Below are 115,343 nucleotides of genomic sequence, written 5' to 3'. Positions count from 1 at the left end.
TCGCCACGAGGGTGAGCGCGACCCCGAGTCCCAGGAGGGAGGCGGAGGTCGACGTCTCATCGGCCGTGGCGCAGCCCACGAGTGCGGCGGCCCCGAGTGCCCCGACGATCGCCCCGACCACCGCCCGTACCCGCAACGGCCGCCCCACGCCCGCGATCTCGGCGTCCTGGAGCGCGGCCATGGGAGAGACGACCGAGGCGCGGCGGGCCGGCAGATAGGCCGCCACGAAGGTGACCCCGAGGCCGACGGCGTACGACGACACGGGAGTCGGCCAACCCACCACCATGTCAGCGGACTTGAGGTTCATGCCGATCGCGCTCAACAGCTGGATCAGCCCGGCCGCCAGCCCGATCCCGGCGGCGAGGCCGAGCGTCGAGCCGACCAGACCGAGCAGTACCGCCTCCGTGAGCACGGATCGGCGCACCTGCCGTCGGTCGGCGCCGAGGGCCCTCAACAGGCCGAGTTCACGTGTGCGTTGGGCGATCAGCATCGAGAAGGTGTTGACGATCAGGAAGACCCCGACGAGCACCGCGACGCCGGCGAAGCCCAGCATGACGTACTTGATCACGTCGAGGAATCCGCCGAGTTGGGCCGCGGCCGACTCGGCCTGTTCGGCGGCCGTCTTCAACTCGTAGTCGGTGGTGCCGATCTGCCGCGCGATACGGCTCTTCAGCTCGGCGTCGCTCACCCCGCTCGCGGCGGTCACCGAGATGCTCGTGGCCCGGTCCGGCGCGCCCAGGAGCCGGGTCTGCGCGGTCCCGGTGTCCAGGAACAGCAGCGCCGCGCCCGGGTTGGTGGTGGTGAAGGTGGCGATGCCGACGATCCTCACCTTGAACGACCCCGGCTGCGCGTGGACGGTGAGCGTGTCGCCGATGCCCACGTCCTTGCTGTCGGCGGTGTCCGCGTCCAGCAGGGCCTCGCCGTCACCCCTGGGGAGTCGGCCGGAGGTGAGTTCGACGGGGCTGCGGTCGGTGCGGTACCAGTCGGTGGCGATCGTGGGGGCGCCCGTGGTGGGTGACACCGACTTGTTGTGGTCGTCGACGACCGTGATGTTCTCGACGGACACGTCCGCGTGGGCGTCCGCCACGCCGGCGACACCGGCGACCCGCCGGGCCAGTGAGGCGGGCAGGGTCAGGGTCTCGCCGGACGGTACCGACGACTCGAAGTCCTTGCGGGGGTTCACCGTGACATCGGCGGAGGTGGAGGCGAAGAGCCGGTCGAAGGTACGGGTGACCGTGTCGGAGAAGATCAGGCTGCCCGCGACGAACGCCACGGACAGGACGACGGCCAGCGCGGAGAGCAGGAGTCTGCCCTTGTGCGCGAGGAAACTCCTGAGCGTTGCCTTCAGCACGGGGTGTCAGTCCTCGTCGGTGGGCTTGTCGGTGGGCTTGGTGAAGGAAGGGGCCCCGGCGTCGTCCGGTTCGCCGGGGGAGGAGGTCTGGCTCTGACCTCCGGAGAACAGGCGCATACGCTCCAGGACCGCCTCCGCCGTGGGCCGTGCCATCTCGTCCACGATCCGTCCGTCGGCGAGGAAGAGGACCAGGTCGGAGTGGGCGGCGGCGCCGGGGTCGTGGGTCACCATGACGACGGTCTGGCCGAGGTCGTCGACGGCCTGGCGCAGGAAGGCGAGGACTTCCAGCCCGGCGCGCGAGTCGAGGTTCCCGGTCGGTTCGTCCGCGAAGATCAGCTCGGGGCGCGAGGCGAGCGCCCGGGCACAGGCCACGCGTTGCTGCTGCCCTCCGGACAGCTGGGTCGGCCGGTGCTTGAGCCGGTCCCGCAGCCCCAGTGTGTCGATGACCTGGTCCAGCCACTTCTGGTCGGGCTTCTGGCCCGCGATGTCCATCGGCAGGGTGATGTTCTCGACGGCGTTCAGGGTCGGGATCAGGTTGAACGACTGGAACATGAACCCGATCCGGTCGCGGCGCAGCCGGGTCAGGTCGCGTTCCTTCAACCCCGTGATCTCCGTGTCGCCGAGCCACACCTGGCCCGCCGACACGGTGTCGAGCCCCGCCAGACAGTGCATCAGGGTGGACTTGCCCGACCCGGAGGGACCCATGACCGCGGTGAAGCGCCCACGCGCGATGTCCACGTCGACCGAGTCGAGGGCGAGCACGGTCGTCTCACCGGTGCCGTACGCCTTCGTCAGCGCGCGGGCGCGGGCCGCGGTCCCGTCTGCCTCCGGGTGCCCGGGGGCGTGCTCCGCAGCAGGTGTGGACAAGGCTGCCTCCTTCGGTGGCTTGCTGGTCGTGGACGGCCCGATGTCGTACCGACGTCCCTCGTTCCTTGTCCCGGCCGAGCGTAGTGTGACGGGGCGCACACCCGGTATCCCTTTTCGCTCCTCGGCGCCCCCTTGCCGGTGCTAGCACATGCGCGCTAGCGTCTAGGTATGGCGAAGACTCAGCTGAACGTCCGGGTGGACGAGGGCACCGCCCAGGCGGCGCGCGAAAAGGCCCTGGCCCGCGGGATGAGCGTCAACCGGTATATCGAAGAGCTGGTCAAACACGACACCGGCGAGGCGGGCCACACCTTCGTGGAGGCCGCCGCCGACTTCATGAAGCAGTACGAGTCGGTCTTCGCCGAGGAGTTCGGCGCGGACCGTGAGGGCAAGCGCGAAGGTCGTCGCTGACCCCTTGGACAACTTCGGCAACCTCAGGATCGATCTCGCCTGGCTGCTCATGATCGCCGAACGGAAGACGCCCGGAGACCCCCAGGTCTCCGACTGGGGCGCCCTGGTCGCCGCCGTCGCCCGCCACGAGGCCGAGATATTCGACATCCCCGTCTACGACAACCCGCACGCACGGGCCGCAGCCCTGTTGCAGCTCCTGTTGCACGTACCGGCGTTGGAGCGCTCCAACGCGTTGTTCGCCTCCGCGGTCGCCTATGCCTACCTCATCGCCAGCGGGGTCAAGGTCGTCACCTCGCCCGAGCAGGTGCGCGACCTGGCCCGGCTGGTGAAGACCGGCGACGCCTCGGTGCACGACATCGCGCACGAACTGCGCCAGTGGAGCCTATGAGGCGTCCGGCGTCGGCTTCGACTCCGCTCCTGGCCGCGCGGGACGCCACGCGGTGCCCATCACGCAGTACGAGATGGGCAGCCGCGGTCCCTTCTCGGAGAGCGGCAGCCGCCGGTACGGACCGAGTTCGAAGCCGGCGTCCCGCAGTGCGGCGACCGGGTCCCGGGACAGATGGCAGCCGCCGGCGAGCGTGGGCCAGACCGTCCGGTCGAGGGCGCGCTGAGTGAACCGCATCGCGGGACCGCCCCCGACGCCGTGTTCGAAGAACCGCACCTCACCGCCGGGCCGCAGCACCCGCCGTACCTCGCTGAGCGCCCGGGAGACGTCCCGGACACCGCACAGCACCAGCGAGAGCACCACCGCGTCGAACGCCTCGCCCTTCACCGGCAGCGCCTCCGCGACACCCGGGACGACATCGACCGGCAGCTCGCAGCGCATCGCCGCCTCCATGGCCAACTGCCTCAGCACACGCTCGGGTTCGATCGCGACGACCTCGGAGACGGTGCTTGGACAGTGCGCGAAGTTCAGCCCGTTGCCGGCGCCGATCTCGATCACCCGCCCGGAGAGCCCGGCGAGCAGCCGGCCCCGCAGTGCGCCCAGACCCATCCGGGTCTCGGCGGCCACGCTGAGCCGGGCGTAGTAACGGGCGAACAGCGGATGGTGCACGGGATCCCGCGGCACCTTGCCGGAGCCGGCGGTGGACGGTAGCGGCATGGGGACCTCCCTGGGAGGACTGGCCTTGCCGCGATTGTCCTCCTGACGGGACCCGCGCACCCTCGCTGTCGACGGAAAGCGGCCGGGATCGGACGGAATCGGCCGGGATCAGGCGACGAAGTCGCGGACCTGCGTGTAGACGCCGTGGTCGTTGTTCATCTCGTCGTGCGAGATGCAGCCGACCCCGACGTTCGTGGCGCCGCTCAGGAGCGCCGTGCTGTCCGGGTTGAGCGCCTCGTCGCAGTTGGACCAGTAACTGGCGTACGAGACGCTGCCCGGGGTCTCGTCGCCCGAGTTGAGCGAGGTCAGGAACGAACTTCCCGTGTTCATCTCGGAGCACGAGGTGTACAGCCACGCACACCACGAGGCGAGCGTCGTGCCGTGGTTGGTGCCGGCCGTGGAGACGAAGTCGTCGACGTAGGCGGTGCCGCCGAGGTTCTTGAGGTAGTAGCGGGCGCTGAGCGTGCCCATCGAGTGGACGACGAGGTCGACCTTCGAGGCACCTGTCGCGGCCAGCACCCTCTTGACCTCGGTGGCCAGTTGCTGGGCCGTCGTGGCGTTCGACTGGGACCACGAGTACGTCCAGGCGTCCAGCTCGGAGGCCGTGTAGCCGTCGGCCTTGAAGTCGGCGACCCAGTCGTCCCAACTGCTCGACGAACTGCTGATGCCGTGCACGAAGACGATCGGATTGTGGGTCGCGGCCTGGGCGGGGGTCGCGGTGAGCGAGAGGGACAGGAGCATCGAGGACACGACGGCCGAGACGGCTGCTGTGATGCGTCGCATGCGGCGCTGCATGGTGCCTCCTGGTATGCGTGGGGTTGGCTGGAGTGTCAGGCCGGGTCTACGCGCGCCGCATCGGTGAAATCGCCGGTCTTTACGCGCCTTGTAACTCGCCAGTAACGTGATTTCTGTGGTGACCTCGGTGAATCCCCCGCCCCAGCCGCGCATTTCGCCACCGCAGCCCACGGACGCGTGGCACCAGCTCGGCCCCCCGCTTCCCGAAGGCGTCCGTGTGCGCGTCCTCCGCGCCGCCTACGGAGATCCGCGCGCCGCCGCCGAACTCGTACCGCTGCTCACCGAACGGCAGGCGGCGGGCCTCGACCCGCTCCCGGCGGAACCCACCGCGCTCGCCCCCGAACTGCTGCGGGCGCACCGCCTGCACATCCGTGCCCTGCCCGACGACACCCGGCTGCTCCTCCTCCTGGCCGCCGCCGACCAGTACCCGGTGGCGACCCAGGCCTTCCTGCGCGCGGTCGCCGCGGCCCACCTCGACACCGGGGCCCTCGAAGCAGCCGAGGCCGCCGGGATCGCGCACGCGACGGCGAGCGGAGTCGTCTTCCGCGACGCCTGGACACGTATCGCGGCGTACGAGTCCGGGTCCTCGGCGGACCGGCGGGACGCGCACCGCCTGCTGGCCCGCGTTCTGCACGGCGACGGTGAGACGCCCCGGCGGTCCTGGCACCGGGGCGCCGGCGCCCTCGGCCCCAGCGCACGGCTCGCCGCCGAGTTGGGGGCCGCCGCGCACGAGGCCCGTGAACTGGGCGACCACCTCCTGGCCGGCGCCCTCGGCGAGCGCGCCGCCGCTCTCTCGCCCGACCCGCGCGAACGGTCCCGGCTGCTCTCCCGGGCCGCCGCCGACGCGTGGCACCGCGGCGACGGGGACCGGGCCCGCGGTCTGGTCTCGGCCTCGGACGAGAGCGCGCTGAACGGCATGCTCGCCCTGCGGTCGGGCAACGCGACCGAGGCCTTCGACGGGCTGCTGACGGCAGCGGTGCGGCATGCGAGGGCCGCGCTGGAGCAGGGGAGTGTGCTGAATCGTTCCGCCAGGGGCCAGGGGTCCCGGTACGGCCCGCCGGAACGATTCGGCGCACCGGACGACCCGTACCCGTATCCGTCCCACCCCTACGGCTCCCGGGACTCGCACCCGGCCGCGCAGTCCTCGTACAGCGTCCCGAACCCCGCCCTGGACACCGCTGTGCACCTATTGGCACGTGCCACCGAGGCCGCCGTCTACACCGGCGACCTCCGCCGCTGCCGGGAGGCGGCCACCGTGGCCGCGCGGCTCGGCGTCATCCCGCCCGGCACCCTCGCGGGCCTCGCCGCCGCCGTCGAGGGACGGTACGAGGACGCCCGCAACCTCCTCAAGGCCGCCGCCGGGCGCTGCGGACCCGGTGGCGACCCCACCCTGCTCATCCACTCCGGCATCGCCGCACTGCTCCTCGGCGACCACTCCGGCGCCGAACGCGCCACCGTACGGGCCGCCGCCTCCGCCCGCGCCCGGGGCGAGGCCGTGACCGTTCCGCAGGCCATGGAGTTCCGGGCCTACGCCGACTTCTGGACCGGACGCCCACGCGTCGCCGAGGCCGCCGCGGCCGACGCCCTCTGGCAGGCGTACGCCACCGGCCAGGACAACGGCGCCTGCCATCTGCAGGCCGCCCTCGCCATGTTCGCGGCGGTGACCGGCGACGGCGAGGTCTGCCGGGAACGCGCCGAGGCCGCCCGCACCCACGCCCGGGCCCACGGTCTGGGCCTGCCCGCCGCGCTCGCCCTCTGGGCGCTCGCCTTCCTCGACCTGTCCACCGGCCGCTTCGAGAGCGCCGCCGCCCGGCTGCGCGCACTCGCCGGATTCGGCCCCGGCCACGGCCACCGCGCCATCCGGCACCTGGCCACCCCGCACTATGTCGAGGCCGCCGTCCGCACCGGCGACACGCGCGTCGCACGGGCCGCCCACGCCGACTACGACCGTTGGGCCGCCGCCGTCCGCAGCCCCGACGACCTGGCTCTCAGCGCCCGCTGCCGCGCCCTGCTCGCCCCCGGCGCCGAAGCGGTCGACCACTACCGCACGGCTCTCGACCTGCACGCCCATGGCACCCGTGACTTCGAACGCGCTCGCACGGAGCTGTTGTTCGGCAGCACGCTGCGTCGGCTGCGCCATCGGACCGAGGCGCGGGACCGGCTGCACAGTGCGCTGGAGGCGTTCGAGACGTTCGGGGCGCCGCACTGTGCGACGCAGGCGAGGGCGGAGTTGCGGGCACTTGGCGCGCCGGCCACCCTCACCACGCGGCCGACGGACCTCACCACACGCCTGACCGCACAGCAGTTGATGGTCGCGCGGATGGCTGCTGACGGTGCGACCAACCGGGAGATCGCTGTCCGGCTGGCGTTGAGTCCGCGCACGATCGATCATCATCTGCGCGGGGTGTTCTCGCGGTTGGGGATTCGGTCGAGGATCGAGCTGGTGCGGTTGTTGGGGGAGGAGGGGTTGTGAGTCGGCTTTCCGCCGGTGGGGGCTGATCGCGCAGTTCCCCGCGCCCCTAAAGGCGCGGCGCTTCTCGTGCCCCGAATTCCGGCGCGTCCCATGTTCCGCCCAGGCTCGGCGCCAGCCAAGTGCCGGCCATCGTGCGGAAGTTGGCCGGGGGAAGTGCCCCGACTCCTGCGGGCAGGGCCCCGAGCAGTGGGGCTCCGGCGACCGTCGGCAGGTCGGCCAGGTTGCAACGGGCCGCCAGGTCGGGGGAGTCGGGCCAGCTGCCGATGACGATGCCCGTCAACCGGAGGTCTCTGCGGGACAGTTCACGGGCCGTCAGTTCTGTCGCGTTGAGGGTGCCCAGGCCCGCCGACGCGACGACGAGCAACGGCGCGGCCAGCAACTCGGCCGCGTCCGCCAGGGTGCCGCCCTCGTCGTCGAAGCGTACGAGCAGCCCGCCGGCACCCTCCACCAGCACCAGGTCGTACTCGGCGGCGAGCTTGGCGGCGGCCTCCGCCACCTCGGCCGGCCGCACCGGTGGCAGCGCGGCTCGTCGGGCGGCCGTCGCCGGGGCCAACGGGTCCGGATAGCGGGCGAGTTCGAGGGTCCGTACGTCGCCCGCGAGCCGCGCGACCTCGTCGGCGTCACCGCGCTCGTCCGGTCGTACCCCTGTCTGCGCGGGCTTGAGCACGGCCACCGTGCGGCCCGCCGCGAGTGCCGTGGCGGCGACGGCGGCAGTGGTGACGGTCTTGCCGATCTCCGTGCCCGTCCCCGTGATCACCAGGATCGGCATGTTCATCCCCTCTCCGCCGCCGCGCACACCGCGCGTGTGATCCGGGCCAGGTCCGCGTCGCCGGTGACGTACGGCGGCATGGTGTAGACGAGATCGCGGAACGGCCGCAGCCACACGCCCTCGCGCACGGCCGCCGCCGTGGCCGCCGCCATGTCCACCTCGTGGTCGAGCTGGACCACCCCGATCGCGCCCAGCACGCGCACGTCCCGGACCCCGGGAAGTTCCGCCGCCCCCGCGAGCCCGTCCCGGAGTCCGGCCTCGATCCGCTTGACCTCCGCCTGCCAGTCCTGGTCGAGCAGCAGACCGATCGAGGCACAGGCCACGGCCGCCGCCAGGGGGTTGCCCATGAAGGTCGGGCCGTGGGCGAGCACCGGGACCTCGCCGCGCGAGATGCCGTCGGCCACCCGGGCCGTGCACAGCGTCGCCGCCATCGTCAGATAACCGCCGGTCAGCGCCTTGCCCACGCACATCACATCAGGGGTCACCGCCGCGTGCTCCGCCGCGAACAGTGTGCCTGTGCGCCCGAACCCGGTCGCGATCTCGTCGAACACCAGCAGTACGCCGTACGCGTCGCACGCCTCGCGCAGCACCCGCAGATAGGCGGGGGAGTGGAACCGCATCCCGCCCGCGCCCTGCACCACAGGTTCGACGATCACGGCGGCCAGTTCGTCGGCGTGCCGCTCGATCATCGAGCGCAGTTGGTCGGCGTACGACTCCTCGTACTCCGTGGGCGGCGCGTCCACGAAGACCTGGCGGGGCAGCACGCCCTGCCACAGCTCGTGCATGCCGCCCTCGGGGTCGCACACGGACATCGGCTGCCAGGTGTCGCCGTGGTAGCCGCCGCGCCAGGTCAGCAGGCGCTGCTTCGCCGGTCGGCCCACCGAACGCCAGTACTGCAGACACATCTTGACCGCGACCTCGACCGACACCGACCCCGAGTCGGCGAGGAAGACGTGCTCAAGTCCGTCCGGCGACAAGTCGACAAGGAGCTTCGCCAGCCGTACGGCGGGCTCGTGGGTGAGCCCGCCGAACATCACGTGGCTCATCCGCGACAGCTGCTCGCGCGCCGCCTCGTTGAGCACCGGGTGGTTGTAGCCGTGGATCGCCGACCACCAGGACGACATCCCGTCGACCAGCTCACCCGAACCGTCCGCGAGCCGCAGCCGAACCCCGCTCGCCGACTCCACGACGAGCGGTTCGACGCGGCCCGGCATCGGCCCGTACGGATGCCAGACGTGCCGCCGGTCCAGGTCGAGCAGCTGGGACAGAGGCAGATCAGCCAGGTCAGGCATTGGGCGCGAGGTCCGTTCCGGCACCTCGGCGGCGGACGGTGACCAGGTCCGTACGGGGTTCGGCGGCAGTCGGGGTGGCGGGCGCGGACGTACCGCAGACACCGCCGCCCTCGTGCGACCCGCACCCGCCGCCCGCGGATTCGTGGGATCCGCACCCGGCGCGCGCCGCCGCGCGGTGCTCGGGCAGCGTCACCTGGTCGGAGCCCTCGACCTCGAAACCGGCGTCGGCGATCATGTCGAGGTCGGCCTGGCCGGCCTGGCCCTCGGTGGTGAGGTAGTCGCCGAGGAAGATCGAGTTGGCGAGGTTCAGGGCGAGCGGCTGCATCGAGCGCAGATGGACCTCACGGCCGCCCGCGATCCGCACCTCCGCGTCCGGGCACACGAACCGGACCATCGCCAGGATGCGCAGACAGCGCTGCGGGGTGAGGTTCCACTCCTTGGCCAGGGGGGTGCCCTCGACCGGGATGAGGAAGTTGACCGGAACCGAGTCGGGGTCGAGGGCGCGGAGGGAGAAGACGACGTCGACGAGGTCCGTGTCGCTCTCGCCCATGCCCGCGATCAGGCCCGAGCAGGCGGACAGTCCGGCCGCGTGGGCCTTCTGGACGGTGTCGACCCGGTCCTCGTAGGTGTGGGTGGTGGTGATGTCGCCGTAGGTGGCCTCGGACGTGTTCAGGTTGTGGTTGTAGGCGTCGGCGCCCGCCTCACGCAGCCGCTCCGCCTGGCCGTCGGAGAGCAGTCCGAGGCAGGCGCACACCTCGACACCCTCGTTCTCGTCCTTGATCGCCTTGATCGTGCCGGCGACCCGGTCCACGTCCCGGTCCGTCGGGCCGCGCCCGGAAGCCACCAGGCAGACCCGCTTGGCGCCCCCGGCCAGTCCGGCCGCCGCCGCCTTCGAGGCCTCGTCCGGCTTGAGCCAGGTGTACTTCAGGATGCCGGTGGTGGAGCCGAGGCGCTGGGAGCAGTAGGAGCAGTCCTCGGGGCACAGACCGGACTTCAGGTTGACCAGATAGTTGAGCTTCACCCGCCGCCCGAACCAGTGCCGGCGCACCTTCCCGGCCGCGGCCACCACATCGAGGAGATCGTCGTCGGAGGTCGCCAGTACGGCCAGCGCCTCTTCGCGGGTCGGCAGCTCGCGCCGCAGCCCCTTGTCCACCAGCGTCGTCAGCAGGTCCATGGGAGCCGATCCTGACGTATGGGGCGGGCTGAGGGAAAGGAGGGTTCGTACAAGAGAGGTGCTTCGACGTGTGGGGTATGTAACATGCCCACCCCGGTACGCAGGGTCAACAGAGAGCACGGATGACCGGGTCAGAGGCCCAAAGTCCGCATCTCGCCGCCGATTTGGTGAGAGACATGAGTGAGACGAAAGGGCCAGTGGATCAGTATGGAGGGTTCCTACAACACCCCGAAAGGGCTGTTCCCTCAAGAGCCGTGCGTGACTTGATGCGGGCTGTTCTGGAAGCTCTCGACATCCCCACCCAGCGGTCGGGGACCGCGAGGCGCACGACCGGATCTTGAGCGAACGCAGGTCAACGTGGATGGCCCGCGCGGGTTACGGGTGGGGCGGGAGCCAGTGCTGTTGGACGGCTCGTACGCCGGCCTCGAAGCGGCTGCGGGCGCCGAGGCGGTCCATGAGTTCGGAGGCTATGCGGCGGGCAGTGCGATGGGAGACTCCGAGGCGCTTGGCGATGGCCTCGTCGGTGTGGCCCTCGGCGAGCAGACGCAGGGCGGTGGACTGCTGGCCGGTGAGGCCGTGCGCGTCGGTGGGTACGAGCCAGCCGAGCGGCTGGGCGGATTCCCAGATGGTCTCGAAGAGCGCGCACAGTGCGGTGAGCGTGCCCTGTCCGGTCAGGAGCACCGCGCCGGCGGCGGTGTCGTCGCTGCTGACGGAGATCATGGCGATCCGCCGGTCCATGAGGATCATCCGGGTGGGAAGCGACGGCACCGTGCGGACCTGACCGCCCAGCCCGGCCAGCCAGTTGGCGTGCTCGACAGTGGGCCGGTTGGCGCGCACGCTGTCCAGGTAGATCGTGCGCATCCGCACCCCACGGCCGAGCAGATCCTCGTTGAGCGGCCGGGACGCGGCCATGTTCTCCGCGGTCTGCGGCCCGCCCGGCGCGAACGTCAGGAACTCCTCGCGCACCTCACGGGTGAGCACGGCCAGCCGGTCACGGATCTGATCGAGCCCCACCAACTGCTCCACGCCGGGGTGACTGGCGGCCGGCCTCAGCTCGGCGTACTCCGAGATGAGCTGGGCCGCGGCCGCCCGCGAGGCCTCCAGGCGCTGCTGCTGCGCCGCCAGCTGGGCCTGCTGCCGGGCCATCAGGATCTCCATGCCGATGTCCGGCGAGACCGCCCGCAGCCGCCCCGCGTCCCCGGCGGCGGGACGCGCCAGCGCCAGCTCGCTCAGGGTGTCGAGGGCGTCGCGCACCTGTTCCTCAGACAGCTCCACGGCGTCGCCGAGGTCCGCGACACCGGCGGCCGGATGTCTGAGCATGGCGCGGTACACCGTCTCCGCGACAGCGTCGAGCCCGAGTGCGGTCAGCACGTGTGTCCCCCCGTTTCTGCACACAACGACCCCTCCTCAGCGCCGATCTTCGCAGAACGGAGACGTTTCGTCACAGGGGCGGGCCGGAACGGGCCAGGGACACAACCGGCCACCCGTCAGGCGGACTTGGCGGCCGCAACCGTTGAGACGCTGGAGCGCATGTATCTCGTCCACGCGCACCTGGAACTCCCTCCCGGCAACCGTCTGCCGCCGGACGTCCGTGAGTTGGTGCGCGCGTCCCTCGTTCCCGGAGACCGCGTCGAGCACGTCTCCGTGCATCCCCGCTCCTCCTCCCGACTCACCCTGGGCCTCTACCTGCTGGCCGACGGGCTGGGAGAGGCCGAGGAACGGGCCGTCCGCCTCTGTGGCCGACTGCTGTGCGACGTGCCGCAGTTGGCGGGAGCGCGACTGACGGGGGCCGGGGTGCCGTTGTTACCTCTGGCGTTCGAGGCGCAGCCGGTGGACTGAAGCGGCCCGTGTGGACGTATCGGTCCAAGGCCCTTTCCGTCCACCGAGGAACCCTTCTCAAGGTCCCGGGCGGCGACGAACCTGGTGATCACCGGCCGGTAAGCGCGTCACCGCGGGACGCGACGGCGGGCCGGACCTCACCCCTCGTCCCGGAAGGAACGGACAGCCATGTCTCGCACCCGTGTCGCCAAGGCCGTCGCGGTCGTCTCCCTAGTGGTCACCGCGGCCCTCGCCACCCCGACCGTCACCTCGGCATACGGGACGGACGCCGCCGAGTCCTCCTCCGTCGTCACCGCGGACGCCGGCTGGCAGGCCGTCCCGGCCGACGCCGGCCGGCAGGCCGCCCTCACCGACGCCGGCTGGCAGTAGGCCGTCCGCGCCGCCACTGACTGCCCGACACCAACCGCCCCCGGGGGAACCAGAAGTGAAGACCATCCGCACCCACGGCCGCAGAGCAGCCGGTCTGCTGACCACCGCCGCACTGAGCACCGCCCTCCTCACGGTGACCGCTCCCACCGCCGACGCGGCCACCACCTGCTCGGGCGGCGTCAACATCTACGGTGTACTCGGCGACGGCAGGCTCACCTTCAGCCAGATCAACCCGGCCACCGGCGATCTCGCCAAGGTGCTCGTCGGACCGGACCTCGGCTTCGAGCCGCAGGCCATGGCGACCCTCAACTTCAACACCGTCCTGATGACCTCGACCAGCGGCGCTCTCTACCGCGTCGACATCAGGACCAACAACACCAGCCTCACTCTGCTGAACCCGCCGGTGAGAATCGCCGACAGCGGCTGGACCCACGACAAGCTGACCTACGACGGTCACGGCCACCTCTACGGCACCACCACCTCCGGCCTGCTGCTGCGCTACAACGTCACCGAGGACAAGCCGGCCGGCTCCCAGCACATCGGCGTACGCACCGAGATCGGCACCGGGTTCGTGCTGAAGACCCTCACCGCCACCGGCGACGACCGGCTCGGCGCCACCACCGAGGACGGGCGGCTGCTCGACTACACCGTCGCGGGCGCCGGTTCCTGGAAGAGCAACCCCCTGAAGTCCTCCGGCTGGTCGGGCTTCAACCAGCTCGTCTCCCCGGGCAGCGGGCTGTACTACGGACGGCTCTCCACCGGGGCCATGTACTGGTACAAGGACGCCAACCCGACCGACGGCTCCGGCACGGAGATCTCGTACCACCTTGACGACCCGGTCAACACCAGCGGCTGGACGCAGAAGCTGCTGTCCGCACAGCCCGGCACCTACACCTGCACGACCTCCGTGGACACCGTCGACCGCGGCAACATCACCGAGGTCAAGGCGGCCGGGCGGCAGCTGATGAACCAGAAGGACGCGGCCTGGGCCAACGCCTCCCAGTGGGCCTGCCTGGAGAACCTCTGGGACCACGAGAGCGGCTGGCGCTGGAACGCCACGAACCAGTCCTCCGGCGCGTACGGCGTCCCGCAGTCACTGCCTGCCTCCAAGATGGACTCCGCGGGCGACGACTGGCACGAGAATCCGCTGACCCAGATCAGGTGGGGTCTGAGCTACATCGACGGCCGCTACGGCTCTCCGTGCAACGCGTGGAACTTCTGGCAAGCGAACAACTGGTACTAGAACCGTAGTTGCGGGCTTACGGACACGGCACAAGGGCGGCGCCCCTCGGAGGAGGGAGTGCCGCCCTTCGTCGTGCGGGCGGACGTTCCGAGGGGGTGGACATCGTCTGCCCGTACGGCCGCTCCCGGCCCTTGGGCCGGGCATGCGCGCATGCCGAAAGTGCCCCGCCGGTGTCGGCGGGGCCTTCGGGGCGGGGCGGGGCCGGGGCGTCAGGCGATCTTGTTGTAGCGCAGGGCCACGTACGCCGAGGCCGGGTGGCTGTCGATGGTGCCGCTGTAGGCGTTCGCGGACCGGTAGTTCATGTCCGAGTCCGGGCTGCCCTCGGAGTAGTAGTAGAAGGTGCCGGCGTCCTGGTCCTTCCAGCCCGCGAAGAGGACCGCGTGCCCCTCGCTGCTGGAGTTCAGCGCGTCGCCGGGCCGGAGGTCGGCCTTGGAGATCTGCGCGGCGGCGTTGTCGAGGGTCTGCGTCGTCAGCGAGGAGGTGAAGTGCCAGGCCATGGAGACGAAGCCGGAGCAGTCGGTGCGGTAGGTGTCGTCGCCCTCGATGTCGGTGGCGTAAGCGCTCTGGCTGTACTGGATGTTGCGGTTGTACCAGTCCTTGGCCCGGGTCATGACCTCGCTGCGGTAGATCGTGCCGCCCTGCACGGAGTGCGGCGGGGCCGGGGGCACGTAGGCGCAGTTGTCCGCGTACGCCGACAGCAGGCTCTGCGTCCAGCCGGAGGCGTCCACCGGGTCGCTCGGGTGGTACGCGATGTCGGAGCCGTCCGCGTCGGTGGGGTCGGAGTCGTGGTACCAGTACATGCCGCCGTTGGTGCGGCCGTAGTAGAGGCCCCCGCCGGGGGAGGACAGCGAGTCGACCGCCGACCAGCCGCTCGACTTCAGCACCGCGCGGTCCCAGTCGTTCACGCCGTTGATCTTGTAGCTGAGCAGGCGTCCGTCCGAGGTGGAGGCGATGATGCGGTCGTCGCCCGCGGCGGCGAGCGTCTTGAGGACGAAGCCCGTGTCGATCACGACATGCTGGCCTATGTGGGCCGACCCGGAAGGTTTGTCCTGCGACACCAGGTACTGGTGAAGCTGCCCGTCGACCGTGCCGTAGAGGTGGCCGGCGCCGTCGTAGACCATCTTGTCGAAGGTCCAGCCGCCGTCCCAGATCTTGGTGACTCCGGCGAGCGCGAGGGCGGTGTTGTTGGTCTGGATGTCGACGCGGTAGAGGTCACCGGCCGTCGAAGTGACCAGCACCGTGTTGAAGTTGAGCGTCGCCATCGCCTTCGGTGTGAAACCGAGGTTCGGGCCGATGAGCGTCTTCACGCGGTCTCCGGTGTTCGGCTCGATCTGCGAGTACGTCAGCCGGCCGTCCGCCAGTGTGCCGTAGATCGACACGTTCCCGGTGCACGAGGCAACGGCCTGCGCGGCCTCGCCGGCGAAGGTGACCAGCCCCAGGGACATCGCCCCGACGGCCAGTGTGGCGGACGTACGGCGAATGACGTTGCTCAGCTTCATGGTCTCTCCTGCGGCACGGAAGTCGAGTGGGCGAACGCACGTCCCTGGCCCGGACAGCTGCCCTGCAGGTACAGCTGTGAGGGTTGTTCGCGGGTGTGGCGCCCGGTGTCAGGAACTACTTTCGCCGCAGGTCAGGGGTGCCGGAAGAGAGATCCGATGGCCGCAAACGTCCCTGGCCGGTTGCGTCCTGACGGGGCGTTCGCCCATGACAGCGTCCAGGCTGGGCGGCCTATGGGTCACTCAGTCCCGCGGACGAAGTCGGCGAGCCGGTCGGCGTCGTCCTCGCACAGCGGCCCGCCGTCCTGGCCGTCGAAGCAGCCGTCGGCGCGCAGCCGGTCTCGGCCGTGGGCGACCTTCACCTCGGTCACCTTCGACAGGTCCGCGCGGGGCCGGAACGGATCGTGCGGCTGTTCGGCGCCCTGGCGTTCTCGTGGACAGAGCCCACGTTTCGAAGGGATCGAAAGCATGGCGCTGCCCTTGCCGAATGCCTCGTCCGCTCAGGTGGGATCGGGTTTGGGTGTTGGTCGAGGCCGATCGAGTCGCCGGTATCGCGCGGTGCGGGTTGGCGCGGCCGGTGATCGGTCGTGCTGCTGAGACTGGCGTACCTGGGTGTGACGAACGCGTTCGTGATGCTGGGACTGCTGCCGATGAGCGAGCGGGAGAGAGATGTCGAGATCCTTGCTCTGTGCCACCGGATCGGCGTTGTGGAACGGCGGCTGAACGGGCAGCAGGTCCGGTTTCACGCGAGCGGCCGGGCGTTTAGGGGGCCTCCTCTGTCAGTGCCGTCCTGTAATCGGAGGTCATCGGGTCAGGCGGTGACGGTCAAGGGAGTAGTGGTTTCCCAGAGGAACCCGTCCGGGTCGCTGAACGGGGCGGCGTCGGTGGAGAGCACGAGGCGGTGCGATCCGGTGCCGACGGCGGGGACACCCGCGTCCTTGGCGAGGGCACGGCGCTTGTACAGAGCCAACTTGACGGGGCCCGGCCCGGTGGCGAACTCGACGTACTTGCCGCCGAAGCTCTTCCCCACGGTGAGGCCCTGTTCGATGTAGAACTGCTTGGTGGCCTTCACATCCTCGACGCCCAGCAGGAGCACGAGCTCGTCGAAGTCCCGGGTGACCGGGCCCGTGTCCTTCCTCGCCGATGTCGCGATCTTCCAGATCGTGCCGTCCGGGGACTGGATGACTCCGCCGTAGCCCCACAGCGACTTCGAGGTGGGCTTGAGGGCGGTGGCGCCGGCGTCGAGGGCGGCGCCGACAAGTGCGTTGACGTTGCCCGGCTGGGACACCACGAGCGACAGGGTGAAACCTCGGAAGCCGGTCGTGGGGGCTTCGGAGGCACGCAGGCGCACGTGCGACGAGCCCAGTCCGAATGCGGTGGAGTAGAAGTGGGCGGCGGCCGTGGTGTCGGCCACCTCAAGGGTGACGGAGTCGATGGAGTTCATGTCCTCGACGGTAGGGCGGCCGAGTCGCCGGTACTTCTCGAAAACTGCTCGGTCTGGCCCGCTGGGGTCCCGGGCCCGAGCGGCCTTCGGACCGCCGCCCCGCCTACCCGAGCCGTGGTCGGCGTTGAGCAGCCGGGCTGGTGCGGCGCGCTCGCGCCCCTGCCAGTTGGCGCCTTCCCCGTACCGAACAAGCACGGAGAGTTACCGATCGGGACGCTCAGGCCGGCGTCACGCGCTTTCGGCATCGTCCGCAGTGCTGTCAGGTCTTGAGCATTGCTCGACAGACTGTGAGAAACGATCTTCGGTCTAGGGCGTGATACAGCCTCTGACCTGGTCTTTTTCATTGCTTGATAAAACCCGCTGTGGGTATTGCCACATCCTGCGAGTCAGAGGGTCCGGCTAGGGTCTGTCCACTGCCTACAAACACGTAGCTGCCCGGAGGACTCATGGCGTTCGGCTGGATCGACGAGCAGGCCGAGGCGCGCTGCCGCGCCGGGCTCGTACGGACCCTGCGGCCCCGTCCCGCCGACTCCCCGCTCCTCGACCTCGCGAGCAACGACTATCTGGGCCTGGCCCGCCACCCCGAGGTCACCGAGGGCGCGGCCCGGGCCGCCCGGCGCTGGGGCGGCGGGGCCACCGGCTCTCGGCTCGTCACCGGCAGCACCGAACTGCACGCGGAACTCGAACGCGAACTGGCCGAATTCTGCGGCTTCGAGGCCGCCCTGGTCTTCTCCTCCGGCTATGCGGCCAACCTCGCCGCCGTCACCGCGCTCGCACCGCACGGCTCCCTCGTCGTCTCCGACGCGGGCAACCACGCCTCGCTGATCGACGGCTGCCGCCTCGCCCGAGGGACGACCCAGGTCGTCGGGCACGCCGACCCGGACGCCTTCCGCAAAGCGCTCGGCACCCACACCGGACCGGCCGTCGCCGTGTCCGACACGGTCTTCTCGGTCGACGGGGACGCCGCACCCCTGGCCGAACTCGCCGCCGTCTGCCGGGAGTTCGGCGCGGGAATCGTCGTCGACGACGCCCACGGGCTGGGAGTCCTGGGCGAGGGCGGGCAGGGGTCGGCGTTCGCGGCCGGGCTCGCGGGCGCGCCGGACGTCGTCGTGACGGTCACGCTGTCCAAGTCGCTCGGCAGCCAGGGGGGTGCGGTGCTGGGGTCCGCCCCGGTGATCGAACACCTGGTCAACGCGGCCCGGACGTTCATCTTCGACACCGGTCTCGCCCCCGCCGCGGCGGGCGCGGCCCTCGCGGCCCTCACCCTGCTGCGCCGCGAGCCCGAACGGGCCGCACGGGCGCGTGCGGTGGCGCGTGATCTGCACACCCGGCTGACGGCGGAGGGGCTGTCGGCGGTACGGCCGGACGCGGCCGTGGTCTCCGTGCGCGCACCGTCCCCGGAGGGGGCCGTGCGGTGGGCGGCCGACTGCCGGGCCGCGGGAGTGGGCGTGGGCTGCTTCCGCCCGCCGTCCGTGCCGGACGGGGTGTCCCGGCTGCGGCTGACCGCCCGCGCGGACCTGGCCGAGGAACAGATCGCGCGGGCGGTACAGGTGATCGGCGGGAACCGACCGTAGACACGTAGATCCACAGTGCCGTTGATCAGTGACACACGACCACGAGTCGGCGGACCGCGGCCGTGTGTCGTAGGGCGATCACCGGAACGCGGTGAGGAATCCCTGCCAGCTCTCGGGGGAGAAGAGCAGGACGGGCCCGGTGGCGTTCTTGGAGTCGCGTACGGCGAGCGGTCCGGCCGGGACATCGGTGTCCGGACGGGCCGTCTCCACACAGTTGTTCGCGCCCGTGCTGTAGCTGCTGCGCAGCCATCGCACACCGGGCGGTTCGACGACGGACGGGACGTTCCGAGGCGGTGCGGTCATGGTGCCTCCTCACACGCCGTGCTGCAGACCGGCGATGAAATCCAACGAGTCCTCGGGCGAAAGGGCGTGGATCTGAAGGGTGTTGAAGGCCTCGCTGTAGGCCCGGAGGTCTTCTTTCCGTTCGAGGTAGAGGCTACTCATCATCTGGTCGAGAACAACCACATCCAAGTCAGAAGTGCTCGGAAAGGAGAAGATAACGAAAGGGCCGGTGATACCGATGTACGCACCCGCGGTGAACGGCAGGATCTGCAGCCGCACTTGAGGCAGCTGGGCCGCTTCCAGAAGCCGCGCCAGCTGACGCGTCATCACCTCGGGACCTCCCACCTCGCGGCGCAGCACCGCCTCGTCGAGGACCGCGCTCAACGCCAGGGGCCGGTCCGAACGCAGCACGTCCTGCCGGGCCAGCCGCACCTCGACCAGGGCGTCGAGCCGCTTCTCCTCCAGGCCGTCCACGGCGGCCCGGGTCATCGCACGGGCGTACTCCCGGGTCTGCAGCAACCCCGGCACCACCGAGGTCTCCAGCGTGCGCATGGTGCCGGCCTGCGACTCCAGGCTGATGAAATCCCGGTAGGCGGGCGGCAGCACGCCGCGGTAGGCGTGCCACCAGTTGTGCCGGTCGCCGTCCTCGGTCCCCGCCAGCACGAGCAGCAACTCACGCGACTCGCCCTCGGGCACGGCGTACGCGTCCAGAAGTAACCGGACGTCCGCCGGTCTCACCCCGCTCGCGCCTGTCTCGATCCGGCTCACCTTCGACTGGTGCCAGCCCACCAGCCGGGCCGCCTGACCGCTCGTGAGCCCGGCCCTGGCACGCAGCGCGCGCAGTTCGGCACCCAGCTTTCGGCGGCGCACCGCGGGACCGTACTGCATGGGCCACCCCTTACTCCTGATGAGCCGCCCGAATACGTTCTGGGGTCGCAGAGTTCACCGCTTCGAGCGACAGATATATGCATATCTTGGTGGATCGCACCCCGTGACCGGTGCCGGAATGGCACTCTGGCGCGAAGCACCAGTCCGGGACCGTACTCGAACCAGCCGCTCCGTGTCGGGCCCCGGTCCTGTGGGAAAGGGACGACGTCGCCATGGCAGACCACCTGGAAGCATCCGTCACTCTGCCGAGCGATCCCGCCTCGGTCTCCGCCGCCCGCGCGTATGTCGCCAACGTGCTGGCGGAATGGGGCCTGGCGGGTGACTCCGAGGCCGCCGACACGATCCGCCTGATCATCTCGGAACTCGCCACGAACGCCGTACAGCACACCTTCGGGTTGTCACCCACCTTCACGGTGGACATCGCCCTCGATCGTGACGAACACCTGCGCATCGGGGTGACCGACAGCCACCCGCGCTTCCCCAAACGGCTGCCCGCCGCCGTGCAGCAGGACAACGGGCGCGGGATGGTCATCATTCGCTGGCTGACCGCCGAGTCGGGCGGCAGGCTGCGTGTCCGCCCCACTCGGGAGGGCGGCAAGACGGTGTCGATCGAACTTCCGTGGACGGTCCCGGCCAGGCCCCCGGTGACGGCGGTCGGGCAGCAGGAGCCTTGAATCCGCGCCGTCGGCGTGCGGGGTCTCGCCGGTGCGGCGGACCACCGAGAACGTCCGGCGCGGGCCGGCGGCTCAAGGCCGCCGGCCCGCCCCGGGGAGGTCAGCTGACCCGGCCGTACCAGACGCTCTTCGTCCAGATCTTCTGGAGCTTGACGACGTCCCCGGTCTTCGGGGAGTGCCAGATCTTTCCCTTCCCGGCGTAGATGCCCACGTGGTAGACGTTCGAGCCCGAGTGGAAGAAGACCAGGTCCCCGCCCCTGCGGCTCTTGGCGGAGATGTGCTTGGTCTTGTTGTACTGGGCCGCCGCCGTACGCGGCAGGGACTTGCCCGCCTTCTTGAACGAATACTGCGTCAGACCGGAGCAGTCGAACCTCTTCGGTCCCGCGGCGCCGTACTTGTACGCGGAGCCCTTCTTGGAAGCCGCGATCTGAAGTGCCTTCGTCGACGGAGCGACCGCCGCGGCGGCGTCGGTCGCGACACCGGGGATCACCAGGCTGCCGCCCACGGCGACAAGAGTGAGAGCCGAGGCCGTACCGGCCCGGGTCATCAGCGACGGGACACGATTGAGCGCAGACATGCGCAACCCTTCGTCAGCCGCCTGTGAAGGATGACCTGTCGGATTCGGGCTGGCGAAGTTGCCCGGCCGCTGACGCGGCTTCACCCCAAGGGCTGCTCGGTCCGGTCATGGCTTGACCGTTCCGGCGACCCGTCGTGCTTGGGTCCTCCACTCCTGCCGATGCACATCTGTCGACCGGTCATCCAGGCGGCGGCAGGACTCGGCGTCCGCCCGGATCGCCCCGCCGCTTGTGGCGGGGGCTTGTCGTCAGGAAGGGATCTTGGCTCATGGAAGTAGGAAAATCCCAATGGAACCGGGGCTTTGTGGTGTTACTCACCGCTGGCCCGTTCGGGTGGACACCCGTACTCCAGAAGGACTTTCGAGGGGGTCGCGCACCCTCGGACCAGGGGTTCAGCGGTCTCGATTCGGTTACGAACCATGCGTTTCGCGCAAGTCGTGCGGGCCGGACGGAGGATCCGTGACTACGCCGAACGGGGGATGCCATCCGGTCACTTCCCCAGCCGTTCCGGACACTCCGTCACCTCACGGGTGAGCCCGCCCGATGCGGTCCCGTGGGTACGGCACGTCAACCGGCGGGCTCGCGCGGAACGGTGACGCGCGCCGTGCGGCGCTCCCCGTCCAGGACGCGCAGCGCACGCGCCAGCGTGTGGGCGTGCACCTCGGCCTCGCCCCGCTGATGCATCAGCTCCAGCGCGTCGCGCAACGCCACCGCCTTGGCGACGAGCGCCTGCGCGGCCCGCAGCCCGCGGTAGGTGTCTCCGTGATACGCGGGATTGATACGGCCGAGCAGATCGGCCACTTCGAGGTAACGGTCGATCAACTCGCCCTCCGCGCGCGTCAGCGCGGGCAGCGGAGGAAGTTCGGGTGGAAGCATCGGCGGCTCACCTCGTACCGGGGGTGGGGTGCGACGACTTGCGGCTGGGCACGATCCGGTCCACCAGCCCGTATTCCAGAGCGGCCTGGGCGTCCATGATCTTGTCCCGCTCGATGTCCGCGGCGACCCGCTCCGGGCTCTGGCCGGTGTGCCGTACGAGCAGCTCTTCCAGCAGGTTACGGACCCTGCCCAATTCTTGGGCCTGAATGGAGAGATCGCTCACCTGGCCATGGACCGGCCCGGACAGCGAGGGCTGGTGGATCAGCACCCGGGCTCCCGGCAGAGCGCTGCGCTTGCCCGGCGTACCCGCGGCCAGCAGCACGGCCGCCGCGGAGGCCGCCTGCCCCAGACAGATCGTCTCCACGTCGCAGGTGACGAACCGCATCGTGTCGTAGATCGCCGTCATCGCGCTGAACGAGCCGCCGGGGGAGTTGATGTACAGGGAGATGTCCCGGTCGGGTGCCAGGTATTCGAGATGCATGAACTGGGCCATCACGTCGTTCGCCGAGGTGTCGTCGACCGGCGTCCCGAGAAAGACGATCCGCTCCTCCAGGAGCTTCGAGTACGGATCCAGCGTCCGGCTCCCGGAGCTGGTGCGTTCGGTGAACTCGGGCAGGACGTAACGGGCTGACGGTTCGTCGACGTCGTTCATGGCGTGCGCCTCCTCGATGGCTTCCGTAAAAAATGTACAGGACGTACAGAGCCTGGCGCGAGGTGGTGCGTGAGCTTTTCGGCCTGGGGTTCGCAAGCGCCCCCGAAGGGCGCGGGGAACTGCGCGACCGGGCCCAACGGCGCCGCAGTGAACCGGCAACCTTTCGCCGCCCCTCCAGCGGAGCGCTTACGCTGGAACACATGGCCTACGAGATTCCGGTGACGCAAGCCAGGGCTGAACTCGCCGACCTGATCAACAAGGTGGTGTACGGCGGTGAGCGCGTCGTCGTGACGCGGCACGGCAAGCCCCTCGTCGCCCTGGTCTCGGCGGCCGACCTGGAACGCCTCGACGAACTGGACGCGGCGGAGGAACAGGTCGTCGGCGCGGTCTCCAGCGCCGTCTCCAGCGTCAGGGAGGTCGCTGCCGCGCCCGTCGAACGGCAGCGGTTCGGCATCGCGGCGGAGCATCGGCGGCCGGGGGCGCGCTGAAGCGGGCTGTGCCGGGCGCGGCGCGAGAAGGACCGGGTGCCCCGCCGGAACGGCGGGGCACCCGGTCCTTCGCCTGGCATTGGCGCCCTGAGAGCTCGAAGATTCTGTGGTGGGGCGGGTGCGGGCGCGTTGTGGCTTGTCGCGCAGTTCCCCGCGCCCCTGGGTGGGTGGTCGGTCAGTTCGTGAGGGCCGGTTGCCGCTCGGCGGCGGTCGTGCCGGGCTCGCTCTTCCTGTCCTCCGTGCGGCGCTTGAGCGTGCTGCCCAGCAGCACGGCACCCAGGCCCAGGGCCGCCCACCAGGTCAGGGTCAGCGCGGGGCCCAGAGACGCCGCGCCGTCGAAGAACGACACCGAGCGGAGCAGCGAGGCGCTCGCACCCGGCGGCAGCCACTGGCCGATCGTGCCGACCGGGTCGGGCAGCAGCTGCGGGGCGCTGGACGCGGCGGAGAACGGGTTGCCGAGCAGGATGACGGTCAGGCCCCCGACGCCGATACCCGCGGTGCCCAGAAGTGCGGCCAGCCCGGCGACCGCGCCGCTCACGGCGAGCGTCGTCAGTCCCAGCACGCCGGCCTCGGCCCACCAGTCGCCGGTGAGGACGCCGAGCCAGCTGTGCGCGATCGCGGCGGCGACGACCCCGACCAGCGTGGCCGCGCCGACCAGCGCGCCGACCGCCCGTACCCCGCGCAGACCGAGCACCGTGACCACGGCCCCTGCGGCCACACCGGCGAGTGCCAGCGGCAGCACGCTCGCGCCGAAGGCGGCGCCCCGGAGGTCGTTCGCCGGGGCGGGAACGACATCGACGGTCCTGACCTGTGCGCCGGGTCCACCGGACCGAACCGCTTGTTCGGCCACCGCCTGCTGAAGCAGTTGGGCGACGACGGGGCTCGCGGCCGACGCGGTGAGCAGCTTCGGACCCTGGGCGGTGACGATCACGGCACCGTATACGGTCCGGTTCTCGACGGCGTCCCGGGCGGCGGCCTCGTCGGCGTAGCGATGGATCTCGAACGCGCCCTCGTGTGTGGACAGTTGCTGTTCCACCTGGGTGACGGCGGCGGCCGGGCCCGCCACGCCGAGCGGTAGGTCGCGGGGCGCGAGGCGGGCGGCGGGCCAGGCGAAGGCCCAGAGTGCCAGCGTGACAAGGAGGGGGACCAGGACGACTACGGCGATCATGTGGCGGCGGTGCCCCATGGCTGTTTTCCTCGCATCTCGACTCGGTGTTGCTCTGCCGGAACCAAAAAGAAGGAGCGTTCGTTTTAGGTGCGTCACCACCGTCCTGCCACTGGCCTGTCTTGTCAAGAAGGAATGTTCGTTTTAGTTTGTGGAGCATGGCCCGCGTATCCCAGGAACACCTCGACGCCCGACGTCGCCAGATCCTCGACGGGGCGGCGCTCTGCTTCGCCCGCAACGGCTTCCACGCCACGTCGATGCAGGACGTGCTCAAGGAGGTCGATCTCTCCGCCGGGGCCGTCTACCGCTACTTCAGTGGCAAGGAGGAGCTGATCGCCGCCATCGTCACCGAGGTGCTCCAGGAAGTCGAAGACGCCTTCGAGACAGCTGGGGAGCAGGACCCGCTGCCGCCGCTGGAGGTGATCGTGGGGGAGGTGATGGGCAAGATGCTCGGCCTGCGGCCGGGGCTGACGCGCGAAGGGGTGGTCATCTTCCCCCGGCTGATCGTCCAGGTGTGGGCCGAGACCCTGCGTGACGGAGAGCTGGCGAAGGTGCTCGATGAGGGCTACGCCAAGGTCCGGGTGCCGTGGGTGCGGCTGGTCGAGCGTTATCAGGAAGCCGGACTGATGCGTGCCGACGTACCGGCCGAGAGTGTCGCCCGGACCATGGTCGCTGCGGCCCAGGGCTTCGTCGCACAGATGGCCCTCTTCGGCGGCGCGTCGGTGGAAGTGTTCCAGGACGGTCTGCGCGGTCTGATGAGCTTGGGCGGGCCCGCTCGACGTGACCCGGGTGGATCACAGGCCGGTTAACGTCCTTGAAACTCCGGCCAACTAGCGTGCCCATCTCGCCACCAGCGGTTTTGGTGGCACCGGGCAACCGGACCCCGCACGGTCCGGAGCGAGGATGTGAGGTGGCAAGCCGTGCAACTGACCCCGCACGAGCAGGAGAGGCTGCTGATCCATGTGGCGGCGGACGTGGCCGAGAAGCGCCGGGCCCGTGGGCTCAGGCTGAACCATCCCGAGTCGGTCGCCCTGATCACCTCGCACATTCTCGAGGGGGCGCGTGACGGCCGTACGGTCGCCGAACTGATGTCCTCCGGGCGCACGCTGCTGACCAGGGACGACGTCATGGAGGGCATCCCCGAGATGATCCACGACGTCCAGGTCGAGGCGACCTTCCCGGACGGCACCAAGCTCGTCACCGTCCACGACCCGATCGTCTGAGGGGATTGGCTGCCGTGATTCCCGGAGAGATCCTGTTCGCCGACGGACCCGTTGTGTACAACGAGGGCCGCGAGGTCACGACGATGACCGTGCTGAACGCCGCCGACCGGCCTGTCCAGGTCGGCTCCCACTACCACTTCGCCGAGGCCAACCCCGGCCTGGAGTTCGACCGTGCGGCAGCGCACGGCAAGCGGCTCAACGTCGCCGCCGGCACCGCCGTGCGCTTCGAACCCGGCATCCCCGTCGACGTAGAACTTGTTCCGCTCGCCGGTGCGCGCATCGTGCCCGGACTGCGCGGGGAGACCGGAGGTGCCCTCGATGCCTGAGATCTCGCGTGCCGCGTACGCGGACCTGTTCGGCCCCACCACCGGCGACCGTATCCGGCTCGCCGACACCGACCTGCTGATCGAGATCGAGGAGGACCGCAGCGGCGGCCCCGGACTCGCCGGTGACGAGGCGGTCTTCGGCGGTGGCAAGGTCATCCGCGAATCCATGGGCCAGGCCCGCGCTACGCGCGCAGACGGCACCCCGGACACGGTCATCACGGGTGCGGTGATCGTCGACCACTGGGGCATCGTCAAGGCCGACATCGGCATCAGGGACGGCCGCGTCACCGGCATCGGCAAGGCGGGCAACCCCGACACGATGGACGGGATCCATCCCGACCTGGTCATCGGTCCCGAGACCGAGATCATCGCCGGGAACGGCCGGATCGTGACGGCCGGCGCCATCGACGCGCACGTCCATCTGATCTGCCCGCAGATCGCCGACGAGGCACTCGCGTCCGGCGTCACGACCCTCATCGGCGGTGGCACGGGCCCGGCCGAGGGTTCGAAGGCGACGACGGTGACCCCGGGCCCCTGGCACCTCGCCCGGATGCTGGAGGCGATGGAGCAGTACCCGCTCAACTTCGGCCTGCTCGGCAAGGGCAACACCGTCTCGCACGACGCGATGCTCTCCCAGATCCGCGGCGGCGCTCTCGGCCTGAAGATCCACGAGGACTGGGGCTCGACCCCGGCCGCCATCGACGCGGCCCTGACCGTCGCCGACCGGACGGGTATCCAGGTCGCCATCCACACGGACACCCTCAACGAGGCCGGCTTCGTGGCCGACACCCTCGCGGCCATCGCGGGCCGGGGCATCCACGCCTACCACACCGAGGGTGCGGGCGGCGGGCACGCGCCCGACATCATGTCCGTCGTCTCCGAGCCGCACGTCCTGCCGAGCTCGACCAATCCGACCCGGCCGTACACCGTCAACACCGCCGACGAACACCTCGACATGCTGATGGTCTGCCACCACCTGAACCCGACGGTGCCGGAGGACCTTGCGTTCGCCGAGTCACGTATCCGGCCGTCGACGATCGGGGCGGAGGACATCCTCCACGACCTGGGCGCCATTTCGATCATCTCGTCCGACGCGCAGGCGATGGGCCGGGTCGGCGAGGTCATCATGCGGACCTGGCAGACCGCCCATGTGATGAAGCGCCGCCGGGGCGCCCTGCCGGGCGACGGCGCCGCCGACAACCATCGAGTACGTCGCTATGTCGCCAAGTACACGATCAACCCGGCCCTCGCGCAGGGCCTCGCGCGGGAGATCGGCTCCGTGGAGACGGGCAAGCTCGCCGACCTGGTCCTCTGGGAGCCCGCCTTCTTCGGGGTCAAGCCGCATCTCGTCATCAAGGGCGGCCAGATCGCCTACGCGCAGATGGGCGACGCCAACGCCTCCATCCCGACTCCGCAGCCGATCCTGCCCCGGCCGATGTTCGGGGCGATCGGACGGGCGCCGGCGTCCAACTCGTTCAACTTCGTCGCCCAGCTGGCGATCGAGGACGGGCTGCCCGAGCGGCTTCAGCTCGGTAAGCGGTTCGTCGCGATCGAGTCGACCCGTGCGGTGACCAAGGCCGACATGCGGGAGAACGACGCGCGGCCGGACGTGAAGATCAACCCCGACAGCTTCGCCGTGCACATCGACGGGGAACTGGTCGAGGCCACTCCGGCCGCCGAACTGCCCATGGCCCAGCGGTACTTCCTCTTCTGATGAGCGGGTTCTGATGAGGGTTTTCCGATGAGCAGGGCAGCGCTGCTCGTTCTGGCCGACGGTCGCTTCCCCGCCGGAGGGCACGCGCACTCCGGCGGGGCCGAGGCCGCCGTCAAGTCCGGGCGGGTCACCGGCGCCGCGAGCCTGGAGGAGTTCTGCCGGGGCCGGCTGCACACGACGGGCCTCGTGTCGGCGGCCCTGGCCGCGGCCGCGGTGCTGGGCGTCGATCCCGTGGCACTCGACGGTGCGGCGGACGCGCGGACGCCGTCCCCGGCGTTGCGCGTGGCCGCGCGCAGACTGGGGCGGCAGCTGATGCGGGCGGCGCGGGCGACCTGGCCCTCGGTCGAACTCGACGCGCTGGCAAGGGAGTTCCCCAAGGGGGCGCATCAGCCGGTGGTGCTCGGGCTCACGGCTCGGGCGGCGGGGCTGGGGCCGGAGGACGCGGCGTACTGCTCCGTGTACGAGAGCGTCAGCGGGCCCGCGACGGCGGTGGTGCGACTGCTGAGCCTTGATCCGTTCGACGCGAGCGGGGTGCTGGCTCGGTTGGCGCCCGAGCTGGACCGCGTGGTGGATCGGGCGGTGGCGGCGGCGCAGGCGGTGGCCGGGGGAGAGCTGGACGCGTTGCCCGCGGCTTCCGCGCCGATGCTGGAGGTGAGCGCGGAGGCGCATGCGGGGTGGGCGATGCGGTTGTTCGCGTCGTAGGGGTTTCCTCGCCCCCGCCGCCCCTACCCGTCCCATCCTCGGGGGCGCTGCCCCCGAACCCCCGCTCCTCAAACGCCGGAGGGGCTGAAATACCCAGCCCGTCCGGCGTTTGAGGACGAGGCCCCTTCAGGGCCGAAGCGGGGGTCTGGGGGCGGCAGCCCACAGGGATGGGACGGGTAAGGGCGGCGGGGGCGAGGAACGCAAGGGTGATCAGTCGCCGTAGAAGCACAACAGCAGCAGCCGAGACCAGAACCGGAGTCGTATCTCATGCACCTCGACCACTCCCACCCCCAGGCCGGCGCAGCCGTGAGCGCGGACGCGCACCGGCCCGACGGCACCCGGCGCGCCCTGCGTATCGGACTCGGCGGGCCCGTCGGGTCCGGCAAGACCGCCACTGTCGCCGCCCTCTGCCGTGCGCTGCGCGCCGAACTGTCCCTCGCGGTCGTCACGAACGACATCTACACCCGCGAGGACGCCGAGTTCCTGCTGCGCGAGGCCGTGCTGCCGCCCGAGCGGATCACCGCGGTCGAGACCGGCGCCTGCCCGCACACCGCGATCCGTGACGACATCTCCGCCAACCTCGAAGCCGTCGAGGATCTGGAGGACGAGGTCGGGCCGCTCGACATCGTCCTCGTCGAGTCCGGCGGCGACAATCTCACCGCCACCTTCTCCAAGGGGCTCGTCGACGCGCAGATCTTCGTCATCGACGTCGCGGGCGGAGACGACATCCCGCGCAAGGGCGGTCCCGGCGTCACCACCGCCGACCTGCTCGTCGTCAACAAGACGGACCTCGCGCCGTACGTCGGTTCCGACCTCGGCCGGATGGCCACCGACGCGAAAGCGGCCCGCGGGGAGAGGCCCGTCGTCTTCCAGTCGCTGCGCGGCGAGGCCGGCGTCGACGACGTCGCCACCTGGGTACGGGCCCAGTTCGCGGCGTGGACGGCATGACCACCGGCGTACGCGCCACCGCTCGGATCGTCGCCCGGCCGGACGGGCGGGGCGGCACCGCCCTGCCGGTGCTCGACGGCGACGGCCCGCTGGCGCTGCGTCGAATCCGCGCGCACGGCGACGAGGCCCGCGTCATGCTGGTCGGCGCCATGAGCGGCCCGCTCGGCGGCGACCGCTTCACCGTCGAGGCGCGAGTGGAGGAGGGTGCCCGACTGCAGCTGGGGTCGGCCGCGGCCACCATCGCACTGCCGGGCCAGGCGAAGGGCGAGGCCCGTTACGACGTACGGATCGAAGTCGCCGACGGCAGTGAACTCCGCTGGCTGCCCGAGCAGTTGATCTGCGCCCAGGGCAGCGAGCTCAATGTGCGTACGAGAGTCGATCTCGCACCGGGCGCCCGGTGCGTGTTCCGCGAGGAGCAGGTGCTCGGACGCTTCGGTGAGGAGTCCGGGCGCCTCTCCAGCCGCCTCACGGTGCGGGTCGGGGGGCGGGCCGTCCTCGACCAGGAGCTGGCGTGCGGTCCCGGAGCGCCGGGCGGCTGGGACGGGCCCGCCGTACTGGCAGGACATCGCGCACTCGGCCAACTGGTCGTCGTACGGCCGGAGTTCGCGGAAACGCCGGTTGAGGCCCGGCTGCTGGGGGAGAGTGCCGCGCTCGTTCCGCTCGCCGGACCCGCCGCACTGGTGACCGCGGTCGCGTCGGACGCGCTGCGGTTGCGCCGGGTGCTGGACGAGGCGTTGGCGGCCCTGGAACCGCCGATCAGGGCAAATCCGCACACCGTACCGAATGTCCGCTGAGCGAAACCCTCTTCACCGTTTATCGGATTGGTAAAGAACGCCGCGCACCCCCTGTTCACAGGTCTCGCACAGCGGCGAGGATCGACCCCCGTCACCGACCGACAGCAACTACGTACGGGGAGGTCCCACTTGAGAGGCACCAGACTGACGAGACGAGCCGCCGCGCTCGGCTCCGCCGGAGCGCTCGTCACGACGACCCTGATAGCCGGCGCCGTCGCGGCGCCCTCGGCGAGCGCGGACGCCCGCCACGGCCAGGACCGTGAGACGCGCGGCGCGACGATCGCCGCCGCGCGAGCCGCGAAGGCTGGTATCGACTGGCAGGACTGCGCGGCCGACTGGGGCCTGGAGAAGCCGATCCAGTGCGGCTGGGTCACGGTGCCGCTCGACTACGCGAAGCCGTACGGCAAGCAGATCAAGCTCGCCGTCGACCGCATCGGCAACACGGGGACGAAGGAGGAGCGCCAGGGCGCGCTCATCTACAACCCGGGCGGACCGGGCGGCTCCGGACTGCGCTTCCCGCGCCGGGTCACGACGAAGAACCCGCTGTGGACCAACGTGTCGAAGGCGTACGACTTCGTGGGCTTCGACCCGCGCGGAGTCGGCCACTCGGCGCCCATCTCCTGCGTCGACCCGCAGGAGTTCGTGAAGGCGCCCAAGGCCGACCCGGTGCCGGACTCGGAGGCGGACAAGCGCGCCCAGCGCAAGCTGGCCCGCGAGTACGCCGAGGGCTGCTACGAGCGCAACGCCGAGATGCTCCCGTACATGACCACGCCGAACACCGTGCGCGACCTGGACGTCATCCGTGCCGCGCTGGGGGAGAAGAAGCTCAACTTCCTCGGTGTGTCGTACGGGACGTACATCGCGGCCGTCTACGGCACGCTCTACCCGGGGCACGTCCGCCGCATGATCGCCGACAGCGTGGTCAACCCGTCGCACGAGTCGATCTGGTACGGGGCCAATCTCGCCCAGGACATCGCCTTCGAGACGCGCTGGAACGACTGGCAGGACTGGGTCGCGAAGAACGACGCCGTCTTCCACCTCGGTACCACGCGGGCCCAGGTGCAGGCGAAGTGGCTGGAGCTGCGGGCCACCGCGAAGAAGAACCCCATCGGCGGGCTCGTCGGACCGGCCGAGCTGATCTCCTTCTTCCAGGGCGCCCCGTACTACGACTCGTCGTGGAGTCCGGTCGCCACCGTGTTCAGCAAGTACTTCGCGGGCGACACCAAGGCACTCGTCGACGCGGCGGCCCCCGACCTTGCGGACACCGCGGGCAATATGGCCTCCGAGAACCTCAACGCCGTCTACACGGCCGTCGTGTGCACCGACGCCAAGTGGCCCACCAGCTGGAAGAAGTGGGACCGCGACAACACCCGGCTGCACAAGGACTACCCGTTCCTGACCTGGGCCAACGCCTGGATGAACCTGCCGTGCGCGACCTGGCCGGTCAAGCAGCAGACCCCGGTGAACGTGAAGTCCGGCAAGGGCCTGCCGCCCGTGCTGATCGTGCAGTCCGAGCGTGACGCGGCCACCCCGTACGACGGCGGCGTCGAACTGCACAAGCGCTTCAAGGGCTCCCGGCTGATCACCGAGAAGGACGCGGGCTCCCACGGTGTCACCGGGCTCGCAAACCCGTGCATCAACGAGCGGGTCGACACCTACCTGCTCACCGGCAAGGTCGACGCGGCGGACGTGACCTGCGCCCCGCACGCCACACCGAAGCCGTAGCCGCAGCTGTAGTCCCGGCGCGACGGTCGTCCGTCGTACGAGGTGAGGGGTGAGGGGCGGCCGGAGACTTCCTTCTCTCCGGCCGCCCCTCGCCGTCACGTGGGCCGTCACACGAGCCAGGCGTCCTCCGCCGCGTAGTCGAAGAGGTCGCCGTACGTCTCGTACATCTTGGGATACGCCTCCCGCCAGTCCCGCCCGGCCAGCCGGCCCTCGATCCAGGCGACGGTCTCCGGCAGGCTGTCCGCGTACGTGACCACGGGCCGGTACCCCAACTCCCGTTCCGCGGCGGACATGTCGCACACCACCGGGACCGGGACCGACCACGGGGTGTCGCCCACGGTGGGCGCCGGGGGAGGACCGTCCACCAGCACGTTCTCCACCCCGGCCGCTCCCTCGACCCCCATGACGGCGTCGATCGCCCCGGCGATCTCCGCCACTGTCGGCGCCTCGGGATCGACGGCGTTCAGGGCCCGCGCACCCGGACGTGCGGCGGCCAGCCGGATCAGCTCGGCGATGTTGCGGACACTCGCCGGATGGAAACGGCTCGCGCCCCCGTAAGGAAGGACGCGCCGGCGCCGCCCGTCCAGGTTGCGCTTGACGAAGTACAGCTCGCGCGGGCTACGGCAGTACGGTCCGTGGATCGCGCCCGCCCGCAGCAGGGTGGTCGGCAACTGATCGCCGACATCCAGGAGTTCACGTTCGAGACCGGCCTTGCGGGTGCTGTACGAGCTCTCGCCCGGCCGTACCGTGCGCTGCTCCTCGGGGATGGGCACGGGGTACTCGGGGAAGCCGTCGGGCTCCGCCTGGGTGTCGAAGTTCCGGCCCTTGTCGTCCTCGTACACGGACACACTGGAGATCACCACGGCCGACCCGACCCGCCCGGCGAGACCGGCCAACTGCCGTGCGTGCTCGGGCCCGTAGGCCACCACGTCCACGAGGACGTCACACCCGTCGCCCACAACCACCCCGAGCGCCGCGTCGTCGGCCCGGTCGGCGGCCGTGACCCGCACCTCGTCCGGCCACTCCGTGTCCCGCCCACCGCCCCGCGAGACGGCGGTCACCTCCCACCCGTCCCGGGCGAGCGCCCCCACGGCCACCCGCCCGATCTGCCCGGTCGCCCCGATCACCACAGCTCGTCTCATGGAGCGACGGTAACCGCCAGGACCGACGGTTCGGGGAGGACTTAGCCAGGAGCAGAGCGGAGCCGAACCGAGCGCGGATCAGAGTCGGGCAGGGCTGCGGCCGGCGCCTCGGGCGTTTAACGCCCAGCCGCTTCAACCGAGCGGCATACGCGGGAACTTGCGGCCCCGCTGCTCCTTCTCCGCCCTCTTCTCGGCGGCCTTCTGCTCGGCCTCCTCCTTCTTGGCGACGGCCGCGTACTGGTCGACGTACTCCTGCTCGGAGAGGGAGAGGATGGCGTACATGATCTCGTCGGTGATGGCCCGCAGCACCGCCTTCTCGCCTTCCATCCCCGCGTAGCGGGAGAAGTCGAGGGGCTTGCCGAAGCGGATCCCCACCGGATGGATGTTCGGGATGACCTTGCCCGGCGGCTGCGCCTCGAAGGTGCCGATCATCGCGCACGGAATGACGGGCACCTGGGCCCTGAGCGCCATGACGGCGACCCCGACCTTGCCCTTGTACAGCCGCCCGTCGTGCGACCGGGTGCCCTCCGGATAGATGCCGAGCAGTTCGTCCTTGCCCAGCACCCCGAGCCCCTCACGGATCGCCGCCTGCCCGGCCTCCTTGCCGGACCTGTCCACCGGGATCTGGCCGGCGCTGCGGAAGAAGAACGCGGTCAGCCGCCCCTTGATCCCGGGACCCGTGAAGTACTCGGCCTTCGCGAGGAAGGTGATGCGCCGCTTGAGGATCGCGGGCATCAGGAAGTGGTCCGAGAACGACAGATGATTGCCGGCGACGATGGCGGCGCCCGACGACGGCACGTGTTCGAGCCCCTCGATCCGGGGCCGGAAGACGAGTTTCAGCAGCGGCCCGAGCAGCACGTATTTGAGTACGTAGTAGAACAAGAGGGTCGCTCCTCAGATCAATGCAGGTCAACGCAGGTGGGCGGGGTGCGCGTCGGGACGTCAGTGTATGTGTCGAGGTGGCCACCTGTAACGGGGGCGATCAGCCTCGGATGCCGTCGGGTAGTACCCCGACGGGACGCTTGGAACCCACTCCTGTGCCGAAGGCGAGACCGCCGGTCGCGCGCTGCGCCCGGCGGTCGATCGTCCGATCCCTCTGTGCTCGATCCCGCTGTGGATGACGGCACGACGGGAGACCGGCCCGCCCGGGTGAGGGGTGGGCGTGGGCGCCGCCGTGCCGTCCGCCGTCAGGCTCCCCGCGTCAGCACCCTCTCCAAGGTGCCCAGGGCCGTCTCCAGCTCCTCCCCGGTGACCGTCAGCGGCGGCGCCAGCCGGATCGTCGAGCCGTGGGTGTCCTTGACGAGGATCCCCTCACGCATGAGCCGCTCACTGATCTCCCGCCCGGTCCCGATGGCCGGGTCGATGTCGACGCCCGCCCACAGTCCCCGGGCCCGGAATCCGACGACGCCCTTGCCGACCAGCCCGGTCAGGCCGTCGCGCAGGACGACGCCCGACTCGGCCGCCCGGCGCTGGAACTCGCCGGTCTCCAGCAGTTCGACCACCGCCTGGCCGACCGCCGCGGCGAGGGGGTTGCCGCCGAACGTCGAGCCGTGTTCGCCAGGCCGCAGCACCCCGAGGACGTCCCGGCGCGCGACCACCGCCGACACCGGCACGATGCCGCCGCCCAGGGCCTTGCCGAGGAGCAGCATGTCCGGGACGACACCCTCGTGGTCGACCGCCAGGGTGCGCCCGGTGCGACCCAGGCCGGACTGGATCTCGTCCGCGACGAACAGACAGCCCTTGCGGCGCGTCAGTTCGCGTACGCCGGTCAGATAGCCGTCGTCCGGGATCAGGACGCCCGCCTCGCCCTGGATGGGCTCCAGGAGGACCGCCGCCGTCGTCTCGTCGATCGCCTCCTCCAGCGCCGTCAGGTCGTTGTAGGGGACGATCCGGAAGCCCGGCGTGAACGGTCCGAAGCCCGCCCTCGCCGTCTCGTCCGTCGAGAAGCTGACGATCGTCGTCGTGCGGCCGTGGAAGTTGTCCGCCGCCACCACGATCGTCGCCCGGTCGGCGGGCACGCCCTTCACGTCGTACGCCCATTTGCGGGCCACCTTGACTGCGCTCTCGACCGCCTCCGCGCCGGTGTTCATGGGCAGGACCATCTCCAGGCCCGTCAACTCGGCCAGGGAGGTGGCGAACTGGGCCAGACGGTCGTTGTGGAAGGCGCGGGACGTGAGGGTGAGGCGGTCCAGTTGGCGGTGTGCCGCCTCGATCAGGGCCGGGTGGCGGTGGCCGAAGTTGAGGGCCGAGTAGCCGGCCAGCATGTCCAGGTAGCGGCGGCCCTCGACATCCTCGACCCAGGCGCCCTCGGCGCGGGCCACCACCACGGGCAGCGGGTGGTAGTTGTGCGCGAGGACCGGTTCCTCGGCGCGGATCAGGTCCGCCGAGCTGCGCGTGCCCGTGCCTGCGCCCGTGTTCGTGTCCGTGAGTGCGGTCATGAGCGGATCTCCTGAGTGCAGCACTTGATTCCGCCGCCGGCCTTGCGGAACTCCGACAGGTCGACGGGGACGGGAAGGTAGCCGTGGCGCGTCAGTTCGGCGGCGAGGGCCGTGGCGCCCGGGTCGATGAAGACATGGCGGCCGTCGGAGACGGAGTTCAGCCCGAACGTCATCGCGTCCTCGCGGGTCGCCACGACCGCGTCCGGATACAGCCGGGCCAGCACCTCGCGGCTGCCCGGCGAGAACGCGCCCGGGTAGTACGCGATGTTGTTCTCGTCGAGGACGAACAGCGCCGTGTCCAGATGGTAGAAGTACGGGTCCGTCAGCTTGAGGCCGATCACCGGGACACCGAAGTACTCCTGCACCTCGTGGTGGGCCTCACGGGTCGTACGGAAGCCCGTGCCCGCCAGGATCCAGCGGCCGGCCGGGACCAGGTCGCCCTCGCCCTCGCACACCGACTCGGGGCGGTACACGTCGAAGCCCGCCGACTTGAACCACGTCTCGTACGCGGTCGACTCGGGGCGGCGCTCGGGCGCGTGGAAGGAGGAGCCGAAGACACGGCCGTCGACGACGACCGCCGAGTTCGCCGCGAACACCATGTCGGGCAGGCCGACGACCGGCTCCACGGTGTCCACGGTGTGGCCGTGGGAGCGGTAGGCGCTGATCAGTGAGCGCCACTGCTCCTGGGCCAGATCCACATCCACCCTGGTGTCGGGGTTCATCCAGGGGTTGATCGCGTACTGCACGGCGAAATGTCTGGGTTCACAGACGAGAAAGCGCCGGGGGCGCGGCACACGGCTTTCGGGCACAGAGGGGTTCCTCCGCTTCCTGCAATGTTCCAGTGGGATGACACCACGGTAGGAACTGAGCCCGACGCTCGACAAGCGACAACGATTGCGTGTCCGCGCAGGAATCCTGCGTCTTTGGCGGCGTCAACGCAGGTCTGATGCGTTTCCCGAAGCGTTGTTCGGGGCGGGGTGGGTGGCGCCCGCCTCCGGGCTTTCCGGGAGGAGGTGGGACAGCACCATGTAGCTGATCGTCTTCCGGATGAACGGCTCGGTGCGGATGCGCTCCAGCACGTTCTCGAAGTGCTCCACGTCCGTCGCCCGCACATGCAGCAGCGCGTCCGCGCCGCCCGTCACCGTCATCGCCGCCGTGATCTCCGGATGGTTGCGCACCACCTCCGCCAGCCGCCGGGGAGGCGCCGCTCCCTCGCAGTACACCTCGACGTACGCCTCCGTGCTCCAGCCCAGCGCCGACGGCTCCACCGTCGCAGTGAACCCGGTGATCACGCCCGTCTCGCGCAGCCGGTCCACCCGCCGCTTCACCGCCGTGGCCGACAGCCCCACCGTCGCGCCGATCTCCGCGAAGCTCGTACGGGCGTTCGCCATCAGGGTGGTGATGATCTTCCGGTCCAGCTCGTCGAAAGGCGCCGGCCTGCTGTTCATCCGGGCACTGTATCCAGCGACCGGCGGGCACCGCGCGCGTTCGCCGCTTGGACGCCCGGCACATGTGCACACGTACGAATTCCACCTACACTCCACCTTCATGCTGCGCGCCCTCGCCGTCGACGACGAACGCCCCTCACTGGAGGAACTGCTCTATCTGCTGCGCGCGGATCCCCGGATCGGCAGCGCCGAGGGGGCCGGGGACGCGACCGAGGCGCTGCGTCGCGTCAACCGGGCCCTGGAGTCGGGGCCCGGCGGGCCCGAGGCCATCGACGTGGTGTTCCTCGACATCCACATGCCCGGCCTCGACGGCCTCGACATGGCCCGCCTCCTCACCGGGTTCGCCAAGCCGCCGCTCGTCGTCTTCGTCACCGCCCACGAGGACTTCGCCGTCCAGGCGTTCGACCTCAAGGCCGTCGACTACGTACTGAAGCCGGTCCGCAAGGAACGCCTCGCCGAGGCGATCCGCAGAGCCGCCGAACTGCGCACCAGCGTCCCGCCCGTCCCCGCGCCCATACCCGTGCACGAACCCGACCCCGACCACATACCCGTCGAACTCGGCGGCGTCACCCGCTTCGTCGCCGTCGACGACATCACCCACGTCGAGGCCCAGGGCGACTACGCCCGTCTGCACACCGACCGGGGCAGCCACCTCGTACGCATCCCGCTCTCCACCCTGGAGGAACGCTGGCGCGCCCGCGGCTTCGTCCGCATCCACCGCCGCCATCTCGTCGCCCTGCGCCACATCGGCGAACTCCGCCTCGACGCGGGCGCCGTGAGCGTGCTGGTCGGCACCGAGGAACTCCAGGTCAGCAGGCGGCACGCCCGCGAACTGCGGGACCTGCTGATGCGCCGGCCCGCGGGCTGAGAGGCGGAGCCACACCCATGCCCCAGGATCCCTCCGAACGCCGGGTCGTCGTCACCGGGCCGCCCCGACGCGCCCGCCGGACCTCCGGCTACTACCGGCCGCGCACCGAGATCGACGAACAGACCACCCTCGGCCACACCTATGTCCGCTCCCTGATGCGCTCCCAACTCCGGGCCGCCTTCACCGTGTTCGCCGTCCTCGCACTGCTCGTCGCCCCGCTGCCGCTGCTCTTCGCCGCGCTGCCCGACGCCCACCACCTGGAGTGGCTGATCCTCGGCTTCGGCCTCTACGCACCGCTGGTCCTGCTCGCCCGCTGGTATGTGCGGCGAGCCGAACGCAACGAGCGCGACTTCGTCCGGCTGGTCGAGGACCAGGACCGCTGACCTGCCGACATGACGAACGAGAAGCGGTCACCGTGAACGAGAACTACGCCGTCCCGGCCGTCGCCCTGGTCGTCGTGGCGACGGTCTTCGTCGGCGCGTTCGGCCTGCGGATCTCCCGCACCACCTCCGACTTCTACGTCGCCTCCCGCACCGTCGGCCCCCGCCTCAACGCCACCGCGATCAGCGGCGAGTACCTCTCCGCCGCCTCCTTCCTCGGCATCGCGGGCCTCGTCCTCGTGCAGGGCCCGGACATGCTCTGGTACCCCGTCGGCTACACCGCCGGCTACCTCCTGCTGCTGCTCTTCGTCGCGGCCCCGCTGCGCCGCTCCGGCGCCTACACGCTCCCCGACTTCGCCGAGGCCCGCCTCGCCTCCCAGGCCGTACGACGGCTCGCCGGGGCCTTCGTCGTCGGCGTCGGCTGGCTCTACCTGCTGCCTCAACTCCAGGGCGCCGGGCTGACGTTGGCCGTACTGACCGAGGCGCCCGACTGGGCCGGCGGGGTCATCGTCGCCGTCGTCGTGGTCGCCACCGTCGCGGCCGGCGGTATGCGCAGCATCACCTTCGTCCAGGCCTTCCAGTACTGGCTGAAACTCACCGCGCTGCTCGTCCCCGCCCTCTTCCTCGTCCTCGCCTGGCAGGGCGACGGCGCCCCCCGCCGCGCCTTCGACGAACCCGCCACCTTCCGCGAACAGCGCGTCGTCCGCGTCGACGAGGGCCTCGACCTGAAGCTGAAGGCCCCGCTCACGGTCACCGTGACCGGCACGGTCGACAGCCGCCCGCACACGGACGAGGTCCTCCATCTCCCCGCCGGCACCCACCACATCGACCGCGGCACCCGCCTCACCTTCGCCAAGGGCGCCGCCGTCCCCCAGGCCGACCGCGGCACGGGCGGCGGTATGTCGACCTCCCTCGCCGCGGGCCGCGAGGAACGCCCGCTGTACGCCACGTACGGCCTGATCCTCGCCACGTTCCTCGGCACCATGGGCCTGCCGCACGTCGTGGTCCGCTTCTACACCAGCCCGCACGGCGTCGCCGCCCGCCGCACCACCGTCGCCGTCCTCGGCCTCATCGGCGCCTTCTACCTCCTCCCGCCCGTCTACGGGGCCCTGGGCCGCCTCTACGCCCCCGAACTGGCCCTCACCTCCGACGCGGACGCCGCCGTCCTCCTGCTGCCCGACCGGGTGATCGGCGGCCTCGGCGGCGACCTGCTCGGCGCACTGGTCGCCGGCGGCGCGTTCGCCGCGTTCCTGTCCACCGCGTCGGGACTCACCATGGCCGTCGCCGGCGTCCTCACCCAGGACGTCCTGCCCTCACGCGGCGTACGCCACTTCCGGCTCGGTACGGTCATCGCCATGGCCGTACCGCTCGCCGCCAGCGCCATCGTCGGCGGACTCCCCGTCGCCGACGCCGTCGGGCTCGCGTTCGCCGTGTCCGCGTCGTCCTTCTGCCCGCTGCTCGTCCTCGGCATCTGGTGGCGTCGGCTGACCCCGCCCGGAGCCGCCGCCGGAATGCTGGTCGGCGGCGGCTCCGCGCTCGTCGCCGTGGCCGCGACCATGGCGGGCTTCCCGGGCACGGGCGCCCTGCACGCCCTGCTGGCCTGGCCCGCCCTCTGGTCAGTGCCCCTGGGCTTCCTCACCATGGTCCTGGTGTCCCTGGCCACCCCGGGCCGCGTCCCGGCCGGTACGGCCGCCATCCTGGCCCGCTTCCACCTGCCGGAGGCGCTGTCCGGAGCACACGGCGGTCATGGCGGTCACGGCCTCGGCGGACCGGCGCGCACGGAGGCGACCCGGACATGAGCGGATTCCTCGCCGGGCTCTGCGTGGCCATCCTCCCGCTGCTGGCCGCAGGCTTCTGGCTCGGCCGGCGCACCGCCCGCCCAGAACGACTCGGCGGCCTCGGCACCCCCGTCGAGCACGCCACCTTCGAGACCCTGCACACCGCCTCCCTCGCCGCGCCCCCGCTGCGCGCCGGCCTCACCGAGGAGACCGCCGGCCGCTCGGCCCGCCGACTGCGCACCCTGCTCGGCACGGACGCCCTCTGCCTCACCGACCAGGAGTCGGTCCTCGTCTGGGACGGAGTCGGCGAACACCATCGCGCCGAGATCATGCAACGCCTCACCGGCCCCCTGGAGACCGGCCGGGGCGAAGCCCTCCGCCTCACCTGCGACGCCCCGGACTGCCCCCTGCGCTGGGCCGTCGTGGCCCCCCTCACCGTCGACGACCGCGTCCACGGCGTGCTGGTCGCGTTCGCGCCCCGCGAGTCCGCGGTCCTTGTCCGCGCCGCCGGAGAGGTCGCGAGGTGGGTCTCGGTCCAGCTGGAGTTGGCGGACCTCGACCGGTCCCGCACCCGCCTCATCGAGGCCGAGATCAAGGCACTTCGCGCCCAGATATCCCCGCACTTCATCTTCAACTCGCTCGCGGTGATCGCCTCGTTCGTGCGCACAGACCCCGAGCGCGCCCGTGAACTGCTCCTGGAATTCGCCGACTTCACCCGTTACTCGTTCCGCAGGCACGGCGACTTCACCACCCTCGCCGACGAACTCCACGCCATCGACCACTACTTGGCCCTCGTCCGGGCCCGCTTCGGGGACCGCCTCACCGTCACCCTCCAGATCGCCCCCGAGGTCCTCCCGGTCGCCCTGCCCTTCCTCTGTCTCCAGCCTCTCGTGGAGAACGCCGTCAAACACGGCCTGGAGGGCAAGGGGGCAGCCGCGGGCAAGAGCCACATCAGCATCACCGCGCAGGACGCGGGCGCCGAGGCCCTGGTCGTCATCGAGGACGACGGCGCCGGAATGGACCCGGTCCTGCTCCGCCGTATCCTCGCGGGCGAGGCCAGCCCGTCGGGCGGCATCGGGCTCTCCAACGTGGACGACCGGCTCCGCCAGGTCTACGGCGACGACCACGGCCTCGTCATCGAGACGGCGCCGGGCGCGGGCATGAAGATCACCGCCCGGCTGCCGAAGTACCAGCCGGGCGTCCACTCGGCGGGCCGGCTCTTCGAGGGCTGAACCGGCCCCGCCATTGACCCATACGGGTGTACGGACCTCAGGTGGGCCGGGCGACCACCATCCCGAGGGTGATCAGACCCAGCACCACCCAGCCGAACCACAGCCAGCCGTTGCTGCCGAGCGTCACCGTGTAGGCCGTCACCGCGACGAGCCCACCTACGGTGAGCACCCCCATGGTCTTCGTGGAACTGTTCGTGGAACCGGGCATCGCAACACCCTCCTCATGGCTCTTCTCCCTCCATGGTGCCCCCGTTCTGCCTGCGAACGGTGCACACGACGAAATGCGTTCCGGAGTCCCAGGCTCCGCGCCCCGTCCAGGATCCGGCCTCGTAGACCGACGGATCGAAGCCGTAGTCGGTCGGCGGTACGTCCTTCGAGCAGGCGGTGTCCGACACGTCGCGAGCCTCCTCGAAGGGCACGGCGGCGTCGAGCCGGGTGAATCCGAGGACCTGCTCGTCGTGCGGCTCGGTACAGGCGACGAGCCGCGCCTCCCGCCCGGACGGTGACCGCAGACAGTCCCGCTTCTGCATGGCGGCCGTGTCGCGAAACGCCTGCCCGGCCTCGCGGAACGGCCCGAGCGGCCCGTACACCGGCCCGTTCGCGCCGAGCAGCAGACAGGCCGTACGTCCCTCGGCGGCCCGGAAACCGCCGTCGGTGGGTACGACGGCGTATCCGCGTACGTCCGCCAGCTTCTCCCGGAGATCCCGCGTCCGCTCCTCGCACCGGGCGGGACCCTGCGCCCGCGCCTCGGCGGCGGACCCGGCGTCCACGACCGCCATCACCTGCCCGTCCGGCGCCGCGCCCCCGCAGGCCGGGTCCACGGTCAGCCGTGGAGGCCCGTTGAAGCGCGCGCCGCCGGGCCAGTCGGCGAACACACAGTCGCCCTCCGCCAGGGGCGCGGCGAGACCGACGGGGCCGCCGTACGGCTTCCCGGCGGTCTGCTCGCCGCCGCCCGGCAGCCCGCCGAGGGCCGACCAGAGGCCGACACCGGCGAGGGCGATCCCGAGCAGGGCGCCCAGGGCTGCCAGAAGGGCGCGGGTGCGTCGCGGAGGTCCCGGCGGGGGCGCGTACCGGGCGGGGGAGACGCCCATGGGTGGGGGCGGCGGGGGCGGCGGGGCGCTGTGAGGCCCGTACAACTGCTCCGGCGCACCCCATGGCGGCAGCGACCCCGGGTCGGTCCTGGTGTGCTCGTACGGGTCGGCCTGGGGCGTGACGATGCGGTCCAGGGCCGCTTCCACCCTGGACGCCGTGATCCGCCGGTCCGGGTCCTTGTCGAGCATCGCCTCCAGGACGGGCCCCAGCGCGCCCGCCCGCTCCGGTTTCCGGTGCTCCTCCATGACCACGGCGGTGACTTCCGCGAAATGCGTGTCCCGTTCGAACGGCCCGACGCCCTCGACCGCGTGATACAGCGTGCAGCCCAGCGAGAACAGGTCGGCGGCGGCGGTCGGCGGTCCGCCGGTGGCCCGCTCGGGCGCCAGATAGCCGGCCGTGCCCACCAGGGCGGACGTCAGCGTGTACCGCGTCTCGCCTGCGTCCGGCTGTACCGAGATGCCGTAGTCGGTGAGCAGGATCCGGGAGTACGGCGTCCCGGTGCGGTCCGGCGCCAGCAGGATGTTCGCGGGCTTCACGTCCCGGTGCAGGATGCCCTGCTCGTGTCCGGCGGTCAGTGCGTCCAGGACGGCGAGGCCGATGCGGGCGCACTCGTCGGGCGCCAGCGGTCCGCGCATACCGATCAGGTCACGCAGGTCGAGGGCGCCGGCCACGTACTCCATGACGATCCACGGCAGGCCTTCGTGCTCCAGTACGTCGTGCACGGTCACGACGTTCGGGTTGCCGCGCAGTCCGGCCGCGTGCCGGGCCTCGGCGCGGGCCCTGGCGACTCGGGAGGCGCGCTCGTCGGAGGCCTCGACCGGGTCGCGGAACACGATCTCCTTGAGGGCGACCTCGCAGGCGAGTTGCTGGTCGTGGGCGAGCCAGACATGGCCCATTCCGCCGCTGCCGAGTCGGCTGAGCAGGAGGTAACGGCCGGCGATGACCCGGCCCACTCCCGAGGTGGGTGGTCCTGATGACATCCGGAGACTCCGCTGTATGGGTGGTTCGTCGGCTGCGGGGCGGTGGGGGTTGATCGCGCAGTTCCCCGCGCCCCTGTCGGGGCGCGATGCGCCCCCGACTTCCCGCACGGCTGCCTACGCGGTGGCAGTCGCCGGCGGGCTGCTCGCCTCGGAGGGAGGTGGATCGGGGGGTAAGCCGGCCGGTGGGTCGGAACTGGGGGTGTTGTTCGAGGGCGGGGACGGAGGTGGTTCGGACGAAGGCGCTTCGCTCGTGGGGCCGGTGTCCGGGGTGCTGCTGTCGGGCGGTGTGGGATCGGGTGAAGGCGGCTCGGACGCACTCGGCGTCGGCTTGTCACTGGACGAGGGCGGAGTCGTCGAGGGAGCGGTCGACGGAGTCGAAGAGTCCGTCCCGTCGGGTGACGGGGTGTCGGACCCCGGAGCCGAGCTCCCTCCGACACCTGGCGCCGACCCCGACACCGATCCCGACCCGGGCTCCGATCCTGAGCCCGTCCCGGAGGGCGTGGTTCCGCGGCTTCCGCCGCTGCCGTCGTCGGGTGACCCGGAGTCGATGCGGACGTTCAGCGTGACGTACGAGCCGAAGGGGAGCGCGGCTCCCGGCCCCGGGTCAGACCCGGTGACGATGGCACCGGACGGCGGCAGCCCGGCGCTGTCGTACGCCGTCGCCAGACCCAGGTTCGTGAGGTGGCTGCTCGCCGCGCCGAACGTCGTCCCGGCCAGGCGCGGCACCTGATGCCGCTCGCGCGTGTCGAAGACCTTGTCGGCCTCACCCCTGGTGCCGGTCCGGCGGTAGATGCCCCGCTCCGGTTCGTCCACGTCGACGAGTGCGAACCGGTCGACCTTGCCGGGTGCGGGTCGGACGAGCACGACCTCGTCGGCGTCGTAGTCGCGCCACTTCTTGTTGCCGTCCTCGAACTCGACGGAAATACGGTTCGTGGCGCCCTTGAACGGCCTCAGCGGATTTCCGCATGAACACTTCACCGCGGGAACTCCCGCCTCATCGACGAGAACCGCGATGCCCGCCTGGAGCAGCGCGTCGAAGGGGACGGCTTTTTCCTTCTTGTAGTCGTGGTTCTTCACAAGGGTGTCGTGACGCAGGAGAACGGGTGTGAGCCGGTCGAGATAGGCGGAAATCCCGCTCTGTGGAATATCGACCACACGTGCCCATTCATGGGCCTTCCTGTTGTTCCCGGGGTCGGTGAGGAATTGTTTCAGCCGGTCGACGTCACAGACCGTCGGCCTCTTCGTGCCCCCGTACAGCCCGGGCGTGCTGCCCTGTTGCAGGCTGCTGCCGTGCGCGGGCTGCGAACGGACCTGGGCGTCGTGACCCAGGCCGCTGTTCTCGTCGAAGAACGGCGCGAGTGAAGGCACCCCGGAGGCCACCGCCTTCACCATCGTCAGTGGTGCCTCCCTGTCGCAACCACTGGCGAACAGAACGCACAACAGTGCGATGGACAACCGCTGAAGCCCGGATTTCCTGAAAGCACGCAGTGTCATACCGCTCCCCCCGGCGGATACGTCACGGCCATGCTACTGAATATGAAAGTGTTTCAGGCGGGGGAACGAAATTTGATTCAGCGCCCACGTGCGTTCAGTGAGGCCAAATAGGCGTTGTACGCCTCGAGTTCCTTGTCGCCGTCGCGGTCGGCGGCCCGGTCCTGACGCTTGGCCTGCCGCTGTTCGGAGCTGTGCCACTGGAAGAGCAGGGCCAACAGCACCAGTACGGTCGGGATCTCGCTGAACGCCCAGGCGATCCCGCCGGCCGCGTTCTGGTCGGACAGGGCGTCGATACCGAGCGAGGCGGGCGGATTCCGGTACGAGTCCACCATCGGCGTCGACGCCATCATCAGCGCGATCCCGAAGAACGCGTGGAACGGCATGCCCGCGAACAGTTCCAGCATTCGCATCAGATAGCCGGGCCGGTTCGGGCCGGGGTCGACGCCCATGATCGGCCAGAAGAAGATCAGTCCGACGGCGAGGAAGTGACACATCATCGTGATGTGCCCGGCCTTCGAACTCATCAGGAAGTCGAAGAGCGGTGTGAAGTACAGGACGTAGAGACTGGCGATGAACAGCGGGATGGTGAACGCCGCGTGCGTGACGATCCGCATGAACCGGCTGTGCAGCAGCGCCAGCAGCAGCTCACGCGGCCCCTTCCGCCCCCGTGCGGCGACCGGCAGCGCCCGCAGTGCGAGCGTGATCGGCGCACCGAGCAGAATAAGGATCGGCGAGACCATGCTGATCACCATGTGCTGCACCATGTGCACGCTGAACATGACCATGCCGTAGTCGTTGAGCCTGGTGCACATGACGAGCATGACGGTCAGTACACCGAGCACGAAGGAGACGGTCCGCCCGACGGACCACTTGTCCCCACGCCAGCTGAGCCGCACGACCCCCCAGGCGTACAGCCCGAGCCCGACAAGACAGGCGACCAGAAAGAACGGATCGGCGGACCACCCGAGCCCCCGCCCCAGGGTGAAGGGCAAAAGCCCCATGCCGTCCATACCGTGCCCGCTGTGCTCCATACCCCCAGACTAGAACTGCCCCCGGCAACGACTTGAACCGGGGGCAGGGCAGGTGCCTCTAAGGGGCGCGGGGAACTGCGAGACAAGCCACAGCGGACCCGCACCCGAAGAAACAACCTCAGAGCACGCACTCAGCCTCGGCGTACCGAGCGTCAGGAACGGTCTTGAGCGTTTCGACGGCCTCCGCCAGCGGCACCATCACGATGTCCGTCCCCCGAAGCGCCGTCATCCGCCCGAACTCGCCCCGGTGGACCGCCTCCACCGCATGCCACCCGAACCGCGTGGCCAGCACCCGGTCGTAGGCCGTGGGGGTCCCACCCCGCTGCACATGCCCGAGGATCACCGGCCGCGCCTCCTTGCCGAGCCGCTCCTCCAGCTCCAGGGAGAGCTGCCGGGCGATCCCGGCGAAGCGCTCGTGGCCGTACACGTCCTTGCCGCCCTCGTCGAACTCCATCGAGCCCGCGCGGGGCTTCGCCCCCTCTGCCGCGACGACGATCGCGAACCGCTTGCCGGCCGCGAACCGCTCACCGACGCGCGCGGCCAACTCCTCGATGTCGAAGGGGCGTTCCGGTACGACGATGGCGTGGGCGCCCGCGGCCATGCCGGAGTGCAGGGCGATCCAGCCGGTGTGGCGGCCCATGACCTCGACGATCAGGACGCGCTGGTGGGACTCGGCGGTGGTCTTCAGCCGGTCCAGGGCCTCCGTGGCGACCCCGACGGCCGTGTCGAAGCCGAAGGTGACGTCCGTGACCGCGATGTCGTTGTCGATGGTCTTCGGGACACCGACTATCGGCAGGCCGTTGTCGGACAGCAGCCGGGCCGCCTTGAGCGTGCCCTCACCGCCGATCGGAATGATCGCGTCGAGCCCGAGCTCCTCGACATGGCCCCTGGCCCGCTCCACGCCGTCCCGCAGATGCTCGGGGCGGACCCGGGAGGAGCCGAGGATGGTGCCGCCGCGAGCGAGGATGCCGCTCACCGCGTCGAGGTCGAGCTTGAGGTAGTCGCACTCCAGGAGGCCCTTCCAGCCGTCCCGGAAGCCGATCACCTCGTCACCGTGGTCCACGACGGCGCGGTGTACTACGGACCGGATGACGGCGTTCAGGCCGGGGCAGTCGCCGCCGGACGTCAGGACACCAATGCGCATCGCCCGAAATCCTTCTCCACGTGGGCCGGGACCGGACCACGCTGTCCGGCTCGAACCCCGCCACCATACCGGCGGCGGGGACCAGGGCCGTAGCACCCGTCCGCGTGCTGGACACCGGCGCTCACCTGTGCGGATGCCCCGTCAGACGGGCCGGTGACGCACACGCGGACGGCAGGTGTACAGGTCGGCGCGGGCGTGGGAGTGCGCGCAGGTCAGGCGGGCTGCTGCGCCGCCGAGATCCGCTCGTTGCGCAGCGCCTCGTACCAGCGGTCGTCGGTCGGCGGCAGCGCGTTGACGTCGAGGGCCAGCTTCAGCAGCAGGTCCGCGATCAGCGGGTTACGGGCGAGCACGGGCCCGTGCATGTACGTACCGAAGACCGTGTCGTTGTACGCGCCCTCCGTGCCGTCCCCCGTGCCGTTGCCCTTGCCGAGCCGCACCTTCGCGAACGGGCGCGCCGTGGGACCGAGGTGGGTGACGCCCTGGTGGTTCTCGAAGCCGGTGAGCGGCGGCAGGCCGAGGCGGGCGTCGATGTCCCCGAGTACGTCGCCCACGCACCGCTCGCCCTCGCCGCGCACCGAGACCACGTCGAGGAGCCCGAGGCCGGGCTCGCGCTGACCGAGGTCGTTGATGAACTCGTGGCCGAGGATCTGGTACCCGGCGCACACGGAGAACACGATCGCGCCGTTTCCGACGGCCCGGTGCAGACCGCCGTCACGGCGCAAACGTTCCGCCGCGAGCCGCTGCGGCCGGTCCTCGCCGCCGCCGATCAGATAGATGTCGCCGGAGGTGGGGATCGGCTGGTCGCTGCGCACGTCGAGGCGGGCCACGTCGAGGCCGCGCTGCCGCGCCCGGCGCTCCAGGACGAGTGCGTTGCCCTGGTCGCCGTACGTGCTGAGCAGGTCCGGGTAGATCCACACCAGACGCAGCTGGTTGTCGCTCATGAAGTGATCGTCCTCAGTGGTCGGTTGCCGGCAGTGGTCAGTTGCCGACGCGGCGGCGCAGGTCCTGGAAGGCGGTGTAGTTCGCGATGACCTCGATCCGGCCGGGCGGCGCCATCTGCACGGCCTGGTCGGCGCTCTCGCAGACCTGGAAGTGCTGGTTGGCCACCTCGAGGCGCACCGCGAGGTCGAGCTTGCGGTCGCCGATGACGAAGATCGGGTGACCGGTGAGCTGCGTGTAGTCGACGTCCCACAGCCAGGAGGTGTCGGTGCCGTCGGCGCCCCGCGCGTTCACGGAGAGGATGACCGGGGTCGGCGGCGGGTCGATCAGGGAGAAGGTCTCCAGCCAGCCGGCCGGGTTCTTGGCGAGCAGCAGCCGCAGATCGCGCTGCATGAACTGCACGACGTCGTACCGTCCGGCCACGGCCTGCACCTGGTACATGCGCTCCAGGCCGACCTGCGGCGGTACGCCGAACACGGCGGCGACAGCGGCGGAGGCGGCCGCGTTGGACTTGTTGGCCCGCCCCGGCAGTTGGAGACGGATCGGCCAGGCGGACCCGTGCGGGTCGAGCACGTGGTCGCCGGACAGTGCCCAACTCGGCGTCGGACGGCGGAAACCGCACTGACCGCAGAACCAGTCGTCGCCGGGGCGCTGCATCACACCACCGCAGGACGGGCAGGACCAGGCGTCGTCCTTCCACATCTGACCGGCGGCGACCCAGATCACGTTGGGTGAGGAGGAGGCGGCCCACACGATCAGCGGGTCGTCGGCGTTGGCGACGATCACGGCCTTCGAACCGGCGAGCCCCTCACGCCAGTTCTCGGCGAGCATGCGGGTCTCGGCGGCGCGGTCGAGCTGGTCGCGGGAGAGGTTGAGAAGCGCGATGCACTTGGGGTCCGTGTCCCGGGCGACGCCGGCGAGGTACTTCTCGTCGACCTCGATGACCCCGAACTTGGCGTCCGAGCCGCCCGCGAGCGCCGAGGTGATGCCTGCGGGCATGTTGGCGCCGAGCGCGTTCGACACGACCGGTCCGGCGGCGCGCAGGGCCTCCGCGATGAGCCGCGTGGTCGTGGTCTTGCCGTTGGTGGCCGAGACCAGGATGACGTCCAGGTGCTGGGCGAGCCGGGCGAGGAGGTCGGGGTCGAGTTTGAGGGCTACCTTGCCACCGATCACCGACCCGCTGCCGCGCCCTGCCGCACGCGATGCCGCCGCAACGGCCTTGCCGGCCGTCACTGCCAGCTTGGCCCGCGGAGTGAGCGGGTCCGAGTTGCCTGCCATCAGATCTCGATCCTCCTTGCGTACGCGCCGCGCCTGTGCCTCCGGCCACGTGGTGTGGACCTCAGCCTATCGAGATCCGTTCACGAGATCCGCATCGCGGCACCACCACGGCGCCCGCGCGACAAGGGTGACCGTACCCTTGCGGCCATGCGACCAGCCTCCATCCCGGGTACCCGGGGGCGCGTCCGCCCCCTGGCACTGCTCGGAGACCCCGTTCTGCACAGCCCCTGCGCGGAAGTCACACACTTCGACGCCGAACTCGCCGCGCTCGTCGAGGACATGTTCGCGACAATGTACGCCGCCCAGGGCGTGGGCCTCGCCGCGAACCAGATCGGCAGGTCCCTGAAGGTCTTCGTATACGACTGCCCCGACGACGATGACGTCCGTCACGTGGGCCATGTGGTCAACCCCCGCCTCGTGGAAACCGACGATCTGGTGCTGCGGGGCCCCGAGGGCTGCCTGTCCCTCCCGGGCCTGGAAGCGGGCACGGAGCGATACGACGAGGCGGTGGTCGAGGGTTTCACGGTGACGGGGGATCCGGTGAGGATCGCGGGAACGGGGTTCTTCGCGAGATGCCTCCAGCACGAGATCGACCACTTGGCAGGCAAGACCTACGCGGACCGATTGACGGGCTGGCGCCACAAGAGGCTAATGCGACAAGCAGCCCGAGCGTCTTGGAATGGGGCGAGGGGAGATACCTAGGGGCGCGGGGAACTGCGCGACCAGCCCTCACGGGCCGGCAGTCAACACTCAACCCTCAGAACCCCGGACCCCCCACGCGATCCCCGGCGGCAGCCAACCGCCCCCACAGCAAATCAGCCAGACTCCGCACCAACTCGGCCCGGGAACAGGGCCGTTCACCCAGCCACCAGTCTCCCGCCGCGTGCATCATCCCGACTATCCCGTGCCCCCACACCCGAGCCAACTGCTGGCTGCCGGGCCCGAGGTCCAGTCGGTCCTCGATCACCTGGGCCAACTCCTCGCCCATCAGCCGCAGCAACGGCAGCGAGTGCTTCCGCACATCGAACCCGGGATCGCCGGGTGACACGCTGTCCCCGGGGTGCATCAGGAACCGGTACACCTGGGGTCGCGCCTCGATCGCCGCGAGATAGGCGTCCAGCGTGGCCTCCACCCGCTCCCGCCGCTCCGCCGGAGCGTCCAGCGCGGCACGCAGCGAGTTGAGCAGGGCGTCGGTGTGCCGTTTGGCCAGAGCGGCGTACAGTCCGCCCTTGTCGCCGAAGTGCCGGTAGAGGATCGGTTTGGTGATGCCCGCCTCGGCGGCGATGGCGTTCATCGAGGCGCCGGGGCCGTCGCGGAGCACCACTCGGTCGGCGGCTTCCAGCAGCTCGCGCCTGCGGCGGTCGGCGGACCGCTGCTGATCGGTCTGCTGCGTGGTGTCCATGGTCTCTCCCCACCCGTGCTGAATTCGGTGACGCTTGCGCAAACTAGCACTGATCGGGCCATGCCCATCGAACGGGTTGCCGACCCGGGTCCGGGAGTTGACTTTTCCTACCGGCGGGTAACAGACTCCAGTTACCTTAGGTAACATGCTAGTGCAGCGATGGAGGGGTCATGGCCGAATTCACCATGGAGCTCAATGACGAACAGAAAGAGGTCCGTGACTGGCTCCACGGGTTCTCCGCCGATGTGATCCGTCCCGCCGCCGCCGAGTGGGACGAGCGCGAGGAGACCCCCTGGCCGGTCATCCAGGAGGCCGCGAAGGTCGGCATCTACTCCCTGGACTTCTACGCCCAGCAGTACTTCGACCCCACCGGCCTCGGCATCCCGATGGCCATGGAGGAGCTCTTCTGGGGTGACGCGGGCATCGCCCTCTCCATCGTCGGCACCGGCCTCGCGGCCGTGGGCGTCCTCGCCAACGGCACCGAGGAGCAGATCGGCACCTGGATACCCCAGATGTACGGCGACGCCAACGATGTCAAGGTCGCCGCCTTCTGCTCCTCCGAGCCCGACGCCGGCTCCGACGTCGCCTCCATGCGCACCCGCGCCGTGTACGACGAGGCCAAGAACGAGTGGGTCCTCAACGGCACGAAGACCTGGGCGACCAACGGCGGCATCGCCAACGTCCACGTCGTCGTCGCCGTGGTCGACGCCGAGCTGGGCTCCAAGGGCCACGCCTCCTTCATCGTCCCGCCGAACACGCCCGGCCTGTCCCAGGGCCAGAAGTTCAAGAAGCACGGCATCCGCGCCTCGCACACCGCCGAGGTCGTCCTGGAGAACGTCCGCGTCCCCGGCTCCTGCCTCCTCGGCGGCAAGCAGAAGCTCGACGAGCGCCTCGCCCGGGCCCGTGAGCGGGCCAAGTCCGGCGGCGAGCGGGTGAAGAACGCCGCGATGGCCACGTTCGAGGCGAGCCGCCCCGCGGTGGCCGCGATGGCCGTGGGTACCGCCCGGGCCGCGTACGAGGTCGCCCTCGACTACGCGAAGACCCGTGAGCAGTTCGGCCGCCCGATCATCGACAACCAGGGGGTCGCCTTCCAGCTCGCCGACATGCGTACGTCCATCGACGCGGCGCGGCTGCTGACGTGGCGGGCGTCGTGGATGGCGATCAGCGGGAAGCCGTTCACCGCGGCGGAGGGGTCGATGTCCAAGCTGTTCGCGAGCGAGACGGCGAAGAAGGTCACCGGGCAGGCGATTCAGATACTCGGGGGTAACGGGTACACGCGGGAGTATCCGGTGGAGCGGATGCACCGGGACGCGGCGATCTACACGATCTTCGAGGGTACGAGCGAGATCCAGCGGTTGGTGATCGCGCGGACCCTGTCGGGGATGCCGATTCGGTAGTACGTCGGCTGCGGGCCGTGGGGGCTGGTCGCGCCCACGCGGCGGAGCCGCAAATGTCACAGCCCCGCGCCCCTGGAATCGCCCCGTACCTGGAACGCCGGCGAGCTACCCCACCTGGGGGCGCGGGGAACTGCGCGACCAGCCACAGCTGACCGGCGGACGGAACGAAACCCACGCCCCCACGGCGAATCCCTCACCTCAGCCGGAGGCGCTCCCGCTGCTGTGGGCGATGCAGGCCACGTCGATTCGGTCGGCCAGCTTGGCGAGTTCGATGGTGAGGGCGGCCACCGTGTCCTCGTCGAGGCCGTCCTGTCCGGCCTCCACCAGATGCAGCCAGCGACCGCCGACCGTGCGCAGCAGTTTGCTGACGTCGGAGGCGGCAACCTGCAACGTGCCGCGGTCGTCGACGATCAGAGGCAGAGTCACTTCGCGGTTCACAGGGGCGATCGTAGCCGCGGAACGCTCACGCTCCGTGCCATACCGTGGTGATGTTGCAGAACTCGCGGATTCCGTGCCCGGACAACTCGCGCCCGTATCCGGACCGCTTCACCCCGCCGAACGGGAACGCCGGATGGGACGCGGTCATCCCGTTGACGAACACGCCGCCCGCCTCCAGATCCCGTACGAGACGGTCCACCTCGGCCTCGTCACGGGTCCACACGTTCGAGCTGAGCCCGAAAGGCGTGTCGTTGGCGATCGCCAACGCCTCCTCCAGGTCGGCCACGCGGTACAGGGTCGCGACCGGGCCGAACGTCTCCTCCTGGTGAACGCGCATCTCGCTGGTGACGTCGGCGAGGACGGTCGGCGCGTAGTACCAGCCGTTGTCCGGCAGATCCTTCGGACGTTCGCCACCGCACAGCACCGTCGCGCCGCTCTCCACGGCCTCGTCGACCAGCGCCTCTAGCTCCTCGCGCCCCCGCTCACTCGCGAGCGGCCCGACCTCCGTGTCCTCGGCCATCGGATCGCCGACCTTCAGCGCCGCCATGGCCGTCGAGAAGCGTTCCGCGAACGCGTCGAAGACGTCCGCGTGCACGATGAACCGCTTGGCGGCGATGCACGACTGCCCGTTGTTCTGCACACGCGCAGTCACCGCGACCTGCGCGGCCCGTTCGACATCGGCGGACGGCAGGACGATGAACGGGTCACTGCCGCCCAGCTCCAGCACTGTCTTCTTGACCTCGTCCCCGGCGACGGCCGCCACCGCGCGTCCCGCCGGCTCGCTGCCGGTGAGCGTGGCCGCCCGCACCCGTGGGTCGCGCAGGATGTCCTCGACCGCGCCGGAGCCGATCAGCAGCGTCTGGAAGCAGCCCTCGGGGTAACCCGCCCGACGGAACAGATCCTCCAGATAGAGGGCGGTCTGCGGCACGTTCGACGCGTGCTTGAGCAGGCCCACATTGCCCGCCATCAGCGCCGGCGCGGCGAAGCGGATCACCTGCCAGAGCGGGAAGTTCCACGGCATCACCGCGAGCACCGGGCCGAGCGGACGGTAACGGACCAGGGCGCGGGAACCGCCGGAGTCCTTGATGTCGGCGTCCGAGGGCTTCTCGTCGGCGAGGAGTTCCTCGGCGTGGTCGGCGTACCAGCGCATCGCCTTCGCGCACTTCGCGGCCTCCGCGCGGGCCTGGGTGACCGGCTTGCCCATCTCGGTCGTCATGGTGCGGGCGACGCTGTCCCGGTCCTCGTCCAGCAGACCGGCGGCCCGGCCCAGCAGCCCGGCGCGCTCGGCGAAGCCGGTCGTGCGGTACGTGCGGAAGGCGGCCTCCGCGGCCCTGAGCCTGCGTTCGATCTCCTCGCCGTCCATGGCGTCGTACGTCCGAAGCGTCTCGCCGTTCGCCGGGTTCACCGTCGCGATGGGCATTGCCGTCCTCCAGTTTGAGGGCTGTCCTTCGACCTTCCCGCGCGCCGAAGGGCCCCGCAACGCGTACGGCACCCACCGGCACTCTCTCAACGCCCCGAGTGCTCCGTCAGCCGGTCCAGAAACCCCGCCTGTGCCGTCACGATCACCGCCCGCGCCGCATCGAGGCCGAACCACCGCACCCGGTCCAGCTCGGGAAACTCCCGCTCCCGCCCCGACCCCCTCGGCCACTCCATCCGGAACGTGCCCGGCACCACGGCCGCCGGATCGAGATCCGCCTCGATCGCCCACGCCGTGACGACCTTCCCGCTGGCCTGCCGGACCTCGCCCAGCGCCACCGCCTCGCCCTCGGGCGGCGCCAGCCCCAACTCCTCCCGGAACTCCCGGCGCGCCGCGTCCCAGGCCGTCTCGCCGGCCTCGTACTCACCCTTGGGGATCGTCCAGGCCCCGGCATCGCGCCGGGCGAAGAAGGGGCCACCCATGTGCCCAAGGAGCACCTCCAGCCCCTCGGCCTCCTGATCTGTCGCGGCCCGCCGGAACAGCAGCAGACCGGCGCTGCGCCGCACCCTCGCCGGCGCCCTGCCCGTCACCGGGTCGCCTCCGGGTGCGCGGCCAGCAGGGTCTGTACGGTGTCCGCCTCCTGCGGCGTCTTGTCCTCGCGGTAGCGGACGACGCGGGCGAAGCGGAGGGTGACACCGGCCGGGTAGCGGGTGGACCGCTGGAGACCGTCGTAGGCGATCTCGACGACCAGTTCCGGGCGTACGGTCACCACCCAGCCGTCGTCCGACACGGCCAGCGCCTGGAGCCGCTCGGTCTGCCAGGTCAGCATCGCGTCGGTCATGCCCTTGAAGGTCTTGCCGAGCATGGCGAAGGAGCCGTCGGCGTTGCGGGCCGCGAGGTGCAGGTTGGACAGCTTGCCGGTACGGCGTCCGTGACCCCACTCGGCCGCCAGCACCACCAGGTCGAGCGTGTGTACGGGCTTGACCTTCAGCCAGGACGCACCGCGCCGGCCCGCGCTGTAGGGGGCGTCGAGGGCCTTGACCACGACGCCCTCGTGGCCACGCGCCAGGGTGTCGGCGAGGAACGTCTCGGCGGCGGGGAGGTCGGCGGGACCGCCGGCCAGCAGGCGCCGCACCCGCATCGGCTCGGGGACCAGCCGGGCCAGCTCCGTGTGCCGCTCGGCGAACGGGAGGTCGAGGAGATCGTGGCCGTCGACCGAGAGCACGTCGAAGAAGACGGGGGAGACGGGTGTCTCCCGGGCCGCTGACCGCACGTCCACGCGCGAGCCGACGCGGCCGGCGGTCTCCTGGAAGGAACGCGGGCGGCCGGCCGTGTCGAAGGCGATCACCTCGCCGTCCAGAATGAATCGATCACCTCTCAACGCCCTTGCCGCAGTGGTCAGTTCCGGCAGTCGATCGGTGATGTCGTCGAGGGTGCGGGTGTAGAGCCGTACGTCGTCGCCGTCGCGGTGGACCTGGACCCGGATGCCGTCCAGTTTCTCCTCGACGGCACAGGCACCGAGCTTCTCGACGGCCTCCGTCACCGAGGAGGCGCTGTGCGCGAGCATCGGCAGGACGGGGCGGCCGACGGTGAGCCGGAAGCGGGCGAGGGCCGCCGGCCCGTCGGCCAGCAGGGCCTGTGCGACGGGCTGGATCGCCCCCGCGAGCATCACCGCCCGCCTGACGTCCGCGGGCGGTGCGTCGGTGGCCGTCGCCAGGCCCTCGACGGCCACCGCGTCCAGGGCGCCCTGCCGTACCTCGCCCGTGATCAGCGCGAACAGGAACCGCTGCTCGTCCGTGGTGGCCGCCGCGAGCAACTCGCCCACCAGCCGCCTGCGTTCGGCCTGCGAACCGGCTCCGCCGACCGCGCCGATCGCCGTGAGCCGGGCGTCGACGTCCCGCACGGTGAGCGAGGGCTCGACGGCGCCGGGAACCTGCTGGTCCAGCACCTTCCAGCCGATCCCGAGCCGCCCCTGTGGCAGGCGTCCGGCGAGATACGGGATGACGATGGGGACGTCGTCGGCGTCGGCGTCCCGGAAGAGTTCGGCGAGCAGGGCGATCTTTCGGGACCGGGCGGAGGTGGCGGCGACCTCCTGGGACACATGGGCGAGCCGGGTCAGCAGCATGCAGCCATGGTGCAACGGGGGTGGCGGACGCACATCCGGGCGCGGGCCTGGTTTTCTCGCCCCCGCCGCCCCTACCCGTCCCATCCTGAACCTGGGGGCTGCGCCCCCAGACCCCCCTTTCGGCCCTGAAGGGGCCTCGTCCTCAAGCGCCGGACGGGCTGGGGGTGGGGGCCTTGTCCTCAAGCGCCGGACGGGCTGGGGGTGGGGGCCTTGTCCTCAAGCGCCGGACGGGCTGGGGGTGCGGGTCTTGTCCTCAAGCGCCGGACGGGCTGGGGGCGTGGGTCTCGTCCTCAAGCGCCGGACGGGCTGAAGTGCACCAGGTCCGCCACTATCGCGGTGGCCGCGCGGTAGCCGCCGCTCGCCGCGTGGATCACCTGCTCGCCGAAGCCGACAGCATTCCCCGCCGCCCAGACACCCGGCACGGTCGTCAGGCCCGTCGCGTCCACCGTCGGGTACGAACCGAACGGGGTTTCCGTCAGTTCGGCGCCCAGGGTCTCGAACAGGGCGTTGCGCGGGACGGCCCGGGGAGCCACGAACACCGTGTCGCGGGCATACGTCGTGCCGTTCTCGAGCTGTACGCCGGTGACACGGCCGGAGTCCGTCGTCAGACACGCGACCTCGCCGGGGACGACCGCCACCCCTGCCCTCGCCAGCCCGCGCAGATCAGCGTCGGTGAGCTCGTCCTCGGCGACCGTGTGCAGGAACAGCGTCACGTCCTTCGACCACCGGGCGACCAGCACCGCCTGGTGCACGCTCGCCGGGGTCGACGCCAGCACGCCGAACGCCCGGTCCCGTACCTCCCAGCCGTGGCAGAACGGACAGTGCAGTACGTCCCGCCCGAAGTGCTCGGCGACGCCCGGCACGGCGGGGAGTTCGTCCCGCAGCCCCGTCGCCATGACGAGCCGGCGCGCCCGTACCGTACGGTCGCCGCTCGCGAGGGTCAGCGTGAAGTCCTCTCCCTTGGCGACGTCCACCACCCTGTCTTCGACCAGCTCCACCCCGTACCGCGCGATCTCCTCGCGACCCGCCGCCAGGAACTCGGCCGGTGACATACCGTCGCGGGACAGATAGCCCTGCATGTGCGCCGCCGGCGCGTTGCGCGGCTCGCCGGCGTCGACGACCAGCGTGCGGCAACGGGCCCGGCCGAGGACCAGTGCGGCCGAGAGCCCGGCCGCGCCGCCTCCGACGACGACAACCTCGTACGAATCCGTGTCGTACCCCTGGGTCATGGTGACCACCTCCACCGTGACCGTCGCTCCGCCACTGCCGTATTGACAAACCTGTTTGCCGAAACTGCAATATCGGCATGGATGTCACGAACGACGACGCTGCCACCGAGCAGGTCCTCGCCGAGGTGGGGCCCCGACTGCGGAGGATCCGTAAGGAGCGGGGGGCGACCCTGGCCGGACTCTCGGCGGCCACGGGGATCTCCGTCAGTACGTTGTCCCGGCTGGAGTCGGGACTGCGGCGCCCCAGCCTGGAGCAGCTCCTGCCGATCGCGCGTGCGCATCGCGTGGCGCTCGACGAGCTGGTCGGCGCTCCGGCCGTCGACGATCCCCGGGTGCGGGCCAAGCCGATCGTCCGGCACGGGCGGACGTACATCCCGCTCACCCGGCAGCCGGGCGGCCTCCAGGCGTTCAAGGTGATCCTGCCGGTGAGCGACCAGGAGCCCGACCCGCGTACGCACGAGGGGTACGAGTGGGTGTACGTCCTGTCGGGGCGGCTGCGGCTCGTGCTCGGCGAGCACGACGTGGTGCTCGGGCCGGGGGAGGCCGCCGAGTTCGACACCCGTGTGCCGCACTGGTTCGGGGCGACGGGGGAGGGGCGCGCGGAGTTCCTCAGCCTGTTCGGGCCGCAGGGGGAGCGGATGCACGTACGGGCGCGCCCCGCCCGTGCGAAGGGGGAGCGGTCGTGACGTACGCGACTGCCTCGGACCGGTCCTCGACAGTTCCCTGATCTGCAAGCGACCGCTTAGTATGCGGTCGAGCCCGGTCAGCCGAACAAGACGAACGCAGTCCCGTGGAGGCCCCCCATGCAGGCATGGCAAGTGCACCAGAACGGCGAGCCGAGCGAGGCGATGGTCCTCGGCGAGGTGGAGCGGCCGGTGCCCGCCGAGGGGCAGGTGCTGCTGAAGGTGCGGGCCGCGACCATCAACTTCCCGGACGTCCTGATGTGCCGCGGGGAGTACCAGATCAAGCCGCCGCTGCCGTTCACTCCCGGGGTGGAGATCTGCGGCGAGACCGAGGACGGCCGCCGGGTGATCGGGAACCCCGTGCTGCCGTACGGCGGTTTCGCCGAGTACGTCGTGGCGGACTCCCGAGGGCTGTTCACGGCCCCCGAGTCGCTGGACGACGCTCAGGCCGCGGCCCTTCTCATCGGCTACCAGACGGGCTGGTTCGGACTGCACCGGCGGGCCGCCCTGGAGGCCGGCGAGACACTGCTCGTGCACGCCGCCGCGGGCGGGGTCGGCAGCGCCGCCGTACAGCTCGGGAAGGCCGCCGGAGCCACCGTCATCGGCGTCGTCGGCGGGGCCGACAAGGTCGCCGTGGCGCGTGAGCTGGGCTGTGACGTCGTCATCGACCGGCGCACGGAGAACGTCGTCGGGGCGGTGAAGGAAGCCACCGGCGGGCGCGGGGTCGACGTGGTCTACGACCCGGTCGGCGGGGAGGCCTACACCCAGTCCACGAAGGTCGTCGCCTTCGAGGGCCGGATCGTCGTTGTCGGTTTCGCCAGTGGGGCCATTCCCAGTCCCGGGCTCAACCACGCCCTCGTGAAGAACTACTCGATCCTGGGCCTGCACTGGGGTCTGTACAACACCAAGAACCCGAAACTGGTCCAGCACTGCCACGACCAGCTCACCGAGCTGGCCGGCCGGGGCGCGATTCTGCCGTTGGTGAGCGAGCGCGTACCGCTGGGCGGGGCCGCGGCCGCCGTGCAGCGTGTCGCCGACGGTGTCACCACCGGCCGGGTCGCGGTGCTGCCCTCGCTGGAGAACGGAGCCGCCGTATGACCGACGCAGCTGAACTCACCCGACTGACAAGTGAGTTGCTGGCCGCCCATCCGCCGGCCGACACCGACCGGCTCGACTTCCTCAAGGCCCGCTTCGACGCCGGGCTCGCCTGGGTGCACTACCCGGAAGGGCTGGGCGGTCTCGGCGCGCCGCGCGCCCTCCAGGCCGTCGTGGACGCCGAGTTGCAGGCCGCGGGGGCTCCCGACAACGACCCCCGGCGGATCGGCATCGGACTGGGCATGGCCGCGCCGACCATCCTCGGCTTCGGTACGGACGAGCAGAAGCGGAAGTTCCTCCGGCCGCTGTGGACCGGCGAGGAGGTCTGGTGCCAGCTCTTCAGCGAGCCGGGCGCGGGGTCGGATCTCGCCGCGCTCGGCACGCGGGCCGTCCGGTCGGACGGGGGAGAGTGGATCGTCAACGGGCAGAAGGTGTGGACGTCCAGCGCCCATCTCGCCCGCTGGGCCATCCTCATCGCGCGCACCGACCCGGACCTGCCCAAGCACAAAGGCATCACCTACTTCCTCTGCGACATGACCGACCCGGGCGTCGACGTACGGCCGCTGCGGCAGGTCACCGGCGAGGCCGAGTTCAACGAGGTGTTCCTGACCGACGTCCGCATCCCGGACGCCCATCGCCTCGGCGAGGTCGGCGACGGCTGGCGGGTCGCGCAGACCACGCTGAACAACGAGCGCGTGGCCATCGGCGGTATGCGCATCCCGCGCGAGGGCGGCATGATCGGGCCCGTCGCCAGGACATGGCGTGAACGCCCCGGACTGCGCACCCACGATCTGCACCAGCGGCTGCTGAAGCTGTGGGTGGAGGCCGAGGTGGCCCGGCTCACGGGCGAGCGGACCCGCCAGCAGCTCGTCGCCGGCCAGCCCGGCCCGGAGGGCTCCGGCCTGAAGCTCTCCTTCGCCCGTCTCAACCAGGAGATCAGCGGCCTGGAGGTCGAACTCCTCGGCGAGGAAGGCCTGTTGTACGAGGACTGGACCATGCGCCGACCCGAGCTGGTGGACTTCGTCGGCCGTGACGCCGGCTACCGCTACCTCCGCTCCAAGGGCAACAGCATCGAGGGCGGGACCAGCGAGGTCCTGCTGAACATCGTCGCCGAACGGGTCCTGGGCCTGCCCAGCGAACCGCGCACCGACAAGGACGTCGCCTGGAAGGACCTCGCCCGATGAGCACACAGCCCGACCTGTTGTACTCGGAGGAGGAGGACGCCCTCCGCGCGGCCGTCCGCGACCTGCTGGCCGACCACTGCGACCCGGCGGGCGTGATCGCGCGCGTCGAGTCGGACGCCCCGCACGACATCCCGCTCTGGAAGGCCCTCACCGAAGGAATGGGCCTCGCGGGCCTGCTCGTCCCCGAGGAACTGGACGGTCAGGGCGCCACGCACCGGGAAGTCGCCGTCGTCCTGGAGGAGTTGGGGCGTGCGGTCGCACCCGTCCCGTATCTGACCAGCGCCGTCGTCGCCACCGAGGCGCTGCTGGAGTGCGGGACCGACGACCTGCTGTCCCAGCTGGCGTCCGGGACGACGATCGGCGCCCTCGCGGTCTCCCTGAGCGTTCCCGCCGGGAGCGCCTACGACGTCGTACGGTTCGAGGACGGCGGCCTGCACGGGCAGTTGACCGGCATCGCGGACGCGTCCGTCGCCGACGTACTGCTGGTGCCCGCCGACGACGGCGGCCTGTACGCGGTGGACGCCGCCGCGGCCACCGTCACACCACAGGTGTCCCTCGACCTGACCCGGCCGGTGGCGAAGATCGCCCTGGACGGGGCGCCGGGCCGCCTTCTCGGCGACGCCGAACCCGCCGTACGCCGCGCCCTGCGGGCCGGCGCCGGACTGCTCGCCTCCGAGCAACTCGGCCTCGCGGAATGGACGTTGACCGAGACAGTGCGCTATCTCAAGGAGCGCAAGCAGTTCAACCGGCCCGTCGGCGGCTTCCAGGCGCTCAAGCACCGGCTCGCCCAGCTGTGGCTGGAGGTCGTCAACCTGCGCGCAGCCGCCCGCAACGCGGCCGACGCCCTGGCGAACGGCGACGACGCCGACGTGGCGGTCGCCGTCGCCCAGGCCTACGCGGCCCCCGTCGCCGTCCACGCGGCCGAGGAGGCGCTGCAGCTGCACGGCGGGATCGGTATGACCTGGGAACACCCGGTCCACCTGTACCTGAAGCGGGCGAAGGCCGACTCCATCGCGTACGGCACGGCGGGCGCCCACCGGGCGGCGCTGGCCGAACTGGTCGACCTGCGCGCCCCCTGACGTACCCCTGAGGGAAGCACAGGGAAAGCCCGCCCCGACCGGGCGGGCTTTCCCGAGAGACCACACGTTCGGCCGTCATGTCAGCCGCACGGACGAACCCTCCACTACGCCACACTTGCGGCCGAAAGCCGCGAAGTGGGCGTGGCGGAGGAGGTTCGACGATGGCCATTTCCATCTCTGTGGTGGTGCTGCTCCTGATCCTGGCGGTGGTCTTCCTGCGCAACGGTGCGCTGAAGCCCTCCCACGCCGTGGTCTGTGTCCTGCTCGGCTTCTATCTGGCGAGCACGAACGTGGCACCGACCATCCACAGCGGGCTCACGGCGACGGCGGACATCGTGAGCAGCCTCAAGCCCTGACGGCACGCGGTCGGGGCCTCAGGACGTCATGAAGACTCCGATGGCGTTCGGTACGGGCCGCTCGGCACCGCCGGTCGGATGGTTGCGCACGGTGACCCGGCCGGCTCCCGGCGCTCTGGTGACGAAGGTCGTGGAGCCGCCGCCGTCCAGGTTGAAGGCATCGACCGAACCCAACTTCCGCATGGTGGCCGCGACTTCGGCGACCGTCAGCCCGCTGCGGTACTGTGGCGCACCGTCCACCGCGAGCAGCAGGAGCTTGCGCCCGCCGTTCGCGATGCCCGCGGCGGTGCGTACGGCGGCGGTGTTGTTGTCGAGGCCGGTCAGCGCACGGCCGTCCTTCAGCACCGGGTAGCCGCCGAGGGCGAAGCGGTACGGGATGCGGCTCGTGGCCGCCACGAGGCGGCTTCTGACCGTGACCGAAGCGCCGACCGACAGCTTCCGCAGTTGCCGCGCGCCCGCCTCCCGGCCCACCAGGACCGTGGTGTTGGCGGCGATGGCACCACCTCCGGGTGAGTTCGCCGTCCGTACGACCCTGCCACGCCGCACCGTCACCTCGTAGGTGTCCGTACTGCACGGCGCGGCCCGGTCCGTGTCCGTGCCGCACACCGCCCGGGCCCGGGAGACACCGCCCCAGGCCTGGGTGAACGCGCCGATGGAACCCAGCGGCAGCGCGTACTGGTTGAGCCCGCCGAGCGTGAACCGTCCCACGGGCGTGCCGACGCTGCCCGACAGGGCGAGGTTGTCCAGCCGGGCCCTTCTGTCGGTGCCCACGCCGAGGACGGCCCTGGTGGTGACACCGGGCGGCATCGAGGGACCGAAGCGCTGACCGTTCGGCACCGACGCCTTCAGCACCACGCCGCTCACGATCGCCGGGCCCACGGAGGCGCCCGTGGCCGGAACCCCTGGATGCTGGACCTCGCTGATGTTGAAGAAGTCGCCGTTGACGCCCGCCACGGCGCCCTTGGCGTCGGCCATCCTGGAGACGGCGGCCCGTGCCGCCACCGCCCCCGCGTAGAGCAGGTTGACCCGCACCCGTGCGTTGCCGAGGTCGACGCTCAGCAGATGGGCGTGGGTCACCCCCCTGGCCGCCACGATGTCGAACTGGGCGTAGCGCACGCCCGGCGCGACCTGGTGGGCTTTCGGCGCGCCGCTGGCCGGTGCCGCCCCTGTCAGGGCCGTGCCGGCCAGCATTCCGAATACCGAGACCGCCGAGACCGCCGCTCTGCCCGTTCTGAACCGTCCGCTGCCACGCATTCAGCCCCCCCCTGAAGTCCCGTCAACTGTGGCAGGGCGCAAGGGGATCGCGACAGGTGACGATGAGCCGCGCGGGGCGTGCGAGAGGCTACGTGTTGACCAGCCGGGAGCGGATCAGGAAGCGAACACCTTCGGGTGCCTCCAGCGAGAACCCGCTGCCCCGGCCGGGTACGACGTCCACGATCAACCGGGTGTGGGCCCACACCTCGTACTGGCTGCGCGACATCCAGAACGTCACCGGTTCGGGGACACCTTCGACCAACAGTTCGGCGAGCAGTACGTCGGAGCCGCCGGTCCGGAACTCGCCCGCCGGGTAGCACATGGGGGCGCTGCCGTCGCAGCAGCCGCCGGACTGGTGGAACATCAGCGGGCCGTGCGCCCCGTGCAGCCGCCGCAGCAGTTCGACGGCGGCCGGGGTCAGTTCGACGCGCGGGCTCTCCTCGGGCATCTTCACCGCCCCAGTGGAGCGCGTGGGACGTTGCGAGAGGGTTGCGGGCTGTCCTCCGCGCGTGCTGCGGACGGTGTGGGCGGCCCGGCCGAACCGGCCGGGCACGGCGAAGGCCGCCTTCGCGTGAACCAGGATCGGTTCACGCGAAGGCGGCCTTCGAGGATGGACTACCGGGTCAGCTCCGGTCGGTCACGTCCGTGACCCGCCAGCGCTGGTTCGAGCCGGAGTTGGCCATCCAGGTGGTGACGGCGGCACCCTCGTTGGTCGCCTGGCCGCCGACCTCCAGCAGGCGTCCGGTGGCCACGTTGATCAGGGTCCACGTCTGGTCACCTGTGGTCGACATGATCCACTCGGTGGCCGGATCCCGCTTGCCCGTGTCGGGCTCCACCACGGGGACGTTGTCGCGGACGGCGAGGCGCTTGCCCTCGGCCGGGTTGGCGAACACGTACCGCTGGCGGGCGCCCTTGTCGCCGTGCCGGGCGTCGAGCTGCCAGTTCTGCGCGACCGTGCCGTTGGCCGAGCCGATCACCAGGCTCTTGCCGTTGGCGGCGACGGTCACGGCCTTGCCGCTCTGCACGCCGGTCAGCGTGTAGGAGTGGCCCTTGGTGAACAGACCGGCGTTCTTCGCGACGCCGGAGACACCCTTGATGGCGAAGGAGGTCACCGACTGGGCGGGGACGGTGTACGTGGCCCTGCCGTCGACGACCTTGACCGGGGCCTGCTGCTTGAGCTTGCCGTCGGCGCTGGTCACGGTCGGCGTGACGGTCGCGTTGCCCTTGATGGTGCGGAACTTGGAGAGGTCGATGGTGACGTCACGGGCCGCGGTGGTGGAGTTGACGTGGACGAGCGAGGCGCCCTTGCCGTCCTTGGTCACGGCGGCGGCGCTGGAGGTGTCGTCCACCTTGATCAGCTTGTCGCCCGGCTTGATGAAGTGCGTGAAGTTGCGGGCGGTGTCGAACTTGGTGTTCGTGTAGATCGGGCAGGACGCCAGCGTGTCCGTCTTCTTGCAGCTGAACGAGAGCTGGACGCTGCCCCAGTTGCCGCCCTTGGCGGACTCGCCGCCGGGCTTCATGTTGTCGTAGTCCTCGACCGGCTGCCAGAACACCCAGGCCTGGGGCTCCAGTTCACGCAGGTCGTTGACGATCTGCTGGGCGAGGCCGAGACCCGGACGCATGTCCGTGAAGCTCTGCCCGTCACCCCAGTCGCCCTCGACCTCGCTCATCCACAGCGGCTTGTCGGCCGCCTTGGCGAGGTCGCGCACGGTGGTGCGCTGTCCGGTGCCGTAGGTGTGGACGTTCATCTGGTCGACGAGGTCCTTGGAACCTTGCGAGTAGGAGTTCCAGTTGTTCGCGAAGATGGACGGGTTGGTCTCGTCCATCGCCGAGATCTCGGACCTGACCTTGGCCTTCTTCAGCGCGGGGGCAAGGGCGGCGAGCACCTTCTCCTGGAGCGCGGGGCCGATGTGGGCGCCCTCCTGACGGCCGCCGACGGGCTGACCGTCCGCACCCAGCTTGGTGCCCCAGTAGCCGGTGTTGGGCTCGTTGAACGGGTCGACGGTGTCGACCTTGATGCCCTCGGCCTTCTCCAGCCGCTTCGTCGCCCCCGCCAGGTAGGCCGCGAAGTCGTCGACCGAATCGGCCTTCAGCTGGTCGGCGTTGGCGTTGAAGTTGCCGGAGACGTAGCCGCTCTCGGTCATGAACCAGGGCGGCGAGTTGCTGAACGTCTCCCAGTGGGTGATGTCCTTCTTGATGCGGTCCACCCACCAGCGCTGGGTCTTGTCCGCCTTCGGGTTCCAGTCGGCCGCGTCGTCGGCGCTCCACCAGTCGGTGTCCGTGCGGGTGGTGCCCGCGGGCGCCTTCCACCAGCCCTCGACGGCCCCGCCGGCCCGCAGGTAGTCCTTCACGTCGGGGGCGTTACCGCCGCCGATGTTGTAGCGGGCGATGTTCAGTGCCAGCCCGTCGTCACCGAACAGCAGCTTCGCGAGCTTCTCGCGGACCGCCGGAGGGTAGTCGCCGGTCGCGTTGGCGAACCAGACCAGACTCGTGCCCCAGCCCTCGAACTTCTCCTGCTTGTAGGAGGGATCGGGGGTGACGGTGACGGCCGAGACGGCTGCCTCGGCCGCCGCCTGCGCGTCCGGCGAAGGCGCGCTGACCAGAGCGGCCGAAGTGGCCAGGGCGGTGATGCCGACGACTCCCAGAAGGTGTCGTGTGCGGGTACGGCGTGCCAACGTGTGCTCCCAACTCAGATGTGGTCGCTGCGGTGGACCGCCGTGCCCGCACCGTACGCGGGTGCGTACGGACGGGGCACGACGGTGTGCCCCTTGGATCAGGGGAGTTCAGGGTGGTGCGGGGTGGCGCTCAGTGGGCGGGCTGTCGCAGTACGGCGACTTCCCTCGGCGCGAGGACGAGCACACCGTCGGCGTCGGTACCGCCGGACAGCCGCTCTCCGTCGAGGCCCGGCAGGGGGATCTCCTCCTCGCTCCGGTTCACCAGGAACAGGAACCGGCTCCCGCCGCCCCGTCGTACGGTCAACTCGACGCGCCCACGGGCCTGTTCGGGCAGCTCGCTGTCGACACCGGCCGGCGCGAGCAGCCCCGGCAGCAGCGCCGCGAGGCCGTCGACGCCCAGGCGCGTGGAGACGTACGACGCCGAACCCTCGCCCGTCGTACGGCGGGTGACGGCCGGTCGGCCCGCGTAGGTGCCCGTGCGGTAGTGGGCCAGGACCTCGACCTCGGACTCGGTCACGTCGATCCGGTCGGTCCACACCGTGCCCGTGCCGCCGCCGTCCACCTCGACCGACTCACCTTCGAGCAGCGGGCCGAACTCCTCGACGCGGATGCCGAGTACGTCGCGCAGGGCGCCCGGGTAGCCGCCGAGCCAGATGTGGTCGTTCTCGTCGACGACACCGGAGAAGTACGTGGTGATCAGATGGCCGCCCGTCTCGGCGTACCGCGTCAGCTCCTTGGCGAGCGTCGCCGGGACCATGTGCAGGACCGGGGTGATCAGCACGTCGTAGCGGCTGAAGTCGGTTCGCGTGGTGACGACGTCGGCGCGGATGCCGAGGGTCAGGAGCGCCGAGTACCAGTTCAGCCCCTCCTGGCGGTAGTCGAGGAGGGCGGTGGGGTGCGAGTCCTGCTCGCTCGCCCACCAGGAGTCCCAGTCGAACACGATCCCGACGCGGGCCGGTTCGCGCTCGGAGCCCGCGATCGGCGCCAGATCCTTCAGGGTCTGGCCGAGGGCGGCGACCGCTCGGAAGACCTCGCTGTCGGCGCCGGCGTGCGGCACCATCGCGGAGTGGTACTTCTCGGCGCCGGCCGCCGACTGGCGCCACTGGAAGAAGCACACGGCGTCGGCGCCGTGCGCGACGTGCAGCAGCGAGTCACGGGCCAGCTCACCGGGGCGCTTGGCCACGTTGACGTGCTGCCAGTTGACCGCGCTGGTGGAGTGTTCCATCAGGAACCAGGGACGGCCGCTCGCGATACCGCTGGTCAGGTTGGCGGAGAAGGACAGCTCGTCGCGGTCCTGCGGGCCCGGGTGGACGTAGTGGTCGTTGGAGACGAAGTCGATCTCGCCCGCCCAGTCGGGGTAGTTCATGCCCTTCGTGCCGCCCATCACCATGAAGTTGGTGGTGATGGGGACCTCGGGCGTGTACTCGCGCAGGATGTCCCGCTCCGCGACCAGGTAGTCCTTCAGCGCGTCCGAGGAGAACCGCTTGAAGTCCAGTTGCTGGGTCGGGTTCGGGTGCGAGCCGGCCAGCCTGGGCGGCAGGATCTGCGCCCAGTCGCTGTAGCGCTGCGACCAGAACGCCGTGCCCCAGGCGTGGTTGAGGGCGTCGAGGGTGGTGTAGCGGGCGCGCAGCCACTCGCGGAAGGCGTGGGCCGCGTCGTCCGAGAAGTCGTAGATGTTGTGGCAGCCCAGCTCGTTCGAGATGTGCCAGGCCACGAGGGCCGGGTGGTTGGCGTAACGTTCCGCCATCTTCCGGACCAGACCGAGCGCGTGGCTGCGGAACACGGGAGAGGTGGGCCGCCAGTGCTGGCGCGCGCCGGGCCAGACCGTCTCGCCGGTGGAGGTGACCGGGAGGATCTCCGGGTGCGCCGTGGTGAGCCAGGGCGGCGGGGACGCGGTCGCGGTGGCCAGATCGACGCCGATCCCGCCCTCGTGGAGCAGGTCCATGACCTCGTCGAGCCAGCCGAAGTCCCAGGAGTCCGCGTCCGGCTGGATACGGGCCCAGGAGAAGATCCCCACCGAGACGATGTTGACGCCGGCCTCGCGCATCAGCCGTACGTCCTCCTCCCACACCTCCCGAGGCCACTGCTCGGGGTTGTAGTCGGCGCCGTACGCGAGACGGGGCACGGAGTCACCGTCCGGCCCGTACGGCAGACGGGACGGGGAGGCGGAGGTCATGGTGGTCCTTCCAGGTACGGGGGGTACGAGGAGCGGCCGGCGTTGACGCTTTCCGGCCGCTCCTCGGCTGCTACTGCCCAGCTGCTACTTCTCGACGGTGAAGCCCTGCTCCGTGCCGTACTTGATGGAGGCGTCCTGCCAGGTCTTCAGGCCCGCGGACAGCTTCTCGCTGGAGATGTAGGCCTTGCCGACGGTGTCGTTGAAGATCGAGTTGGCGTACTGCTGGAAGGGCAGGTACGACCAGTCGCTGGCGACGTTGGCGGCGGAGTCGGCGAAGATCTTGTTCGCCTCCTGGCCGTCGAAGTACTCGAACTTCTTGCTCAGGAACGCCGGGTCCTGGAGCTGCGCGGTGGTCGCCGGGAAGGCGCCCTCGTCGACACGGGTCTGCACACCGTCACCGGCGTTGGCGTACTCGACGAACGCGTAGGCCAGTTCCTTGTTCTTGCCGAGCTCGGGCAGGGCCAGCGAGCTGCCGCCGTTCTCCGCGCTCGCCTTGTCGCCCTTGGTCCAGGCCGGCATGGGGGCCGCGCGCCAGTCGCCGGAGGCCTGCGGGACACCGGAGACGAAGTTGGCGGGCATCCAGGCGCCGGTGGTCAGGGTGGCGATGGTGCCGTCGCCCAGACCCTTGTACCAGTCGTCGGTCCAGCCGTTGATGGGCGAGACCAGCTTCTGGTCGAGGAGCTTCTGCCAGGTGTCCGTGTACTTCTTGGCGCCCGCGTCGTCGAAGTTGACCGACACCTTGGTGCCGTCGACCTTGTAGGGGCGCGAACCGGCCTGCCACAGCATGCTGGTGGTGAAGCCCGCGTCACCGGCATCGTTGGCGATGTAGACCTTGGGGTCGGCCTTGTGCAGCTTGGCGGCGGCGTCGACGTACTCGTCCCACGTCGTCGGGACCGCGACCTTGTACTTGTCGAAGACCTTCTTGTTGTAGAACATCGCCATCGGGCCCGAGTCCATCGGCAGGCCGTATACCTTGTCGCCGTCGCTCACGGCGTTCCACGGGCCGGGCGTGTACTTGGCCTTGAGCTTGTCGGCACCGTAGGGGGCCAGGTCGGTCAGGCCCTTGGTGAGGGAGTACTGGCTCAGCGCGAAGTACTCGACCTGCGCGACGTCCGGGACACCCTTCTTGGCTGCGATGGCGTTCGAGAGGGCGGTGTAGTGCTTGTCGCCGGACCGCTCGGCCACCAGGTTGATCTTGACCTTGGGGTACTTCTTCTCGAAGTTGGCGGCGACCGACTTCAGCGTGGGCTCCCAGGCCCAGACATTGACCGTGCCGCCCTTCTTGAGGGCCGCCTGGATGTCCGCGGCGGAGACGCCCTTCTGGTCCGAGCTGTCGTCGTCGGAGCCGCCGCACGCGGTCGCGCCGAGGGCGAGGACGGAGAGCAGGGTTATGCCGCGCATCAGGCGGCCGGTGGTTCTACGCATCGAGGTGCTTCCACTTCTTCGTGGGTGGGACGGGGTGAGGGTGAATGCTGTGTGAGGGTGAAAAGCGGTGGAGCCGAGGGGGGTGTGGGGTCTGAGAGTGGATCACTCCTTGACACTTCCGGCGGAGAGGCCGGACTGCCAGTACTTCTGGAGCAGCAGGAACGCGGCGATCAACGGGATGATGGTGAGCAGTGAACCGGTGATCACCAGGTTGGTGACGACGTCGCCGCCGATCGTCTGGGCCTGGTTGTTCCAGGCGTCCAGACCCAGGGTCAGCGGGTACCAGTTGGGGTCCTTCAGCATGATCAGCGGCAGGAAGTAGTTGTTCCAGGTCGCGACCGTGGTGAACAGCAGGACGGTGACGGTGCCGGGGGCGAGCAGGGGCATGGCGACCTGGAAGAAGGTGCGTATCTCGCCCGCTCCGTCGATGCGGGCCGCCTCCATCAGTTCGGTGGGGATGGCCTCGGTCGCGAAGACCCACATCAGATACAGGCCGAAGGGCGACACGAGCGAGGGGATGATCACCGCCCACGGGGTGTCGGTCAGCCCCATCTTGCTGAACATCAGGAACGTGGGCACTGCCAGGGCCGTACCCGGGACGGCGACGGCACCGATGACCACGGCGAACACGGCGCGCTTCCCCGGGAAGGTGAACTTCGCCAGCGCGTAGCCGCCGAGGATCGCCAGCAGGGTGGCGCCACCGGCGCCGAGCACGACGTACAGCAGGGTGTTCAGCAGCCAGCGGACGAAGATGCCGTCGTGGTACGTGAACGTGTCGTGGACGTTCTGCCAGAGGGCGAAGTCGCTGCTGAACCACATTCCGGACGAGCCGGCCAGCCCGTCCTGGGTCTTGGTGGCGCTGATGACCAGCCAGATCAGCGGCACGACCGTGTAGACGAGGATCAGGCCGGTGAGCACGGTGAGCAGGATGCTGCGCTTGGGCCGGCCGGGGCTGTGCTGCTTGCGGGTGCGGAGTCGGGCCGCGCCCTTCGAACTGCCGGTGGCCTGCGCGGATGCGTCCGGGGAGGTGGTGGTGACGGAGCTGCTCATGGTTCAGGCTCCCTTGCGCATGCCGCGGAGCTGCACGACGTAGGCGATGACCATGGTGATCAGGCCCATGATGATGGCGACCGCCGCGGAGTAGTTGTGCTGCTGGCCGTTGAAGGACAGCGAGTACGTGTAGAAGTTCGGGGTGAAGTCGGTCGTGATGGCGTTGCGTGCCAGTGGCCGCAGGATGGCCGGCTCGTTGAAGAGCTGGAAGCTGCCGATGATCGAGAAGATCGTCGCGATGACGAGGGCACCGCGGATCGCGGGGAGCTTGATGGCCGTGATGATGCGGAACTGACCGGCGCCGTCGATCTCCGCGGCCTCGTAGAGCGAGAGCGGGATGACCCGTAGCGCGGAGTAGAAGATCAGCATGTTGTAGCCGATGAACTCCCACGTCACGATGTTGCCGATCGACGCCAGGACCAGGTCGCTGGAGAGCGGATCGGGCAGCGTGACGCCGAACGCGCTGTTGATGTCACCCACCAGGCCGTACTTGGTGCCGTACATGAAGCCCCACATCAGGGTGGCGACCACGGCGGGCACCGCGTACGGCAGGAAGATCGCGATGCGGAAGAAGTCCTTGCCGTAGAGGCGTCCGCTGTCCAGCGCGAGGGCGATCAGCAGGGCGATGCCGAGCATGATCGGCACCTGTATCGCCAGGAACAGCGACACTCGGGTCAGGGAGTTCCAGAACTGGTCGTCCTTGAGGGCCTGCGTGTAGTTGTCCAGGCCGACGAAACTCGTACCGCCGATCAGCTGGTCCCTGAAGAGGCTGAGGTAGATCGAGTATCCGATGGGTGCCAGGAAGACGAGGGCGAACACCGCCACGAACGGGCCTATGAACCCCCATCCCGTCCAAGAGCGGCGGTCCCTCTTCGCCGCGGGCCGGGCCGGGGCACGCTCAGCGGCCACCGGTGGTTCTAGGGTCGTCATTGTCGTGCCTCGCTCGTCCGTCTCGGAACCGGCGCTGGTCCGCCGCCGCCCCGATGTTTACGTAAACATCTCTCCCCGCAAGACCTCCACGAGAGGTCCACCGGCTGTTATGTTTACGTAAACATCTGATGGCGGCATGTCTACACCGCTCCCCCGACGCCGGTCAAGGGTCGGCGGGCGCAACTGTGGACCGAGGAGCGAGGATTGACAGGTGGACACAGCTGACGGCACCTCGTCCGAGCCGGCGCGGGGGCGCGCACGCACCAGGAAGCGGGCCGCCCGCCGCACACAGAGCGCCTCCATGGCGGACGTCGCCAGGGTCGCCGGAGTGTCCTCGCAGACCGTCTCCCGGGTGTCGAACGGTTTCCCCGGCGTCAACGAGGAGACGCGGCAGCAGGTCCTCGCGGCCATGAAGGAGCTGGGCTACCGGCCGAACAGTGCCGCCCGGGCCCTCAAACGCGGCGAGTTCCGCACCATCGGTGTCATCACCTTCGGCCTGTCCACCACCGGCAACGTGCGCACGCTGGAGGCGATCGCCACCTCGGCGGCGCACGAGGGGTACTCGGTCACCCTGCTGCCGGTCGCCGTGCCGACGCAGGACGAGGTGCGCGGAGCCTTCTCGCGGCTCGGTGAGCTCGCCGTCGACGCCGTCATCGTCATCCTCGAAGTGCACCTCCTCGACGCGTCGACCCTCTCCATGCCGCCGCACGTCCAGGTGGTCGTGGCCGACTCCGACGCGGGCGACCGCTACACGGTGGTCGACACCGACCAGGCCGGCGGCACCCGCACCGCCGTACGGCATCTCCTGGACCTCGGGCACCGCACGGTCTGGCATCTGGCGGGCCCCGAGGACTCCTACGCGGCGCAGCGCCGCACCGACGCCTGGCGCGCCGAGCTCCTCGCGGCCGACCGGATCGCACCGCCCCTGGTGCGCGGCGACTGGTCGGCGGAGTCCGGCTACCACGCCGGTCTGCGGATCGCCGGTCTGCCGGACTGCACGGCGGTGTTCGTGGCCAACGACCAGATGGCGCTGGGGCTGCTGCGGGCCCTGCACGAGAGCGGGCGCAGGGTGCCCGAGGACGTCAGTGTGATCGGCTTCGACGACATCCCCGAGGCGGGTTCCTTCCTGCCGCCGCTGACCACCGTGCACCAGGACTTCGCCGAGGTGGGCAGGCTGTGCGTGGAGGGCGTCCTGCGGCAGATGCGGCAGGACGCGACGGAGCACGGGACGACACTGGTGCCGACCCGCCTGGTCGTACGGAAGAGCACGGCTCCGCCGCGTTCGCTCTGACAAAGAGCGCGGGGCCGCCTTCGGCTTCGAGTGGGCGGTTGCCGGGCTGGAGGTGCCGGGGCGAGGCCGGTCCGCAGGGGTGCGGCCGCGGCGTCGCGCGGGTGCTTCGCCGCCGGGGTCGCGAGGCGTGGGCGTGTTCGTGTGACCGCCGTCAGCGGGGGCGTCTGTGTGCCGGCTGGTCTGCGGGGCTGCGAGTAGCGCGGCCGGCTTGCGGGCCCTGCCGCGGAGGCCCAGCGCCTGCCCGTGACGGCTGCCGTCCTGGTTCGGCGCCAGATCGGGTAGAAGGACAGGGGGGCAGGGCCGCCGGAATGTGCGGTGTCCTGGGCCGCGTGCGGCGTGCCGCGGTTCAGGTCCCGCCCCGGGTGCTCGGCGCCCTCTCGACAACCGGGCACTTTTCGGATGCCCGGAGGGCCCCGTACGCCTTGCCCGGGCTGCGTGGCGGGCGCACGCTGGTCCCATGGCTGCGCACGACGGCCCCACGCTCATCGCCTCCGTCCAGCGGGCCTTCCGTCTGCTGGAGGCGGTGGGCGCGCACGAGAACGGGGCGCCGGCCAAGCAGCTGGCACGCGAGACGGGGCTGCCCCTGGCCACCGCCTACCACCTGCTGCGCACCCTGGTCCACGACGGCTACCTGCGGAAACTGGCCGACGGCGGGTTCATCCTGGGGGACAAGGTGCAGTCGTTGCAGATCGCGGGAGGCGGGCAGGCGCTGCTCAGCCGTGTCCGGCCCACCCTCGCCGCGCTGCGGGACGAGCTGGCGACCGCCGCCTACCTCACCTTCTACGAGGAGGGCGAGATCCGGGTCGCCGAGATCGTCGACGGCCCCCGGGCGCCCCGCGTCGACCTCTGGGTGGGTTTCGAGGACGCGGGACACGCCACAGCGCTGGGCAAGTCCGTGCTGCGCGAACTGGACGAGGACGCCCGCAAGGACTACCTCTCCCGCCACCACCTCAACGACCTCACCCCGAGGACGATCACCAGCCGGCCGGAACTGCTCCGGCGTATCGATTCCTCACCCGTGGCCCCGGCCGTCACGGACCTGGAGGAGTACGCCCTCGGCACGGTCTGTGTCGCCGTCCCCGTCTACCGGGGCGACACGCTCGGTTCGCTCGGTGTATCCATGCCGGCGGGCCGGCTCGCCCGGCTGCCGGAGATCCGGGCGCGGCTGATCCCGGTCGCCGACCGCGTGACCAGGAGTCTCTCGCTCACTATCTGAAAATCCTCTTCTTGTTGCCGCCCTGGTCGATCGCGTTTCCTGGAGTCAGGACGAAACCGGCATTTCGGGGGCTCATCCCCGTACACAGGTGAGGACTGCGGACGGAACATGAGTCAGGCCCGACACCAAGTCCGACACCAAGGTGCAGCCCATCGGCGGATACGAGCGTTCAGGAGCCGGGTGTCCCTGCTGCCCGCCCTGCCCGTGCTGGTCGTCGCCGCGGTGGTCCTCGGCGACCTCGTCGGCGGAGCCGGCACCAGCTGGCTGCCGCTGCTCGCCGCCGGTCCCGCACTGGCCGCCACCACCAACGGACCCCGCGGTGTCCTGTGCGTCGGCATCCTCGCCGGTGCGCTCGCCGCGACGCTCGGTAACCGGAGCGGAGTATCGGCCCGGGAACTCGCCGCCGTACTGGCCGCCCTGGGCGCCGTCACTCTGGCGAGCGGCCTGGCCAGCGCCCTGCGCGAACGCCGGGAACGGGTGCTCGACGCCGTCCGCTCGGTCGCGGAGACCGCCCAGCACGCGCTGCTCAGCCCCGTACCGGCGACGGTCGGCCCCTTCCAGGCGGCCGTCCGCTACAGCGCGGCGGCGGCCGAGGCCCGGATCGGCGGTGATCTGTACGCGCTGATACCCACGCCGTACGGGGTGAGACTGATCGTCGGCGATGTGCGCGGCAAGGGGCTGCCCGCCGTGGGCACCGCCGCGCTGGTGCTCGGCGTCTTCCGGGAGGCCGCCTACGACGAGCCCGATCTCCTCGCCGTCGTCGACCGGATCGAACGGAGCCTCGCCCGCAACCTCGGCACGGACGACTTCGTGACCGCCGTGGTCGCCGGATACCCGACGACCGGACACCTGGAGGTGGTCAACTGCGGACACGCGCCCCCGCTGCTGGTCACCGCCTCGGGCGCCCTCGTGACCGTGGAGCCCACGCATCCGGCCCCGCCCCTCGGACTGCGCGCCCTCACCGGGCACGCCCCCGACCTCCAGGTCCTGCCCTTCACCGACGGCGACCAGCTCCTGCTGTACACCGACGGGGTCACCGAGGCCCGCGACCGGGGCCGCGCCTTCTACCCGCTCCACGAAGGACTGGCCCGGCACGCCTGCGACGAGCCGGCCCGCACGCTCGACGCACTCCACGAGGAACTGCTGACCCATGTGGGCGGCAGGCTCCACGACGACGCGGCGCTGCTCCTCATCCGCAAACCGACGGTCCGGGAAGTGGTGGTTCCCGAACCGTCAGCGGGCGGAACAACAGGCTCAAGCTCTGGAACTACGGTTTCCGAACCGGCCGTTACTCGCCCGAAGGCGCGGTCAGCGTGACGCCGAGCGCGACCGGCGTACCGAAGTTCGGTGTGCCGTCGGCATTCCAGGTGAACTTCTGCGCTCTGGTGGTGCGGTTCATGTCGCAGCCGCCGGAGGCGGAGTCGTTGGCGTGGTAGACGATCCAGTCCTCGGTCCCGTCGGGTGACTTGAAGAACCCGTTGTGGCCCGGACCGTACACGCCGTTGGCGTTGGACCGCTGGAACACCGGGTTCGGTGACTTGACCCAGGAGGCGGAGTTCAGCGGGTCGCCGGTGCCGTTGTACGTCAGCATCCCCAGCTTGTAGTCGGGCGTGGAGCAGTGGCTCGCCGAGTAGACGATGAACGTCTTCCCGCCGCGCTGGAGCACCTCGGCGCCCTCGTTGACCGCGCCGCCGACCGTCTCCCAGCTCAGCGTCGGGGTGGACAGGACCCGGCGGGTTCCGCTCGCCGTCCACGGGTTGGACAGCGGCCGGATGAACATCGGCTGCGAGCCGTTGTAGAACGTGCCCAGCAGGTACAGCTGGCCGTTCAACTGAAGGATGCCCGGGTCGAGTTCCCAGGTGTTGTCCTGGGTCGGGTCGAGCAGGTCGGCCTTGAAGGTGTAGGGCCCCATCGGGTCCAGTCCGGCGCTCTCCAGCACATGGATGCGCTGGGTGCCCAGGTCGTACGGCTCCCGTCCGGCCGTGTAGTAGAAGTACCACCGCTTCCCGTTCGGGCCGTCGAGCAGATGGAACTCCGGGGCCCACATCGTGCCGGCCCCGTTGGGCCGGGTCAGGTTGAAGATCACCTGGTCGGTGGCCGTGGCGAGCCCGGCGAGGGTGCTCGCCCTGCGCATGGTGACCGTCGAGTTCCAGGTGGTCGTGGCGAGGTAGTAGTAGCCGTCGTAGTACGTCAGCCAGGGGTCGGGCCCGTGCTGGGACAGCGGGTTGGTGAAGGTGTGCGTGCCCGTGCCGCCGCCGCTCGTGAAGCCGGGCAGTCGCCACACCCTGCCGTTGGCGGTGGCGCACGGCAGTTGCACCAGGTTGGTGTTCGACGCCGACGAACCGCCGCTGGGTGTCACGCACTTGCCCGAGCTGACGGAGACCAGGTTGAACGTCCTGTCGGTGCCGGAGACCGTCACCGGAACGAGCCGCCACTGCTGGTTCGTTCCGCTGTGGCACGGCCACTGGATGATCGTGGCGTTGTCCGCGGTCGACGCCCCGTAGACGTCGACGCACTGACCGGACTGCGTGGTGATCGTGTACGTGTCGGACGTGCCGGCGACCGGGGTGAAGGCGAAGTTCTGGTTCGCGCCCGAGCCGCACGTGAAGGCGCGCAGCTGGGTGGCGTTGGTCGTCGAACCACCGGGCAGGTCAAGGCAGTTGCCGCCGTTCTGGTTCACGCCCGTCGACGAGAAGGCGACGGCGGCGGACGCGGGCGGCGATGCCACCAGAAGGGCGACCACCATGGCGAGCACGGCGACGAGTACGGCCGTACATCTGGAGCGGGTGGATCTGGTCACGCGAGCACATCCCTTCAGGGTCCGTACGCCTTGACTTCGAGGAGTCCGACGGAGCTGGTGCCGGTGGCGGTGAGCAGTACCCGTAGCCGGGTGGTGCTGACGGCGGTGAAGGAGACGGAGTTGTACTGGTTCTTCGCCAGTGCGTAGGCACCGGCGCCCGGCACGTCCGCGTAAGCGCTGCCGTTCCAGTACTGGAGCTTCCACGCCGAGGGCATGTCGATGCCCTGGTCGTCGTCGAAGAAGTACACGTCGGCCTTGTTGAGGGTCTTCGCGGCCGGCCAGGTCAGCTCGGCCCACTGCTGGCCCGTCTCCGGCCAGGTGCCCCAGCGTGGGTTGACCGTGTCGTTGGACGAGGGCGGATCGACCCCGTCGTTGACCGCGGCGACGCTCTCCCAGGAGGAGGTGTACGACGCGGAAGCGGTCGCGGAGGATGCCTGGTTGGCCGGTGGCTGCGGGGGCTGGACACCGCCCCGGTTGAACACCTTGACCTCGGTCAGGCCGGTCTTGGCGCCGGAGGCGTTGGTGGCCAGGACGCGGATGCGCTGGGCGGTGATCGCCGGGAACTGCACGAGGTTGTAGTTGGCGCGCGGCGCGGTCGGGGTCTTGGTCTGGCCCGGCGCGTTCACCCATGAACTGCCGTCGTAGTACTGGATGTTGTACGCGGAAGGCGCCCGGTAGGTCGTACTCGCCGGACGGCTGTCCTTGAAGTGCGGGCGCACCTCGTTGAGTGTGCGAGCGGTGCCGAAGTTCAGCTCGTACCAGTCCTGGCTGTTCGGGGAGCCGCCGGCGCCCCAGAACGGCTCGTTGGTGGGATAGCCGTCCACGGCGCCCGGGACCGAGCTGCCGGAGCCGGTGTACGAGGCCGAAGTGGTCGCCCCGGAGGCGATGTTGGTCAGGTCGGCGGTGAGGTCGACGCCCGCTTTGGCGAGCATGTCGACCATGCGGGGGCTGCTCTGGACGACCTGGTTGGGCGCCTGGAGTCCCGCGACAGCCGTGTTGTAGGTGACCGTGCCGCTGGTGGTGACGGCGCCGGTGGCCGGGTCCCAGGTGAAGGGCACCAGTGAGTTGACGGTGGCGGCCCGGCTGCCGTTGACGTAGATCGAGTAGCCCTCCGGGATACCCGGGTAGCGCACCACTCCGTCGGCCGGGTCGTCCCAGACGATGGACAGGTCGGCGCCCCGGTAACGGAGGTTGTTGACGGTGAAGTGGCTCCAGCCGATGTCGATCGGCGACAGCTCCACCTTGGCGTCGTTGCGCGGACGCAGGCCCGCGACGTCCTCGATGACCGTCCAGTTGCTGCTGCCCAGGATGTTGTGGTGGATCCAGGAGCGGTAGTTGATGGAGCTGCCGTTCCAGTCGGCCCAGAACTCGTTGGCGTCGGGCCACTGGGTGTTGCCGCCGACGTACTGCGCCCAGGTGTTCCAGTACAGGAGCTTCTTGTAGTCGGTGGCGTTCATCCACGAGTTGGGATAGTTGCGCAGCACCGACGAGTAGAGGCGGAACTGCACTGTGGAGTTGATGGTGGAGAAGTTGTTGGACCCCGGCTCCCCGGCGTCGGCCGCCGCCTGTTTGTCGACCTGGTTGGCCGTGTAGAAGGGGAAGATCGGGTACTGCGCCGGGTCGTCGAACAGCCGCAGGGCCTGCTTGTACGTCGCCGTGTTGGGGACGGCGCCGACCGAGAACGGGTAGTAGTTGTTGATCTCCTTCCAGGGCACCCACTCGTTCGTCGACTTGAGCCGGTGCTCGAACAGTTGCCGGTTGGGGTTCCACAGCACGTTGACGATGGCGTCCTTGATCTGCGTCGCGAGCGTCCGCATCTCGGTCGCCTTGGCCGTGTTGCCGATCGCGTCGTAGGCCTGCGCGGCGGCCAGCGCGCCGCTGTACTGGTAGGCGGACTCGGCGCGGTCCATGTTGCCGGGCTTCCAGTGGAACGAGACCGCGTCGGCGTCGTTGCCGGTCAGCGCGCCCCAGTCGTACTCGATCAGCTTGTTGTTGTCGTGGTCGTAGTTGGCGAGCTGTCCCTTGACATCGCCCTCCGCGTAGCGCGCCAGGTTGGCGGCGATGGCCGGCTGGCCGCCGTGGATCTGGTAGCTCTTCCAGGCCGCCTCGGCGATGTACTGGGTGTAGCTGTTGGACCAGTTCTCCGGGTCACCCGGGTTGTCGAGGAAGCGTCCGCCCTTGGAGGTCTGCCCGACGCTCAGCCAGTCCCCGTAGGCGTAGGCCGGGTCGCGCAGGTACTTCAGGTCGTCGATGTGCATCGGCTGGGTCAGCGCGATGGCGTTGTTGTAGCCGAGGACGCCCTCCGTCGACGTCGGGAACTGGAAGGTCTGCCCGGGGATGTCGGCGTCCAGGTTGTTGAAGCGCATCAGCCACCAGCGGTAGTAGACGCTCTTCTTGATCGCCGGCTCGGGTACGTCGATGTAGGGCACGTTCTGCGCCCACCACAGGTTGTAGGCCCTGACGTGGGTCGCGAAGGCGGTCGCGTTCGAGTAGCCCGCGTAGGCGTTGTACTCGGTGAGCGACTGGGGGATCTCGTCGGTGACGAAGCCCATCACCACCTTCGCGGTCACCGTGGCCCCGGCCGCGATCGTCACCGACCGGTTGAGGCCGCCGCTGGTGACCGTGAAACCGTCGCCCGTGATGCGGGGGCGCAGCGTGGTCAGGTTGTTGTAGGCGCTCGCCTGCCCGGTCAGCTCACTGCCGGAGCCCGTGGTGGCGTACGGCGAGGTCGCCCGTAGCTGCAGGGTGGTCGAGCCGCTGCCGTTGTTCTTGATCGACAGGTTGGTCACGGCCACGTTGTTCTCGGTGATGAACTTGGTCTGGTTCACCGTGACGGACCCGCTGGTGTGCACGCTGTTCCAGTGGCTGGGCATCTGCCGGCGCTGGGAGACCTGCTCGGTGAAGGTGCCGGGGCTGATCGCGATGCTGTAGGCGTTCTGGTCGTTGACGCTCTCCCAGTAGGCGACGTGGCCGCCGAAACCGAGAATCGCCGGGTCGTGGGTCTTCATGAACAGCGCCCGGCCCCGGCTCATCAGCCAGGGGCCGGCCGGGTCGTCGCCGGAGCGGGCCAGCAGCCGGTCCATCCAGAAGTCGGTGCCGGAACTCTCCGCGTCGTAGATGGCCTTCATCATGTCGCCGGTGGTCTGGGCGACGGGCGGGGCCGGGACCGCGGGGCCGGTGAACGTGGGGAACCCGATGGTCTGCGCCGCGGCGGCCGGGGGCGCGGTGAGGACGGAGGCGAGGGTGAGCAGCAGGGCGACGAGGAGGTATCTCGTGCGCCGACGTCGTGACAGTAAGGCGTGCGGTCTTCTCATCGGAGGCTCCCTGTCCCGTTGCCTGACAGACGTGTGGTCGCGATGGCGCCGACGTTCATGAACCCGGAGAGCACGGAAAACGGACCTGAAAGGTTTTCGCAACGTAGGAGCGACCTGATGATGTGTCAAGAGGGCTCGGTGAGACCCGAGTTCGCCGGGTCGGCTGTCCACCCGGATCAGGACACGGGTGTGGCAGGGGGTGCCGACACGGACTCGGTTCAGGACAGGGGCGCCGTCGAGCCCCTGATGACGACCCGGCAGGGCAGGGCCTCCGTGCCCGAGCGCCGTACCCCGCCGATCGCGCTGAACAGGGCGTGCGCGGCGGCCCGCCCGACCTCTTCGAGGTTCAGGTCGACGCTGGTCAGCGGCGGCCTGGCGCCGGAGGTCAGGACGTGCCAGTCGTCGAAGCCCATGACCGACACGTCCTCCGGCACCCGCCGGCCACGCTCGCGCAGGACCTCCATGACCCCGCGCGCTATCTGGTCGTTGCCGCACAGCACCGCGTCGACCTCCGGATGCCGGTCGAGGAGCAGCGCGGTGGCGGCCCGCCCCCAGCCCTCCGACCAGGCCCCGAACCGCGGTTCCTCGACGGGGGCCAGACCGGCGTCGGCGAGCGCGGCCAGGGCCCCTTCGGCCCGCTCGCGCGCGGCGAGATAACCGGGATCGCCGGTGATGTGCGCGATCCGGGTCCGGCCGCACGCCAGCAGGTGGGCCACGGCGATCCGGCCGGCGTCGACGCTGTCGGGGACGATGGACAGGTCGGCCGGATCGTCCGACGGGGCGTACGCGTAGACGACGGGAACCGGCAGTTCGAGGCCCAGGGACGGACGCGGATCGGTCCGGCTGCCCACCACGATCAGACCGTCCACCCGGCGCCCCAGCAACGCCCTGACATGGTGCTGTTCGCGGATCGCGTCCCCGCGGGCGTCGCAGAGGAACACGGCGACCTCGCCCGCGCCGAAGGCGTCCTCGGCACCCATCAGGATCGGGATGCTGAACCGGCCCTCCAGGTCGCTGGTGAGCAGACCGACCGTGCCGGTTCGCCCGGCGAGCAGGCCGCGGGCCAGCTGGTTGGGGCGGAACGACAGCCGCTCGGCCGCGTCGACCACCCGCTGCCGGGTCTCGGCGCGCACCTGGCTCCGGCCGTTGAGGGCCTTGGACGCGGTGGCGATGGACACGCCCGCCAGCCGGGCCACGTCGCTCAGTGTGGTGGGCTGCGAACGAGAGGGGCCGGTGGCCTGTGCCATGGGGTGAACTCCTTCTCTCGCCCTGCGTGCGTAAACCGTACGCGAGTTGTTTCGGTCCAGGAGCATTCCGCGTACTTCCACAGCTTTCGGTGGACGTCCGCGTCGAGCCTTCGACTTCCCTTCTGTGCAAGGGGATTGACGGGCAGTGAGCAGAGTCCCTACTTTCAGAAAGCCTTTTCGGTTTCGTTTCGGCGCAGAACCCAGCAGAACCCACACGAGGGGGATCGTTATGGGGAGCACGACCGGGCCACATGGACACGGACGTGGACGCCTTCGCAGACTCGCCACCGGTGCCGTCGCGGTTCTCGCCGCAGCGAGCCTGGTCACGGCCTGCGGCTCCGGGGACAACGGCTCGGACGGCGGGGGAGGGGGCGGCGGCGGAGCGGCCGGTGCCAAGGGCACCGACGACGGCGCCACGCTCACGATGTGGACCCGGGCGGCGACCCGGCCGCAGAGCGAGGCCCTGGTCAAGGCGTACAACGCGGGCCACAAGAACCGGATCGAGCTGACCGTGATCCCCACCGACGACTACCAGGCCAAGGTGGGTGCGGCGGCCGGGGCCAAGGACCTGCCCGACCTCTTCGCATCCGACGTGGTGTTCGTCCCGAACTACACCTCCAGAGGCCTCTTCGCCGACCTCACCGACCGTATCGACGCCCTGCCCTTCGCCGACAGCCTCGCCCAGTCGCACATCAAGGCCGGCACGTACGAGGACCGGAAGTACGTCGTCCCGCACACCCTCGATCTGTCGGTGCTCTTCTACAACAAGGACCTCTACCGGCACGCGAAGCTCGACCCGGAGAAGCCGCCCACGACCCTCGCCGAGTGGGACCGGCAGGCGCGTGCGGTGGACGCGCTCGGCGGCGGTGTCAACGGCACCTTCTTCGGCGGCAACTGCGGCGGCTGCGGTGTCTTCACCTGGTGGCCTTCCATCTGGGCGGCGGGCCAGGACGTGCTGAACAAGGACGGCACCGAGGCGACCCTGGACTCCGCCACGGCCAAGAAGGTCTACGACACCTACCGAGGCTGGGTCAAGGACGACATCGTCGCCCCCGGCGCCCGCGACGAGACCGGCGCAACCTGGACCGGCGTCTTCCCGAAGGGACAGGTCGGCGTCATGCCGATGCCGTCGACGACCCTCGGGCTGATGCCCAAGAACCTGGACCTCGGTGTCGCGCCCATCCCCGGCCCCGACGGGGGCAGGTCCACCTTCGTCGGCGGCGACGCCATCGGAATCTCCGCCACCAGCAAGTCGGCCGACCAGGCCTGGAACTTCCTCGCCTGGTCCCTGGGCGACCAGGCGCAGGTCGACGTGGTCGCCGCCCACAAGGACGTGGTGGCACGCACCGACCTCGCGTCCAACAAGTACTCCAAGGCGGACCCGCGGCTGGTGACCATCAACCAGCTGGTGGCGGACGGCCGGACCCCGTACGCCCTGAAGTTCGGCCAGACCTTCAACGACCCCAACGGCCCCTGGCTGAGCCTGATGCGCGACGCCGTCTTCGGCGACGGAGAGGACGTCGACAAGGACAACGACGCGGTGAGCGCGTCACTGGCCGACTGAAGGGACAGGGGCGCAGCCCCGTTCCTTCAGGGGCGCGGGGAACTGCGCGACCAGCCCCCACAGACCCGCAGACGCACGGCAAAGGAGGGCCATGCAGCTGAAGGCGGCCGACCCGACGGCGGCCGAACCCCGGACTCGGCCGAAACCCCGGGTCCCCCCGCCTCGTACCACCGCACCTCGATCTCGATGGCGGTCACGCAAGCTACAGGGCCTGGCCTACGCCACCCCCACGGCAGTGTTCGTCACCGTCTTCTTCCTGCTCCCCCTGCTCCTCGTCGGCCAGATGTCCCTCAGCGACTGGCCGCTCCTGGCCGGCGACCGGGGCGTCAACGCCCCCGAGAACTACACCGAAGCCATCGACACCACCCTGTTCTGGCCGGCGGTCCGCTTCACACTCCTCTACACGGGAATCGTCACGGTCGTCCTCCTCGGACTCGCGCTTCTCCTCGCCCTGCTGGTGCAGGAGTCCCGCCCGGGAGCCGGCTTCTTCCGCACGGTCTACTTCCTGCCCGGCGCCCTCGGCCTCGCCTCCGCGTCCCTGCTCTTCTGGGGCCTGTACAGCCCCACCACCGGACCCCTCAGCCGCATCCTGGAAAACCTGGGTCTCGTCGACGACCCGGTGTCCTTCCTCGGCACCCCGACCTCCGCCCTTCTCTCCACGGTGTTCCTCATCGTCTGGAAGTTCGCCGGGTTCTACATGCTGATCCTCCTCGTGGGTCTCCAGCGCATCCCCCACGAGGTGTTCGAGGCGGCCCGGACGGACGGCGCGAGCCGGGGTCAGATCTTCCGCTCCATCACACTGCCGCTGCTGCGCCCGTCCCTCGCCCTGACGCTGCTCCTGTGCGTGACCGGATCACTGCTCGCCTTCGACCAGTTCTTCGTCCTCACCAAGGGCGGACCGGACAACAGCACGGTCACAGTGGTCCAGTTGATCTACCGCGAGGCCTTCCAGCGAATGAACCTCGGTACGGCGGCGGCCCTTTCGGTGATCGTGCTCGGCGTACTGCTCCTGCTCAACGCCCTCCAGTTCCGCGGCCTGGGCCGCGCCGACGAGTCATGAGCCGCCCGCCATCGGAAGGGAGCCAACGGTGCTGACCCGCGCCCTCGGCCGTACGCCCTACTACGTCGTCGCCGGAGGACTGGCCGTCATCTTCCTCTTCCCCCTGGTGTGGAACGCCTGGGCCTCGGTCAGCGGCCAGCCCGGTACCGCGCAGGAGTCCGGCTACGGACTCGGCAACTACCGGACACTGCTCCACTACGACGCGGGGCTGTGGCAGTACTTCCTCAACAGCACCGTCGTCTCCGCGCTCACCGTCGCCCTGACCCTCGGGGTGTCCCTGCTGGGCGGCTACGCCTTCGCCCGCTTCGACTTCCCCGGCAAGAACCTGCTGTTCCTGCTGACGCTGGCCATCCTCATGGTCCCGTACGCCACCCTCCTCATCCCCCTCTACGTCCTGCTCGGCCGCCTCCACCTCCAGAACTCACTGGTCGGGCTGAGCCTCGTCCTCGCCATGTTCCAACTGCCGTTCGCCACCTTCATGATGCGCATCTCGTTCGAGGCGGTGCCCCGCGAACTGGAGGAGTCGGCGCTCGTCGACGGCTGCGGCTCGGCGGGCGCACTGCGCCGGATCCTGCTCCCGGCGGTACGTCCTGGGCTGATCACCGTGGGGCTCTTCGCGTTCCTCGCCGCCTGGAACGACTTCGTCGCCCCGCTGATCCTCATCTCCGACAGCGAGAAGGCACCCCTGCCGCTGGCCGTGGCGAACCTGCGCCAGCAGAGCATGGGCGCGGTCGACTACGGCGCCACCGAAGCCGGAGTGGTGGTCCTCGCCGTGCCCTGTCTCCTTCTCTTCCTGCTGCTGCAACGGCACTACGTACGAGGCTTCATGTCGGGCGCGCTGAAGGGCTGACCTACCGGAAGAAAGGCATCAATTGGTGAGCGATAACCGAGAGTTGTCGACCGTGCTGCCCGTGGCACCGACCCGGGGACGACTGCGTCCGCTGGGCCTGGACGAGGTCAGGATCACCGGCGGCTTCTGGGACCGGCGCCGGGAGACCAACGCCACCGCCACCCTCGCCCACTGCCGCGACTGGACGGAACGCGTCGGCTGGACCGGCAACTTCCGGGCCGTCGCCGACGGCCGCATTCAACAGGACCGGCGGGGAAGGGAGTTCGCGGACTCCGAGATCTACAAACTCCTCGAAGCGATGGCCTGGCAGACGGGCACGGGCAACACCGGCGCCGCGTTCGACACGGACATCGAGGCGCTCACAGAGGCCGTCGCCTCCGCCCAGGAACCGGACGGCTATCTGAACACCGCCTTCGGCCATCCCGGACAGCAGCCCCGCTACAGCGACCTCGAATGGGGTCACGAACTGTACTGCTACGGGCACCTGATCCAGGCGGGCGTCGCCCAGGCCCGCACACAGGGCGAGGGTGAGCTGACGAAGGTCGCCCGACGCGCCGCCGACCACATCTGCGCCACCTTCGGCCGAGGCGGCATCGAGCGCGTCTGCGGCCACCCGGAGATCGAGACGGCCCTCGTGGAACTGGCCCGGCTGACAGGCGAGGAGCGCTACCTCGACCAGGCCGCCCTTTTCATCGACCGCCGAGGCCAAGGCACCCTCGCCGACGGCGAGTTCGGCCGCGCCTACCACCAGGACGACTTGCCGGTGCGGGACGCCACCGTGCTGCGCGGCCACGCCGTCCGCGCCCTCTACCTCGCGTCCGGCGCGGTCGACGTGGCCGTGGAGACCGGCGACGAGGAACTGCTCGCGGCGGTCGGACACCAGTGGGAGGCGGCGGTGGCCCGGCGCACCTATCTGACCGGCGGTATGGGCTCGCACCACCGGGACGAGGCATTCGGCGACGACTTCGTCCTCCCGCCCGACCGCGCCTACTCGGAGACCTGCGCCGGCGTCGCCTCCGTACAGCTCAGCTGGCGGCTGCTCCTGGCCACCGGCGACCCCCGCTACGCCGACCTCGCCGAGCGGACCCTGTTCAACGTGGTCGCCACCTCGCCGTCCGCGGACGGCCGCTCCTTCTTCTACGCCAACACCCTGCACCGGCGCCATCGGGGCCCGGCACCCGCCGCCGACGCGCTCAGCCCGCGTGCCGAATCGAGCCTGCGCGCCCCCTGGTTCGCGGTGTCCTGCTGCCCGACCAACGTGGCCCGCACCCTGGCCCAGCTCCCCGCCCACCTGGCGACGGCCGACGACCAGGGCATCCAGCTCCACCAGTACGCCGACGCGGAGATAGCCACGTCCCTCACCGGCGGCCACGCCGTCGCCCTGCGCGTCAGCACCGACTACCCGTCCGGCGGAAACGTGACGGTACGGATCGACCGCTCGCCCCAGGACCACCCCTGGACCCTTTCGCTGCGCGTCCCCGCCTGGACGGAGGGCGCCACGGCCTACCTGGTCGACCCGGACGGGGCCTGCCGTACGGTCGGCCCGGGCACGGCCGAGGTCACCCGGGCCTTCCGCCCCGGCGACGAGATCCGGCTCGAACTGCCCGTGGCACCCCGGTGGATCGAGCCGGACCCGCGCATCGACGCCGTACGCGGCACGGTCGCCGTCCAGCGTGGCCCGCTGGTGTACTGCGCCGAGTCGGTGGACCTGCCCGGCGGTCGCGAGGTGGACGCCGTACGGGTGGATCCGTCCGCCGAGCCGGAGGACGGACCGGCCGGCACCGTCGTCGCCCCGGGCGAACTCCTCGCACAGGACGGCCCGGTCGACGCCGCGTGGCCCTACCGGCCGCTGGACCGGGCCACCGTCTCCGCCGCCGAGCACACGGGAATTGTCCTGGTCCCCTACAACTCCTGGGCGAACCGCGGCCCTTCGACGATGCGGGTGTGGCTGCCGACAGCAGAGACATAGGAGCGGGGAACTCGTAGCACCCGTAGCACCCGTAGCACCAGCGAACCGTGGTCCAGGCCCGCCGAACCCCACGATCGGAGCCCGAGATGAATCAACCACCCAGTCGCAGAGGCCTGTTGAGGCTCGCAGCCGCGAGTGCGGCCGCCACGCCGCTCACGTACGCGATACCGGCCGCGCACGCGGCCCCGGCTCTGTCCGCGTCAGCCACCGCGCTTCCCTTGGCCGCGCCGGCCACCTGGGCCGTCCAGCCCTTCCCCCTGGACCAAGTCACCCTGGGCGACGGCGTGTTCCGCCGTAAGCGCGATCTGATGCTGGAGTACGCCCGGTCCTACCCGGCCGACCGCATCCTGGCCGTCTTCCGCGCCAACGCGGGGATCGACACCCGGGGCGCGCAGCCGCCCGGCGGCTGGGAGACCTCGGACGGCAACCTGCGCGGCCACTTCGGCGGCCACTTCCTCACCCTCGTCGCGCAGGCGTACGCCGACACGCGAGAGGCCGCACTGAAGACGAAGCTCGACTACCTCGTCACCGCGCTCGGCGAGTGCCAACAGGCCCTGGCGGACCACGGATCGCCCAGGCCCAGCCACCCCGGGTTTCTGGCTGCGTACCCGGAGACCCAGTTCGTCCTGCTGGAGAGCTACACGACCTACCCCACCATCTGGGCGCCCTACTACACCTGCCACAAGATCATGCGCGGCCTCCTCGACGCCCACACCCTGACCGGGAACCAGCAGGCACTGACGATCGCCTCGAAGATGGGCGACTGGGTGCACAGCAGGCTCAGCCGGTTGCCCCAGGCGCAGTTGGACCGCATGTGGTCGATCTACATCGCCGGCGAGTACGGCGGTATGAACGAGGTGCTGGCCGACCTGTACGCCCTCACCGGCCGGGCGGAACACCTCGCCGCCGCCCGCTGCTTCGACAACACCGCGCTGCTGGACGCCTGCGGCGCGAGTCGCGACATCCTCGACGGCAGGCACGCCAACCAGCACATCCCCCAGTTCACCGGCTACATCAGGCTGTTCGACCACACCGGGGAGGCGGAGTACGCCACCGCCGCCCGCAACTTCTGGGGCATGGTCGCGGGTCCGCGGACATACAGCCTGGGCGGCACGGGCCAGGGGGAGATGTTCCGGGCGCGCAACGCGATAGCGGCGACGCTGGGCGACAACAACGCCGAGACCTGTGCGACGTACAACATGCTGAAACTGAGCCGACAGTTGTTCTTCCACACCCCCGACCCCGCCTACATGGACTACTACGAACGGGGCCTGACCAACCACATCCTCGCCTCCCGCCGGGACGCCCGCAGCACGACCAGCCCGGAGGTCACCTACTTCGTCGGCATGGGGCCCGGCGTCGTGCGGGAGTACGACAACACCGGTACCTGCTGCGGCGGTACGGGTATGGAGAACCACACCAAGTACCAGGACTCGGTGTACTTCCGCTCCGCCGACGGCAACGCGCTGTACGTCAACCTCTACCTCGCCTCCACCCTGCGCTGGCCGGAGCGCGGCCTCGTCGTCGACCAGACCAGCGACTTCCCGAACGAGGGCGTGCGCACCCTGACGTTCCGTGAGGGCGGCGGGAGCCTCGACCTGAAGCTCCGGGTGCCGTCCTGGGCCACGGGAGGCTTCACCGTCACGGTCAACGGGGTCCCGCAGCAGGCCTCGGCCGTGCCCGGGAGCTATCTCACCCTCAGCAGGAACTGGCAGCGCGGTGACCGGATCACCGTCTCCGCCCCGTACCGGCTGCGCGTCGAACGGGCCCTGGACGACCCCACCGTCCAGTCGCTGTTCCACGGCCCGGTCCTGCTGGTCGCCCGGAGCCAGGCCACGAGCTTCCGCACGTTCTCCTTCTACAAGGACTTCACGCTGCAGGGCGACCTCGCCGCCTCGGTCAGACCCGAGGGCCGCCCGCTGTACTTCACCACGCACGGCCTGACCCTGGCCCCGTTCCATGTCGCGGACACCGCCCGCTACCACGCCTATTTCAGGCGTTCCGAGCCCGTCGTCGTGTTCGGCACGGCCACCTCCGGCGTACCGAACCGCGCCCGCACGGACGGCCTGACCTTCCTCGACGTGCTCTGGGCGCGCGCTCCCTTCGCCGCACAGGGGGCCTTCCTGGACGCGGTCCGGGTTCTCGCGGACAGCTGGCAGTCCCAGGGCCTGTTCAGCCGGGCGGAGCGGGACGCTGTCGTCGCCGCGTCCGTCCGGGCCGGCTTGAGGCGCTGACGGCCGCACAACAAGGAGGAGGGAGAGGGGGAGGGGGAGGGGGAGGGGAACCGGTCGAGCGGCTCCCCTCCCCCTCTCGGCGTGCCCTCAGCGTCGTACGAGTGTGATCCCGTACGTCGTCGTCCGCGTGCCGTCCTCGGCGGTCACCGTGACGACGGTCCTTGTGCGGCCGTGCTCGCGGACCTTCTCGACCGTTACGTCCGCGTACGGGTCGCGGGCGGTCGCCGTGACCTCGGCGCGCGCCGGATCACCGGTCGCGACCCGGTAGTCGGTCGTGCCCGGGTCGAAGGACGCGACCGGCACGCCGGCCACCTCGACCGACGCGGCGGCCGAGTCCGAGGAGACGCCTGGAGACTTGGCGTACACCTCGATCTCGCTCATGGTCAGGTAGCCGCCCTGACGTGCCGTCATGACCACCCGCACCCCGGCGGCGGGACCTGCCGTCAGCGGTACGTCGATCACCGGCGCGCCCTCGGTCCCGACCGGGACGGGATCGCTCGCGTCGGTCCAGGTGTCGCCGCCTGCCGCCCGCACCTGCACCTTCAGGCTCGCCGGGAAGGACGCGCCGGCCCCGTCCCGGTAGAAGCGCGCGACGATTCTGCTCAGATCGCGGGCCTTCGGGAGCGTGAACGTGATGGTGTCGGAGGAGTTCTTGGTGTTCCCCGGCTTCCAGTTGGACCATGCCTTCTCGGTCGGGTCGCCGTTGCGCAGCTTCTCCGCCGAGTACCCGCTCTCGGTGAACGTGGCGGCGACGGAGACGTCCGGGTCGGGCGCGATGTTCGTCGTCACCGGTGCCGTGACCTGGACGCGGACGGCCGCGTCGGCGGTCCCGCCGCCGACGATCCGGGCGGTGCCGTGCAGCGTGACGGTCCCGGTCGTGTCGAACGCGCCCTCGGGAGCCGGGTCCCAGGTGACCGGCAGGTCGGTCCGGCCGCCGTTCCTGCCGACGCCGACGACCGTCGCGGGCAGGTCAGGGCGCCCGCCCACGTACGTCTTGGCTCGGCCGGGCAGGGTCGAGGCGATCGTGTCGACGGTGACGACCGCCTTCGCGGCGATCGTGTGTCCGAGCGCGTCGGTCGCCTCACCCCTGACCCGCACGGTCCCGGGCTTGCTCCAGGCGCGGTCCGACGGCAGGTCCCACACGACGGGGAGGGCGCCGCGCGCACCGTCCCGGAACACCGGCGTCACCGTCTTCGGCAGCTCGGGGCGCAGCCTCGGGACGGTGAACGTCTTCGCGGGCTCGGTGCCCAGCACCGTCTCGTCGGTCACGGCCCAGCGCTGGTTGTCCGCCGAGGTCGGGGTGTACGTCGACACCTTCGTGCCGTCTGCCGAGGACTGCCCGGTGACGTCGAGCAGTCGGCCGGTGGCGGCGTTGACGAAGGTCCAGGAGCCGTCCCCGGTGGTCGACAGGAGCCACTGGGCGGCGCTGTCGGGTTCGCCGGTCGCCGGGTCCGGGCTTTCCAGGACGGCCACGTTGTCGCGCACGGCGAGCCGCTTTCCGGTGGTGGCGCCGGTGAGGGCGTAGCGTTCGCGGTTGTCGGTACCCGGGGTCAACTGCCGTACGGACCAGAGCTGTTGCGGGTTGGCGGCGTCGGTCGTGCGAATGACGACGCCGCTGCCGTCGTCCGACGGGGTGAGCGACCTGCCGCTCTGGGTGCCCTGGAGCCGGTAGACGTGGCCGGGCTGCACGAGGGCGGCGTCCTTCGCCACGCCGCTGACGCCCGAGACCAGGAAGGTCGTGACCGACTTCGCGGGGACGGTGAGCGTCGCCGACCGGTCGGTCACCCGGACCGGTGTGCCCCGGACGAGCGCGCCGTCGGCGCTCGTGACGACGGGCGTGACGGTGGCCTTCCCCGTCACCCTGCCGAAGCGCGAGAGGTCCAGGGTCACGGAACGCTCGGTCGTACCGCTGTTCACGTGCACGGCCGTCGCCGCACGGCCGGACGCCTTCACGGCGGCGACGGTGGACGGATCGTCGGTCTTCACGAAGTGGTCGCCGGGCCGGATGTAGTGCGTGAAGTTCCGGATGGTGTGGAACTTGGAGTTGGCCTTGACCGGGCAGGTCTCCAGGGTGTCCGCCGCCGTGCAGTTGAACGGGACGTGGATGCTGCCCCAGTTCTTGCCGGCCGCCGCCTGCGGGATCGAGTCCTCGATCGGCTGCCAGAACACCCAGGCGGAGGGCTCCAGTTCACGCATGTCGTCGACCATCCGGGTGGCGATGCCGAGTCCCGGTTCCATGCTCGTGAAGTCGGTCCCGGTGCCCCAGGTGCCCTCGACCTCGCTCATCCACAGCTTCTTGTCGGAGCCCTTGGCGATGTCCCGGGCGCTGGTGCGCATACCGGTGCCGTAGGTGTGCACGTTGAGCTGGTCGACGGCGGCCCGGGCGTCGGTGCCGTAGGCGTTCCAGTTCTGGGTGAAGATGCTCGGGTTGGTCTCGTCCATCGCGGAGACCGTCGCGTGGGTCTTCGCCCCGGCGAGTGCCTTGTCGAGGGCGAGGACGACCTTCTGCTGGAGCGCCGGCCCGGCGTGCGCGCCTTCCTGACGGCCGCCCGTGGGCTGGCCGTCGGCGCCCAACTGGGTACCCCAGTAGTTGGTGTTGGGCTCGTTCAGCGGATCGATGGTGTCGAACCTGATGCCGTGCCGCTTCTCCATCTCCTCGGTCACCCGCACCAGGTAGGCGGCGAACTGGTCGACCCGGTCAGCGCGGATCTGGTCGGTGTTCGAGTCGAAGCCCCCGGAGACGTACCCGCTGACCGTCTGGAACCAGGGCGGCGAGTTGCTGAACGCCTCCCAGGTGGTCACCTTGTCCTTGATCTGGTCCACCCACCAGCGCTGGTTCGCGTCGGCGTCCCAGTTCCAGTCGTCAGGGTCGTTCGGGTCCCACCAGTCCATGTCCTTCTGGGTGGTGCCCGCGGGGGCCTTCCAGAAGCCCTCCATGGTCGCGCCGGCCTTCATGTAGTTCGTGTGGACGCCGGGGGCGTTGCCGCCGCCGATGTTGTAGCGCGCGATGTTGAGATCGAGCCCGTCCTTGCCGAACAGCATGTCCACCAGCCGTCTTCGGACGGGCTCCGGATAGCCGCCCGTCGCGTTGGCGAACCAGACCAGACTCGTCCCCCAGCCCTCGAACTCCTGCTGCTGGTACGACGGGTCGATGCGCACGGTGACGGTGCTCCGCGCCGCCGCTTCCGCGCTCGCCGCGGGCTGTGGGACCAGGAGACCCGCGCCGAGTACCAGGGGGACCGCCGGGGCCAGGGCCCGGGCGATGCGATGGCGGTGCCGAGAGGTCACGGCACTCCCTTCCACAAGAAGGAGGCGAACAGAACCGAACAGAAGGAATCGAGCTGACGGCATGCTTGATGACAAAAATGAACACGTCAAGATGGTGTGCAAGTTCCGTTGTGGTGAGCGGACCTGGTGCAGTTCGTTGACGTGCCCGAAACATCTGGCTAGCCTCCGGGCAACCTGGGAAAGCGCTTTCAGGAAACCGTCGTCCCCCTACGCGACGGCTCATCCCCCCACAGGAGCCCCCATGAGTTCACAGCGAGTTTCTTGGCGCAACAAGGCGGTGGTGGCCGCCCTGGCAGCCGCGATGGTGGCAGGCCCCGGCATCGCACAGGCGGCTCCGCGACCCGCCCCGGCGGCCGGCGAACGGGCGGCGGCGGCCACCATCACCTGGTCCCTCGTGCGGGCGAGCAACCCCACGACGGACCAGCAGTCCGCATACAACCTCATCACCACCGCCATGAACGCCGCGGTGGCCCGTTACAACAACCTCAGCGACCTCGGAAAGACCATCACCGTCCGCTACGAGCCCGGTGTACCCACCGCCGACGGCAGCCTCAACGGCACCATCCGCTTCGGCAGCAACCGCGGCTACATGACCGAGCGGACCGCTCTGCACGAGATCGCCCACACCATCGGCGTCGGCACCAGCTCGGGCTGGTCCTCCCTCGGTGGCAGCGGCACCTGGACCGGATCTCAAGCCACCGCGCTTGTACGGCAGTTCGACGGGGCAGGCGCCAAACTGTCCACCGGCGGCGGCCACTTCTGGCCCTACGGCCTGAACTACGAGAACGAGTGGTCCGGCACGGCGGCCGACCGCCACGTCCGGATCGTCGCCGCCATGAAGAACGACGGGCTGTAGGGGGAGCGCGACCGTAGGCGGCACGGACTGCGGGCGGGGTGGGCCGCAGGCGGCACGAGCGGTTGGTGCCTGATGACAAAGGTGTAGCCGGGAGCTGCGTTCTTGTGAGCACCGCCTGAGCGCGTGGTCCGCGCGGTCCTACGGTCCCGCTATGAAGACGAGTTGCAGCAGAAGGAGGCCCTTGACGGGGCTGCGCGGCACCGCGCTCGCGGTGCTGCTCACCATCGGGACGCTTACCGCGGTGGCCCCGGAGGCGCACGGCGAGAACGTGCGCACCGAGGCTCCCGTGGTGTCGTCGAACCCGGCGGTCGCCGGGGTGACCGAGACGGTGGTCCGGGTGAAGGCACCGCTGCCGGCGTCCTTCGGGGCCCGGCCGGCGGCGTGCGACTGGCTGTCCTACCTGCGCTACCGCTCCTCCGCCGGGCCCGCGAAGTCCGCCGACGCCGACCGGATCCTCGTCGCCCAGCCGGGCATCCTGGAGGGCGCGGGGGCGTTCGACAGCGTCGCCCGCAACACCGTGGCGCGCGCTGCCGAACGGGGGCCGCACATCGAGTTCTGGGCCCTGGACCGGCGCTCCAACTGCATGGAGGACCACACCGGCATCGACTCCGGCGACCAGCACACGGCCGTCGACTACTACTACCGGGGCAAGCAGGTCGCGGGCCGTACGTTCGCCGGATTCGCCGGCAACGACAAGCTCGGCTGGATGGCGAAGTTCGGCGTCGAGCAGACCGTCCGTGATCAGTACACCCTGCTCACCGCCGAGTTGCCCGACCAGGGCGTGCGTGAGCGGAAGGTGCTGTGCGGCGGCCACTCCCTCGGCGGTGTGATCACCGGGTACTTCGCGGTCGCCGACTTCGACGGCGACCCGGCCACCACCGCCGACGCCGGACACCGCCAGTGCGCGGGCTACTTCGCCCTCGACACCACCGTCTCCACCTCACTCGCCGACCTGAGCGGCAGCATCCCGGACGACACCAACCTGCCCGACATCGGCCTCGGTTACGGGGTTGTTCAGGCCGGGCTCGACAGCGGGCTGCTGCCACGCTCACTGTCCGCGCCGGTCCTGCTGAACGCCGAGACGATGACCCTCCTGGCCATCGCGGGTGTCGGTGCGATACGGGACCCGGGCGGCGAGGCCGACCTGCCGTCGTATCTGCCCGCCAACGTCAACATCGAGGCGACGAACCGCTTCCTGTTCGCCAAGGACGCCGCCGCCTTCCTCACGGGGTCACCCGCCGTGAAGGACTTCCGGCTCACCAACGAGACGGTGCTCGGCGCGCTGATGGACGACAACTCCGTACCGCTGGCCTTCCTGCAGAGCAGCGTGGGGTTCTTCGACGGCGGCCCGATCGCGGACAAGTCCTTCCCCGTGGCCAACGGGGGCGAGGAGCAGCCGGGGCTGTTCGGCATCGCGTACAAGGCCATCCCCGACCGGCCGCACGGGCCGCTCTACACCTGGCGGAACTACGATCGCGTCGGCGACCCCGACGACCCCGGACACCGCTCGGCCGACGGAACACCGTTCACCGGCGCAGGCAAAGAGGTCACCGACATCCAGGAGCTGGCCCGCAGCCTTGCCCAGCAGCCGCTCGACTTCACCGAGCAGTACTTCCCGACCAAGCTGATCACCGACCTCGAACTGGCCACCTCCCCGCAGGTGAAGCGGCTCATCGTGCGCCCGGAGGGGCTCACCGCCAACCCGACTCTCACCGTGCTCGCGGGTGACGGGCTGCTCGCCGGCCGTGTCCCCACCGACCTGCACCCCGTGGTCGCCGACGGCTACCAGCACCTCGACGTGCTGACCGCCGCACCCTTGCAGAACAACGGCCGTCCGGAACCCGTCTCCACGAGCCTCACGGAGTTCGCGCGGGACCCGAAATAGCTTCCTCCCATGGAAGAAGGACCCGGGAGGATTCTCCTCCCGGGTCCTTTCCCGTGTTCCGTGCGGCGGTTGGCCGAGGCGGTCGGCCTCGGGCCGTGGGCTCGGACGGCTCGGTCGGCTCAGACCTTGGTCGCCGCGAAGTCGGCCGCCGCGCCGGCGTTCGCCGTGTAGCCGAGGTGGGCCAGCACGTCGCCCCCGCCGTTCTCACAGATGGGGTCACCCTTGGCGCAGAAGTCGATGGTGCGGCTCTGGTAGGTGCCGGTGACGCTCTTGCCGATCGCCCGGATCGGATTGCCGAACAGCAGTACCGCGGTGACCTTCCCTTCCAGCGCGGCGGGAATGGTGGCCACGATCGGGCTGCCGACCACCGCACCGGCGCTGCTGATCCCGATGGAGTTGTCGACGACGTTCGCGCCCTGCGAATAGCCGACGAGTACGAAACGCTGGTTCGGGCACGCCGTCGCCTGGCTCCTCACGTGGTTCACCAGATCAGAGTTTCCCTGCGCGGCCGAGGTGAGGGAAAGGTCAGCGGGGTAGTTCACCTTGTAGCTGGACAGGCTTTTACCCGTCAGTTTCCGTTGGAGGGAGGAATACACCGGGTCGCCGACGATCGCGCCGAGCGTGCCCGGCTCGAACGTGCCGCGAGCTGCGACCACGTCGATGTCGCTGCAGGCGGCGGCGGAGGCGGCGGGTGCCGAGAGGGTGGTCAGTCCGGCCCCGCCGACGAGTGTGAGCGCGGCGAGACAGAATTGGATACGCATGGGGATCCTTTGCGGGTCGGGCGCGGTCAAGCGCCTATGAGAAAGGACGTCCCGAACGTATTCGTGTTGACTCGCCGAGCGTTATGGACGGGAATTCAGGAATTCCTCGCTTTTTTGTGCCGACGTGAGTGCCAGAATCAGATCAAGTCGGTTTCCCGGGTCGTGCAGGGCCTCGCCGAAGAGTTTCTCCAGCTGGCGCAGGCGATAGCGGACCGTCTGCGGGTGGACGTGGAGGCGGGCGGCGACCTCGGGCACGTTGCTCCCGCTGAGCAGCCAGGCGAGCAGTGTCTCCGCGAGCCTGCCGCGCGGCTGCTCGGAGACCCCGTCGAGGGGAGCGAGGGCGCGGGTCCTGAGCAGGTCGAGCATGGGCTCGTCGCTGTGCAGCAGCAGGGTCGACAGATGGTCGGCGCAGCGCACGACGCCCTGCCGGGGGAGTATCCCGCGCCCCATCAGCCCGAGGGCCCGGACGGCCCAGCGCAGCGACCTGCCCGCCTCGGTGAGGGGGACCGTCGGCCCGATCGCGGCCGGCCGGCCCCGCAGCGCGAGCGTGAACGCCCGGCCGCCGAAGCCGCCCGAGCCGTCCGGGTCGGGCACCAGCATCCGTGGCGGCCGGGACTCCATGTCCACCAGCGCCCCGGCGGCGGCCAACGGCCGCTCCTCCCGCTGGTCCGACGAGGCCGCGAGGACGACGACCGCGACGTACGGCGGTACGGACCACCGGGCTCCGTGCGCCAGGTCCCGCACCGCCTCCGGCAGCACCGGCTGGTCGCCCAGTAACAGGGCGAGCAGCCGCCCCCTGCGCCGTTCCAGCTCGTCCGCGCTGCGCAGTTGCCCCTCCGCGTACCCCGCCGCCGCTGCCTCGGCGACCTCGTGCACCGTCCGGAACGCCAGCTCGCCCAGCCCGGCCATCACCGCGGAGTCCAGCCCGAGTTCCTCCGTCGTACGGCCCAGCAGCCGCCAGGCGTGCAGCCCCCCGACCCGCAGCGCGGACTGCAGCGTTTCGAGGCTGTGGCCCTCCAGCGCCTCGCCGCGTCCCAGCTCGTGGTAGATCGCGATGATCGAGTCTCCCCGGCCGCGTGGATCGGCGATGTGGTCGACGAACAGGGTGAGCGCCTGTACGACCCCGGATCTGAGGAGTGCGCGGCTCGCTCCGTCGGCCGACCGGACGGCGTACTCGGGGACCTGTCTGAGTACCTCCTCCTCCACCTCGTCGGCGACGGCCTCCAGCTGCTCGCGCAGCAGTCTGGCCAGTTCGGGAGGTACGGCGGCGGCTCCGGGGCCGTCCGGTACACCGTGCGGGGCGGGGGTCGCCACGGAGGGCCCTCCTTTCACCCGGAAGAGGCTCACCCTCGGGTTGGTGCCCGTGGGGCGAGGGACAAGTCCTGGGTTGGACGGATGTCCCCTGCGCTCCGTTCCGTGCCCCGACGGTACCGGCCTCACTCGGGCAGCCCCAGGCCCCTGGCGAGCATCGGCCAGGACGCGCTGAACTCGCCCTTCCAGTAGGCCCAGCTGTGTCCCCCTCCCGTGTAGTAGTGGGTCGTGACCGGGACGCGGAGCAGGGCGAGCGTGTCGGTGAAGGCGTGCGCGGAGAGCCACAGGGCGCTCTCCAGCGCCTCGGGCAGCCAGTCACCGGTGCCACCGACGACTCCGCTGCCGCTGGAGACGTACAGGGGAGTGCCGCGCAGTCCCTGGGCCCGGGACCGCGGGTTGAAGTCGCGCCAGGTGAGGAGGTTCAGGATGGGGTTGCCCCACAGGGAGCCGGGCGCGAGGTTCTCGCGGGCCACGATGGCGTCCACCAGCGGTGGCACACCGGGCGCCATGGTGTCGAGGATGCCGCTGTACGAGGCCGCCGCCGCGAACATGCCCGGATGGCGTGCCGCGTGGGACATGGCGCCGTAGCCGCCGGTGGAGACCCCGGCGACGGCCCGGACATTCGAGGCCCGGTACTGGCGGGCGAGCAGCGCGGGGACCTCCGTGAGCTGGAAGGCCTCGTAGTCGGGGCCGCCGCGCCAGGCGCTGGGAATGCCGGTGGGGCCCGCGTCCGGCATCGCCACGATCAGGTCCCTGCCTGCCGTGAAGGCCTCGATGTCCGTCTCCCGGGTCCAGGACGTGTAGTCGTCGTGGGCGCCGTGCAGCAGATACAGCACGGGGTAGGTCCGCCCGGTCTGGCTGCCGAATCCCGACGGCAGGATCAGCCGGACCGGTGCGCTGCGGCCCAGGGCGGGGGACGACACGGTGACGTCCAGAGTGCGGGCGGAGAGCCGGGTCGCGGCTCGGGCGGTGGCGGTTGTGGTGCCGAGCAGCGCGGTCAGACCGACGGCCGTGGCGGCCTTGGTGACAGCGCGTCGGGACACTCGGGTACTGGGACGGTCCATGGTCTGCTCCTCGTCGTCCGGTTCAGCGGCTCTGTTCGTCGAGTGCGCGCCGCAACCGGGCGGCGATCTCGTCCACGTACGGCGGGTCGAGCAGCGACAGATGGTGCCCCGCGACCGGTACGACCGTCAGCCGCGGGCACACCTCGTCCCAGCCGAGCGACTCGTCGTCCCGTTCGTACGCCGGGTCGCGCACGGTGTGCGGAGCGGGCTCGGTGGCCCGGTACAGGACCACCCGCCCGTCGTAGGTCCCGGGCCGGTGGGCCTCACCGATCCTCAGGTCCAGGTAGGAGGAGCGCTGGTGCTCCAAAGCGGCGGGCGGTATGTCGGCGACCTCGCGCAGGGCCCGCAGTACGGTGTCGATGCGCTCGCCGTCGTCCTCCATCGCGAGCAACTCGGCGTACGGCAGCACCAGTTGCGCGCCGTACGCGTCGGCCACGTGACCGGCGAAGCCCTCGAAGTGGACGCGGATCCGGTCGCCCGGAGTGTCTCCGGGCCGCGGGAGGGGCCGTACGGAGTCGATGAGCGCCACCAGTTCCACGTCCCGCCCGGCGGCGTCGAGTTGCCGTGCCGTCTCCTGGGCGACGAAGCCTCCGAAGGACCAACCGCCCAGCAGACAGGGCCCGGTGGGGTGTGCGGCGGTGACGGCCTCGGCGTAGCGTCGCGCTTTCTCGGTCACCGTACGGGCGTCCGGGAGCCGTTCCAGTCCGTACACCGGCCGCTCCTCACCGAGCCGTTCGACCAGCGCCCGGTAGACGTCGGTCGTGCCGCCGGCGGCGTGGACGAGGAAGAGCGGGGGTCGGGAGCCGCCGGCGCGCAGGGTGCGCAGGAGGCCGCTCGACTCGCCTGTGGGGAGCGCCTGTTCGAGACGGTCGGCCAGCGACCGGACGGAGGTGGCGCCGAGCAGCTCGCGCAGGGGCAGCTCGATCCCGAACTCGGCTTCCAGTGCGGTGCGGATACGGACGGCCATCAGGGAGTCCAGGCCGAGGTCGGCCAGGGCGGTCGAGGGCGTGAGGCGGGACGTCGGGTGGCCGGTGACGGCGGCGATGTGACGACGCAGCCGGCCGGAGACGGAGGTGTCCGGAGCGCGGGCCTCTTCGGTCACCGTGCCGGTCGTGGACGGCGTGGCCGCCGCGCGCCCGTCCGTCCACCAGTGCCGCACGTGCCGCCAGCGCGGCGCGGGCAGGTCGATGACGCGGCCCGGAGGTGACGACAGGTGCCCGCCCGCGCAGTACAGGGCGCCGACCTGGGCCAGAAACCCGGCACGGCTGTCGCCGTCGCGGCGCAGGGTGCCGATGGCGAGGGCGCCGGGCGCGGTGTCGAGGACGGCCCGGGTCAGAACCGGGTGCGGCGAGATCTCGACGAAGGCGCTGTGACCGTCGGCCGCGGCAGCCGCGACGGCCCGGTCCAGGCGCACGGGCCGCCGCAGGTTCGCGGCCCAGTGGGCGGCGTCGAAGAGACAGTCGTCGCGTGGGTCGTCCAGGACGGTGGAGTAGACGGGGACCTGGGGTCGGCCGCCCCGGATGTCGGCCAGGGAGTCCGTCAACTCCGCCAGCAGCGGGTCGACTTGAGGTGAGTGTCCGGCGCCGACGACCCGCAGGGCCCGAGCGGTCCGGCCCTCCCTCTCCAGCCGCCGCACGAGCCGGGCCACCGCGGGCTCCTCCCCGGCGACGATCTTCTGTCGGGGCGAGGAGTGCACGGCGACACAGACACCGGGGAAGTCCCGTGCCAGGAGGTCGAGTTCGTCGTCGTCGAGGTCGACGACAGCCATGGCACCGCCCCGCAGTCCGCTGAGCAGCCGGGCCCGGACGGTGATCACCCGGGCGGCCTCCGACACATCCAGGGCGCCCACGCACACCGCGGCGGCCACCTCGCCCACGGAATGCCCGATGACGGCTGCGGGCTCGATTCCGTACGAACGCCATAGCTCGGCCAGGGCCAACTGCAGTCCGAACAGCACGGGTTGGGCGACCTCCAGGCGGTCGAGGTCGCCGCCGTCCGCCAGGTGCTCGTACAGGGACAGCCCGCACTCCGGGGCGATCCGCGCGTCGATCTTCTCCACCGCGGCGGCGAAGGCCGGTTCCTCGGCCAGCAGCCGCCGCCCCATGCCGACCCACTGGCTGCCGTACCCGGAGAACACCCACACCGGCCCGCGCCCGACGAGATCCCGCTCGCCCGTCACGACCCGCTCGTGCGGATCTCCCTGCCCCAACGCTCGTAGCCCGTCCGCCAGTTCGGCGTCGTCGCGGGCGACCACCGCGGCGCGCGCAGTACCCCGTCCGACCCGTCCGGCGAGCGTACGCGCCACGTCGGCGGGGCGCGCGGCGCTGCCCTCCGGCGTGCGGAGCCAGTCGGCGAGCCGCGTCGCGGTGTCCCGCAGACGGGCGGTGTCGACGTCGGAGAGGAGGTGGAGGCGGCTGACCGGTTCGTCCTCCTGGGACAGTGGGAGGGCGTCGGGCCGCCATTCCTCCAGCACCGCATGGGCGTTGGTGCCGCCGAACCCGAACCCGGACACCCCGGCGGTGGCCGTCCCGCCGTAACGCGGCCACGGCTCGCACTCGGTGACCACCCGCAGCCGCTCGTCGTCCAGGGCGCTCCCCTCCGCGCAGTGCAGTGACGGCGGAACAGTGTCGTGGTGCAGCGCGAGGACCGTCTTCACCAGCCCGGCGATGCCCGCCGCGGACTCCAGATGGGCGAGGTTGCCCTTGACGGAGCCGAGCAGCAGCGGCTGGTCGGGGTCGCGGCCCGCCCCGAGTACGGCACTGAGCGCGCCCGCCTCGATCGGGTCGCCGAGCGGGGTACCGGTGCCGTGCGCCTCGACATGGTCGATGTGCGCCGGATCGAGCCCGGCGCGGGCGTAGGCAGTGGCCAACAGGGCTTTCTGCGCTGCGGGGTTGGGCGCCAGGAGGCCGTTGGAGCGGCCGTCGGAGTTGACGGTGGTGGCGCGGACGACGGCGAGGACCCGGTCGCCGTCCCGCTCCGCGTCGGACAGCCGCTTCAGCAGCACGGCCGCGCATCCCTCGCCGCGCCCGATGCCGTCGGCCGCCGCCGCGAACGGTTTGCACCGCCCGTCCGGCGCGAGAGCCCCGGCCCGCCGGAACGCCACGCTGACGGTGGGCGAGAGCAGCAGGTTGACCCCGGCGGCGATCGCCGTGTCGCTCTCACCGGTGCGCAGGCTGACGCAGGCCTGGTGCACGGCGACCAGCGAGGACGAGCAGGCGGTGTCGACGGCCATGCTCGGCCCCCGGGTGTCCAGCACATAGGCCAGCCGCCCCGCGGTCACGCTGGGTGCCGCGCCGGCGGGTGCCCAGGGGTCGACGGCCGCCGGGTCGGCGCCGGTGAGCGAGCCGTACTCGGCGGCGGAGACACCGACGAAGACACCGGTGGCGCTGCCGGCGAGGGAGGCGGCGGGGACGGAGGCATGGTCGAGGGCTTCGTGGACGACCTCCAGAAGGATCCGTTGCTGCGGGTCCATCACCGCGGCCTCGCGCGGGGTGACACGGAAGAAGTCGGCGTCGAACCCGGCGATGTCGTCGAGGTAGCCGCCGTACAGGGGTGTCTCGGCGGGCGGGAAGGGGGCGAAGTCGCGCCAGCGGTCCTCGGGAACCCGGCGGACGGCGTCGACACCGTCGGTCAGCAGCCGCCAGTAGTCACCCGGCCCGTGCACACCCCCGGGCAGCCGGCAGCCGACCCCGATGACCGCCACGGGTTCGTCGGCCGCGACCGGGGGAGGGGACGGTCTGCCCACCGGGTAGGCCCCGGCCGCCGTCCCCGGTTCCGTGCGGCACAGATACTCCACAAGGGCCTCACCGGTGGGCGCCTCCCACAGCAGTGTCGTCGGCAGCTCGCGACCGGTCGTCCGCGAGAGATCCCCGGCCAGGACCACCGCGTCCCGCGACGACATTCCGAGGTCCGCGAGCGGCCGGTCCATGGGCACGTCGCCGGGAGCCGTACCGCTCCAGGCGGCCACCCGCTCCCTGACCAGCTGACGTATCCGGCCCTCGTCGGCGCCCCTCATGCGGCGGGCCCCGCTGTGTAGGCACCCTCCAGATAGCGGCGCCGGGTCAGCGCCCGTGCCACCTTGCCGCTCGACGTACGGGGCACCGTGCCCGGCGGCACGAGGACGAGGTCGGCGAGCCGCAGCCCGTGCCGAGCCGAGACGGCCGAGCGCACGGCCCGCACCAGCCCCGGCACGTCGATCTCCGCGAGGGCGACGCTCCGTACGTGCTCGGCCACGACGACCACCCGCTCGCCCACGTCACCAGGCACCCCGAACGCGGCGAGCCGGTCGCGCCGCACGGCCGGGTCCGCGTCCTGGACCGAGGCCTCCACGTCCTGCGGGTAGTGGTTGCGGCCGTCGACGACGATGAGGTCCTTCAGCCGCCCGGTGACGATCAACTGCCCGTCCAGGAAGGTCCCCAGGTCCCCGGTGCGCAACCAGTGACCGCTGCCGGCTGTGTCGTCGGCGAACGTGGCACCGAACACCCGCCGGGTCTGCTCGTCCCGATTCCGGTAGCCCCGCCCGACGTTGGGGCCCCGCACCCAGATCTCGCCGACCTCGCCCTCGGACAACCGGGCGTGTGAGACCGGGTCGGCGATACGGACCAGCTGGCCCGCCGGAGTCCCGCAGCCGGCCAGCGTCACGGCTGTGGGATCGTCGGCCCGCGCGGGCAGGGCCTTCCCGGTGCTGAGGGCGTCGCGGTCGAGCGCGAACCGGCTGAGCGGTTCCCCGGGCCGGGCCGCGCTGACGAAGACGGTCGCCTCGGCGAGCCCGTACGACGGACAGTGGGTGTCGGGCGCCAGCCCCTGGGCGGCGAACGCGGCGTTGAACCGGTCGGCGGTGCCGGGGCGGACCGGCTCGCTGCCGTTGAGCAGCGCGGCGACACCGTCCAGCCGCAGTTCCCTCTTCTGGGCGTCGGTGACTGTCGAAGCGCAGTAGTCGTAGGCGAAGTTGGGGGCCGCGCTCAGTGCGCGCGGATGCGCGGCGAGCAGCCGCAGCCAGCGCACCGGCTCGTGCAGGAACGCGGCGGGATCCATGAGCACCGACAGCAGTCCCCGCTCGACGGGAGCGGCGACACTCAGGACGAGCCCCATGTCGTGGTAGAGCGGCAGCCAGCCCACGCAGGTCACCGGACGCTCGTCCACGCCGTAAGCGGCCAGTGCCTGACGGGCGTTGGCGACGACATTGCCGTGCGTGATCTCCACGCCGGCCGGGGAACGGGTCGAGCCGGACGTGTACTGGAGGTAGGCGATGGCATCGTCGTCCGGTGGAACCGGCACAAAGTCAGCGACGTCGTCGGGCACTTGGTCGACCGCGACGATCCGCACCGGCAGCCTGGCGCAGAAGTCCCGTACCTCATCGAGAATATGACTGATCGTCAGAACTGTCGCCGGACACGCGTCGTCCAGCACGGCCGAGAGCCGGTCGCCGTGCCCGGACAGGCCGGGCGGATACAGGGGTACGGCGACCAGCCCGGCCGTGAGTGCCGCCAGGAAGGCGGTGACGTACTCCGTACCCTGCGGGCAGAGCAGCGCGACCCGGCTTCCGGGCTCGGCCTCCTCGGCGAGCCGGGCGGCCAACGCTCTTACCCGTCGGTCCAGTCGGCGCCAGGTCAGGGTGCGGTGGACGCCGCGCGACCGCGGAGCGGGATGGTCGACGAAGGTGAACGCCCGGCGGTCGGGGGTGGTTTCGGCCCAGTGCCGCACGTACTCCGGCAGACTCCGGGGTGTGGCGGAGGGGGCGAGCGGGGGGCGGCGGCTGTCCATCGGGCATGGCTCCTCACATCGCGGGAACGGCGGGAACGGGCGGGACTCCGTCGGTTCGGAGGTCTCGGGCGGACTGAACGGACCCAATGGCTCAGGGTGCTCAGAGGGGGATGTTTCCGTGCCTGCGCGTCGGCATCGGGGCGCGCTTGCCGCGCAGTGCGCGCAGGGCACGGACGACGTGCTCCCTGGTGTCGCGCGGGGCGATGACGGCGTCGACGTACCCGCGTTCGGCGGCCAGATAGGGCGTCCCATGCGTGCTCTCGTACGCGGCGACGAGTCCGGCCCGCAGCGCGTCCGGGTCGGCGGCGGCGGCCAGTTCACGCCGGTGCAGGACACCCACCGCGCCCTCGGCGCCCATGACGGCGATCCTGGCGCTGGGCCAGGCGAGGTTGATGTCGGCGCCCAGATGCTTGGAGCCCATCACGGCGTAGCCGCCGCCGTACGCCTTGCGTACCACCACCGTGACCTTCGGGACGGTCGCCTCGGCGTACGCGTACAGCAGTTTGGCGCCGCGCCGGATGATCCCGGCCTGTTCCTGACGGACGCCGGACAGATATCCGGGGACGTCGGTGAAGGTCAGCAGCGGGATGCCGAACGCGTCGCAGAACCGTACGAACCGTGCCGCCTTCTCGGAGGCGTCGATGTCGAGCACGCCCGCGCTGTGCAGCGGCTGGTTGGCGACGACACCGACGGACGTGCCCTCGACGAGGGCCAGCGCGCAGATGATGTTCGGCGCGAACAGCTCCTGGATCTCGAGCAGTTCACCGCCGTCGACAACCGCGCGCAGGATGTCCCGCATGTCGTAGGCCTGCCCGAGCCGGTCCGGCACGACCTCGTCGAGACACCTGTCGGTGGGCGCCGCCACGGGCGCGTACCGCGGGGGCCGCTCCAGGTTGTTGGCGGGCAGGTACGACAGCAGGTCCCGTACGGTGTCGAGGGCCTCCACCTCGTCGGCGGCGAGGAAGTGGGCGTTGCCGTTGACGGAGTTGCTGGTGCGGGCGCCGCCCAGGTCCTCGGCGCTGGTGCGCTCCCCGGTGACCGCCTCGATGACGTCCGGTCCGGTGACGAACATGTGTGAGGCGCCGTCCACCATCACGGTGAAGTCGGTGATGGCCGGCGAGTACGCGGCGCCGCCCGCGCACGGCCCGAGCACGACCGACAACTGGGGGATCACCCCCGACGCCTGTACGTTGCGGCGCACCAGCTCGGCGTAGAGGGCGAGCGAGCCGACGCCCTCCTGGATACGGGCGCCCCCGCCGTCGTTGAGCCCGATCACCGGGCAGCCGGTCCTCATCGCGAGGTCCATCAGGGCGATCGTCTTCTCCCCGAAGGCCTCGCCCATGCTGCCGCCGAAGACCGTGGAATCCTGGGCGAACACACAGACGGCACGTCCGTCGACCGTGCCGTGCCCGGTGACCACGCCGTCCCCGTACGGGCGGGGGGCGCCGTCCCCGGTGGGCCGTGCCCGGACGAACATCCCGGTCTCCGTGAACGATCCCTCGTCGAGCAGCAGGTCGATCCGCTCGCGTGCGCCGTACTCCCCGCGTCTTCTCGGCCCGCCCTCCGTCAGCGCCCGCGACCGGCGGCTCTCCAGCACGGTGATGCGGTCGGCGGTGCGGTCGGGCAGGTGTGCGTCCCAGGATGTTGTCGCCTCTAGCGTCACAGCCACCTCCGAAGTGGCTTTCGAATATGGCAGCGACGAAGGAGGGGGCCGGGTCAATCACCGTTCTGTGTGCGCGAGGTGAGTCCCGGGGGACCGGGCTTCGTCCGTGCGTGACAAGGGGCGGTACGGGAGGGGCCGCATCAGGAGATCCGGGGACAGGGGACCCGGGGATCGGATACGGAGATCCGGTGTCAGACAGGCTGAGGGACCGTCCTCCTGTCTCCCCAGCGCCGGGTGCGGTAGGCGCCGGCCAGCCGGCACAGCGCGTAGACGGAGAACGAGATCGTGGTGACGTACGGGCTGATGGGGATGGAGCTGCCCAGGGCGAGCAGGATGCCGCCCTCGACGGAGAGCACGGCGAACACCACGCTGAGCAGGGGCAGCAGCACCGGGGACGCGGTGACGCGCGCGGCGGCCGCGGCGGGTGTGACGACGAGGGTCAGGACCAGCAGAGCGCCGACGACCTGCACCGACAGGGCGACGGTGAGACCGAGCACGAGCATGAAGGCGAACGACAGTCCACGCACCGGCACACCACGGGCGGCGGCGACGTCCGGGTCGGCGCTGGCGAAGGCCAACGGGCGCCAGATGACGACCAGGACGACCAGGACCAGGGCGGAGGTGCCCAGGAGCCAGGTCATCTGCGGGGTGTCGACGGCCACGATCTGCCCGGTGAGCAGGCCGAACTTGTTGGCCGCCCGGCCCTTGTAGAGAGCGAGGAAGAGCACGCCGAGCCCGAGACCGAACGGCATGAGGATGCCGATCGCCGAGTTGCGGTCACGGGCCCGCGCGCCCAGGACCCCGATCGCGCCGGCCGCGAGAAGCGAACCGACGATCGAGCCGCCCACGATGTTCACGCCCAGCAGCAGGGCCGCCGACGCGCCCGCGAAGGACAGCTCGCTGATGCCGTGCACCGCGAACGGCAGGTCACGCATGATGACGAAGACGCCGGCGAGCCCGCCGACCAGGCCGAGCGCGGCACCCGCGATGAGGGAGTTGCGGACCAGCGCCAGGAGTTCGCCGTAGTTGTCGAAGCTGAAGATCTGGTGCCAGACCCCCGCGGCGAGCGTCATGGGTGCACTTCCTCGGTCCGGCGGACCACCCCGTGGGCGGTCTCCTGGGCGTGATGCGGGGGAGCGGCGGGTCCGTCGGGGGCGCCGACGACCACGACCCGCCCCTGGACGCGGACGACGTCGACCCGTGTGCCGTACAGCTCCGACAGCGACTCGGAGGTGAGCACCTCGTCCGGTGTGCCTGTCCGGTGGCGGCCCGGCGCCAGATACAGGACACGGTCGACCAGGCCGAGCACGGGATTGATCTCGTGGGTCACGAAGACCACGGACGTGCCGTGGGACCTGCGGCGGGCGTCCACGAGTTCGGTGACGGCCCGCTGGTGGTTCAGGTCGAGGGAGAGCAGCGGCTCGTCGCAGAGCAGGATGCGCGGATCGGTGGCCAGGGCCTGCCCGATACGGACGCGCTGCCGTTCGCCGCCGGACAGCATGCCGAGGGGAACGTCGGCGTACGCGGTGGCTCCGACGGAGGCGAGGATCTCGTCGACCCGGCGACGGACGGCGCCCGTCCGCAGCCGGGGTCCGAAGCGGTGCCCGTCGATGCCGAAGCGCACGAGATCGCGGGCCCGCAGCATCGCGTGCGCGGACATCTCCGCCTGCTGGGGGACGTACCCGAGGTGTCGGCCGGCCTCGCGCGGGGAGCCGCCGAGGACGGTCAGTGTTCCGGCGGACAGGGGCTGTCGGCCCAGCAGGGCCCGGACGAAACTGGTCTTGCCCGATCCGTTCGGCCCGAGCACGGCCAGGAACTCCCCCGGCCGTACGTCCAGGTCGAGGCCCTGCCACACCACACGTGAGCCGTACGACAGTTCGGCGCCGCGCAGACTGACCACGGCACCGGAGCCGCTGCCCCCGGCCGGCCCCTCGCCCGGACGGGGTGCGGGCACGGTGGCCGCGGCGGACTGCCTCACTTGGCGAGCGCGCTCGCGAGCGCGTCGACGTTGGAGGTCATCCAGCCGAGGTAGTCCTTGCCCTTGGGCAGGGTCTCGGTCACGGGTACGACGGGGATGCCGGCCGCCTTCGCCGCGGCCTTGGACTTCTCGGTCTGCGGGCCGGAGGTCTGTTCGTTGTAGACCAACGCCCCGACCTGCTTGTCGCCGAACACGGCCAGCGTGGCCTGAAGGACGCGGGGCGAGACGTCGTCACCCTCCTCGATGGCCTCGCTGAACGCCGCGGGCGTCTTGTTCACCAGCCCGCTCGCTGTGGTCAGGTAGAGCGGCACGGGTTCGGTGATGGCGACGCCCTCGCCGGCGTGCTCCTTCTTGATCAGGGCTTCCTTCGTCTCCAGCGTCGTGAGCCTGGCCTTGAAGGCCTCGGCGTTCCTGGTGAAGAGGGTGGCGTCGGTGGCGTCGGCCCTGCCCAGTGCCGTGGCGACACGGTCGACGATCTTCGCGACGGTCGGGAAGTCGTACCAGACGTGTTCGTTGAGCTCGCCGCCCTTCGGGGCGGTCTTTCCGGAGACCGCGACGGCGTTGATGACCTCGGCGGAGGAGCCGCTGCTCTTCAGCATCCGGTCGACGAAGTCGTCGTAGCCGCCGCCGTTCTCGACGACGACCTTCGCCTTGGACAGGGCCAGCTGGTTCTGGGTGTTGGCCTCGTAGGAGTGCGGGTCCTGGTCGGGGTCGCTGATGATCGAGGTGACGTCGACCTTCGCGCCGCCTATCTGTTCGACGATGTCGCCGTAGACGTCGGTCGAGGCGACCACGACGATCCTGGACGAGGCGGCCGGCTCCTGCGCGCCGCTCCCGTCACCGCCGGAGCCCGACGAACTGCCGCACCCCGTCAGGAGGGCCAGTGAGGCGCCGGTGATCAGGGCGAGGCGCCGGGACGGGGACGGGGACATGGATCCTCCACGACAGGTGGTCAGCAAGGGTGTGCTCGCCACAGTAGATGGAAATGAATGTCAAAAACATCGCAGAATCCGATCGATATGGAAATCATTACCAATACTTGACGTGCGGCTGCCGGGCCCGCGCCGCCCCGGACAAGGCCCGGTCCCGCCGCTGAGGGACGGGTGTCACAGCTTGCGGAAGTCCCAGGAGACGGTCTTCGCGGGGGTGAGGCGGATCCACGCATGCCGGCCGTCGTGCGGCATTTCCTCCAGGCCGAAGTTCTTGCGCGCGAACAGCGGTTCCAGCAGGTCGAGTTCGGGACACGGCTCGCCGGAGCGGGGTGTCTCGCCCACGAACTCCACGGTGCCTGACAGCTCGGCCCCGCGCAGCTCCCCGTACCCCTCGCCGGAGTCGACGACGACCGCGACGCGCGGATCGCGACGAAGATCGGCCCAGCGCTTGCTGCGCACGATGGAGTACAGCCACAGCGAGGTGCCGTCCCAGGCGAACCAGAGGGCACTGACATGCGGGGCGCCGTCACTCGACAGCGTGGCGACCCGGCACATGCGCTGAGTGGTGAGGAACTCGTCCAGCTCCTCCGGCGTCATCATGATCTTCCGGCTCCTGCGCTGAGTCGCAGCCATGCGGGGCCTCTCTTCTCTCACGTCATGAGCTCGGGGCGTCCTGCCGTCCGGCCGACAGGGTGGGGCAAACTCCGTGAGCCCGCAATGGCCGAGAGGTCCCCCGTGCGGGTGGGCGTGGTCCGGCACCGACGCCGAAGGGGTCCGGACAGGGAGCCGAGGGCCCTGCGAGCGGCGGAGCCGAACCGGTACGGGTGCCCTGTTCTGGTTCATGTATTCCGCCTGATGCCGGTCTTTTTCGATCGACCGATATCTCCGCGCCAGGCTTTGGTCGTGTGCCGGTAGCTGAGTTAATCTTCACCGGATTTTCTCACCCGGCCGGTCGGCGAACTGCGGAAACGCGGTCGGGGAGCGGGCCTTCCACAGGCCCGGCGCGGGTTCCGAGTCCTCGCCGTGAGGGCTCTTGGGGAGCGGAACGAGGGTGCGCATGAGCAGCAGGACGATCGAGGCCGTCGACCGGGCCCCGGGAGAGCAGGAGCTACGGCAGCTCCTGGCCGGACTGACCGCCGTACGGGACGGCGACTTCGGCACCCGGCTGCCGTCCGACGGCGAGGGGCTCCTCGGCGACATCGCCACGGTGTTCAACGGCATGGTGGACCAACTGTCCGTGTTCACCTCCGAGGTGACGCGGGTGGCGCGCGAGGTGGGCACCGAGGGCACCCTCGGGGGCCAGGCCGAGGTGCCCGGGGTCTCGGGCACCTGGGCCGACCTCACCGACTCGGTCAACGCCATGGCGGGCAATCTGACCACCCAGGTGCGTGACATCGCGCAGGTGGCGACCGCGGTCGCCAAGGGCGACCTGTCACAGAAGATCGACGTCCCCGCGCGGGGCGAGATCCTTCAGCTGAAGGAGACCGTCAACACGATGGTCGACCAGCTCTCCGCGTTCGCCGACGAGGTCACCCGCGTGGCCCGTGAGGTCGGCAGCGAGGGGCGGCTCGGCGGACAGGCCCAGGTGCCCGGCGTGGGCGGCGTCTGGCGCGACCTGACCGATTCGGTCAACTTCATGGCGGGCAACCTCACTTCCCAGGTCCGCAACATCGCCCAGGTGACCACGGCGGTCGCGCAGGGCGATCTCTCGCAGAAGATCACGGTGGATGCCCGTGGGGAGATCCTGGAGCTGAAGAACACCATCAACACGATGGTGGACCAGCTCTCCGGTTTCGCCGACGAGGTCACCCGCGTCGCCCGCGAGGTCGGTACCGAGGGCCGCCTCGGCGGGCAGGCGGACGTCAAGGGGGTGAAGGGCACCTGGCGTGACCTGACCGATTCGGTCAACTTCATGGGGGGCAACCTCACTTCCCAGGTCCGCAACATCGCCCAGGTGGCCACGGCGGTGGCTCAGGGCGATCTCTCGCAGAAGATCACGGTGGATGCCCGTGGGGAGATCCTGGAGCTGAAGAACACCATCAACACGATGGTGGATCAGCTCTCCGGTTTCGCCGACGAGGTCACCCGTGTCGCCGGTGAGGTCGGCACCGAGGGCAATCTGGGCGGACAGGCGATCGTCCGGGGCGCGTCGGGTACCTGGAAGGACCTGACGGACAACGTCAACGTGATGGCGTCGAACCTGACCGGCCAGGTCCGCTCGATCGCCCAGGTCGCCACGGCCGTCGCGCGCGGCGACCTCTCCCAGAAGATCACGGTCGAGGCCAAGGGTGAGGTCGCGGCTCTGGCGGACGTCATCAACACGATGGTCGACACCCTCTCCGCGTTCGCCGACGAGGTCACCCGCGTCGCCCGCGAGGTCGGCACCGAGGGACGCCTCGGGGGCCAGGCACACGTGCCGAACGTCGCGGGCACGTGGAAGGACCTCACCGACAACGTCAACTCGATGGCCAACAACCTCACCGGCCAGGTCCGCAATATCGCCCTGGTGACGACGGCGGTCGCCAACGGCGACCTGTCGAAGAAGATCGACGTCGACGCCCGGGGCGAGATCCTGGAGCTGAAGACCACCATCAACACGATGGTCGACCAACTGTCGTCGTTCGCCGCCGAGGTCACCCGCGTCGCCCGCGAGGTCGGCAGCGAGGGCCAGCTCGGCGGACAGGCCGAGGTGGAGGGCGTCGAAGGCACCTGGAAGCGGCTGACCGAGAACGTCAACGGCCTCGCCGGGAACCTCACCCGCCAGGTCCGCGCGATCGCCGAGGTGACCAGCGCCGTCGCCGAGGGCGACCTGACCCGTTCGATCACCGTGGAGGCCTCGGGCGAGGTCGCCGACCTCAAGGACAACATCAACTCCATGGTGGAGTCCCTGCGGGAGACAACGCGGGCCAACCAGGAGCAGGACTGGCTCAAGACCAACCTCGCCCGGATCTCCGGCCTGATGCAGGGCCACCGTGACCTGCCCGTCGTCGCCGAGCTCATCATGGACGAACTCGCGCCGCTGGCCTCCGCGCAGTACGGCGCCTTCTACCTCGCCGAGGACACCGAACGCGGCCCCGAACTGCGGCTGGTGGGCTCGTACGGCTATCCGGACGACACCGACCGGCCCCACCGCATCCCCGTCGGACGCTCACTGGTCGGACAGGCGGCGCGCAACCGGCGCCCCATCAGCGTGGAGGAACTGCCGCCGGGTTACGTGACAATCTCCTCCGGTCTCGGACACGCTGTGCCCAGCGCCCTGGTGGTGCTGCCCATCGTGGTCGAGGACCAGGTTCTCGGGGTCATCGAACTGGGCTCCGTCAGCGCCTTCACCCAGATCCACCAGGACTTCCTCGCCCAGTTGATGCCGACCATCGGCGTCAACCTCAACACCATCGTGGCCAACGCCCGCACCGACGAGCTGCTGGGCGAGTCCCAGCGGCTGACCGCCGAACTGCAGGCCAGGTCGGAGGAGTTGCAGGTGCAGCAGGACGAACTCCAGCGCTCCAACGCCGAACTGGAGGAGAAGGCCTCCCTGCTGGCCTCGCAGAACAGCGACATCGAGGCCAAGAACCTGGAGATCGAGCAGGCACGGCAGGAACTCGAGACCCGCGCCCAGCAGTTGGCGCTGGCCTCGAAGTACAAGTCGGAGTTCCTGGCGAACATGAGCCACGAACTGCGCACCCCGCTCAACAGCCTGCTGATCCTGGCCCAGTTGCTGGCCCAGAACCCCTCGCGCAACCTTACGCCCAAGCAGGTCGAGTACGCGGGCATCATCCACTCGGCGGGCTCGGACCTGCTGCAGCTGATCAACGACATCCTCGATCTGTCCAAGGTCGAGGCGGGCAAGATGGACGTCACCCCCGAGCGGGTCCCGCTGCGCAAACTGCTGGAGTACGTCGAGGCGACGTTCCGGCCGATGACCACGCAGAAGAGCCTGGACTTCACGGTGGCCACCGCCCCGGGCACCCCCGCCGACCTGCTCACCGACGACTCCCGACTGCGCCAGATCCTGCGCAACCTCCTGTCGAACGCGGTGAAGTTCACCGAACAGGGCAGTGTCGCGCTGCGCATCGAACCCGCCGCCGACCTGGAGGTGCCCGTCGGTGTCGTCCGCGGCGGTCCCGTCGTGGCCTTCAGGGTGCGGGACACCGGTATCGGCATTCCCCAGCAGCAACTGGAGACGATCTTCGGAGCCTTCCAGCAGGCGGACGGCACCACCAGCCGCAAGTACGGCGGCACCGGACTCGGCCTGTCGATCACCCGGGAGATCGCCCATCTGCTCGGCGGCGCCGTCACGGTGGACAGCACACCCGGGCAGGGCAGTACGTTCACCCTCTACCTCCCCGTGGCACGCGCCGACTTCGAAGAAGTGCTCGACGGTGGTGGCTCGCCGACGGAGCAGCACCCCCGAGCAGCCGGCCGGGAACTCCCGCCCGTCTCCCGGCCGGACGCCGCCTTCCCCACGGCGCCCGAACAGCGCCGACGCCGCCTCCTCGTCGTCGAGGACCGTCCGCGCGGACTCCTCACCCTCGTCGCGGAACGCGCGGTCGCGGACCTCACGCCCGACGACGGCCGGCTCGGGGCGATCGACATCATCACGGCGATCGGGGCGCAGGAGGCGGCGAGCACACTGGCCGCCGAGCCCTGCCACTGCGTCGTCCTGGAACTCGGGATGCCCGACGAGGAGGGCACGCGTCTGCTGGACGCCATAGAGGGTGACTCGGCGCTGGCCGGCGTCCCCGTACTGGTGCACACCGGTCATCGCGTGGACCAGGCGCACGAGCAGGCCTTGCGCTCCCGTGCGGACGGCCGCCCGCTGGACTTCCTGTCCAGCCTGGACGAGCTGCGCGAACGGATCACCCTGCACCTGTCCGCGGAGGAGCCGGGCGACGTGCTGTCACTGGTCCGTACGGACGAGTCCCAGCGCCCGGCCGCCCAGGTCGTCGACGGCACCTTCGTCGGCCGTACGGTGCTCGTGGTCGACGACGACGCGCGCAACCTCTTCGCGCTGAGCGGGATGCTGGAGCTCCACGGCTTCGACGTCCTGCACGCCGACAACGGCCGCAAGGGCATCGAGATGCTGCTCGCCCATCCGGACATCTCGGTGGTCCTGATGGACGTGATGATGCCCGAGATGGACGGCTACACCGCCACCGCGGAGATCCGGGCCATGCCCCAGTACGCCGATCTGCCCATCATCGCCGTCACCGCGAAGGCCATGCCCGGCGACCAGGAGAAGAGCCTCGCCTCGGGCGCGAACGACTACGTCACCAAGCCGGTCGACACCAACGACCTCATCGGTCGCGTCCGGCGCTGGCTGTCCGTATGACGGGGAGTCGCACCGCCCCGCGTGCCGGACGACCGCCTGGTGTCCCCGGACACCCGAGCCGAGGAACAGGTCAACCGTGAGCAATCCCCATCCGCCGGCCGAGTCGCGGAACGCCGGATCGAAAGAGGACGACCACGCGGGGCAGCCCTCCCCGGTGGGCCGACTCGCGGCGACCGTCGAGCGACTGCGCCGCGAAGTGCAGACGGCCCACGCGGAAGCGGACGGCCGTGCCCTGATCGAGCTGGCCAAGGGCATCCTCGTCGAGCGGCTCGGGTGCGGGCCGTCCCAGGCGGCACGTCAACTCGCCGAACTGACCGAGCAAGCGGGCGTGACACCCCTGGAATTCGCCGTCGAAGTCATCAACCAGGCCGCGCGTGACCGGCTCTCCGACGTGACGACCGCGCTCCTCGCGACCACGGCGGACCGCGGCGACGCCACCCGCCCACCCCGGGACGACTCCTTCGCCGTACGGCTGCGGACCGCCGAGAGCGGCGCGCTGGCCGCGCCCGACACACAGGCCGTGGCCGACTCCCTGCTGGAACACGCCCTGACGCCGCTCGGCGCGGAAGCCGTGGCCATCTGGGCGCTGGGCGCCGACGGCTCCCTCACTCTGGCGGGCAGCGCCGGGTTCCCGGCCGCCGAGGCGGCACGCTGGCGATACGTGCCGCCGGGCGTGGTCACGGTGGCACGTCGCGGGCTCGGTGAGCGAACGGGCCAGTGGATCGCCTCTCTGGCGGAGACCGGCCTGCCCTCCATCGGCCGGAGCCACCACGCCGACGGCGGCCGGGTCGCCCTGCCCGCGGGCACCGGCGGGCGGATCCACGGAGTGCTGGAGATCGTCTGGCCCACGCCGCTGGGAGCCCAGCCCCCACAGATCGTCCGCCAGGTCGAAGCCCTCGCCGAACTGTGCGCGCACACCCTGGAGACCTACGCTCCGCACCACTCCGACGCCGACGCGCGGCCCGGGATCCTGCCGGACGCCGCCGAACTCATGGACCTGGCCGACGGTCTCCACGACCCGGCGCTGGTGCTGGTTCCGCACCTGGACGCCACCGGGGAACTGGTCGACTTCCGCATCCACCACGTCAACATCCCCTTCATCGACCCGGCCGGCCGGCCGCGAGGCGCCGTCAGCGGAGCCCTGCTCCTGGAGACGTATCCGATGGCCGCCGGCGAGAGCGACCTGTTCGACCAGATCGAACGGGTCTATGCCACGGGCGAGCCGTTCCGGGCCCGCCGGATACGGCTCACGGCCCTGGTGGACGATGTCCCGCTGGCCTCGGTCGCCGACATCAGCGTCAGCCGGCACGGCGGCAGCGTCCTCCTCGTCTGGCGTATGGAGGACGAGACGGCACGGCTGGCGAGCCTGCTGCAGCACGCCCAACGCCTCGGCCGCATCGGCGGTTTCGAGGAGAACCTCCTCACCGGCGAGATCACCTGGAACGGCCAGCTCTTCAGCCTCTACGGCAAGCCGTCCGTGAGCGGCCCGGTCCCGCTGGAGGATCTGCCCGCCCACGCTCACCCCGACGACGCCGTCGTCGTCGGCAGGTTCCTGCGCACCCTGCTGCACCACCGTCGCGCCGCGTCCGCGGCCTTCCGCCTCCAGCGGCCCGACGGTGTGACCCGGCACATCCGGGTGGTGGCCGAGCCGGTCCTCGACTCCGACGGCCGGCTGTTCGTCGTCCGGGGCGCCTATCAGGACATCTCCGCCCACCACTGGACGGAGGTCGCTCTCGCCGCCACCCGCGACCAGCTCGCCCACTCCGAGCAGCAGGCCGGCGAACGCAACCGGCTCACCCTCCAGCTCCAGCACGCGATCATGCCTCCGGCGCAGGCTCCGTTGGAGGCCCCCGGACTGCGCGTGGCCGTCCGCTACCGGCCCGCCGAGACCCAGCACCTGGTCGGCGGCGACTGGTACGACGCGGTGGTGCTGCCGTCCGGGCTGGTGCTTTTGTGTGTGGGGGACGTCGCCGGACACGGCATCGAGGCGGCCACCAGCATGGTCGTCCTGCGCAACGCGCTGCGCGGTCTCGCCGTGACCGGCGCGGGACCGGGCCAGTTGCTGTCCTGGCTCAACATGGTCGCCCACCATCTGACCGGAGTCGTCACCGCCACGGCGGTCTGCGGTCTGTACGACCCCGACCGCCGAACCCTGCGCTGGGCCAGGGCCGGCCATCTGCCGCCCGTCCTGGTTCGCGGCAACGACGCGACGCCGCTGCCCCTGATCAGGGGGCTGTTGCTGGGCGCCGCGCCCGACGCGTCGTACGAGGAACACGAGGTCCAACTGGCCGTCGACGACACGTTGTTGATGTACACGGACGGCCTGATCGAACGCCGTGACCGGTCCGTGGAGGAATCGCTGGCCCAGTTGCTGCTGGCCGCGCGCACGGTACCGCCCACGCTGGACCAGCAGTTGGACCGCCTGCTCACCTACAGCAAGTCCGACACGGACGACGACACCTGCCTGGTGGGCGTCCGGGTGGCCTAGGAGTTGTCTTCAAATGTCACGCCCACATCAGGAGCGATGCGAGGGTGACGGCGGCTTGGTAGGACTCGGCGGTCTTGTCGTAGCGAGTAGCGA

At 70.5% G+C, this 115,343-nt stretch carries 96 protein-coding genes and 1 riboswitch (1 of these 97 running past the window's edge); of the genes, 40 read left to right on the top strand and 56 right to left on the bottom strand.

Going from position 1 to position 115,343, the window contains the following annotated elements; translation table 11 throughout:
- Together PV734_RS16085 and PV734_RS16080 are read right to left on the bottom strand one after the other, a co-directional pair.
- Positions 1-1,351, bottom strand: the 5' portion of a protein-coding gene (locus PV734_RS16085; RefSeq protein WP_319289986.1) for an ABC transporter permease. The gene continues 1,217 nt to the left of window position 1, outside the view; the window shows 1,351 of its 2,568 coding nt (coding positions 1-1,351); the start codon lies at positions 1,349-1,351; its stop codon lies beyond the left edge, outside the window.
- A 6-nt stretch (positions 1,352-1,357) separates the two neighbouring features.
- Entirely contained in the window at positions 1,358-2,218 is an 861-nt protein-coding gene (locus PV734_RS16080) for an ABC transporter ATP-binding protein (RefSeq protein WP_319289984.1), read from the bottom strand.
- A gap of 168 nt (positions 2,219-2,386) precedes the next feature.
- On the opposite strand from PV734_RS16080, the gene PV734_RS16075 reads away from it, so the two are divergent.
- Both PV734_RS16075 and PV734_RS16070 read left to right on the top strand, forming a co-directional pair.
- Positions 2,387-2,626 (top strand): toxin-antitoxin system HicB family antitoxin, encoded by a 240-nt coding sequence (locus PV734_RS16075; protein WP_319098363.1) that lies wholly within the window; start codon positions 2,387-2,389, stop codon positions 2,624-2,626.
- A gap of 49 nt (positions 2,627-2,675) precedes the next feature.
- Entirely contained in the window at positions 2,676-3,014 is a 339-nt protein-coding gene (locus tag PV734_RS16070; RefSeq protein WP_319098392.1) for a fic family toxin-antitoxin system, toxin component, read from the top strand.
- Here PV734_RS16070 and PV734_RS16065 read toward each other — a convergent pair.
- Positions 3,009-3,728 carry a class I SAM-dependent methyltransferase gene (locus tag PV734_RS16065; protein ID WP_319098362.1) on the bottom strand — a complete coding sequence of 240 codons (720 nt, stop codon included), beginning with the start codon at positions 3,726-3,728 and terminating at the stop codon, positions 3,009-3,011. The two genes, PV734_RS16070 and PV734_RS16065, sit on opposite strands and share 6 nt — an antisense overlap.
- Before the next feature lie 108 nt (positions 3,729-3,836).
- Positions 3,837-4,523: an esterase/lipase family protein gene (locus PV734_RS16060; RefSeq protein WP_319098361.1), complete on the bottom strand. Its 687-nt coding sequence runs from the start codon at positions 4,521-4,523 to the stop codon at positions 3,837-3,839.
- A 115-nt stretch (positions 4,524-4,638) separates the two neighbouring features.
- Between PV734_RS16060 and PV734_RS16055 the strand changes: the two genes are divergently transcribed.
- Complete coding sequence (locus tag PV734_RS16055; RefSeq protein ID WP_319098360.1) at positions 4,639-6,996, top strand: helix-turn-helix transcriptional regulator; 2,358 nt, start codon at positions 4,639-4,641, stop codon at positions 6,994-6,996.
- Positions 6,997-7,042: 46 nt separating this feature from the next.
- On the opposite strand, the gene bioD is transcribed toward PV734_RS16055, so the two are convergent.
- The 4 genes from bioD to PV734_RS16035 all read right to left on the bottom strand — a co-directional run bounded on the left by bioD (position 7,043) and on the right by PV734_RS16035 (position 11,602).
- On the bottom strand, positions 7,043-7,765 hold the full coding sequence (gene bioD / locus PV734_RS16050; protein WP_319098391.1) for a dethiobiotin synthase: 723 nt from the start codon (positions 7,763-7,765) through the stop codon (positions 7,043-7,045).
- Positions 7,766-7,767: 2 nt separating this feature from the next.
- Positions 7,768-9,057, bottom strand: a complete 1,290-nt coding sequence (locus tag PV734_RS16045; protein ID WP_319289982.1) for an adenosylmethionine--8-amino-7-oxononanoate transaminase — start codon at positions 9,055-9,057, stop codon at positions 7,768-7,770.
- Positions 9,050-10,231, bottom strand: coding sequence for a biotin synthase BioB (bioB, locus tag PV734_RS16040; protein WP_319098358.1), 1,182 nt, complete (start codon positions 10,229-10,231; stop codon positions 9,050-9,052). The genes PV734_RS16045 and bioB overlap by 8 nt, the downstream gene beginning before the upstream one ends.
- Positions 10,232-10,606: 375 nt before the next feature.
- The gene (locus PV734_RS16035) at positions 10,607-11,602 is read right to left on the bottom strand and encodes a helix-turn-helix transcriptional regulator (RefSeq protein WP_319289980.1); all 996 of its coding nucleotides are present in this window, start codon (positions 11,600-11,602) and stop codon (positions 10,607-10,609) included.
- A 159-nt stretch (positions 11,603-11,761) separates the two neighbouring features.
- On the opposite strand from PV734_RS16035, the gene PV734_RS16030 reads away from it, so the two are divergent.
- The 3 genes from PV734_RS16030 (at position 11,762) to PV734_RS16020 (ending at position 13,682) form a co-directional block, all read left to right on the top strand.
- Positions 11,762-12,070, top strand: a complete 309-nt coding sequence (locus tag PV734_RS16030) for a hypothetical protein (RefSeq protein WP_319289979.1) — start codon at positions 11,762-11,764, stop codon at positions 12,068-12,070.
- Positions 12,071-12,238: 168 nt separating this feature from the next.
- Positions 12,239-12,439, top strand: a complete 201-nt coding sequence (locus tag PV734_RS16025) for a hypothetical protein (RefSeq protein WP_319289977.1) — start codon at positions 12,239-12,241, stop codon at positions 12,437-12,439.
- A gap of 55 nt (positions 12,440-12,494) precedes the next feature.
- The gene (locus tag PV734_RS16020; protein ID WP_319289975.1) at positions 12,495-13,682 is read left to right on the top strand and encodes a tachylectin-related carbohydrate-binding protein; all 1,188 of its coding nucleotides are present in this window, start codon (positions 12,495-12,497) and stop codon (positions 13,680-13,682) included.
- Positions 13,683-13,891: 209 nt separating this feature from the next.
- Here PV734_RS16020 and PV734_RS16015 read toward each other — a convergent pair whose 3' ends face one another.
- From PV734_RS16015 to PV734_RS16005, 3 genes are all read right to left on the bottom strand, one after another.
- Positions 13,892-15,181, bottom strand: a complete 1,290-nt coding sequence (locus PV734_RS16015; RefSeq protein ID WP_319098352.1) for a tachylectin-related carbohydrate-binding protein — start codon at positions 15,179-15,181, stop codon at positions 13,892-13,894.
- 236 nt (positions 15,182-15,417) lie between these two features.
- Positions 15,418-15,648 (bottom strand): hypothetical protein, encoded by a 231-nt coding sequence (locus PV734_RS16010; RefSeq protein ID WP_319098351.1) that lies wholly within the window; start codon positions 15,646-15,648, stop codon positions 15,418-15,420.
- A gap of 341 nt (positions 15,649-15,989) precedes the next feature.
- Positions 15,990-16,622, bottom strand: a complete 633-nt coding sequence (locus tag PV734_RS16005) for a glyoxalase (protein ID WP_319289974.1) — start codon at positions 16,620-16,622, stop codon at positions 15,990-15,992.
- 446 nt (positions 16,623-17,068) lie between these two features.
- On the opposite strand from PV734_RS16005, the gene PV734_RS16000 reads away from it, so the two are divergent.
- Positions 17,069-18,196 (top strand): 8-amino-7-oxononanoate synthase, encoded by a 1,128-nt coding sequence (locus PV734_RS16000; RefSeq protein WP_319289972.1) that lies wholly within the window; start codon positions 17,069-17,071, stop codon positions 18,194-18,196.
- 78 nt (positions 18,197-18,274) lie between these two features.
- Here PV734_RS16000 and PV734_RS15995 read toward each other — a convergent pair whose 3' ends face one another.
- Both PV734_RS15995 and PV734_RS15990 read right to left on the bottom strand, forming a co-directional pair.
- The gene (locus PV734_RS15995) at positions 18,275-18,499 is read right to left on the bottom strand and encodes a DUF397 domain-containing protein (RefSeq protein WP_319098348.1); all 225 of its coding nucleotides are present in this window, start codon (positions 18,497-18,499) and stop codon (positions 18,275-18,277) included.
- Positions 18,500-18,508: 9 nt separating this feature from the next.
- Complete coding sequence (locus PV734_RS15990; protein ID WP_319289970.1) at positions 18,509-19,366, bottom strand: helix-turn-helix transcriptional regulator; 858 nt, start codon at positions 19,364-19,366, stop codon at positions 18,509-18,511.
- Between the two features lie 212 nt (positions 19,367-19,578).
- Here PV734_RS15990 and PV734_RS15985 point away from each other — a divergent pair, with 212 nt between their 5' ends.
- Positions 19,579-20,040, top strand: coding sequence for an ATP-binding protein (locus PV734_RS15985; protein ID WP_319098346.1), 462 nt, complete (start codon positions 19,579-19,581; stop codon positions 20,038-20,040).
- Positions 20,041-20,140: 100 nt separating this feature from the next.
- On the opposite strand, the gene PV734_RS15980 is transcribed toward PV734_RS15985, so the two are convergent.
- The 3 genes from PV734_RS15980 to PV734_RS15970 all read right to left on the bottom strand — a co-directional run bounded on the left by PV734_RS15980 (position 20,141) and on the right by PV734_RS15970 (position 22,143).
- Positions 20,141-20,617 carry a C40 family peptidase gene (locus PV734_RS15980; RefSeq protein ID WP_319098345.1) on the bottom strand — a complete coding sequence of 159 codons (477 nt, stop codon included), beginning with the start codon at positions 20,615-20,617 and terminating at the stop codon, positions 20,141-20,143.
- Between the two features lie 3 nt (positions 20,618-20,620).
- Positions 20,621-20,800: riboswitch (cyclic di-AMP (ydaO/yuaA leader) on the bottom strand.
- 382 nt (positions 20,801-21,182) lie between these two features.
- Positions 21,183-21,491 carry a hypothetical protein gene (locus tag PV734_RS15975; protein ID WP_105975329.1) on the bottom strand — a complete coding sequence of 103 codons (309 nt, stop codon included), beginning with the start codon at positions 21,489-21,491 and terminating at the stop codon, positions 21,183-21,185.
- Between the two features lie 7 nt (positions 21,492-21,498).
- On the bottom strand, positions 21,499-22,143 hold the full coding sequence (locus PV734_RS15970; RefSeq protein ID WP_319098344.1) for an ATP-dependent Clp protease proteolytic subunit: 645 nt from the start codon (positions 22,141-22,143) through the stop codon (positions 21,499-21,501).
- Positions 22,144-22,343: 200 nt separating this feature from the next.
- Here PV734_RS15970 and PV734_RS15965 point away from each other — a divergent pair, with 200 nt between their 5' ends.
- Entirely contained in the window at positions 22,344-22,631 is a 288-nt protein-coding gene (locus PV734_RS15965; protein ID WP_319098343.1) for a type II toxin-antitoxin system Phd/YefM family antitoxin, read from the top strand.
- 175 nt (positions 22,632-22,806) lie between these two features.
- Here PV734_RS15965 and PV734_RS15960 read toward each other — a convergent pair whose 3' ends face one another.
- Positions 22,807-23,817 (bottom strand): ABC transporter permease, encoded by a 1,011-nt coding sequence (locus tag PV734_RS15960; RefSeq protein WP_319098342.1) that lies wholly within the window; start codon positions 23,815-23,817, stop codon positions 22,807-22,809.
- 137 nt (positions 23,818-23,954) lie between these two features.
- Here PV734_RS15960 and PV734_RS15955 point away from each other — a divergent pair, with 137 nt between their 5' ends.
- The 8 genes from PV734_RS15955 to PV734_RS15920 all read left to right on the top strand — a co-directional run bounded on the left by PV734_RS15955 (position 23,955) and on the right by PV734_RS15920 (position 31,228).
- Entirely contained in the window at positions 23,955-24,605 is a 651-nt protein-coding gene (locus tag PV734_RS15955) for a TetR/AcrR family transcriptional regulator (RefSeq protein ID WP_319098341.1), read from the top strand.
- A 111-nt stretch (positions 24,606-24,716) separates the two neighbouring features.
- Entirely contained in the window at positions 24,717-25,019 is a 303-nt protein-coding gene (locus PV734_RS15950) for an urease subunit gamma (protein WP_006374883.1), read from the top strand.
- 14 nt (positions 25,020-25,033) lie between these two features.
- A complete protein-coding gene (locus PV734_RS15945) occupies positions 25,034-25,345 on the top strand; it encodes an urease subunit beta (protein ID WP_319098340.1) in 312 nt (103 codons plus the stop codon).
- Complete coding sequence (locus tag PV734_RS15940; protein WP_319098339.1) at positions 25,338-27,059, top strand: urease subunit alpha; 1,722 nt, start codon at positions 25,338-25,340, stop codon at positions 27,057-27,059. The genes PV734_RS15945 and PV734_RS15940 overlap by 8 nt, the downstream gene beginning before the upstream one ends.
- A 27-nt stretch (positions 27,060-27,086) precedes the next feature.
- Positions 27,087-27,761: an urease accessory protein UreF gene (locus PV734_RS15935; RefSeq protein WP_319289968.1), complete on the top strand. Its 675-nt coding sequence runs from the start codon at positions 27,087-27,089 to the stop codon at positions 27,759-27,761.
- A gap of 267 nt (positions 27,762-28,028) precedes the next feature.
- On the top strand, positions 28,029-28,709 hold the full coding sequence (gene ureG / locus PV734_RS15930; protein WP_319098337.1) for an urease accessory protein UreG: 681 nt from the start codon (positions 28,029-28,031) through the stop codon (positions 28,707-28,709).
- On the top strand, positions 28,706-29,503 hold the full coding sequence (locus PV734_RS15925) for an urease accessory protein UreD (RefSeq protein WP_319098390.1): 798 nt from the start codon (positions 28,706-28,708) through the stop codon (positions 29,501-29,503). The genes ureG and PV734_RS15925 overlap by 4 nt, the downstream gene beginning before the upstream one ends.
- 129 nt (positions 29,504-29,632) lie before the next feature.
- Positions 29,633-31,228, top strand: coding sequence for an alpha/beta hydrolase (locus tag PV734_RS15920; RefSeq protein ID WP_319289965.1), 1,596 nt, complete (start codon positions 29,633-29,635; stop codon positions 31,226-31,228).
- 107 nt (positions 31,229-31,335) lie between these two features.
- Here PV734_RS15920 and PV734_RS15915 read toward each other — a convergent pair whose 3' ends face one another.
- From PV734_RS15915 to PV734_RS15895, 5 genes are all read right to left on the bottom strand, one after another.
- Entirely contained in the window at positions 31,336-32,358 is a 1,023-nt protein-coding gene (locus PV734_RS15915; RefSeq protein WP_319098388.1) for an NAD(P)-dependent oxidoreductase, read from the bottom strand.
- 144 nt (positions 32,359-32,502) lie between these two features.
- Positions 32,503-33,252, bottom strand: coding sequence for a lysophospholipid acyltransferase family protein (locus PV734_RS15910; protein WP_319098334.1), 750 nt, complete (start codon positions 33,250-33,252; stop codon positions 32,503-32,505).
- Between the two features lie 305 nt (positions 33,253-33,557).
- The gene (gene rocD, locus PV734_RS15905) at positions 33,558-34,808 is read right to left on the bottom strand and encodes an ornithine--oxo-acid transaminase (protein WP_319289963.1); all 1,251 of its coding nucleotides are present in this window, start codon (positions 34,806-34,808) and stop codon (positions 33,558-33,560) included.
- Complete coding sequence (gene ddaH, locus PV734_RS15900) at positions 34,805-35,617, bottom strand: dimethylargininase (RefSeq protein ID WP_319098332.1); 813 nt, start codon at positions 35,615-35,617, stop codon at positions 34,805-34,807. Before ddaH ends, rocD begins: the two co-directional genes overlap by 4 nt.
- 123 nt (positions 35,618-35,740) lie before the next feature.
- Complete coding sequence (locus PV734_RS15895; RefSeq protein ID WP_319098331.1) at positions 35,741-36,256, bottom strand: Lrp/AsnC family transcriptional regulator; 516 nt, start codon at positions 36,254-36,256, stop codon at positions 35,741-35,743.
- Between the two features lie 100 nt (positions 36,257-36,356).
- Here PV734_RS15895 and PV734_RS15890 point away from each other — a divergent pair, with 100 nt between their 5' ends.
- From PV734_RS15890 to PV734_RS15875, 4 genes are read left to right on the top strand one after another with little or no spacing between them, the layout of a single operon-like run.
- Positions 36,357-37,124 (top strand): response regulator transcription factor, encoded by a 768-nt coding sequence (locus PV734_RS15890; protein WP_319098330.1) that lies wholly within the window; start codon positions 36,357-36,359, stop codon positions 37,122-37,124.
- A gap of 17 nt (positions 37,125-37,141) precedes the next feature.
- A complete protein-coding gene (locus PV734_RS15885; protein WP_319098328.1) occupies positions 37,142-37,507 on the top strand; it encodes a hypothetical protein in 366 nt (121 codons plus the stop codon).
- 32 nt (positions 37,508-37,539) lie between these two features.
- Positions 37,540-39,303 (top strand): cation acetate symporter, encoded by a 1,764-nt coding sequence (locus PV734_RS15880; protein WP_319098327.1) that lies wholly within the window; start codon positions 37,540-37,542, stop codon positions 39,301-39,303.
- Positions 39,300-40,514: a sensor histidine kinase gene (locus PV734_RS15875; RefSeq protein WP_319098325.1), complete on the top strand. Its 1,215-nt coding sequence runs from the start codon at positions 39,300-39,302 to the stop codon at positions 40,512-40,514. Before PV734_RS15880 ends, PV734_RS15875 begins: the two co-directional genes overlap by 4 nt.
- Before the next feature lie 37 nt (positions 40,515-40,551).
- Here the strand turns inward: PV734_RS15875 and PV734_RS15870 are convergent, their stop codons facing one another.
- The 7 genes from PV734_RS15870 to PV734_RS15840 all read right to left on the bottom strand — a co-directional run bounded on the left by PV734_RS15870 (position 40,552) and on the right by PV734_RS15840 (position 48,472).
- Positions 40,552-40,722, bottom strand: a complete 171-nt coding sequence (locus PV734_RS15870) for a hypothetical protein (protein WP_319098324.1) — start codon at positions 40,720-40,722, stop codon at positions 40,552-40,554.
- Positions 40,723-40,735: 13 nt separating this feature from the next.
- Positions 40,736-42,586, bottom strand: coding sequence for a serine/threonine-protein kinase (locus PV734_RS15865; protein WP_319289961.1), 1,851 nt, complete (start codon positions 42,584-42,586; stop codon positions 40,736-40,738).
- A 114-nt stretch (positions 42,587-42,700) separates the two neighbouring features.
- Complete coding sequence (locus tag PV734_RS15860; protein WP_319098322.1) at positions 42,701-43,978, bottom strand: PASTA domain-containing protein; 1,278 nt, start codon at positions 43,976-43,978, stop codon at positions 42,701-42,703.
- 179 nt (positions 43,979-44,157) lie between these two features.
- Positions 44,158-45,111: a cytochrome c oxidase assembly protein gene (locus PV734_RS15855; protein WP_319098321.1), complete on the bottom strand. Its 954-nt coding sequence runs from the start codon at positions 45,109-45,111 to the stop codon at positions 44,158-44,160.
- Positions 45,112-45,229: 118 nt separating this feature from the next.
- Entirely contained in the window at positions 45,230-46,255 is a 1,026-nt protein-coding gene (locus tag PV734_RS15850; protein WP_319098320.1) for a 6-phosphofructokinase, read from the bottom strand.
- A 212-nt stretch (positions 46,256-46,467) separates the two neighbouring features.
- Entirely contained in the window at positions 46,468-47,196 is a 729-nt protein-coding gene (locus PV734_RS15845) for a glutamine amidotransferase (protein WP_319098319.1), read from the bottom strand.
- Between the two features lie 37 nt (positions 47,197-47,233).
- Entirely contained in the window at positions 47,234-48,472 is a 1,239-nt protein-coding gene (locus PV734_RS15840; RefSeq protein ID WP_319098318.1) for a MurT ligase domain-containing protein, read from the bottom strand.
- 147 nt (positions 48,473-48,619) lie between these two features.
- Between PV734_RS15840 and def the strand changes: the two genes are divergently transcribed.
- On the top strand, positions 48,620-49,174 hold the full coding sequence (gene def / locus PV734_RS15835; protein WP_319098317.1) for a peptide deformylase: 555 nt from the start codon (positions 48,620-48,622) through the stop codon (positions 49,172-49,174).
- Positions 49,175-49,229: 55 nt separating this feature from the next.
- Here def and PV734_RS15830 read toward each other — a convergent pair whose 3' ends face one another.
- Positions 49,230-49,874, bottom strand: a complete 645-nt coding sequence (locus PV734_RS15830; RefSeq protein ID WP_164412533.1) for a TetR family transcriptional regulator — start codon at positions 49,872-49,874, stop codon at positions 49,230-49,232.
- Positions 49,875-50,044: 170 nt separating this feature from the next.
- Between PV734_RS15830 and PV734_RS15825 the strand changes: the two genes are divergently transcribed.
- Complete coding sequence (locus tag PV734_RS15825) at positions 50,045-51,271, top strand: acyl-CoA dehydrogenase family protein (protein ID WP_319098316.1); 1,227 nt, start codon at positions 50,045-50,047, stop codon at positions 51,269-51,271.
- Positions 51,272-51,469: 198 nt separating this feature from the next.
- Here PV734_RS15825 and PV734_RS15820 read toward each other — a convergent pair whose 3' ends face one another.
- From PV734_RS15820 to PV734_RS15800, 5 genes are all read right to left on the bottom strand, one after another.
- The gene (locus PV734_RS15820) at positions 51,470-51,709 is read right to left on the bottom strand and encodes a DUF6213 family protein (RefSeq protein ID WP_189149781.1); all 240 of its coding nucleotides are present in this window, start codon (positions 51,707-51,709) and stop codon (positions 51,470-51,472) included.
- A gap of 25 nt (positions 51,710-51,734) precedes the next feature.
- Entirely contained in the window at positions 51,735-53,129 is a 1,395-nt protein-coding gene (locus PV734_RS15815) for an NADP-dependent succinic semialdehyde dehydrogenase (RefSeq protein WP_319289959.1), read from the bottom strand.
- An 86-nt stretch (positions 53,130-53,215) separates the two neighbouring features.
- Positions 53,216-53,716, bottom strand: a complete 501-nt coding sequence (locus tag PV734_RS15810) for an NUDIX domain-containing protein (RefSeq protein ID WP_319289957.1) — start codon at positions 53,714-53,716, stop codon at positions 53,216-53,218.
- Positions 53,713-55,251: an ATP-dependent DNA ligase gene (locus tag PV734_RS15805; RefSeq protein WP_319289955.1), complete on the bottom strand. Its 1,539-nt coding sequence runs from the start codon at positions 55,249-55,251 to the stop codon at positions 53,713-53,715. Before PV734_RS15805 ends, PV734_RS15810 begins: the two co-directional genes overlap by 4 nt.
- Before the next feature lie 290 nt (positions 55,252-55,541).
- On the bottom strand, positions 55,542-56,495 hold the full coding sequence (locus tag PV734_RS15800; RefSeq protein WP_415924216.1) for an NAD(P)/FAD-dependent oxidoreductase: 954 nt from the start codon (positions 56,493-56,495) through the stop codon (positions 55,542-55,544).
- Between the two features lie 62 nt (positions 56,496-56,557).
- Here PV734_RS15800 and PV734_RS15795 point away from each other — a divergent pair, with 62 nt between their 5' ends.
- From PV734_RS15795 to PV734_RS15775, 5 genes are all read left to right on the top strand, one after another.
- Positions 56,558-57,166, top strand: coding sequence for an XRE family transcriptional regulator (locus PV734_RS15795; RefSeq protein ID WP_319098306.1), 609 nt, complete (start codon positions 56,558-56,560; stop codon positions 57,164-57,166).
- A gap of 117 nt (positions 57,167-57,283) precedes the next feature.
- Positions 57,284-58,261 carry an NADPH:quinone oxidoreductase family protein gene (locus PV734_RS15790; RefSeq protein WP_319098305.1) on the top strand — a complete coding sequence of 326 codons (978 nt, stop codon included), beginning with the start codon at positions 57,284-57,286 and terminating at the stop codon, positions 58,259-58,261.
- Positions 58,258-59,442 (top strand): acyl-CoA dehydrogenase family protein, encoded by a 1,185-nt coding sequence (locus tag PV734_RS15785; RefSeq protein WP_319098304.1) that lies wholly within the window; start codon positions 58,258-58,260, stop codon positions 59,440-59,442. The genes PV734_RS15790 and PV734_RS15785 overlap by 4 nt, the downstream gene beginning before the upstream one ends.
- Entirely contained in the window at positions 59,439-60,521 is a 1,083-nt protein-coding gene (locus tag PV734_RS15780; RefSeq protein ID WP_319289951.1) for an acyl-CoA dehydrogenase family protein, read from the top strand. Before PV734_RS15785 ends, PV734_RS15780 begins: the two co-directional genes overlap by 4 nt.
- A gap of 161 nt (positions 60,522-60,682) precedes the next feature.
- Positions 60,683-60,877 carry a hypothetical protein gene (locus tag PV734_RS15775; protein ID WP_319098300.1) on the top strand — a complete coding sequence of 65 codons (195 nt, stop codon included), beginning with the start codon at positions 60,683-60,685 and terminating at the stop codon, positions 60,875-60,877.
- 18 nt (positions 60,878-60,895) lie between these two features.
- On the opposite strand, the gene PV734_RS15770 is transcribed toward PV734_RS15775, so the two are convergent.
- From PV734_RS15770 to PV734_RS15740, 7 genes are all read right to left on the bottom strand, one after another.
- Complete coding sequence (locus PV734_RS15770; protein WP_415924215.1) at positions 60,896-62,068, bottom strand: phosphodiester glycosidase family protein; 1,173 nt, start codon at positions 62,066-62,068, stop codon at positions 60,896-60,898.
- A gap of 151 nt (positions 62,069-62,219) precedes the next feature.
- A complete protein-coding gene (locus PV734_RS15765; protein ID WP_319098387.1) occupies positions 62,220-62,579 on the bottom strand; it encodes a DUF779 domain-containing protein in 360 nt (119 codons plus the stop codon).
- A gap of 175 nt (positions 62,580-62,754) precedes the next feature.
- Entirely contained in the window at positions 62,755-64,806 is a 2,052-nt protein-coding gene (locus tag PV734_RS15760; RefSeq protein ID WP_319098298.1) for an RICIN domain-containing protein, read from the bottom strand.
- Between the two features lie 130 nt (positions 64,807-64,936).
- Positions 64,937-66,982, bottom strand: coding sequence for a beta-galactosidase (locus tag PV734_RS15755; protein WP_319289949.1), 2,046 nt, complete (start codon positions 66,980-66,982; stop codon positions 64,937-64,939).
- 84 nt (positions 66,983-67,066) lie between these two features.
- Positions 67,067-68,407 (bottom strand): sugar ABC transporter substrate-binding protein, encoded by a 1,341-nt coding sequence (locus PV734_RS15750; protein ID WP_319098296.1) that lies wholly within the window; start codon positions 68,405-68,407, stop codon positions 67,067-67,069.
- 102 nt (positions 68,408-68,509) lie between these two features.
- On the bottom strand, positions 68,510-69,457 hold the full coding sequence (locus PV734_RS15745; protein WP_319098295.1) for a carbohydrate ABC transporter permease: 948 nt from the start codon (positions 69,455-69,457) through the stop codon (positions 68,510-68,512).
- A 3-nt stretch (positions 69,458-69,460) separates the two neighbouring features.
- A complete protein-coding gene (locus PV734_RS15740; protein WP_319098294.1) occupies positions 69,461-70,387 on the bottom strand; it encodes a sugar ABC transporter permease in 927 nt (308 codons plus the stop codon).
- Between the two features lie 301 nt (positions 70,388-70,688).
- Between PV734_RS15740 and PV734_RS15735 the strand changes: the two genes are divergently transcribed.
- The 3 genes from PV734_RS15735 to PV734_RS15725 all read left to right on the top strand — a co-directional run bounded on the left by PV734_RS15735 (position 70,689) and on the right by PV734_RS15725 (position 74,211).
- The gene (locus PV734_RS15735) at positions 70,689-71,678 is read left to right on the top strand and encodes a LacI family DNA-binding transcriptional regulator (RefSeq protein ID WP_415924219.1); all 990 of its coding nucleotides are present in this window, start codon (positions 70,689-70,691) and stop codon (positions 71,676-71,678) included.
- A gap of 457 nt (positions 71,679-72,135) precedes the next feature.
- On the top strand, positions 72,136-72,894 hold the full coding sequence (locus tag PV734_RS15730; protein ID WP_319289946.1) for an IclR family transcriptional regulator: 759 nt from the start codon (positions 72,136-72,138) through the stop codon (positions 72,892-72,894).
- A 180-nt stretch (positions 72,895-73,074) separates the two neighbouring features.
- A complete protein-coding gene (locus tag PV734_RS15725) occupies positions 73,075-74,211 on the top strand; it encodes a PP2C family protein-serine/threonine phosphatase (RefSeq protein ID WP_319289944.1) in 1,137 nt (378 codons plus the stop codon).
- On the opposite strand, the gene PV734_RS15720 is transcribed toward PV734_RS15725, so the two are convergent.
- The 3 genes from PV734_RS15720 to PV734_RS15710 form a co-directional block, all read right to left on the bottom strand.
- On the bottom strand, positions 74,183-75,640 hold the full coding sequence (locus PV734_RS15720; protein WP_319290203.1) for a family 43 glycosylhydrolase: 1,458 nt from the start codon (positions 75,638-75,640) through the stop codon (positions 74,183-74,185). The two genes, PV734_RS15725 and PV734_RS15720, sit on opposite strands and share 29 nt — an antisense overlap.
- Before the next feature lie 68 nt (positions 75,641-75,708).
- Positions 75,709-79,008, bottom strand: a complete 3,300-nt coding sequence (locus PV734_RS15715) for a discoidin domain-containing protein (protein WP_319289942.1) — start codon at positions 79,006-79,008, stop codon at positions 75,709-75,711.
- A gap of 218 nt (positions 79,009-79,226) precedes the next feature.
- A complete protein-coding gene (locus tag PV734_RS15710) occupies positions 79,227-80,255 on the bottom strand; it encodes a LacI family DNA-binding transcriptional regulator (RefSeq protein WP_319091352.1) in 1,029 nt (342 codons plus the stop codon).
- A 229-nt stretch (positions 80,256-80,484) separates the two neighbouring features.
- Here PV734_RS15710 and PV734_RS15705 point away from each other — a divergent pair, with 229 nt between their 5' ends.
- From PV734_RS15705 to PV734_RS15685, 5 genes are all read left to right on the top strand, one after another.
- On the top strand, positions 80,485-81,819 hold the full coding sequence (locus tag PV734_RS15705) for a sugar ABC transporter substrate-binding protein (protein WP_319289940.1): 1,335 nt from the start codon (positions 80,485-80,487) through the stop codon (positions 81,817-81,819).
- A 91-nt stretch (positions 81,820-81,910) separates the two neighbouring features.
- Entirely contained in the window at positions 81,911-82,879 is a 969-nt protein-coding gene (locus tag PV734_RS15700; RefSeq protein ID WP_415924214.1) for a carbohydrate ABC transporter permease, read from the top strand.
- Positions 82,880-82,907: 28 nt separating this feature from the next.
- Positions 82,908-83,729: a carbohydrate ABC transporter permease gene (locus tag PV734_RS15695; protein ID WP_319289936.1), complete on the top strand. Its 822-nt coding sequence runs from the start codon at positions 82,908-82,910 to the stop codon at positions 83,727-83,729.
- 25 nt (positions 83,730-83,754) lie between these two features.
- A complete protein-coding gene (locus tag PV734_RS15690) occupies positions 83,755-85,698 on the top strand; it encodes a glycoside hydrolase family 127 protein (RefSeq protein ID WP_319289934.1) in 1,944 nt (647 codons plus the stop codon).
- A gap of 86 nt (positions 85,699-85,784) precedes the next feature.
- Entirely contained in the window at positions 85,785-87,932 is a 2,148-nt protein-coding gene (locus tag PV734_RS15685) for a glycoside hydrolase family 127 protein (protein WP_319289933.1), read from the top strand.
- Between the two features lie 87 nt (positions 87,933-88,019).
- Here the strand turns inward: PV734_RS15685 and PV734_RS15680 are convergent, their stop codons facing one another.
- Positions 88,020-91,220 carry a glycoside hydrolase gene (locus tag PV734_RS15680; RefSeq protein WP_319289932.1) on the bottom strand — a complete coding sequence of 1,067 codons (3,201 nt, stop codon included), beginning with the start codon at positions 91,218-91,220 and terminating at the stop codon, positions 88,020-88,022.
- A gap of 241 nt (positions 91,221-91,461) precedes the next feature.
- On the opposite strand from PV734_RS15680, the gene PV734_RS15675 reads away from it, so the two are divergent.
- Together PV734_RS15675 and PV734_RS15670 are read left to right on the top strand one after the other, a co-directional pair.
- Complete coding sequence (locus PV734_RS15675) at positions 91,462-92,076, top strand: hypothetical protein (RefSeq protein ID WP_319091359.1); 615 nt, start codon at positions 91,462-91,464, stop codon at positions 92,074-92,076.
- A 151-nt stretch (positions 92,077-92,227) separates the two neighbouring features.
- Positions 92,228-93,961 carry a hypothetical protein gene (locus PV734_RS15670; RefSeq protein WP_319289931.1) on the top strand — a complete coding sequence of 578 codons (1,734 nt, stop codon included), beginning with the start codon at positions 92,228-92,230 and terminating at the stop codon, positions 93,959-93,961.
- Between the two features lie 119 nt (positions 93,962-94,080).
- Here PV734_RS15670 and PV734_RS15665 read toward each other — a convergent pair whose 3' ends face one another.
- The 10 genes from PV734_RS15665 to PV734_RS15620 form a co-directional block, all read right to left on the bottom strand.
- On the bottom strand, positions 94,081-94,722 hold the full coding sequence (locus PV734_RS15665; RefSeq protein WP_319290202.1) for a cutinase family protein: 642 nt from the start codon (positions 94,720-94,722) through the stop codon (positions 94,081-94,083).
- An 81-nt stretch (positions 94,723-94,803) separates the two neighbouring features.
- The gene (locus PV734_RS15660) at positions 94,804-96,036 is read right to left on the bottom strand and encodes a helix-turn-helix domain-containing protein (RefSeq protein WP_319289930.1); all 1,233 of its coding nucleotides are present in this window, start codon (positions 96,034-96,036) and stop codon (positions 94,804-94,806) included.
- A 122-nt stretch (positions 96,037-96,158) separates the two neighbouring features.
- Positions 96,159-97,097, bottom strand: coding sequence for an alpha/beta hydrolase family protein (locus PV734_RS15655; RefSeq protein ID WP_319091364.1), 939 nt, complete (start codon positions 97,095-97,097; stop codon positions 96,159-96,161).
- Positions 97,098-97,119: 22 nt separating this feature from the next.
- Positions 97,120-101,112: a type I polyketide synthase gene (locus PV734_RS15650; protein ID WP_319289929.1), complete on the bottom strand. Its 3,993-nt coding sequence runs from the start codon at positions 101,110-101,112 to the stop codon at positions 97,120-97,122.
- Positions 101,109-102,860 (bottom strand): fatty acyl-AMP ligase, encoded by a 1,752-nt coding sequence (locus PV734_RS15645; protein WP_319091366.1) that lies wholly within the window; start codon positions 102,858-102,860, stop codon positions 101,109-101,111. The genes PV734_RS15650 and PV734_RS15645 overlap by 4 nt, the downstream gene beginning before the upstream one ends.
- A gap of 100 nt (positions 102,861-102,960) precedes the next feature.
- Complete coding sequence (locus PV734_RS15640) at positions 102,961-104,523, bottom strand: acyl-CoA carboxylase subunit beta (protein WP_319092001.1); 1,563 nt, start codon at positions 104,521-104,523, stop codon at positions 102,961-102,963.
- Between the two features lie 191 nt (positions 104,524-104,714).
- A complete protein-coding gene (locus PV734_RS15635) occupies positions 104,715-105,596 on the bottom strand; it encodes a metal ABC transporter permease (protein ID WP_319091367.1) in 882 nt (293 codons plus the stop codon).
- Positions 105,593-106,423, bottom strand: a complete 831-nt coding sequence (locus tag PV734_RS15630) for a metal ABC transporter ATP-binding protein (RefSeq protein WP_319290200.1) — start codon at positions 106,421-106,423, stop codon at positions 105,593-105,595. The genes PV734_RS15635 and PV734_RS15630 overlap by 4 nt, the downstream gene beginning before the upstream one ends.
- Positions 106,424-106,497: 74 nt before the next feature.
- The gene (locus tag PV734_RS15625) at positions 106,498-107,433 is read right to left on the bottom strand and encodes a metal ABC transporter solute-binding protein, Zn/Mn family (RefSeq protein ID WP_319091368.1); all 936 of its coding nucleotides are present in this window, start codon (positions 107,431-107,433) and stop codon (positions 106,498-106,500) included.
- A 174-nt stretch (positions 107,434-107,607) separates the two neighbouring features.
- Positions 107,608-108,066, bottom strand: a complete 459-nt coding sequence (locus PV734_RS15620) for a pyridoxamine 5'-phosphate oxidase family protein (RefSeq protein WP_319091369.1) — start codon at positions 108,064-108,066, stop codon at positions 107,608-107,610.
- A 424-nt stretch (positions 108,067-108,490) separates the two neighbouring features.
- Between PV734_RS15620 and PV734_RS15615 the strand changes: the two genes are divergently transcribed.
- Positions 108,491-112,762: a HAMP domain-containing protein gene (locus PV734_RS15615; RefSeq protein WP_319091370.1), complete on the top strand. Its 4,272-nt coding sequence runs from the start codon at positions 108,491-108,493 to the stop codon at positions 112,760-112,762.
- 76 nt (positions 112,763-112,838) lie between these two features.
- Positions 112,839-115,250, top strand: coding sequence for a SpoIIE family protein phosphatase (locus tag PV734_RS15610; protein WP_319091371.1), 2,412 nt, complete (start codon positions 112,839-112,841; stop codon positions 115,248-115,250).
- Positions 115,251-115,343 lie beyond the last annotated feature (93 nt).

Origin of the sequence: Streptomyces sp. AK08-02, assembly GCF_033795085.1 — a bacterium.
Taxonomy (GTDB): Bacteria; Actinomycetota; Actinomycetes; order Streptomycetales; family Streptomycetaceae; genus Streptomyces; species Streptomyces echiniscabiei.
The sequence above is the reverse complement of the archived record's forward strand: the minus strand, read 5'-3'. Positions and strand labels throughout refer to the sequence as shown.

Excerpts from the sequence above, each read along its gene's own strand:
- PV734_RS15715 (WP_319289942.1), bottom strand. The coding sequence starts at position 79,008 with ATGAGAAGACCGCACGCCTTACTGTCACGACGTCGGCGCACGAGATAC.
- PV734_RS16030 (WP_319289979.1), top strand. The coding sequence starts at position 11,762 with ATGTATCTCGTCCACGCGCACCTGGAACTCCCTCCCGGCAACCGTCTG.
- PV734_RS15865 (WP_319289961.1), bottom strand. The coding sequence starts at position 42,586 with ATGTCATCAGGACCACCCACCTCGGGAGTGGGCCGGGTCATCGCCGGC.
- PV734_RS15675 (WP_319091359.1), top strand. The coding sequence starts at position 91,462 with ATGAGTTCACAGCGAGTTTCTTGGCGCAACAAGGCGGTGGTGGCCGCC.
- PV734_RS16015 (WP_319098352.1), bottom strand. The coding sequence starts at position 15,181 with ATGAAGCTGAGCAACGTCATTCGCCGTACGTCCGCCACACTGGCCGTC.
- PV734_RS15955 (WP_319098341.1), top strand. The coding sequence starts at position 23,955 with ATGGCCCGCGTATCCCAGGAACACCTCGACGCCCGACGTCGCCAGATC.
- PV734_RS15885 (WP_319098328.1), top strand. The coding sequence starts at position 37,142 with ATGCCCCAGGATCCCTCCGAACGCCGGGTCGTCGTCACCGGGCCGCCC.
- PV734_RS15775 (WP_319098300.1), top strand. The coding sequence starts at position 60,683 with ATGGCCATTTCCATCTCTGTGGTGGTGCTGCTCCTGATCCTGGCGGTG.
- def (WP_319098317.1), top strand. The coding sequence starts at position 48,620 with ATGCGACCAGCCTCCATCCCGGGTACCCGGGGGCGCGTCCGCCCCCTG.
- PV734_RS15970 (WP_319098344.1), bottom strand. The coding sequence starts at position 22,143 with ATGAACGACGTCGACGAACCGTCAGCCCGTTACGTCCTGCCCGAGTTC.
- PV734_RS16045 (WP_319289982.1), bottom strand. The coding sequence starts at position 9,057 with ATGCCTGACCTGGCTGATCTGCCTCTGTCCCAGCTGCTCGACCTGGAC.
- PV734_RS15855 (WP_319098321.1), bottom strand. The coding sequence starts at position 45,111 with ATGGAGCACAGCGGGCACGGTATGGACGGCATGGGGCTTTTGCCCTTC.
- PV734_RS15960 (WP_319098342.1), bottom strand. The coding sequence starts at position 23,817 with ATGGGGCACCGCCGCCACATGATCGCCGTAGTCGTCCTGGTCCCCCTC.
- PV734_RS15850 (WP_319098320.1), bottom strand. The coding sequence starts at position 46,255 with ATGCGCATTGGTGTCCTGACGTCCGGCGGCGACTGCCCCGGCCTGAAC.
- PV734_RS15805 (WP_319289955.1), bottom strand. The coding sequence starts at position 55,251 with ATGCTGCTGACCCGGCTCGCCCATGTGTCCCAGGAGGTCGCCGCCACC.
- PV734_RS15985 (WP_319098346.1), top strand. The coding sequence starts at position 19,579 with ATGGCAGACCACCTGGAAGCATCCGTCACTCTGCCGAGCGATCCCGCC.
- PV734_RS15685 (WP_319289933.1), top strand. The coding sequence starts at position 85,785 with ATGAATCAACCACCCAGTCGCAGAGGCCTGTTGAGGCTCGCAGCCGCG.
- PV734_RS15895 (WP_319098331.1), bottom strand. The coding sequence starts at position 36,256 with ATGAACAGCAGGCCGGCGCCTTTCGACGAGCTGGACCGGAAGATCATC.
- PV734_RS15815 (WP_319289959.1), bottom strand. The coding sequence starts at position 53,129 with ATGCCCATCGCGACGGTGAACCCGGCGAACGGCGAGACGCTTCGGACG.
- PV734_RS16065 (WP_319098362.1), bottom strand. The coding sequence starts at position 3,728 with ATGCCGCTACCGTCCACCGCCGGCTCCGGCAAGGTGCCGCGGGATCCC.
- PV734_RS15845 (WP_319098319.1), bottom strand. The coding sequence starts at position 47,196 with ATGAGCGACAACCAGCTGCGTCTGGTGTGGATCTACCCGGACCTGCTC.
- PV734_RS15780 (WP_319289951.1), top strand. The coding sequence starts at position 59,439 with ATGAGCACACAGCCCGACCTGTTGTACTCGGAGGAGGAGGACGCCCTC.
- PV734_RS15790 (WP_319098305.1), top strand. The coding sequence starts at position 57,284 with ATGCAGGCATGGCAAGTGCACCAGAACGGCGAGCCGAGCGAGGCGATG.
- PV734_RS15700 (WP_415924214.1), top strand. The coding sequence starts at position 81,911 with ATGCAGCTGAAGGCGGCCGACCCGACGGCGGCCGAACCCCGGACTCGG.
- bioB (WP_319098358.1), bottom strand. The coding sequence starts at position 10,231 with ATGGACCTGCTGACGACGCTGGTGGACAAGGGGCTGCGGCGCGAGCTG.
- PV734_RS16005 (WP_319289974.1), bottom strand. The coding sequence starts at position 16,622 with ATGAACTCCATCGACTCCGTCACCCTTGAGGTGGCCGACACCACGGCC.
- bioD (WP_319098391.1), bottom strand. The coding sequence starts at position 7,765 with ATGCCGATCCTGGTGATCACGGGGACGGGCACGGAGATCGGCAAGACC.
- PV734_RS15745 (WP_319098295.1), bottom strand. The coding sequence starts at position 69,457 with ATGAGCAGCTCCGTCACCACCACCTCCCCGGACGCATCCGCGCAGGCC.
- PV734_RS15935 (WP_319289968.1), top strand. The coding sequence starts at position 27,087 with ATGAGCAGGGCAGCGCTGCTCGTTCTGGCCGACGGTCGCTTCCCCGCC.
- PV734_RS15665 (WP_319290202.1), bottom strand. The coding sequence starts at position 94,722 with ATGCGTATCCAATTCTGTCTCGCCGCGCTCACACTCGTCGGCGGGGCC.
- PV734_RS15785 (WP_319098304.1), top strand. The coding sequence starts at position 58,258 with ATGACCGACGCAGCTGAACTCACCCGACTGACAAGTGAGTTGCTGGCC.
- PV734_RS15755 (WP_319289949.1), bottom strand. The coding sequence starts at position 66,982 with ATGACCTCCGCCTCCCCGTCCCGTCTGCCGTACGGGCCGGACGGTGAC.
- PV734_RS16010 (WP_319098351.1), bottom strand. The coding sequence starts at position 15,648 with ATGCTTTCGATCCCTTCGAAACGTGGGCTCTGTCCACGAGAACGCCAG.
- PV734_RS15750 (WP_319098296.1), bottom strand. The coding sequence starts at position 68,407 with ATGCGTAGAACCACCGGCCGCCTGATGCGCGGCATAACCCTGCTCTCC.
- PV734_RS16070 (WP_319098392.1), top strand. The coding sequence starts at position 2,676 with ATGATCGCCGAACGGAAGACGCCCGGAGACCCCCAGGTCTCCGACTGG.
- PV734_RS15875 (WP_319098325.1), top strand. The coding sequence starts at position 39,300 with ATGAGCGGATTCCTCGCCGGGCTCTGCGTGGCCATCCTCCCGCTGCTG.
- PV734_RS15615 (WP_319091370.1), top strand. The coding sequence starts at position 108,491 with ATGAGCAGCAGGACGATCGAGGCCGTCGACCGGGCCCCGGGAGAGCAG.
- PV734_RS15625 (WP_319091368.1), bottom strand. The coding sequence starts at position 107,433 with ATGTCCCCGTCCCCGTCCCGGCGCCTCGCCCTGATCACCGGCGCCTCA.
- PV734_RS16025 (WP_319289977.1), top strand. The coding sequence starts at position 12,239 with ATGTCTCGCACCCGTGTCGCCAAGGCCGTCGCGGTCGTCTCCCTAGTG.
- PV734_RS15995 (WP_319098348.1), bottom strand. The coding sequence starts at position 18,499 with ATGACCGCACCGCCTCGGAACGTCCCGTCCGTCGTCGAACCGCCCGGT.
- PV734_RS15830 (WP_164412533.1), bottom strand. The coding sequence starts at position 49,874 with ATGGACACCACGCAGCAGACCGATCAGCAGCGGTCCGCCGACCGCCGC.
- PV734_RS15795 (WP_319098306.1), top strand. The coding sequence starts at position 56,558 with ATGGATGTCACGAACGACGACGCTGCCACCGAGCAGGTCCTCGCCGAG.
- PV734_RS15940 (WP_319098339.1), top strand. The coding sequence starts at position 25,338 with ATGCCTGAGATCTCGCGTGCCGCGTACGCGGACCTGTTCGGCCCCACC.
- PV734_RS16000 (WP_319289972.1), top strand. The coding sequence starts at position 17,069 with ATGGCGTTCGGCTGGATCGACGAGCAGGCCGAGGCGCGCTGCCGCGCC.
- PV734_RS15840 (WP_319098318.1), bottom strand. The coding sequence starts at position 48,472 with ATGGCAGGCAACTCGGACCCGCTCACTCCGCGGGCCAAGCTGGCAGTG.
- PV734_RS15720 (WP_319290203.1), bottom strand. The coding sequence starts at position 75,640 with ATGGTGGTCGCCCTTCTGGTGGCATCGCCGCCCGCGTCCGCCGCCGTC.
- PV734_RS15740 (WP_319098294.1), bottom strand. The coding sequence starts at position 70,387 with ATGACGACCCTAGAACCACCGGTGGCCGCTGAGCGTGCCCCGGCCCGG.
- PV734_RS15635 (WP_319091367.1), bottom strand. The coding sequence starts at position 105,596 with ATGACGCTCGCCGCGGGGGTCTGGCACCAGATCTTCAGCTTCGACAAC.
- PV734_RS15670 (WP_319289931.1), top strand. The coding sequence starts at position 92,228 with ATGAAGACGAGTTGCAGCAGAAGGAGGCCCTTGACGGGGCTGCGCGGC.
- PV734_RS16075 (WP_319098363.1), top strand. The coding sequence starts at position 2,387 with ATGGCGAAGACTCAGCTGAACGTCCGGGTGGACGAGGGCACCGCCCAG.
- PV734_RS15710 (WP_319091352.1), bottom strand. The coding sequence starts at position 80,255 with ATGGCACAGGCCACCGGCCCCTCTCGTTCGCAGCCCACCACACTGAGC.
- PV734_RS15825 (WP_319098316.1), top strand. The coding sequence starts at position 50,045 with ATGGCCGAATTCACCATGGAGCTCAATGACGAACAGAAAGAGGTCCGT.
- PV734_RS15965 (WP_319098343.1), top strand. The coding sequence starts at position 22,344 with ATGGCCTACGAGATTCCGGTGACGCAAGCCAGGGCTGAACTCGCCGAC.
- PV734_RS15980 (WP_319098345.1), bottom strand. The coding sequence starts at position 20,617 with ATGTCTGCGCTCAATCGTGTCCCGTCGCTGATGACCCGGGCCGGTACG.
- PV734_RS15645 (WP_319091366.1), bottom strand. The coding sequence starts at position 102,860 with ATGGACAGCCGCCGCCCCCCGCTCGCCCCCTCCGCCACACCCCGGAGT.
- PV734_RS15860 (WP_319098322.1), bottom strand. The coding sequence starts at position 43,978 with ATGGTGAAGGCGGTGGCCTCCGGGGTGCCTTCACTCGCGCCGTTCTTC.
- PV734_RS15650 (WP_319289929.1), bottom strand. The coding sequence starts at position 101,112 with ATGAGGGGCGCCGACGAGGGCCGGATACGTCAGCTGGTCAGGGAGCGG.
- PV734_RS15620 (WP_319091369.1), bottom strand. The coding sequence starts at position 108,066 with ATGGCTGCGACTCAGCGCAGGAGCCGGAAGATCATGATGACGCCGGAG.
- PV734_RS15730 (WP_319289946.1), top strand. The coding sequence starts at position 72,136 with ATGGCTGCGCACGACGGCCCCACGCTCATCGCCTCCGTCCAGCGGGCC.
- PV734_RS15655 (WP_319091364.1), bottom strand. The coding sequence starts at position 97,097 with ATGGACCGTCCCAGTACCCGAGTGTCCCGACGCGCTGTCACCAAGGCC.
- PV734_RS15890 (WP_319098330.1), top strand. The coding sequence starts at position 36,357 with ATGCTGCGCGCCCTCGCCGTCGACGACGAACGCCCCTCACTGGAGGAA.
- PV734_RS15770 (WP_415924215.1), bottom strand. The coding sequence starts at position 62,068 with ATGCTGGCCGGCACGGCCCTGACAGGGGCGGCACCGGCCAGCGGCGCG.
- PV734_RS15870 (WP_319098324.1), bottom strand. The coding sequence starts at position 40,722 with ATGCCCGGTTCCACGAACAGTTCCACGAAGACCATGGGGGTGCTCACC.
- PV734_RS15990 (WP_319289970.1), bottom strand. The coding sequence starts at position 19,366 with ATGCAGTACGGTCCCGCGGTGCGCCGCCGAAAGCTGGGTGCCGAACTG.
- ureG (WP_319098337.1), top strand. The coding sequence starts at position 28,029 with ATGCACCTCGACCACTCCCACCCCCAGGCCGGCGCAGCCGTGAGCGCG.
- PV734_RS15765 (WP_319098387.1), bottom strand. The coding sequence starts at position 62,579 with ATGCCCGAGGAGAGCCCGCGCGTCGAACTGACCCCGGCCGCCGTCGAA.
- PV734_RS15975 (WP_105975329.1), bottom strand. The coding sequence starts at position 21,491 with ATGCTTCCACCCGAACTTCCTCCGCTGCCCGCGCTGACGCGCGCGGAG.
- PV734_RS15925 (WP_319098390.1), top strand. The coding sequence starts at position 28,706 with ATGACCACCGGCGTACGCGCCACCGCTCGGATCGTCGCCCGGCCGGAC.
- PV734_RS15735 (WP_415924219.1), top strand. The coding sequence starts at position 70,689 with ATGGCGGACGTCGCCAGGGTCGCCGGAGTGTCCTCGCAGACCGTCTCC.
- PV734_RS15705 (WP_319289940.1), top strand. The coding sequence starts at position 80,485 with ATGGGGAGCACGACCGGGCCACATGGACACGGACGTGGACGCCTTCGC.
- PV734_RS16060 (WP_319098361.1), bottom strand. The coding sequence starts at position 4,523 with ATGCAGCGCCGCATGCGACGCATCACAGCAGCCGTCTCGGCCGTCGTG.
- rocD (WP_319289963.1), bottom strand. The coding sequence starts at position 34,808 with ATGACCGCACTCACGGACACGAACACGGGCGCAGGCACGGGCACGCGC.